Genomic DNA, 85,087 nt, shown 5'->3' with positions numbered 1-85,087 from the left:
AATGTCTTCACGAGAGCGGCACCATCGGGAGGAATAATCCCGACGTGCCCAGCGTCCTCGCTGTGTTTTTCTTCAAAGGAACCTCGCCCCAGACCGATGCGGCCCGGAGACGGGGTATCAACATATCTGGCGTTGACTTTTGGCACGCTGTTGAGTTCTCAAGGAACGGAAGCTTCCTTCGAGACCGTTTCACCGGCCCCTCCGGGCTTTCCCTTCGTTGTCTCCAACCTTACCAGATCCGTTTCGCGTTTCCGCTCTTCGTTTCCGGCCCCCTGTTGGAGCGGGGTTTTTGTTTCACGCCTTCCGGCGTGTCCACTACTTTAGCGGATTCCCCCCGCGACTCATAATCGAGTCATTCGGACCGAATTTCGGCATGCCGAAATCGACCCCGTGGGGAAGTCGTGCGGTAGTGGTTTGCCGCCGGGCGGCGTGAGTGGCTGCTGTTGGAAGGTCGCCCGTCCGAGGCAGCTAGAGAACACTACACCACGCCCACGCGTGCTTCAAACCTGTGGCCCGCAACTCGTTCGAGCGCTACCGTCGAGGCATGACCACGCATGCGCGCACGGACATGTGGTGGGCCGCCTGAGGCGGCCGACCAGTCAGCGCATGCACCCAACGGCCGCCGCTCCGGCGGCCGTCTGCGTTTCTCCTGCGGTCCGCCGAGCCGGACGGGCATCGAGCAGGAGGAGACAGAGATGACGCGGGTCTTCAGCGGGATCAAGCCGACCGGGCATCTGACGCTGGGCAACTACCTGGGGGCGGTGCGCCAGTGGGCCGCGGTGGACCAGCACCGGGCCGAGTCCCTTTTCTGCGTGGTGGATCTGCACGCGCTGACGGTGGACCACGATCCCGCCCGGGTGCGCCGGCTCAGCCGGCAGGCCGCGACCCTGCTGCTGGCCGCGGGGCTGGACCCCGCGGTGTGCACCCTGTTCGTCCAGAGCCATGTGGACGAACACACCCGGCTCGCCTACCTGCTGGAGTGCACCGCCACGGACGGGGAGATGCGGCGGATGATCCAGTACAAGGAGAAGGCCGCCCAGGAGCAGCGCCGGGGCGGCAGCGTGCGGCTGTCGCTGCTGACCTATCCGGTGCTGATGGCGGCGGACATCCTGGCGTACCGGGCGGACGAGGTGCCGGTCGGTGACGACCAGGCCCAGCACGTCGAGCTGACGCGGGATCTGGCGGAGCGCTTCAACCAGCGGTACGGGCCGGTGTTCACGGTGCCCCGCGCGGTGCTGCCGGCGGTGGCCGCCCGGGTGATGAATCTGCAGGACCCGGCCTCGAAAATGGGGAAGTCCGACGACTCCGGTCCCGGGATCGTCTATCTGCTGGACGAGCCGGAGACGGTCCGCAAGAAGGTGATGCGGGCGGTGACCGACAGCGGGCAGGACGTGGCCTACGACCCCGAGGAGCGGCCGGGCGTGGCGAACCTGCTGGAGATCCTGTCGGCGTGTTCGGGGCGGACGCCGCAGGAGCTCGCCGCGGACTACGACTCGTACGGGGCGTTGAAGAAGGACACGGCGGAGGCGGTGGTCGAGGAGCTGCGGCCGCTGCGGGAGCGCCATGCCGACCTGGCGGCCGATCCGGGGTACGTGGACGGGGTGCTCCGTACGGGGGCCGAGCGCGCGCGGGCCCTGGCGCGGCCGACGGTGGACGCGGCCTACCGGGCGATCGGGCTGCTGCCTCCCGCGTGAGGAACGGCCGGGCCCGCCGCTCCCGGGTTCCGGGGGCGGCGGGGCCGCCGGGCGTCAGCCGTTGCCGGAGGCGAGCTCGCGGCTGCGGTCGCGGGCGGCTTCGAGCGCGGCGATCAGGGCGTGCCGCACGCCGTGCTTCTCCAGCTCGCGGATGGCGTTGATGGTGGTGCCGGCCGGGGAGGTGACGGCCTCGCGCAGCTTGACCGGGTGCTCGCCGCTGTCGCGGAGCATGACGGCGGCGCCGATGGCGGACTGCACGATGAGGTCGTGGGCCTGGGCGCGGGGGAGGCCGAGGAGGATGCCGGCGTCGGTCATGGCCTCGACCAGGAAGTAGAAGTACGCGGGGCCGGAGCCGGACAGCGCGGTCGCGGCGTCCTGCTGGTACTCGGGGATGCGCAGGGTCTTGCCGACCGGCTGGAAGATCTCCTCGGTGCGGACGAGGTGCTGCTCGCCCGCGTGGCTGCCCGCGGAGATGACCGACATGCCCTCGTCCACGAGCACGGGGGTGTTGGGCATGACGCGGACGACCGCGGTGCCGGCGGCGAGGCGTTCCTCGAAGAAGGAGGTCGGCACGCCGGCCGCGGCGCTGATGACGAGGCGGTCGGCGGCGAGGTGCGGGGCCAGCTCGTCCAGGAGGGCGGACATGTCCTGCGGCTTGACGGCGAGGATGAGGGTGTCCGCGGTCTTGGCGGCCTCGTCGTTGGAGACGGCCTCGACGCCGTAGCGGGCGCGCAGTTCCTCGGCGCGGGCCGGACGGCGGGCGGTGACCAGGAGGTTTTCCGGCTTCCATCCGGCGCGGAGCATCCCGGAGAGCAGGGCCTCGCCGATCTTCCCGGTGCCGAGCACGGCGACTTTCTGGGTCATGGGCCCATCTTCGCACCGGGGACGGCGGCCGCGGGGTCGCTGTCCACGGTGCGGTCGGACGGGTCGGGCGCTGGGGTGGGCCGCCCGGGTGCGTCAGGCGGTGCGGCGGCGCAGGGTGGCGGCGCCCAGTGCCAGGGCGACGGCGGCGCTGCCCGCGACGACGGCGAGGTCGCGGACGAAGTCGCCGGTGATGTCGGTGTGGGTGAGCACCTGCTGCATGCCGTCGACGGCGTACGACATGGGCAGCACATTGGAGACGGCCTCCAGCACGGGCTGCATCTGGCCGCGCGGCATGAGCAGTCCGCACAGCAGGAGCTGCGGCAGCAGGACCGCGGGCATGAACTGGACGGCCTGGAACTCGCTGGCGGCGAAGGCGCTGACGAAGAGGCCGAGTGCGGTGCCGAGGCAGGCGTCGGCGAGGGCGACCACCAGGAGCAGCCAGGCGGACCCGGTGACGTCCAGGCCGAGGGTGAGGACGGCGAGGCCGGTGGCCAGCCCCGCCTGGACGACGGCGATGGCGCCGAAGGCGAGCGCGTACCCCGCGAGCAGGTCGCCCTTGCCGAGCGGCATGGACAGGAGGCGTTCCAGCGTGCCGGAGGTGCGCTCGCGGAGGGTGGCGATGGACGTGACCAGGAACATCGTGATGAGCGGGAAGATGCCGAGCAGCGAGGCCCCGACGGTGTCGAAGGTGCGGGGGCCGGCGTCGTAGACCCAGGACAGCAGCGTCAGCAGCACGCAGGGCACGACGACCATGAGGGCGATGGTGCGCGGGTCGTGGCGCAGCTGGAGCAGGACGCGGCGGGCGGTGGCGAGGGTGCGGTGCGTGCTCATCGGACGGCCTCCTCGGCCTCGTTCGGGGTCGCGGGGTGCGGGGCCGTGCGGCCGGAGGCCTCGTCGACGAGGCGGAGGAAGGCCTCCTCGACGGTGGCGGCGCCGGTGCGGGAGCGCAGTGCGTCGGGGCTGCCCTGGGCGAGGATGCGGCCCTCGCGCATGAGCAGCAGGCGGTGGCAGCGCTCGGCCTCGTCCATGACGTGGCTGGAGACGACGAGGGTGGCGCCGCGTTCGGCGGCGAGGCGGTGGAAGAGCTCCCACAGGTCGCGGCGGAGGACGGGGTCCAGGCCGACGGTGGGCTCGTCCAGGACGAGGAGTTCGGGCGAGCCGAGCAGGGCGACGGCCAGGGAGACCCGGTTGAGCTGTCCTCCGGAGAGGTTGCCCGCCAGGGCGCCCGCGTGCGAGGTGAGGTCGACGTCGGCGATGGCCCGGTCGACGTGGTCGCGGGCGTCGCCGCCGAGGACGGAGGCGAAGTAGTTCAGATTCTGACGGATCGTCAGGTCGAGGTAGACGGACGGCGCCTGGGTCACGTAGCCGATCCTGGGGCGCAGTTCGCGGTGGCCGACGGGCCGGCCGAGCACGTCGAGGGTGCCGGTGACGCGGGCCTGGGTGCCGACGACGGCGCGCATGAGGGTCGACTTGCCGCAGCCGCTGGGGCCCAGCAGTCCGGTGATCTCCCCGCGGGGGACGGTGAAGTCCAGGCCGTCCAGGACGGTGCGGCCGCCGCGCAGGACGGTCAGGCTGGCGGCATGGACGGCGGGACCCTGGGCCGCTGCCACGGGGCCCTCGGATTTATTCATCATGCGGTGAATACTGCTCCCGCGGTGACCGCCCGTCAAGACGGGGCAAGTACATCCATTCGAGTGACGGATCATTTACGCTGCGTTAACCTCAAGAGCTTGCAAAATAGAGGGGCCGACCGGGCAGAATGGAGACCGCGACACCTCGGAACGGGGGCAACTGTGCGCTGTGGCAAGGGAGTTGGACGCGTCGTCGCCGCCGGCGTCGGCATACTGCTCTCCCTGTTCCTGGCTCTCGGCAGCACCGCCGCGGAGCCCGCACCCACGGCGCTCCGCGAGGCGGGAGCGAGGACCGCGTACACGCAGTCCGAGCAACGCCACTGCCTGAGTCACCGCCAGGAGGGCAACGGCGCGGGCCTGGTGGTGCCCGGGGCGCTCGGCGTCCCGTCACCGGCCCCGCGCACCGGCTCCCCGGCCGAGGACCCGGTCGTGAACGCGGGCGGACACCGGCCCGCCACCGTCACGGCACCGCGCACGGCGCGCCAGGCCGTCCCGCTCACCAGATCAGGCGAACTACCGGTCGCCCTGGGGGTGTTCCGCTGCTGACGGACGGCGTCCCGACGCCGCCCGTCGCCCTCTGACGTCGTCCCCGCCGGCCATCGCCGGCTGCGGCGACGTCGAACCGACCGCTGCCCCGCGCCGCGGTCCGGGCACCGCCGCGGGCACCCGACCCCCCACACAGCTCGACCACGCACGCCCCGTCCGCTTCCAGGACGGGGCGCAATGGAGGCCACCCGAAAATGAAGACCTTCATCCACCCTGCCCACGACGCCCCACGGGCACGACCCCTGACCGGCGCCGGCCGCGATCTCGGCACCGGCACCCTCCCCCCACCCCGGATCGCCCACCACCCGTCCGCCGACACCGCCCCTGCCCGGTGAACCGCCTGATCCGGCGCGTTCCCGCCCGGCCCACGACCCTCCGTGCCGACCTCACGTCCTCGCTCGTCGTCTTCCTCGTCGCCCTGCCCCTGTGCGTGGGAGTCGCCGTGGCCTCCGGGGTCCCGGCCGAACTCGGCCTCGTCACCGGCATCGTGGGCGGACTGTTCACCGGGCTGCTGCCGGGCAGCAGCCTCCAGGTGTCCGGCCCGGCGGCCGGGCTCACCGTGCTGGTCTTCGAGGCCGTGCGGGAGTTCGGACTGCCGGCGCTCGGAGTGCTCGTGCTCGTCGCGGGCCTGCTGCAGATGCTCATGGGCATACTCCGGCTCGGCCGCTGGTTCCGGGCGATCTCGGTCGCCGTCGTGCAGGGCATGCTCGCCGGGATCGGCCTGGTGCTGATCGCCGGGCAGGTGTACGCGCTCGCGGACGTCAAGGCGCCCGCCTCCGGCCCGGCCAAGCTCGCCGGGATCACCGGGCTCGCCCGCGACGTGGCCGGCTCCGGCACGGCGCTCACCGCCCTCCTCCTGGGGGCCGGCACGATCGCCGTCCTGGTGCTGTGGCCCCGGATCCCGCGCGCCGCGCGCGTGCTGCCGGGGCCGCTGGCCGCGGTCGCGCTGGCCACCGCGGCGGCGGTGCTGCTGGGGCTGCCCGTCGCCCGCGTCGAGGTACGGGGGCTGCTCGACTCCGTCCAGCCCCCGGGCGCCGGGCAGTTCGCCCAGCTGGCGAACCTGTCCATGATCGGCACCGTGCTGGCGTTCGCGTTGATCGCCTCCGCCGAGAGCCTGTTCAGCGCCGCGGCGGTGGACCGGCTCCACGACGGGCCGCGCACCGACTACGACAAGGAACTGATCGCACAGGGCGCGGGCAACGCGCTCTGCGGGGCGCTCGGGGCCCTGCCGATGACCGCCGTGATCGTGCGCAGCGCCGCCAACGTCCAGGCGGGCGCCCGCACCAAGGCGTCCCGCGTGCTGCACGGGGTGTGGCTGCTGCTGTTCGCCGCGCTGCTGCCGGCCGCGCTCGGGGTGATCCCGGTCGCGGCCCTCGCGGGTGTGCTGGTGCACGCGGGCTGCAAGCTCGTCCCGTTCCGCGCGCTGGTGCCGCTGTGGCGCGAGCACCGGGGCGAGGCGGTCGTCCTGGTGATCACGGCGGTCGCGATCGTCGCCACCAACATGTTCGAGGGCGTCCTGATCGGGCTGCTGACGGCCGTGGTCAAGGCGGCGTGGGAGACCTCCCACACCCACGTCGAGATCGACGACCGCGGCGGCGGCCCGATCGTCGTACGGGTCCTGGGCAACGCCACCTTCCTGCGACTGCCCCGGCTGCTCGACCAGTTGGAGGCGCTGCCGCGCAACCGGGCCATGGAACTCGACCTGCGGCGGCTGCGCCACCTCGACCACGCCTGCGGCATGGCGCTCGCCGGATGGGCCGAGCGGCACAACGAGGCGGGGGTGACGCCGGTGCGGGTGCAGCGGGCAGCGGCGTGAGCACCTGAGACACCCCGCACTCCTGCCCCGGGCGGCGATCCCGGCCCGGGGCGGGACCCGTGCGGGACCGTGCGGGAACGGTGTCAGGGCCGGGGCCGGGAGCGTCCCGGCCCTGACACCGGGTTCCGGGCCGTCTCAGGGACATCCCCTATGGCTTCCGGCGCGGCCCCGGGCGACCGTGGCGGTATGAGCCGTTCCACCGATCCCTCCCGTCCGCCGCGGGACGTGACCCGCGGCGAGAAGCGCCAGCTGGCGCTGGCCTCGGCCACCCTCGGCCCCTGGCGGCCCGCCGCCGCGGTCGGGGCCATCGGCGGCGGGGTCTCCCTGACCCTGTCCGTCATCGACGGCCACTTCGGACTGCGCGTCATCGCCGCGGCCTGCTCCGTCGCGCTGATGCTCTTCTTCCTCGTCGGCGGCGCCGGCGCGGTGACGGGGCGCGGCCCCCGGTCCGACCACCGCATCCGCCGCTGGGCGGCCGAACACCCGTGGCGCGTCGCACTGGTACCGGGCGGCATGCTGCTCGTCACCGACCTCGTGATGCGCCAGATCCTCACCTCCGAGGGCTTCTTCGGCAGCCTCTGGGACGGTCTGTGGCGCGGGGCCCTGGTCGCGGGCGTCGTCGGCGTCGTCGGAGCGGTGGCGGCCTCCCGCAGGGCCCGCTAGTCCGACTGGTCCGTCGGGTCCTTCACGGCGACGGTCAGCGCGACCCGGTACGGCTCGACGACCAGGCCGTCGGGGAACAGCGCCAGCAGCTCGCGCCGCTCCTCCTCCAGGATCCGGGCGGCGGCGTCCGGGCCGATCACGGCGAAGTAGGACCGGCTGCCCAGCATCGCCAGATGCGTGTCCACCGGGACCGTACGGGTCCAGCGCAGCGACCGGGAGCGCGGGTTCAGGCCGAGACCGGGACCGAGCGAGCGCAGGACGCTCTCGGCGTCCCCCGACAGGCCGTACTCGTGGTGACCGGGCACACGGGCGGCCAGCCGGGCCTCCTGCCCGACGATCCACGGCACATCGGTGTCCGGCAGGTTCCACCACAGCGCGAACGCGCCGCCCGGGCGCAGCACCCGCGCCGCCTCCGGCGCGGAGCGCGCCGGGTCCGTCCAGTGCCAGGCCTGCGCGTACGTCACGAAGTCAGCGACGCCCGCGGCGAACGGCAGCGCGTTCCCGTCCCCGCGCACGAGCGGCACCCCCGGCTGCCCCGCCCGCAGCTGCGCCGCCATCCCCGTACCGGGCTCCACCGCCGTCACGTGCGCCCCGCGCGCCCGCAGCAGCGCGGTCGCTATGCCCGTCCCCGCCCCGACGTCCAGCACGGCCGCGCCCGCGAGGTGGCGGCCCGCCAGCTCCTCGACGGCGTCGAACATCTCACCGGGGTACCCGGGACGCGCGGCGGCGTACTGCGCGGCGACGGCGTTGAACGACTGGGCGTACCGGCGGCGGTGTGTCGGCTGTGAGGTCATGCCGGTTGTCTTCCCCGCGGTGCGGTCCCCCGACCCCTGGGGCGGGGGACCGCACCGGTGCCCCCGCGGCCCGCCGTCAGCAGTGCGACGTCACGTAGCCGTCGCTGCCGGTGTGCACATACGTATCGGAGACGTAGTCGTCGGGGCCGATCCGGTCCCAGATGTTGCTCGTGCCGTAGTAGCCGCTCACCGTCGAACCCGGTGTCTGGCAGAAGATGGGCACTTTGGCGTCGGTGGGCAGTGTCCTCACGATCTGGTAGCTGGTGCCCGGACCGTTGCGGACATTGAGCCGCGCGCCCGGCGCGACGTCGTAGTAGACGAGATTGGCGGCCGCCGATGCCTCGGCCGCGCCGCCCAGTACCAGAAACACCGCCCCGGCCATGCCGGCCGCACCGGCGGCCAGCACCTTGCGCCGTCTGCTGCGCGTACGTAACACGTGGTCCCCTGTCCGTGGATGTGGACGCCGGCGTCAGCCGCAGCGTCCCGCGATGTAACCGTCGCTGCCGGTGTGCACGTACGCGTCCGACACGTACTGCCCCGGGGCGATCCGGTCCCAGATGTTGCTCGTGCCGTAGTAGCCGTTGACCGTCGTACCGGGCGCCTGGCAGATGACGGGCACCTTCACGTCGTACGGAAGGACCTTGACGATCTGGAAGCTGGTCCCGGGGCCCGACCGGACGTTCAGGCGGCAGCCCGGGGCGACGGAGTAGTACACGGTGTCCGCGGCGGCACTGGCCGCCTTCGCCTCCACCAACGGTTCAGCGGGCGCGTCAAGACTGTTCTCGGCCATGGTCTCCCCCGTGAAGATTCACGCTCTGTCAAGTGCAGGCTAGCAATCCGGGCCTTCGCCGTAAGGACGATCGGTTAGGCTCCCTGGGTTGCGGCCACGGACGAAAACTCGGGGGTGGGTCATGCCGCCGTCGGGCAGACCCGGCACCGGACCGGAAGCGGAACGTCCGGAATACGCCGGGCAGTACCGCCTGGAGAGCCGGCTCGGCGCCGGTGGCATGGGTGTGGTGCACCTGTCGCGCTCCACCTCCGGCATGCGTCTGGCCGTCAAGGTCGTGCACGAGGAACTGGCGGCGGACCCCGAGTTCAGGGCGCGCTTCCGCCAGGAGGTCGGCGCCGCCCGCCGGGTGAGCGGGGCCTTCACGGCGCCCGTCGTGGACGCGGACCCCGACGCCGAGCGGCCCTGGATGGCGACGCTCTACATCCCCGGGCCCACGCTCGCCCAGTTCGTGAAGAGGAACGGTTCGGTGGCCCCGGCGCAGGTGCGGTACCTGATGGCCGGCCTTGCCGAGGCGTTGCGAGACATTCACCGGGTCGACGTCGTGCACCGGGACCTGAAGCCGAGCAACGTCCTGCTGGCCGCCGACGGTCCGAAAGTGATCGACTTCGGCATCTCCCGTCCGTCCGACAGCGACCTGCGCACGGAGACCGGCAAGCTCATCGGCACGCCGCCCTTCATGGCGCCCGAGCAGTTCCGGAACCCCCGGTCGGTCGGGCCGGCCGCCGATGTCTTCGCCATGGCGAGCGTCCTCGTCCACGCCGCGACCGGGCGGAGCCCGTTCACCTCGGACAGCCCGTACATCGTGGCGTACCAAGTGGTGCACGAAGAGCCGGAGCTGGAAGGCATACCCACCGACCTCCGGCCGCTCATCGAGCGCTGCCTCGCCAAGGACCCGGACGACCGCCCCACCCCTGACGTCATCATGGCCGAGTTGCAGGCGGTCTCGGCCTCCTACGACACCCAGACCTTCAGCGCCTTCGACCTTGGGGACTTCACCGGCGAAGAGCTGACCCCGCAACTGCGGAAGCGATCGGGTTCCGCCAGGCCCGCCGCGGCACCCGCGGCAGCGTCCGCCCCGAACAGCGCGCGTCCCGCCCGCCGGTCCGGGAAACGGCTCACCGTCGCCGCGGCAGTGGCACTGGCCGTCCTGGGATCCGCCACGGCGCTCGCAGTCCAACACCTGGCCGACGGCCCGGATGCCGCGAACGAACAACCCGCCGCGCAGCAAGGCAGCCCGTCCGCCCCGGCCTTCACCCCTTGGCAGAGCACCCTGCCCGCGAAGGGGGACCATGCCGGCCCGGCCGCCTGTGTGCACGAGGGCGAAGCCGTCTTCTGCACGCGGCCGGGGGTCGCCGCCGCGCGGCTCGACGCGAACAGCGGACGGGTGCAGTGGTCGGTTCCCAGCCCCGACACAGGCGATCTCGCCGACCCGCAACCGCCGGTCCTCGCGGGTGGCGTGCTGCGCGTCGTCACTCATGACGAGCGGCAACTGACCGGCCTGGACCCCACGACGGGCAAGCTCCTGTGGAAGGTGGACATCTCCGCGTACCAGGGGGCCTACTACAGCGTGGGCAACACCGTGCTGCTGCTCAAGGCGGGCGGCGATCTCACCGCCGTCGACGGCGTGACGGGCCGCGAGCGCTGGCACAGCACACTGCCCGGCGAGTCCCAGCCCGTGTTCGCCGCCCTCAGCAGCTCCAGTACCGCCTACGCCGTGGACGTCTCGGGCGACGGCAGGCACACGCGGGTGAGCGCGCTGAATCTGGCCGACGGGAAGGTCCGCGACCAGCAACGGTTCGACGGAGCCCTGATGCCTGTGGGCCTGTCCGGCAGCGCCCTCTTCCTGACCTCCACGGACGAAATGTCCCGCGTCGACGCGGTCGTGCGCGTGAACACCGGCGACTGGTCGGCGGAACGCACCCCCCTGCCTCTCCCCATGCCCGGCGTACAGGCTGCTGTCAGCGGCACGCGGATCTACCTGCTCGAATTCGGCGGCGCCCTGGTGGCCCTCGACACAAGCCGAGGGAACGGCGACGCACAACTGTGGCGCGTGGAGACCGCGGTGACCGAGTCCTCGCAGCCCGTCGTCGCGAACGGCCGCCTGTACATCGCCACCGCCGACGGCCGTTTGCTGGCAATGGACGCGCAGCGGGGCGGCTTCCTCGGTCAGACCAGCCCGCGCCCCGCGAAGGACAGCAGCCTCGTCTCCGGCGCGCCCCCCGCCCCCGTCGTCGCCGACGGCAAGGTGTTCGCGACCGCGCCCGACGGCACCGTGTTCGCGGTGGACGCGAAGGATCCCTCCCGCTGGTGAGAGCGGAAGGGATCCCGGACCCGGACGGGGTGTCGCGCGCCGGCGGTCAGCCGTCGAGCTTGGACACGTCGCGGACGGCGCCCCTGTCGGCGCTGGTGGCCATCGCCGCGTACGCCTTCAGCGCCAGGGAGACTTTGCGCTCGCGTGCCTTGGGGGCGTAGACGCCGCCGAGGGCGGCACGGCGAGCGGCCAGGTCCTCGTCCGTGACGAGGAGTTCGATGGTGCGGCCGGGGATGTCGATCCGGATGCGGTCGCCGTCCTCGACGAGGGCGATCGTGCCGCCGGAGGCCGCCTCGGGGGAGGCGTGGCCGATCGAGAGCCCCGAAGTGCCGCCGGAGAAGCGGCCGTCGGTGATCAGGGCGCAGCTCTTGCCGAGGCCGCGGCCCTTGAGGAAGGACGTGGGGTAGAGCATCTCCTGCATGCCGGGGCCGCCCTTGGGGCCCTCGTAGCGGATGACGACGACGTCGCCCTCCGTGATCTCCTTGCGGAGGATCTTGTCGACGGCCTCCTCCTGGGACTCGCAGACCACGGCCGGTCCCTCGAAGGTCCAGATGGACTCGTCGACGCCGGCGGTCTTCACGACGCAGCCGTCCTCGGCGAGGTTGCCGTGCAGCACGGCGAGGCCGCCGTCCTTGGAGTAGGCGTGCTCGGCGGAGCGGATGCAGCCCTCGGCGGCGTCGGTGTCCAGGGCCTCCCAGCGCTCGGACTGGGAGAACGCCTCGGCGGAGCGGACGCAGCCGGGGGCGGCGTGCCAGAGTTCCTCGGCCTCGGCGGAGGGGGAGCCGCCGCGGACGTCCCAGGTCTTGAGCCAGTCGGCCAGCGACGGGGAGTGGACGGCGTGCACGTCCTCGTTGAGCAGGCCGGCGCGGTGGAGTTCGCCCAGCAGGGCGGGGATGCCGCCGGCGCGGTGCACGTCCTCCATGTAGTACGTGCGGCTCTTCGCGACGTTGGGGGCGACCTTGGCCAGGCACGGCACGCGCCGGGAGACGGCGTCGATGTCGGTCAGGCCGAAGGGGACGCCCGCCTCCTGGGCGGCGGCGAGCAGGTGGAGGATCGTGTTGGTGGAGCCGCCCATGGCGATGTCGAGGGCCATGGCGTTCTCGAAGGCCTTGAAGGTGGCGATCGAGCGCGGCAGCACGGACTCGTCGTCCTGCTCGTAGTAGCGCCGGGTGATGTCGACGACCGTGCGGCCGGCGTCCTCGTACAGCGCCTTGCGGGCGGTGTGGGTGGCCAGGACCGAGCCGTTGCCGGGCAGGGACAGGCCGATCGCCTCGGTGAGGCAGTTCATCGAGTTGGCGGTGAACATGCCGGAACACGAGCCGCAGGTGGGGCAGGCGTTCTCCTCGATGCGGAGGATGTCCTCGTCGGAGATCTTGTCGTTGACGGCGTCGGCGATCGCGTCGATGAGGTCGAGGGTGCGCACGGTGCCGTCGACGAGGGTCGCGCGGCCGGCCTCCATGGGGCCACCGGAGACGAAGACGGTGGGGATGTTGAGGCGCAGGGCGGCCATCAGCATGCCCGGAGTGATCTTGTCGCAGTTGGAGATGCAGATCAGCGCGTCGGCGCAGTGCGCCTCGACCATGTACTCGACGGAGTCGGCGATCAGGTCGCGTGAGGGCAGCGAGTAGAGCATGCCGCCGTGGCCCATGGCGATGCCGTCGTCGACGGCGATGGTGTTGAACTCGCGCGGCACGGCGCCCGCGGCCTTGATCGCCTCGCTCACGATGCGGCCGACCGGCTGCAGGTGCGTGTGCCCGGGCACGAACTCCGTGAAGCTGTTGGCCACGGCGATGATCGGCTTGCCGATGTCCTCGCTCGCTACGCCCGAGGCCCGCATGAGGGCGCGCGCGCCCGCCATGTTGCGGCCGTGGGTGACTGTGCGGGACCTCAGCTCGGGCACGGGGACCACTCCCTACGTTTCCATCCTGGAGTTTTCGAGGTTACGCCCCGGGCCGCCGTGAACGACGGTGTGTCCGTATTGCGGACGTGTCGTCCAGGGACTGGAAGGGCGGTGCCGCTCCCGCTCCGGCGGTTCAGCCCGTGACGGCAGCGCCGGGGTCGGGGTCCGCCAGGTAGCGCTGGAGCGTCGGCGCGACGAGGCGGACGACCTCCTCGATGTCCGCGGACGCCAGCGGCTCGATGCGCACCACGTAGCGCATCATCGCGATGCCGACCATCTGCGAGGCGGCGAGTTCGGCCCGCAGCCGCGGGTCGGGGACCTTCAGCTCCGCCGCCACGCGCTCCAGCATCCGCCGCAGCACGATGCCGCGCAGCACGCTCGCCGCCGTCTCGTTGGAGACCGCCGAGCGCATCACGGCGAGCATGGGGGCGCGGGTGACCGGGTTCTCCCAGATGCTCACGAAGAAGCGGGCCAGCCGCTCGCCCACGCCGTCGGGGCCGGCCGCCAGCACGTCGGGCACGCCGAACGCCGGCTCGAAGGTCATCTCGATCGAGGCGGCGAAGACCTGCTCCTTGGCCCCGAAGTAGTGGTGCACCAGGGCGGCGTCGACGCCTGCCGACCGGGCGATCGAACGGATCGAGGTCTTGTCGTAGCCCCGCGCGGAGAACTCCTCGCGCGCCGCCGCCAGGATGCGGTCCCGCGTCTCGGGCGTGCCCGACCGGGCTCCCGCGGGACGGCCGCGGCCGCGCCGGCCGGTGCCGGCCGCGCTCTCCGCGTCCTGCGGCGCCTCGGGGTCGTGCGGGGGCTCCTGCGGCATCAGCCCACCTGCGCCGCGGCGGCCAGGTGCAGCCGGGTGAAGGCCAGCGCCTCGGCGAGGTCGGCCTCGCGTTCGGCGGCGGACATCGCGCGCCGGGTGTTCACCTCGATCACCACGTGCCCGTCGAAGCCGCCGGTCGCGAGCCGTTCCAGCAGTGCGGCGCACGGCTGCGTGCCGCGCCCGGGCACCAGGTGCTCGTCCTTGCCGGAGCCGCTGCCGTCGGCGAGGTGGACATGCCCGAGCCGGTCACCCATACGCCCCAGCATCTCCATGGTCTCGGTGCGGGCCGTGGCCGTGTGCGACAGGTCGATGGTGAAGTGCCGGTAGTCCTCGCCGGTGGGGTCCCAGTCGGGGGCGTACGCGAGCATCTCCCGGTCGCGGTAGCGCCACGGGTACATGTTCTCCACCGCGAACCGCACGTCCGTCTCGCCGGCCATCCGCCAGATGCCGGAGACGAAGTCCCGGGCGTACGCGCGCTGCCAGCGGAACGGCGGGTGGACGACGACCGTCGACGCGCCCAGCTTCTCCGCGGCCGCGCGGGCCCGCTGGAGCTTCACCCACGGGTCGGTCGACCAGACGCGCTGCGTGATCAGCAGGCAGGGCGCGTGCACGGCGAGCACCGGGATGCCGTGGTAGTCCGACAGCCGGCGCAGCGCCTCGACGTCCTGGCTGACCGGGTCGGTCCACACCATGACCTCGACACCGTCGTACCCGAGCCGGGCCGCGATCTCGAAGGCCGTCGCCGTCGACTCGGGGTACACGGACGCCGTGGACAGCGCGACCTTCGCATCGGGTACGCGCACGGTGTGTTCGTTCGGGTCCACAGGGTCAGGGGCTGCCACGGGGAACAGCGTACGGCGGCCGGTCCGCCGAACGGCACATCGCACCGGGCCGACGTGACGCGATCGACACGGCGCGGGACGCCGGTTCCGCACGAGTCCGCGGCGGGCCGCCGGAGCGTCAGACCCGTTCGCTGACCATCAGGTCCAGCCGCCGCAGGATGACGCCCTCGCGCAGCGCCCAGGGGCAGATCTCGAGTTCCGTCACGCCGTACAGGTCCATCGCCGCGTCCGCGACGAGGGCGCCGGCGAGCAACTGCCGGGCGCGGCCCTCCGAGACGCCGGGCAGCTCCTTGCGGGCGCCCTCGGTCATCGCCGCCAGCCGGGGCACCCAGTCGGCGAGCGACTTGCGGGTCAGCGTGCGCTGGATGTACAGCCCCTCGGCGGAACGGGCGGCGCCGGCGATGCGGGCGAGCTGCTTGAAGGTCTTGGAGGTGCCGACGACGTGGTCGGGCGCGCCGACGCGGCTGAACCCGGCGACGGTGCGGGCGATCTCGGCCCGTACGTGCTTGCGCAGCGAGCGGACGTCGTCACCGGCGGGCGGGTCGCCCGGCAGCCATCCGCTGGTGAGCCGCCCCGCGCCGAGCGGCAGGGAGACGGCGGCGACCGGCTCCTCGTCCATGCCGTACGCGACCTCCAGGGACCCGCCGCCGATGTCGAGCATCAGCAGCCGTCCCGCGGACCAGCCGAACCAGCGGCGGGCGGCCAGGAAGGTGAGCCGCGCCTCGTCCTCGCCGGAGAGCACGGTGAGATCGACACCGGTCTGCTCGGCCACCCGGGCCAGTACCTCGTCGCCGTTGGCCGCCTCGCGGACCGCGGACGTCGCGAACGGCAGGACCTCCTCGACGCCTTTGTCCTCGGCCACCATCAGCGCGTCGGCGACCTGCGAGACCAGCCGCCGCACGCCGTCCTCGCGAATGGCGCCCCGCTCGTCCAGCAGCTCCGCCAGCCGCAGCTCCGCCTTGTGCGAGTAGGCGGGCAGCGGACGCGCGCCAGGGTGCGCGTCCATGACCAGCAGGTGGACGGTATTGGAACCCACGTCGAGGACACCGAGTCTCATGCCCGGAAACCTACTGCTCCGGGTAGTTTCCCGGGACATGCGGGGTGCGCGCTGCCGCGCGGGTGACCACTGAAGATGCTCCACATGCTTACCCTGACATCGTGGCGAAGGCGAAAAAGGCGACGAAGCGGCAGGAACACCCGGTGACCGAGGACGAAGTCGGCCTCGATTTCCCGCGCGCATGGGTGGAGTTCCCCGATCCGGCCGACGACGAACAGATCTTCCGCTGCGACCTGACCTGGCTCACCTCGCGCTGGAACTGCATCTTCGGAAGCGGCTGCGAGGGCATCCAGGCGGGCCGGGCGAGTGACGGATGCTGCACCCTGGGCGCGCACTTCTCGGACGACGACGACGAGAAGCGGGTGGCCGGGCACGTGGACCGGCTCACCCCGGAGCTGTGGCAGTTCCACGACGTCGCGGCGCAGGAGGGCGCGAAGGGCGGCTGGGCCGAGGTCAACGAGGACGGCGACCGGCAGACCCGGCGCCACAAGGGCGCGTGCGTCTTCCTCAACCGCCCCGGCTTCGCGGCCGGCGCGGGCTGCGCGCTGCACCTGCTGGCGCTCCGGGAGGGCCGCGAGCCGCTGGAGACCAAGCCGGACGTCTGCTGGCAGCTGCCGATCCGCCGGACGTACGACTGGATCGACCGGCCGGACGACACGCGCGTGCTGCAGATCTCCATCGGCGAGTACGACCGGCGCGGCTGGGGCCCGGGCGGCCACGATCTGCACTGGTGGTGCACCGGCGCACGCTCGGCGCACGGCGCCGGCGACCCGGTCTACGTCTCGTACCGCGCGGAACTGACCGAACTCATGGGCGCGCGGGGCTACGCGGCGCTCGTCGAGCTCTGCGAGCAGCGCCTCGCCTCGCTCCTGCCGATGGCACCGCACCCGGCCGACCCGGCCCCGCTGCGGGACCGGAGCCAGGCGCGGGCGCAGGAGGCGCAGGAGGCGCAGGGCTAGGCCCATGTCGTCGACCGGGCTCCCCCGCTACCGCTGGGGGAGCCCGCGGCCTGTTTCGAAAGTCCCTCCCCCGGCCTTCGGCCTGGGGGAGTTGTCGAACGTCCGGGTAGCCCGACCACGCCGACCACGGGACGACTCTCCGCGCCGTGCGATGCACCGCACCCGGGGGTACCCCCAGCGGTAGCCGGGGGAGCTACTTTCGAAACGGGCCCCTAGGACGACGGGGATCCGGACGGCTCGCTGCTGGGCGAGCCGGACGGTGAGGGATCCGGCGTCGGCGACGTGGACGGCGGGGGCGAGGGGTCGGGGGAGGACGGCGGCTGCGACGGGGTCCCCGTCCCGTTGATGGTGACGACGCCGCCCGAGGGGTCGAAGACGATCCGCGCCGTCCACGCCCCCGCCGGCTCCCGGTCGCGGTCCACCGACACCGTGATCGTCGTGGTGTCCCCCGGCCGCAGCATGCCGTGGCGCCGGCTGAGCCGCAGCCAGGGCGCCGACCGCGCGGCAGACCAGCGCACCGCCCGGTCGCCCTCCGCCTTCAGCGTGATGACGGTCACGTCGCCCTCACTGCGGGCGGCGATGACGAGCCGCCCCTGACGGTGGCCGGGGCGGCCGCCGTGGCCGCCGCCCGGGTCGCCGCCCTTGCTGGGGGAGCTCGACGGCGATGCCGAATCGTCCCTGCCGGCGGGCGGCGCGGCCACGCCGTCCTCCGCCGCGGGGGCGGCCGAGGCGACCGACACCGACAGCCGTCCGTGGCCGCCGCGCTGGGAGCGCCCGCGCTCGGCGCTGCCCGCCACACCGGCCTTCTCGTACGGGAAGCCGTCCGGCCCCTCGCCCTCGGCGGCGGTGAAGGAACCTTCCCCCTTCTGCCCCGGGGCCAGCGGCGCCCCGTGGTACGCCGCCCACAGCGCCAGCACCGGCGCCGCCACCACGGCCGCCACCACCGTTGAGGTCACCGCGCGGTGCCGCATCCGGGCGCGGCGCGCGGTGCGTTCCTTCAGGTCCATGGGGAAGCCGTGCCGGTCGAAGCGCGGAGTGCCCTGGCGCGTGCGCCCGATGCCGCCGCGCATGGCGTGCAGCAGGGCGGCGTACGCGGCCGAGCGCGGTGCCTCGACGGTCGCCAGCACGGCGGTCGCGGCGGTCGTGGCCAGGCCCGGCCACGGGCCGGCGGCGACCGCGCGCTCCGCGGTGAGCCGGCAGTGCGAGCAGACGTCCACGTGGTGGACGAGCTCGCGGCGCAGGGCCGTGCCGAGCAGCACCCGGGCGTCCCCGGCGAGCCGGGCGACCGCGGGGCAGTTGCCCAGTTCGACGACGGCCAGGGCGGCCCGGGTCCGCTCCACCTCGCAGGCGGCCTGCGCCAGCAGCGCCCTGGTGGCGTCCGGCTCCAGGCCGACGACCAGCGCGACCTCGTGGGGGGCCAGCTGGTGGCGGACCGCCAGCTCCAGCACCTCGCGCTGCTCCGGCGTCGTGCCGGCCGCCTCGGGCCAGGCCAGTGCGGACAGCTCGCCGCGGCGCCGGGCGGCCACCTCCGCGGAGGCCTTCACCGACACCGGGCGGCCGTCCGCCAGCGTGCGCAGGCAGGCCCAGCGGGCCAGCGCGTACAGCCAGGGGCGGAGCAACTCGGGGTCGCGCAGCCGGGCGCGCTGCCGCTCGGCGACCGCCAGGACGTCGCCGAGGGCCACGGCCGCGGCGTCGTGCTCGCACAGCACCGACAGGCAGTAGGTGAACAGCCCGTCCAGGTACGGCTCGTAGTGGGCGGGCGGCTGCGAGGGCAGCGTGCCGTGCGGCCGCCGCCGTCCCGCCGCCGGGCCGGCCCCGCCGCCCGCCGCGGCGCGGCCGCGCTGGACCGGCGCGCGGTGTCGGCGGTGCGCGCCGGTTGTCTGCGAGGGTGTCTCAGGCCTGCTGCTCATCACTCCGTGACGGTAGGCCCACGATCCGTACACCCTCAGGCGTCACGGCGGGCTTTAACCCAATTGGGTGGTGATCCCCCCCGAAAGAGCACACCCCGATCACCCCCGGGGGCGACCTCTCGTCCGTGTGCGCGAGCGCTTTCGGGCGGTGCCGGGGCCGCCGGACGCGCGGTCGGGGCGGTCGGGGCGGTCGGGGGCCATCGGCACCGCCGGCTCTGTCAGTGGCAACCGGTACCGTGCACCGCATGGCTGCACGGACTCGCCCCGCCTCGAAGGACCGACCGTCCTACCGCTGCACGGAATGCGGCTGGACCACCGTCAAGTGGCTCGGCCGCTGCGGCGAGTGCCAGGCGTGGGGCACGATCGAGGAGTACGGCGGCGCCTCGCCGGTACGCACCACCGCGGCGGGCCGCGTCACGACGCCGGCGAAGCCGATCGCGCAGGTGGACGGCCGCCAGGCGACCGCGCGCGGCACGGGTGTGCCGGAACTGGACCGGGTGCTCGGCGGCGGGCTGGTCCCCGGCGCGGTGGTGCTGCTCGCGGGCGAGCCGGGCGTCGGCAAGTCGACACTGCTGCTGGACGTCGCCGCGAAGGCGGCCGGGCCCCAGGCGCGCACGCTCTACGTGACCGGTGAGGAGTCCGCGTCGCAGGTGCGGCTGCGGGCCGACCGCATCGGCGCCCTGTCCGACCACCTCTACCTCGCCGCCGAGACCGACCTCTCGGCGGTGCTGGGGCACCTGGACGACGTCAAGCCCTCGCTGCTCGTCCTGGACTCGGTGCAGACCGTCGCCTCACCCGAGATCGACGGCGCGCCCGGCGGCATGGCCCAGGTCCGCGAGGTCGCCGGCGCGCTGATCCGGGCCTCGAAGGAACGCGGCATGTCGACGCTGCTCGTCGGCCATGTCACCAAGGACGGCGCGATCGCCGGGCCCCGCCTGCTGGAGCACCTGGTGGACGTGGTGCTGTCCTTCGAGGGCGACCGGCACGCCCGCCTGCGGCTGATCCGCGGCATCAAGAACCGCTACGGTGCCACCGACGAGGTCGGCTGCTTCGAACTGCACGACGAGGGCATCACCGGCCTGGCCGATCCCTCGGGCCTGTTCCTGACCCGGCGCGACGAGCCGGTGCCCGGCACTTGCCTGACGGTGACGCTGGAGGGCAAGCGCCCGCTGGTCGCCGAGGTGCAGGCGCTGACCGTGGACACCCAGATCCCCTCGCCGCGCCGTACGACCTCCGGCCTGGAGAACTCGCGCGTGTCGATGATGCTGGCGGTGCTGGAGCAGCGCGGCCGCATCCGGTCGATCGGCAAGCAGGACATCTACACCGCCACCGTCGGCGGGGTGAAGCTCGGCGAGCCCGCCGCGGACCTCGCCGTGGCCCTGGCGCTGGCGAGCGCCGCGATCGACACCCCGCTGCCGAAGAACCTGGTCGCCGTGGGCGAGGTGGGCCTCGCGGGCGAGGTCAGACGGGTCACCGGCGTGCAGCGGCGGCTCGCCGAGGCGGCCCGGCTGGGCTTCACCCACGCCCTCGTTCCGCCGGACCCGGGCAAAATCCCGGCGGGGATGAAGGTGACGGAAGTGACGGACATAGGGGACGCCCTGCGCGTCCTGCCCAAGAGGGCCCCCCGTCCGTGAGCCTTCCGACGGTAAACTTTGCCCTGGTCTCGCCCATCCGGGCATCCGTACGACCGGAGGAGAGCAGTGGCAGCCAATGACCGGGCGGCAGCTCCCGGGAAAGCCTGGGGTCGCGAGGGCTCCGGTACTGACAGCCTGATGCGCGCCTCCCTGAGCGCCGTGGCTCCCGGCACCAGCCTGCGCGACGGCCTGGAACGGGTCCTGCGCGGCAACACCGGCGGCCTGATCGTCCTGGGCATGGACAAGCTCACCGAGTCGCTGTGCACCGGCGGTTTCGTCCTGGACGTCGAGTTCTCCGCGACGCGTCTGCGCGAGCTGTGCAAGCTCGACGGCGCCCTGATCCTCGACAAGGACATCACCAAGATCGTGCGGGCCGGCGTCCAGCTCGTCCCGGACGCCGCGATCCCCACCGAGGAGACCGGCACCCGCCACCGCACCGCGCAGCGGGTCTCCATCCAGACCGGCTTCCCGGTCGTCTCCGTCAGCCAGTCGATGCGCCTGATCGCGCTGTACGTCGACGGTCAGCGCCGCGTCCTGGAGGACTCCGCGGCGATCCTCTCGCGCGCCAACCAGGCGCTGGCCACCCTGGAGCGCTACAAGCTGCGGCTGGACGAGGTCGCGGGCACGCTGTCCGCCCTGGAGATCGAGGACCTGGTCACGGTCCGCGACGTCACCGCGGTCGCGCAGCGCCTGGAGATGGTGCGCCGGATCGCCACCGAGATCGCGGAGTACGTGGTCGAGCTGGGCACCGACGGCCGGCTGCTCTCGCTCCAGCTGGACGAGCTGATCGCGGGCGTCGAGCCCGAGCGGGAGCTCGTCGTGCGCGACTACGTGCCCGAGCCGACCGCCAAGCGCAGCCGCACGGTCACCGAGGCCCTCTCCGAGCTGGACTCGCTTCCCCAGGGCGAACTGCTCGAACTGCCCACCGTGGCCCGGGCGCTGGGCTACGCCGGCTCTCCCGAGGCGCTGGACTCCGCCGTCTCGCCGCGCGGCTACCGGCTGCTGGCCAAGGTGCCCCGGCTGCCGAACACGATCGTGGAACGCCTGGTGGAGCACTTCGGCGGGCTGCAGAAGCTGCTCGCGGCCAGCGTGGACGATCTGCAGACCGTCGACGGCGTCGGCGAGGCCCGCGCCCGTTCGGTCCGCGAGGGCCTGTCGCGCCTGGCGGAGTCCTCGATCCTGGAGCGCTACGTCTGAGTCCGGCGACCGGGCCGGCGCCCGCCGCCCGGGGTGTCCCGGGGCGCCGCGCCGGCCTGGTGTCCGTACCGGTCAGGCGTCCTTGAGGACGAAGGACGTCTGCTTGGCCTGGAAGCCGGGCAGCTTCGCCTCGACCAGGTAGGTGCCCAGCGGTGCGGTCCTGACCTTGGGGGTCGCGCACTGCGGCGAGCTGGTCGTCCGGTCCCAGCGCAGCTCGTAGGTGGTCGAGCTGTGCGCCGGCACCTGCAGCAGGTAGCCGGATCGGTTCCGCGGGCAGTCGTCGCTGGCCCAGCGGTGGTTGTCGTCCGTGTCGGAGACGGTGAAGACGGCGGCGGCCGGCCCGAAGTCCAGCTTGCAGCTGACGTCGGAGGAGTTGGTGGCGGTCAGCACGAACGTGGGCTTCTCGCCCGGCTCGTAGGAGTTGCGCGCGCTGCGCAGGCCGAGCGTGACGGACGAGGCGGCGCAGTTCGGCAGGCTGGAGCCGGCGGGCAGCTGCACGCCGCCGCCGCTGCCGCTGCCGCCGCTGCCGGAGACCCCGCCGGAGGAGGGGTCCGTGCCGCCGGCGGCCGAACCGCCGTCGGCGCCGGAGCCGCCGGCGGCGTCGCCACTGGTGTCGCCGGTGTCGCCGCCGGACGAACTGCCGTCCGTGGCACCGGAGTCACCGGCGCCGTCGCTGGAACCGCCGCCCGAGGAGGAGCCGCCGATCGAGCCGCCGGGGCGGGAGCTGTTGAGCGGCCCGCTGGCGGAAGGACCGGGCGTGATGGACGGCACGGGGGTGTGTCCGCCGGGACCGCCCGCCCTGCTTCCGCCGCCTCCGTCACGGAAGTTGACGGCCCACACCACCAACGCGGTGATCACCAGGAGGAGGAGCGCCACAACCGCCCGTCGTCGCCAGTAGATGGACGACGGGAGAGGTCCCACGGGATTGCGCACAGAGCCCACGCGCAAACCTTATGCGCTTTCCCTTGAATCGGACCAAGGCACGCGCGGCACGCAGGCAACTTGTGTGATTGATCAGCAGATCTCCCCTGCCTGCCGGGCGGGTTCCGGGGCCGTAGGATCGATGACGCTATGAGCGAGCACCGTGATCTCCACTCCCCCGTGATCGACTGGTTCGACGAGAACGCCCGGGACCTGCCGTGGCGCCGCCCCGAGGCAGGCGCCTGGGGCGTCATGGTGAGCGAGTTCATGCTGCAGCAGACACCGGTGGCGCGGGTGCTGCCGGTGTACGAGCAGTGGCTGGAGCGCTGGCCGGACCCGGCCGCGCTCGCCGCCGAACCCTCCGGCGAGGCGGTCCGTGCCTGGGGCCGGCTGGGCTATCCGCGCCGGGCGCTGCGGCTGCATGCCGCCGCCACCGCGATCGCCCACCTCCACGACGGCGAAGTTCCCACCGACCACGGCGAGTTGCTGGCCCTCCCGGGCATCGGCGAGTACACGGCCGCAGCCGTCGCCTCGTTCGCGTACGGGCAGCGGCACGCGGTGCTGGACACCAATGTGCGGCGGGTGTTCGCGCGCGCGGTGACCGGCGTGGAGTACCCGCCGAACGCCACGACCGCCGCCGAGCGCAAGGTCGCTCAGCGCCTGCTGCCCGCCGACGAGGCCACCGCCGCCCGCTGGGCCGCCGCCACGATGGAGCTGGGCGCGCTCGTCTGCACCGCGCGCGGCCCGGAGTGCGTGCGCTGCCCGATCGCCGCGCAGTGCGCCTGGCGGCTGGCCGGGTCCCCGGCGCACGAGGGCCCGCCGCGCCGCGGCCAGACGTACGCGGGAACCGACCGCCAGGTGCGCGGCAAGCTGCTGGCGGTGCTGCGCGACGCGACCGCCCCGGTGCCGCAGGCGGCCCTGGACGCGGTCTGGCACGAGCCGGTGCAGCGCGCCAGGGCCCTGGACGGGCTGGTCGCCGACGGCCTGGTGGAGCCCCTGGCGGGCGGGGTGTACCGGCTGCCGGGCTGAGCAGGCGCCCCCGTGCCCGCCCCGGGGCGGAAAACCCGCCCGTTACACAACCGATGGGTTCCTGTGCGGCCGCTGTGCGGCTGCGGTGGCGAAAGCCGTACATGCCCTCCGTAGCGTCGGCCGCGTCGTGATGGAACGCGCGGAGCGGAGGAACGCCATGGGGGCGAACGCCGAGGGGCCGGCCCAGGTGATGGACTTCGAGGAGTACGTACGGAGCCGTCAGGACGCCCTGCTGCGCAGCGCCCGCCGCCTCGTCCCCGACCCGATCGAGGCGCAGGACCTCGTCCAGACCGCGCTCGCCCGCACCTACCCGCGGTGGGACGACATCGCCGACAAGAACCTCGCCGACGCCTACATGCGCCGGGTGATGATCAACACCCGTACCGAGTGGTGGCGGGCCCGGCGCCTGGAGGAGGTGCCGACCCCCGAGCTGCCCGAGAGCGCCGTCGACGACGGCGCCGAGCAGCGCGCGGACCGCGCCATGCTGCTGGAGGCGCTGCAGCACCTGGCGCCCAAGCAGCGCCAGGTGGTGCTGCTGCGCCACTACCGGCAGCTGAGCACGGAGGAGACCGCTCACGTTCTGGGCATGTCGGTGGGTACCGTGAAAAGCACACTGCACCGGGCGCTGGCGCGACTGCGCGCCGACCTCGAACGGCAGAGCAATGGGTACGGAAGGTCCGAAGGGCCCGGAGTCGTCAGGACGGAGGGTGTGTGCGCCGCAGCATAGTCCCGGTCGGCGCCGCCGTCGCCGCGGTCGCGGTGTGCGGGTCGGCGCTGGTCGCGGTGACCGGCTGCCGTGACGCCGGCGGGGTCCGCGAGGAGGGCACGGCACTCTCCTCGGCGCTCCCGGAGCCGGGCCCACTGTCCACCGGCGGCACACCGGTCGCGCCGGCGCGCCGGTCCTCCGACGGCGTCTCCCCGGGCCCTGCGCGCACGCCCCTCGCGAACGCGGTGCGCCTGGTGCAGTCCGACCCCAAGGTCGCCGAGGACATCCGGGCCCGGCTGGTGGCGTGCGTGGCCGCCTCCTCGGTCCCCGGCTCGACCCCGCTCCCCGCCACCCGCGACGGCGCCGCCGCCGGCAGCGCGCCCGCGGTGACGCCCTCCCCGGGTCCCGAGTCGCTGTACCCCGTCGACGACCGCTACGGCGACCTGACGGGCAGGGGCGCGGCCGATCTCGTCGTCACGGTCTCGACGTGCGGCGACGGGGTGGGCATCGGCGCGTACGTCTACCGCCGCGAGCACGGCCGGTACGTCAACGTCTTCGCCGACGAGCAGCCCCCCGTCTACGCCGAGATCAGCGACGGCGCCCTCAAGGTCACCCACCAGGTCTACGAACCGCAGGACGCGGTGTCGAACCCCTCCGGCGAGGACATCACCACCTACCGGTGGAACGGGAGGCGCTTCGACGAGACCTCCTTCAGCCACCGCGACTACGACAGCGGCACCGAGGACACCTCCCATGGCTGACACGCACGTCCTGTTCGTCGAGGACGACGACGTCATCCGCGAGGCCACGACCCTGGCACTGGAGCGCGACGGCTTCGAGGTCACCGCGGTGCCCGACGGGCTGTCCGGGCTGGACGCGTTCCGTGCCCGCCGGCCCGACCTGGCCCTGCTGGACGTGATGGTGCCGGGGCTGGACGGGGTGAGCCTGTGCCGGCGCATCCGGGACGAGTCCACCGTGCCGGTGATCATGCTGTTGGCGCGGGCCGACGCGATCGACGTGGTGCTCGGCCTGGAGGCGGGCGCGGACGACTACGTGACCAAGCCCTTCGACGGGGCCGTGCTCACCGCCCGGATGCGGGCCGTGCTGCGCCGCTTCCGGCTGGCCGCGGCCGGCGACGAGCCGGCCGGGACCGGGGTGCTGGCCTTCGGCGACCTGGAGGTGGACCCGGAGGGCATGGAGGTGCGGCGCGGCGGCGAGCGGCTGGCGCTGACCCCGACGGAGATGCGGCTGCTGCTGGAGTTCTCGGCGGCGCCCGGCACGGTGCTGTCCCGGGACAGGCTGCTGGAGCGGGTCTGGGACTACGCGTGGGGCGGCGACACGCGCGTGGTGGACGTCCATGTGCAGCGGCTGCGGGCCAAGGTCGGCCAGGACCGGATCGAGACCGTGCGCGGCTTCGGCTACAAGCTGCGGGGCTGAGCCCGGTGACCGCACGCCGGGCCGGCAGGCTCCGCCCGCTGCCGAAGATCGGTCTGCGCTGGAAGGTGTGCGCGGCGATCGCGGTGGTCTCCGCCCTGATCGCGCTCGTCCTGAGCCTGGTGGTGCACAACGCGGCCCGCGCCAGCATGATCGACAATTCCCGCGACGTGCAGAACGAGCGGGTGCAGTTCGCGCAGCGGATCTACGACTCCACGGGCCGGCTCACCATCGACGCCCAGCTGAACGACCCGGCGCTGCCCGCCCCGCTGACCCGGCTGGCGCGCGAGGGCAAGCGGGCCACCTTTGTCGCCGACACCGGCGGGGCGCCGGTGGTGTGGGCGGAGACCCCGCTCGCGGACGGCAAGATCCTGTCGCTGAAGACCACCTTCACCGACCGCTTCTCGGTCCTGGAGGATCTGGACCAGGCGCTGGTCATCGGCTCCACCGCGGTCGTCGTCGGCGGCACCGCGCTGGGTGTCCTCATCGGCGGCCAGCTCTCCCGCCGGCTGCGGAAGGCCGCCGTGGCGGCCGGCCGGGTGGCCGACGGGGAGACCCGGGTCCGGGTGCGGGAGGCCATCGGCGGCCGGGTCCGCGACGAGACGGACGAACTCGCCCGCGCGGTGGACGCCATGGCGGACGCCCTGGCCGGACGTCTGGAGGCCGAGCGCCGGGTCACCGCCGACATCGCCCACGAACTGCGCACCCCCGTGACAGGTCTGGTCACCGCCGCCGAGCTGCTGCCCCCGGGCCGCCCCGCGGAACTGGTCCGGGACCGGGCGCAGGCGCTGCGCACCCTCGTCGAGGACGTCCTGGAGGTCGCCCGGCTCGACGGCGCCGCCGAGCAGGCCGATCTCCAGGACGTCGCCCTCGGTGATTTCGTGCGCCGCCGGGTCGCCGCCGTCGCCCCCTCGGCCACCGTGGACGTGCGCGACGACGCGGTCGTGCGCACCGATCCCCGGCGCCTGGAGCGTGTGTTGGCCAACCTGCTCGGCAACGCCGTACGGCACGGCCGGCCGCCCGTCGAGGTCACCGTGGACGGCCCCTACCTGGAGGTCCGCGACCACGGCCCGGGCTTCCCCGAGGACCTGCTCCGCGACGGCCCCAGCCGCTTCCGCACCGGCAGCAGCGACCGCGGCGGCGGCCACGGCCTCGGTCTGACGATCGCCGCCGGGCAGACCCGCGTCCTCGGCGCCCGCCTCACCTTCCGCAACGCCCTGGGCGGCGGCGCCGTCGCCCGGCTGCTGCTCCCCCGGGACTAGGCCGCGGCCGTGCTCAGCCCTCGATCCGCTCCTGCGTGCCCTCGCCCCACTCCTTGCTGAGGTCCAGCCCGTCGCGCCGCTGGGTGAGGCTGAACCAGTTGCCGGAGTCGTCGCGCATGATCGCCTCCGTGCCGTAGGGGCGCTCCTGGGGTTCCTGGAGGAAGGTGACGCCCTTGCCCTTGAGGTCGCGGTAGGTGGCGTGGATGTCGTCGGTACGGAGCACGCCCGCGCCGAGGACGCCCTTGGCCACCAGCGAGCTGAGCTGCTCGGCGGACTCGGGGTCGAGCGCGGGCGGGCCGGGCACCATGAGGGTGATCTCGACGTCGGGCTGCTCCTTGGGGCCCACGGTCAGCCAGCGCATCGCCCCCATGGTCATGTCCGTGCGCACCTCGAAGCCGAGCTTGTCGCAGTAGAACTCCTTGGCGCGCTCCTGGTCCTGCACCCAGACGGTGACGATGGAAATACCGGTGATCCCAGTGGTCATGACCTGCTCCTGAGGGGGTCGCGTGCTTGCCCCTCCACGCTAGGCGGGGGCCGCCTCACGGCGCTTCTCCGGAATTGCGGAATCCGCCGGCCCAGAACAGCGCGTAGCACCCGGGTATCAGGGCCGCGCCGCGGCCGAGGTGCCGGCGGCGGTACTCGGTCGGGGTGAGCCCGGTCTGCTGCTTGAAGCGGCTGGAGAAGGTGCCGAGGCCGGAGAAGCCCACGAGCGTGCAGATCTCGGTGACGGCCAGGTCCGCCGTGCGCAGCATCTCCTGCGCGCGCTCGATGCGGCGCCGGCTCAGGTACTGCCCGGGGGTCTCCCCGTACACCGCTTTGAAGGAGCGCACGAAGTGGTAGCGGGAGTAACCGGCGTGCGCGGCCACCGCGTCCAGGTCCAGCGGCTGGGCCCAGTCGCGGTCCATCGCGTCCTTGGCCAGCCGCAGCTGCCGCAGGAGCCGGAGGTTCACCGCCATACGACGATGCTCGCACGGGGGTCGGACACGACCCCCGTGCGAGCACGGGTCACTGCGGGTGCCGGGCGAAGCGGCGGGCGGGGGCGGGGCTCAGAAGGCCTCGACCGCCGCCATGACCTCCTGCTCGCCGTCCTTGTCCTCGGGGGCCTTCGCGGCCGGGCCGCCGCGCAGCGGGATCTCCTTGACGAAGAACGCGAGGACGAAGCCGACGACGCTGAGCGCCGCGCCCCACAGGAAGACGGAGTGGGTGCCGCTCGCGACCGCGTGGAGGTACGCGTCCCGTACCGCCTCGGGCAGCTTGGCCAGGCTCTTCGGGTCCATCTGGCCGGACCCGCCGCCGACCGCCGCCCCGGCGTTGCCCAACCGGGCGGTCATGCTGTCCTGCAGCTTGTCCACGAAGATCGAGCCGAAGAGCGCGACACCGAAGGAACCGCCGATGGTGCGGAACAGGGTGGAGGACGAGGAGCCGACGCCGATGTCCTTCATCTCGACGCTGTTCTGCGCGATCAGCATGGTGATCTGCATGAGGAAGCCCATGCCGGCGCCGAGCACGGCCATCCACACACCGGAGACGAAGCGGGAGGTGCCGGTGTCCATGGTCGACAGGAGCAGGAGCCCGGCGGTGATCAGGGCGCCGCCGATGATCGGGAAGATCTTGTACTTGCCGGTCTGCGTGGTGACCCGGCCCGCGATGAGCGAGACCACCATCATCGACAGCAGCATCGGCAGGAGCAGCAGGCCGGAGTTGGTCGCCGAGGCGCCCTGGACGGTCTGCTGGTACAGCGGCAGGAAGGTGAGCGCGCCGAACATCACGAAGCCGACCAGGAAGCCGATCACCGAGATCAGCGAGAAGTTGCGGCTGTGGAAGATGTGCAGCGGCATCACGGGCTCCGCCGCGCGGGTCTCGGCGAACAGGAAGGCGGCGAGCGCGACCACGCCGAGCGCGAGCAGTCCGAAGATCTGGACGGACGCCCAGGGGTACTCCTTGCCGCCCCAGGTGGTCAGCAGGACCAGCGAGGTGATGCTGATGGTGAGCAGGATCGCGCCGAGGTAGTCGATCCGGGCCTGGACCCGCTTCTTCGGCAGGTGCAGCACCGCGGAGATCACGAAGAGCGCGACCACACCGAGCGGCAGGTTGATGTAGAAGCTCCAGCGCCAGCCCCAGTTGTCGGTGATGCTGCCGCCGACCAGCGGGCCGCCGATCATGGCGACCGCCATGACGCCGGCCATCATGCCCTGGTACTTGCCGCGCTCGCGGGGCGGGATCAAGTCACCGATGATCGCCATGACGCCGACGATCAGGCCGCCGGCGCCCAGGCCCTGGATGGCGCGGAAGGCGATCAGCTGGCCCATGTCCTGCGCCATGCCGGAGAGCGCCGAGCCGATCAGGAAGAGCACGATCGACGCCATGAAGATGCCCTTGCGGCCGTACATGTCGCCGAGCTTGCCCCAGATGGGCGTCGACGCGGCCGTCGCGAGGGTGTAAGCGGTGACCACCCACGACAGGTGCTCCAGGCCGCCCAGTTCGCCGACGATGGTGGGCATCGCCGTGCCGACGATCATGTTGTCGAGCATCGCGAGCAGCATCGCGATCATCAGCCCGAACAACACCACGCGCACACTGCGCTGCGGTGCCTCGGCGGTGTCCGCCATTACAAGCTCCCCTACTTGTCACGCATTTGCCGTGAGTTGCTTACCTGCCGCCCGGCTAGTTGCCCCGGGCATCCTGAATGTAAGCCGCTTACTAGCCGGGCGTCAAGTAAGTTAAAGTTCGCCCATGGCCACGCCGCACACGCGCAGAGGTGATACGCGCCGTCGCATCCAGGACGTCGCGCTCGAGCTGTTCGCCCAGCAGGGGTACGAGAAGACGTCGCTGCGCGAGATCGCCGAGCACCTCGACGTCACCAAGGCGGCGCTGTACTACCACTTCAAGACCAAGGAAGACATCCTCATCAGCATCGTGGAGGACCTGACCTCCCCGGTCGACGAGCTGATCGAGTGGGCGGCCGGACAGCCCCGCACCCTGGAGACCAAGCAGGAGGTGCTGCGGCGCTACAGCGAGGCGCTGTGGGTCTCGGGGCCGCTCTTCCGCTTCATCCAGGAGAACCAGGCCACGGTCCGCGACCTCAGCATCGGCGAGGCCTTCAAGTCCAAGCTGTTCGCCGTGCACGCGCTGCTGCGCGACCCCGAGGCGCCGCTGACCGACCAGGTGCGCTCGATCACCGCCGTCTTCGCCATGCACGCGGGCATGTTCACGATGCAGAACATCGAGGGCGACCCCGAGGAGAAGCGCGCAGCCGTCCTCGAGGTCGCCCAGGGGCTCATCGCCGAGACCTACCGGGGTGACCGGGGGCAGGGCGGAGCGGGTGAAGCGGGTGATCCGGAAGAGGGATCACCGGAGGGTCAGACCGAGACGCCCTCGGCCCGCAGGAACGGCAGCGGGCTCACCGACGAGCCGTAGTACGGGGTCGTACGGATCTCGAAGTGCAGGTGCGGGCCGGTGCTGTTGCCGGTGTTGCCGGACAGGGCGATCTGCTCGCCGGTGTTCACATGCTCGCCGACGCGCACCTGGATCTTCGACAGGTGGCCGTACTGCGAGTACGTGTTGTCGGCGTGGCGGATGACGATGTTGTTGCCGTAGGCGCCGCCCCAGCCCGCCGTCACGACGGTGCCGCTGTGCACGGCGTGGACGTCGGTGCCGATGGCGACCGCGAAGTCCTGGCCGGAGTGCTTGTGCGCCCAGTGGGCGCCGTCCTTCATGTAGCCGGCCGAGAGCTGGTAGTGCTTGACCGGGGTCATCCAGGCGGCGGAGAGCGTGTGCTCCTGGTGCGCGGCGTGCTGCACGGTGCGCTGGTGTTCGGCCTTGTTCGCCGCGGCGGCGCGCTGCTGGCCGTCGGCCTGGGCGCGGGTGGCCTCCGCCAGCTTGCCGGCCGCACCCGTCCCCAGCAGCCCCGCGTCCTGGGTCCCGGCTGCCATGGCCGTGCCCGCTGCGCCGAGCGCCAGCGACGCCACGACGCCGGCGGTCACGACGGCGCCGCGGCCGCGGATGACGGAGTTGGAGAAGTTGGGCTTGAGCATGCAATTACCTCGCGGAAATAGCCGGAAAAGTCCTCGCGGTTGTCGGCCGCGAGTCACAGGTAACCCGGTATTCCTGGCGGGGACAAACCCCCGCATGCACTATTCCGCATAGTAGGCAATTCCCCGGATGCGGCGCGGACCCCTGTCCCACCGGGCCGTACTCCTCTAATGACCTTCGTACGTGTCCCAGGTCACGTGGGTCAGGTCACCGCCCGCGGGACCAAAGGAAATGGCCCCCGAGGGACGAAAGACCGCCCCTGGGGACCAAAGTCCTGTGGCCCGCGCCACGCATCGGGAAAAGCCGTCACAGCCTTTCTTCGGCGGAATTCAGCCCGGCAAGGACCACGGCCGTGCGGCCGTCCGCGACCGACCGGAAGCGCGACGGGACCACCGTGGCGTCCAGGGACCAGCGCTGCGCGGAGCGGCTGTCGCGCGGCGCGAGGACGACCCCGGCCCCCTGTTCCGCACCGTCCGGCGCGACGGCCAGCTGCTGGTTCCAGCGCGGTACGAGGTCGCCGGTGAGCGTCAGGTCGTAGCGCACGTCCTCTGCACCGGTGACGAACGAGGCGGTGCACAGCCCCAGTTCGAGCGCCGCGCCCCGATGCGAGTTGAGGCAGTACGAGGGCTCGGCGACGCTGCGCAGCAGCCCGTCCCGCTCGTACGTCCAGAACTGGGTGGCCCCGGAGCCGCACACCGCGGTGCGCGCCGTCGTGCCCAGGGCCGTGCCGCGCCCGGTCAGGTCGACACACAGGTCGCTGCCCTGGTTGCGCAGCCGCCCGCGCAGGCCCCCGCCCGGTACCGGGTCGGCGGTGACGGTGCCGGAGCCGGGCGCCCTGGCGGGCGCCGAGGGCGAGGCGGGGGCGGAGAGGGACGCGGAGGCGGGGAAGGACGCGCCCGGGAAGACGCCTGCCGAGGCCCGGTCGTCGGTGCCGCCGTCCGAGAGGAGCCCGGAGAGACCGGCGACGGCCGACACGAGCAGGACGGCGCCGCCGACCCCCAGCGCCGTCGCCCCGGCCGCTCCCGGCCGCCGGCGCAGCAGCCCGCCGGCCTTCCGGCGCCGGCCGCCGTGCCGGGGCCCCGAGGGGCCGCCCGCGGCGGCCGCGGCATCGTTGTCACGCGCCGCACGGCGCGCGGGGCGGGAGTCGAGATAGGTCCGTGCCTCCCAGACCAGCACCGCCTCGGCGATCAGCGTGCCCAAGCGGTCGCCGGAGTGGTCGAGTTGCTCGGCGGCGTAGCGGCAGTGGTCGCACTTGGCGATGTGGCGCTGCAGATCGGGCACGAGCCCGGCGCCGCCCCGGTGGACGGAGATGTCGAGCAGCCGGCTGAACTGCAGGCAGCTCTCGTACGGGGCCAGGTCGCGGTGGGCCTGGACACAGGCCTCGCGGAAGCGGGTGCGCGCGAGCTCCAGCTGCCCGGCGGCCTTCTCCTGGCCGACGCCGAGCAGGGCGGCCGGCACGGCGACGGTCTCCGCGTCGACCTCGACGTGCCAGAGCAGGCAGCGGGCCGGTTCGGGGAGGCGCTGGAACGCCCGGTGGACCAGCCGGCGGTTGTCCGGGACGGCCAGCCGCGGATCGGTCTGGTCGCCGCGCAGCCGCAGCCCGCGGTGGAGCGAGGCGCGCCGGCGGTCGGTGGCCCATTCCTCCGCGATGCGGTGGACGGTGACCAGGAGCTCCGGGCGCCAGGCGGCCGACGGCCCGGTCAGCCGCAGCGTGTCGACGAAGACCCGGGTGAAGGCCGCCGAGGCGAGGATGCCCGCCGTGTGCCCGGAGACGGCGCACAACTCCGCGTACTCGAAGACCGGCCGCCAATGGCGGGCCAGCAACTCCTCGAAGGGCTGGTGGACGGCTGGTTTTCCCGAGAAGTTTCTGAGCTCCACCGACAGGGCCTCGTCCGGAACGTCGAACAAATGGCCGGGGTGCGGGGAATTCGAGGAGAACGAATCCTTCAACGAGCGTTTCCTTCCGCGTTCGCCGCACCGGGAAAAGTACGAACCATTCCACCGGCGGGCACGCAGCTACGTGGGGGGACGCGGGGCCGGGGCACCGGGAGGTGTGCTCTCTCCCTTCGCCTGGATCAGCTCATCGGGAATGCCTGCGGGAATGACGGCGCGACACCGGCCCACGGAGAAGGAAGACAGAAGGATTCCCGCGCGCGAGCAGGGCTCACCTTTCCATAAATCAGACGAGCACAACAAGGGTGGGTTCATCGGGAACACAAATGAGCAGGCCCCGCCCGTACTTGTGTACGGACGGGGCCGGCCCCGGTGTTCTACGGCGCGCTTACGCGTCCTTGCTCAGGTTCGGGCCCGAGCCGCCACTGCCGGCCGCCTCGACCGGCGGGGCGTCGGCGACGGCCACCTTCTCCTCACCGCGGAAGGTGAACTTGATGTTCTCGCCCTCGCCCTCGGTGCCCACGACCACGATGTGACCGGTGCGCAGCTCACCGAAGAGGATCTTCTCGGAGAGCACGTCCTCGATCTCGCGCTGGATCGTCCGGCGCAGCGGACGGGCACCCAGCACGGGGTCGTAGCCGCGCTTGGCGAGCAGGGACTTGGCCTCGGGGCTGAGCTCGATGCCCATGTCCTTGTCCCTGAGGCGCTCGTCCACCCGGGCGATCATGAGGTCGACGATCTGGATGATGTCTTCCTCGCTGAGCTGGTGGAAGACCACGATGTCGTCGACACGGTTCAGGAACTCGGGGCGGAAGTGCTGCTTGAGCTCCTCGCCGACCTTGGCCTTCATCCGCTCGTACCCGGTCTTGACGTCACCCGCGGCCGCGAAGCCGAGGTTGAAGCCCTTGGAGATGTCCCGGGTGCCGAGGTTGGTGGTCATGATGATGACCGTGTTCTTGAAGTCCACGACCCGGCCCTGGGAGTCGGTCAGCCGACCGTCCTCCAGGATCTGCAGCAGGCTGTTGAAGATGTCCGGGTGGGCCTTCTCGACCTCGTCGAAGAGGACGACGGAGAACGGCTTGCGGCGCACCTTCTCGGTGAGCTGGCCGCCCTCCTCGTAGCCGACGTATCCGGGCGGGGAGCCGAACAGCCGCGAGACGGTGTGCTTCTCGCTGAACTCGGACATGTCGAGCTGGATCAGCGCGTCCTCGTCGCCGAAGAGGAACTCGGCGAGCGTCTTGGAGAGCTCGGTCTTACCGACACCGGACGGGCCGGCGAAGATGAACGAGCCACCGGGGCGCTTGGGGTCCTTCAGACCGGCCCGCGTGCGGCGGATCGCCTGCGAGAGGGCCTTGATCGCGTCCTTCTGGCCGATGACGCGCTTGTGCAGCTCGTCCTCCATGCGCAGCAGACGCGAGGACTCCTCCTCGGTGAGCTTGAAGACCGGGATGCCCGTGGCCGTGGCCAGGACCTCGGCGATCAGCTCCTCGTCGACCTCGGCGACGACGTCCATGTCGCCGGCCTTCCACTCCTTCTCGCGCTTGGTCTTGCCGGCAAGGAGCTGCTTCTCCTTGTCGCGCAGCGAGGCCGCCTTCTCGAAGTCCTGCGAGTCGATCGCGGACTCCTTCTCCCGGCGCACGTCGGCGATCTTCTCGTCGAACTCGCGCAGGTCCGGCGGAGCGGTCATCCGGCGGATGCGCATCCGGGAACCGGCCTCGTCGATCAGGTCGATCGCCTTGTCCGGCAGGAAGCGGTCCGAGATGTAGCGGTCGGCGAGGGTCGCCGCGGCCACCAGGGCGGCGTCCGTGATGGACACGCGGTGGTGGGCCTCGTAGCGGTCCCGCAGGCCCTTGAGGATCTCGATGGTGTGCGGCAGCGACGGCTCCGCGACCTGGATGGGCTGGAAGCGGCGCTCCAGGGCCGCGTCCTTCTCCAGGTGCTTGCGGTACTCGTCGAGCGTGGTCGCGCCGATGGTCTGCAGCTCACCGCGGGCGAGCATCGGCTTGAGGATCGAGGCGGCGTCGATCGCGCCCTCGGCGGCACCCGCACCCACCAGGGTGTGGAGCTCGTCGATGAACAGGATGATGTCGCCGCGGGTCCGGATCTCCTTGAGCACCTTCTTCAGGCGCTCCTCGAAGTCACCGCGGTAGCGGGAGCCGGCGACCAGGGCGCCGAGGTCCAGCGTGTAGAGCTGCTTGTCCTTCAGCGTCTCGGGGACCTCGCCCTTGACGATGGCCTGGGCCAGGCCCTCGACGACGGCGGTCTTGCCGACGCCGGGCTCGCCGATGAGGACGGGGTTGTTCTTGGTGCGGCGCGACAGCACCTGCATCACGCGCTCGATCTCCTTCTCGCGCCCGATCACCGGGTCGAGCTTGGTCTCACGAGCGGCCTGGGTGAGGTTGCGGCCGAACTGGTCCAGGACGAGCGAGGTCGAGGGGGTGCCCTCGGCGGGGCCGCCGGCGGTGGCGGCCTCCTTGCCCTGGTAGCCGGAGAGCAGCTGGATGACCTGCTGCCGCACCCGGTTCAGATCGGCGCCCAGCTTCACGAGGACCTGGGCGGCGACGCCCTCGCCCTCGCGGATCAGGCCGAGCAGGATGTGCTCGGTGCCGATGTAGTTGTGGCCGAGCTGGAGGGCCTCACGGAGCGACAGCTCCAGGACCTTCTTGGCCCGGGGGGTGAAGGGGATGTGACCGGACGGGGCCTGCTGGCCCTGACCGATGATCTCCTCGACCTGCTGGCGGACCGCCTCGAGCGAAATCCCGAGGCTCTCCAGGGCCTTAGCGGCGACACCCTCACCCTCGTGGATAAGGCCCAGGAGGATGTGCTCGGTGCCGATGTAGTTGTGGTTGAGCATCCGGGCTTCTTCCTGAGCCAGGACGACAACCCGCCGCGCGCGGTCGGTGAACCTCTCGAACATCGTTAATCGCTCCTCAGAGCGGTCGGGCAGTTAGGGGCGTGTCCCCTCCCTGTCCTTCCGCATGCTAGTCCCGCACAGCGGGGCAGCTCACTTCAACCGTCGACACCTCGCGAGGTCGTTTACCCCCCGCGCCGTCGACAACAGCCACAACTTGATGGTGCGAGACGATGTTCCCGCAGGCCAGGCGGATAGCCCTTTGTCCAGTACGCCGAGGGCGAACGCCCCGCCTGTCCGACACGACCGTCGTCCCTTCCCACTAGGTATTTTCTTACCCGCTCCCACCGACAGTCCATGCGAGGAGCGCGCCCGCTGTCTGCTACAGGCGAACAGGCTTGCGTCCCGGGAATTCACGGACAGTGACGGATACCGGCACCCGGGTACTCCTGGTGACGGCCCTCGTAACCGTGGCCGGGTCCGCGGCGTTGCGCACGTCATGCGGGGCATGCAGGGCCTACGAGGCACGGACACGGCGGACACGCCGGGCACCACGGGCATGGACGCCCTCGACGTGCCCGCGGCCGCCGGCTACGAGGTGCTGGACCGCTTCCCGGCCCCGCGGACCGGGCCCGTGGCCCTGGCGGGGCCGCGCATGCGGTTCTGCGTGGCCGCGGGCGGCGCCGCGGAAATCCCCGGGCTGCTGGACTGGCTGGAGTGGACCGGCGTCCCGCTGGACCTGGTGCCGCTCCAGGGATACGACGCGCCCGCGCGGCCAGGAGCGGCCGCCGCCCCGCGGAACGACGGCGCGCCCGTGTGGCTGCGTCCGCCCACCAGGGGCGGGCACAGCCACACGGGCGCGCCGCACTTGCCCGCCATGACGGTCGCGGGCTGCCCGGCCGACGGGGGACCCGTCGGCCTGGTGGCCCTGGTGTCCGCGCTGGCGAACGCCTGCCACCGGGTCCGGCTGCGCACCGGCCGGACCGGTCAGCCGTGCTCCTTCTCGTACGCCTCGCGGATCTGCGCCGGGACGCGGCCGCGGTCGTTGACCTCGTAGCCCGCCTCCTTGGCCCAGGCGCGGATCTTCGCGGTGTCCTGGCTCGCCGAGCCGCCGCGGGAGGCGGCCTTCACGGTGCGGCCGCGGCCCGCACGGCCACCGGTGCGCCGGCCGCCGTCCACGTAGGGGCCCAGCAGGCCGCGGAGCTTGTCGGCGTTGTCGGTGGTGAGGTCGATCTCGTAAGTCACTCCATCGAGTGCGAACGTCACGGTCTCATCCGCCTCGCCGCCGTCGAGGTCGTCAACAAGAAGGACCTGAACCTTCTGTGCCACCGGCTTCCCTTTCATCGAATACGGATAACCGGTAAAAGCAAACCGCCTTTTCCCGGAAAACTCAAACCCCTTGCCCGAACTGCTCCGGCCCATCACCCCGCACACGGTCTTCCGCCGGGGAACGTATCGGACATACTGTTGTCCCGGAGGCAGCCGCGGAGCGGCGTCAGAGATGCAACAGCATCCGGCTGTTGCCCAAGGTGTTCGGTTTCACTCGTTCGAGGTCGAGGAACTCGGCCACACCCTCGTCCTTTGACCGCAGCAGCTCCCCGAAGACATCGCCGTCGACCGGCGTCTCACCGATCTGCACGAAGCCGTGCTTCACGAAGAAGTCCACTTCGAAGGTGAGGCAGAAAATTCGCCGCACTCCCAGCCAACGCGCGGTCTGCAGCAGCTTCTCCAGTACGAGATGCCCGATGCCGTTGCCGTGGTGGACCGGGTCGACCGCCAGAGTGCGCACCTCGGCGAGGTCCTCCCACATGACGTGGAGCGCCCCGCAGGCCACGACCTCGGCGTCCTGGTCGCGTTCGGCGACCCAGAACTCCTGGATGTCCTCGTAAAGCGTGACGGTCGGCTTGTCCAGCAGGATGCGCTCCCGGACATAGGCGTCGAGCAGTCGCCGGACGGCCGGCACATCACCCGTGCGCGCCCGGCGGATGGTGACGTCATTTGAAGCGACGGGCATGTGCGGACGCTATCGTCCGCCCGATCCCGGTGTCCCGCCGGGGTCGGCGTGTTCTGCGGGTTGAGCGGGTTGAGCCGGTTCAGCGGATTGGACGACGCGCATTGCGTCGCGGAGCGCTTCTCGCTGTTCCGCCGACATCATCCCGAAGAAGGCGACAAGGGCGGCCGCCGGGTTGTCACTCGCGGCCCACGCCTCGTGCATCAGCGCGGCGGAGTAAGCGGCACGCGTGGAAACCGCCTCATAGCGATAGGCGCGCCCTTCGGCTTCCCGGCGCAGCCATCCCTTCTGATGGAGGTTGTCCATTACGGTCATGACCGTGGTGTACGCGATGGAGCGTTCCCGACGCAGATCTTCGAGCACTTCGCGTACCGTCACCGGGCGGTTCCAGCGCCACACCCGTGTCATGACGGCGTCTTCGAGGTCTCCCAGAGGACGGGGCACACCCGAATACTAGTGGCAATCGGGCGGAATGCCCCGGAACGCCGGAGAACCCCGGGGATCAGACCCGGGGTTCGGCGCCGCCCGGCCGGGGGGCCGGAGCGGCGGCAGCGGTGGCGTTGACGGAGAGCGCGGCGTCCACCACCGCGTCCTCCTTGGCCTTGTTGGCCCCGCCCTGGCTCTTGATCAGCGTCCTGATGAGGAAGGTGAACGCGATGGCCATCACGGCGGGGGGCACGAGCGCGGAGACGTAGTCCATGCGACCAGAGTAGCCACGCCCCCGCGCGGCCCCGGCGCCCGGTATGCCCGGGCGGCCCGGTCGGCCCCGAGGAACCGGGTCAGCCCGTGGCGAGCTGTTCCGGCGGCCGGGGCGGGGTGCGCCGGCGCGGCGGGAAGATCTCCGCCGGGGTGGGCACCTTGCGCTTGGGCTCGTCGTGCTCGGGGCCGCCGGGATCGGCCGGCGGCGTTCTCGGGTCCGGCCGCGGCGCCGGCTTCGGTTCCCGGCCCCCGCCGCGTTCCGCGGGGTCGTCGGCGGCGGTCCGGCCGCCGGGCAGGGCACGCAGCCTGGTGCGCCCGGGGCGCGCCGTGACGGGCGGCGCGGCGGGCGCCGGGATGCGGGCCGCGAGCCGGGCGCGGACATCCAGCTCCGCGAGGTGCTCGCAGCGGCGCAGTACGCCGTACCGGCGGTGCGTCTCGGCCGCGGAGGACGGATGGGTGCGCAGCATGCGCAGCGCCGTGAGGTCGTCCGGCACGGGGACGTAGCCCGTGTCGAGCGCACCGGTCAGCCGCTCGAGGTAGCCGGCCGCGCTGCCGGGCAGCGCCGCCCGGTAGCGGGCGAGCTCCGCGAGCAGGAAGGTGCGCAGCCGCCCGGCCTCCCGGGCCGCCTCGTCCACGTCCTCGACAAGACGCAGATAGTCCCGCACATCGTCGGGCGTGGGGGTCGTGGTGCTGGACTGGAGGGCCGCTGAGAGGGCGCGCCGGAGCACGCGCAGTTCATCCGCGCTGAACGCCATTCCGCCTCGGGACCCGTGTGGCGTGGGCATGCACTGACTTTACGTACTAAGCGGACAAAATACGCGTAACCAGATATGCCCGGGCGTGCCGTGCCGACGGCCCGCCGGCCGCCCGTCAGGGCGCCTGGACGTTGCGCTCGTAGACCAGGCGGAGCCCGATGAGCGTCAGCCACGGCTCGTGGACGTCGATGGCCGCCGACTCGCCCAGCACCAGGGGCGCCAGGCCGCCGGTGGCGATGACGGTGACGTCGTCCGGGTCGTCCGCCAGCTCCCGTGCCATCCGCTCGGTCACGCCGTCCACCTGGCCCGCGAAGCCGTACAGGATGCCGGACTGCATCGCCTCGATGGTGTTCTTGCCGATGACGCTGCGCGGCCGGGTCAGCTCGACCTTGCGCAGCTGCGCGCCCCGCGCCCCGAGCGCGTCCACCGAGATCTCGATGCCGGGGGCGATGGCACCGCCCGCGTACTCGCCGCGCGCGGTGACCGCGTCGAACGTGGTGGCCGTGCCGAAGTCCACGACGATGCACGGGCCGCCGTACAGGTGCACGGCGGCCAGCGAGTTGATGATCCGGTCGGAGCCGACCTCCTTCGGGTTGTCGGCGAGCACCGGGACCCCGGTCTTCACCCCGGGCTCCACGAGGACCGCGGGGACGTCCCCGTAGTAGCGGCGGGTCACCTCGCGCAGCTCGTGCAGCACGGAGGGCACCGTCGAGCAGATCGCGATGCCGTGGATGCCGTCGCCGAGCTCCTCGCCGAGCAGCGGGTGCATGCCCATCAGGCCCTGCATCAGGACCGCCAGCTCGTCCGCCGTGCGGCGCGGGTCGGTGGAGACCCGCCAGTGCTCGACGATGTCGTCCCCGTCGAACAGGCCCAGCACGGTGTGGGTGTTGCCGACGTCGATGGTGAGAAGCATCAGTCCCACTCCGGCCCTTCGCCCTCGGCGCGCAGGTCGAGGCCGATGTCGAGGATCGGCGAGGAGTGGGTCAGGGCGCCCACCGCCAGGTAGTCCACGCCGGTCTCGGCGTAGGCCCGGGCGGTCTCCAGGGTGATCCGGCCCGAGGACTCCAGCGCGGCGCGGCCGGCGACCAGCGCGACGGCCTCCTCGGTCTCGGCGGGGGTGAAGTTGTCCAGCAGGATCAGGTCCGCGCCCGCCTCCAGGACCTCGCGGACCTGGTGCAGGGTGTCGGCCTCGACCTCGATGGCCAGGTCCGGGAACGCGTCCCGCACGGCCTCGAAGGCGGCCGCGACGCCGCCCGCGGCGACCACGTGGTTGTCCTTGACCAGGGCCGCGTCCGACAGCGACATGCGGTGGTTGACGCCGCCGCCGCAGCGCACCGCGTACTTCTCCAGCGCGCGCAGGCCCGGGGTGGTCTTGCGGGTGTCGCGCACCCGGGCGTTCGTGCCCTCCAGCAGGTCCGCCCAGCGGCGGGTCGTGGTGGCGATGCCCGACAGCCGGCACAGCAGGTTGAGCGCGCTGCGCTCCGCGGTCAGCAGGTCCCTCGTCCGGCTGCGGACGGAGAGCAGCACCTCGCCGGCCTCGACCCGGTCGCCGTCCTCGACGTGCCGTTCCACCTCGAACTCGTCGTCGCACACCACGGACAGGATCGCCTCGGCGACCCGCAGCCCGGCCACCACGCCCGCCTCACGGGCGGTGAAGTCGCCGGTGGCGAAGGCGTCCTCGGGGATCGTGGCGACGGTGGTGACGTCCACCCCGCCGTCCAGGTCCTCCTCGATCGCCATGTGCGCGATGTCCTCGACCAGCACCGGGTCCAGGCCGGACTCCGCCAGCAGCTGGGCCAGGCCCGGGTCGAGGCCGCACTCGTGGGGGTCGTACCCGTGCTCGTCGCCGGCGCCGCAGCCGCAGCCGTCACCGCAGCCACCGCCCCCGCCGCCGCTCGGGCCGCCGATCTGCAGGAGGGGTTGCTCGGGCGTGCTCATCGCTGCTGCTCCGTTCCAGGGCGGGTCGGGTGGGCTCCCCCGGGCCGGGGGCCGGGGGCGAAGTCCGCTGTGTCGGTGGTGCGGATGGTGAGAGTAGCGGGTGTGGCGGGCACCGCCCCGCCCGGCCGGAGGCCGCGGGGGGCGGGCGGGTCGAGGGTGGCGACGATGTGCCGCCGCCAGGCGGCGTCGTCCCGCTCCGGCCGGTCCTCGCGCCAGTGGCAGCCGCGGGTCTCCTCACGGCGCCGGGCGGCCTCCACGAGCACCCGGGAGACCAGGCAGAGGTTGGACGCCTCCCAGGTCTCCACGCAGGGCTCCGCGGTCTTGCCGTCGCGCTCCAGCAGCTCGGCGGCGTCGGCGTACATCCGGTGCAGGGCCCCCGCCGCCTCCTCCAGGCTGGCCGCGCTGCGCAGCACGCCGGCGCCGCGCGTCATGATCCGCTGGATCGCGTACCGCGCCTCGGAGGGCAGCAGCGGGAAGCGGCTGGGGGCCGGGATCACCGGGGCGCCGGGGTCCGCGGGGTGGGCGGCGATGTCGGCGGCGATCCGCTCGGCGAAGACCAGCCCTTCGAGGAGGGAGTTGGACGCCAGCCGGTTGGCGCCGTGCACACCGGTGCAGGCGACCTCGCCGCAGGCGTACAGGCCCGGCACGGTCGTCCGGCCGTGCAGGTCGGTGCGGACGCCGCCGGAGGCGTAGTGCGCGGCCGGGGCGACCGGGATCGGCTCGGTCACCGGGTCGATGCCGTGGGCGCGGCAGGCGGCCAGGATCGTGGGAAAGCGCTTGGTCCACATCTCGGCCCCGAAATGGCGGCCGTCCAGGAACATGTGGTCGGCGCCGGTCTCCTGCATCCTGCGCGTGATGCCCTTGGCGACGATGTCCCGCGGGGCCAGCTCGGCCAGCTCGTGCTGCCCCAGCATGAAGCGCACGCCGTCGGCGTCCACGAGGTGGGCGCCCTCGCCGCGCACCGCCTCGGAGACCAGCGGCTGCTGGCCCTCCGCGTCGCGGCCGAGGAAGAGCACCGTCGGATGGAACTGGACGAACTCCAGGTCCGACACCTCCGCCCCGGCGCGCAGCGCCAGCGCCACGCCGTCACCGGTCGACACCGCGGGATTGGTCGTCGCGGAGAACACCTGGCCCATGCCGCCGGTGGCCAGCACCACGGCCCGGGCCCGGACCGAGCCGACCCCGTCGCGCTGCCCCGCGCCCATGACGTGCAGGCTCACGCCCGCGGTGTTGCCGTCGGCATCGGTGAGCAGATCCAGGACCAGGGCGTTCTCGATGAACTCGATCCTGGCTTCGCGTACGGCCTCGATCAGGGCCCGCGAGATCTCCGCGCCCGTCGCGTCGCCGCCCGCGTGCGCGATGCGGCGGCGGTGGTGGCCGCCCTCGCGGGTCAGCAGGACCTCGCCGGTGGTCTCGCTGGTGTCGAAGTGCGCGCCCGTCGCCATCAGCCGGCGCACCGCGTCGGGGCCCTCGGTGACCAGGACGCGGACCGCCTCCTCGTCGCACAACCCGGCGCCCGCCACCAGCGTGTCGTCCAGGTGCTGCGCCGGGGTGTCGCCCTCGCCGAGGGCCGCGGCGATGCCGCCCTGGGCCCAGCGGGTGGAGCCGTCGTCCAGGTGGGCCTTGGTCACGACGGTGACCCTGGCCCCCTGCGCGGCGCAGCGCAGCGCGACCGTCAGCCCGGCGACGCCGGAGCCGACCACCACCACGTCGGCCTCGTGCGCCCAGCCGGGCGCGGGGGCGAGCAGCCGTATGCCGGTGGTGCTCACAGGGCGCCTCCGAAGTCGAGTGGCAGGTTGTCGATCAGGCGCGTCGCGCCGACCCGGGCGGCGACGGCGAGCACCGCCGGTCCGGTGTGGTCCCCGGCCGCCTCGGAGAAGTCGCGGGGGTCGGCGAGGGCCAGGTAGTCCACGCTCAAGCCCTGTTCGCCGTCCAGGACCGCCCGGGCGGCGGCCCGTACGGCCTCCGGCCCCCGCCCGGCCGCGTCACGGCCGGCGAACAGGGCCCGGGACAGCACCAGGGCGGTGCGGCGCTCCCCTTCCGAGAGGTAGCGGTTGCGGCTGGACAGGGCCAGGCCGTCAGGCTCGCGCACGGTGGGGGCGCCGGCGATCTCGACGGGGAAGTTCAGGTCGGTGGCCATGCGCCGGATCAGGGCGAGCTGCTGGGCGTCCTTCTGACCGTAGAACGCGATGTCGGGCCGGGTCAGATGGAGCAGCTTGGCGACGACGGTGAGCATCCCGTCGAAGTGGCCGGGACGGGAGGCGCCCTCGTAGCGCTCGCCCATCGGCCCGGCGCTGATCCGCACCTGGGGCTGCCCGCCGGGGTACACCTCGTCCGCCGAGGGGGCGAACACCACGTCCGCGCCCGCCTGTTCGGCGACCTTCAGGTCGGCGTCGAGGGTGCGCGGGTAGCGGTCGAAGTCCTCGTTCGGGCCGAACTGGAGCGGGTTGACGAAGACGGTGACGACCACGGTGCCGTCGCCGACCCGTTCGCGGGCGGTGCGGACCAGGGTCGCGTGGCCCTCGTGCAGGGCGCCCATCGTCATCACCACGCCCGTGGCGCCGGACCGGCCTTCGACGGCCGCCCTCAGCTCGTGCGCGGTGTGGACCAGTTCCGTCATCGCTCTCCCCGATCCCCGCCGCCGGCCGCACCGGGCCCGCCGGTTCCGTCCGTTCCGCCGGTGCCGCCGGTTCCGTCGGCGAGGACGCCGAGCAGCGCCTCCGCGAACTCCGCCTTCAGCAGGCCGCCGGCCAGCGCCCGGTCCGCGGTGGCGCGGGCCATCGCGAGGTAGGACGCCGCCATCTCCGGCGCGTGGGCGCGCAGTTCGGCCAGATGGGCGGCGACCGTACCGGCGTCGCCGCGGGCCACGGGACCGGTCAGCGCGGCGTCGCCGGAGCGCAGGGCGTTGTCGAGGGCGGCGCCGAGCAGCGGGCCGAGCATCCGGCCGGGCTCGGCGACGCCGGAGGCGCGCAGCAGTTCCATGGACTGCGCGACCAGGGTGACCAGGTGGTTGGCGCCGATGGCCAGGCCCGCGTGGTAGAGCGGCCGGGCCGACTCCTCGATCCACTCGGGCTCGCCGCCCATCTCGATGACCAGTGCCTCGGCGGCCATCCGCAGCTCCTGCGGGGCCGTGACGCCGAAGGAGCACCCCGCCAGCCGCTGCACGTCGACGGAGGTGCCGGTGAACGTCATCGCCGGGTGCAGCGCGAGCGGCAGCGCGCCCGCGCGCAGGGCGGGGGCCAGGACGCCCGTGCCGTACCGGCCGGAGGTGTGCACCAGCAGCTGGCCCGGCCGGACCGCCCCGGTCCCGGCGAGCCCCGTCACCAGGTCCGGCAGCGCGTCGTCGGGCACGGTCAGCAGCACCAGGTCGGCACGGGCCAGCACCTCGGCGGGCTCCACCAGCGGCACGTCGGGCAGCAGGGCGGCGGCCCGGCGGCGCGAGGCGTCGGAGACACCGGACGCGGCGACGGGGCGGTGCCCCGCCATCCGCAGCGCGGCCGCGAGCGCGGGACCGACCCGTCCCGCGCCGACGACGCCGACCGTGAGCCGCGCGGGGCGGGCCTCCACGTCGGGGGGCAGGGGCCCCGGGGAGTGCGATGCGTTCACGCTGGCTTGCCTTCCGTTCCAGTCCTCGCGGGGGTACCGGACGTTCTCGTCAATGCTACGCGAATGTTCCCCGGCTCCCTCCGGCACGGCAGGATCGGGGCATGACCTCTGTGGACGACGAGAAGGCGCGGCGGATCGCCGCCGTCAACGCCAGCGACCGGGTGCTGTCGCACGGCAAGTACCCCACGATGCGGGAGCGGCTGACCCGGCTGGCGGCCCGGGACGGGCTGGACGCACCCACCGACATGTACGGCGACGGTGTCGTGGCCGAGGTGGAGCAGCGGGTGGCCCGGCTGCTCGGCACCGAGGAGGCGGTCTGGTTCCCGACCGGCACCATGGCCCAGCAGGTCGCGCTGCGCTGCTGGGCGGGCCGCACCGGCAACCCCGCCGTCGCTCTGCACCCGCTCGCCCACCCCGAACGGCACGAACGCGGGGCGCTGTCGGCGCTCAGCGGACTGCGGACCGTGCACCCGACCACCGCGCGGCGGCTGCCGGACGCCCAGGAGATACGCGAGCTGGACGAACCCTTCGGCACGCTCATGCTGGAACTGCCGCTGCGCGACGCCGGTTTCGTCCTGCCCTCCTGGGAGGACCTGACGGCGGTCGTGGAGGCCGCGCGCGAGCGCGACGCGGTCGTCCACTTCGACGGGGCCCGGCTGTGGGAGTGCCCGCCGCACTTCGGGAAGCCGCTGGAGGAGATCGCGGGCCTGGCCGACAGCGTCTACGTCTCGTTCTACAAGTCGCTCGGCGGTGTCGCGGGCGCCGCCCTGGCCGCCCCGTCCGACCTGGCCGCCGAGTTCCGCGCCTGGCGCCACCGCTACGGCGGCCTGCTCTTCCAGCAGTGGCCCACCGTCCTGGCCGCGCTGGACGGCCTGGACCGCGAACTGCCCCGGCTGCCGGAGTACGTGGCCCATGCCAAGACCGTCGCGGCGGCCCTGCGGCGGAGCCTGGCGCAGGCCGGCTGGTCGCAGGTGCACCCGGACGTGCCGCACACCCACCAGTTCCAGGTCTGGCTCGCGGAGGCGCCCGAGGTGCTCAACGAGGCGGGCGTGCGGCAGGCGGAGCAGACCCGCACCGCGCTCTTCGGCCGCTGGTCGGCCGGCGAGGCGCCGGGGACGGCCATGACCGAGGTGACGGTCGCCGCCTCCGCCCTGGAGTGGGACGCGGAGGACGTCGCCGGGGCCGTGGACGACTTCCTCGGCTTCGTGCGCGAGGTCCGCAAGGACTCCTAGGGGCCTGTTTCGACCCGGAGGGCAGATCCCGCGGCTCCCCCAGGTGCGGTGTGCCGCAAGGCGCCGCTGCTCGGACGATGCGGCAGCTCCCCCGGCGGAAGGCCGGGGAGTGCCCGCCTGGGGGCGCCTCCCAACGGTCGTCGGCGCGGCCGGACCGCTCGGACGATGCGGGCGACTCCCCCGCGCCGAAGGCGGGCTCGGCGCCGCCGAGCAGCAGGTACAGGACGGCCATCCGGATGCTGACGCCGTTCCTGACCTGCTCGACGGCGTGCTCCGGCAGGGCGGCCGTCCGGAGGCCGTAGCGGCCGTAGCGGCGCGCGTACTCGCGCCCGGTCGGGAAGAAGGCGGCGTTCATGCGCTCGCGCTGGACGCGCGGCATCATGACGTCGGTCTTGGAGAGCACCGCGTCCAGGTCGTACGAGACCTCGCAGGGCCAGTTCTCGACGCCGATCGGCAGCAGCGTGGGCGGCGCCACCAGGGTGACCCTGGAGCGCGCCAGGCGGCCTAGCGGGCCGCCGCCGCGGCGACCCGCTCCACAACGGGCCGCCAGTGGTCGAGGCCCGGCGCCCGCAGGCCGACGATCTTGCCGGCGTCGTCGGCGCGGCGCAGGGCGACCGCCGCCTCGAAGTCGGGGGCGGCCTCGAAGGCGGCGGCCTCCCCCGGCGTCATCGGGCCGCCTTGGCAGCCCAGGGTGCGGGCGCTCTCCGGGGAGAGGGCGAGGGTGGTGTCGGTGGCCGCCAGGTAGCGCTTGGCCGGGATGTGGAGGGCGACCAGGCGGGCCACCCGCTCGCCGAGGAGGCCGGCGACGGCCGCGGCGGCGTGCTCGCCGTGGCCGGCCTCGTCCCCGGGGTACAGGTAGTGCCCGATGTCGTGGACGAGCCCGGCGACCTGGAGTTCCTCGTCGCCGGGGTGCCGCTCGGCGAGGACGGCGGCGACCTGGAGGCCGTGGTCGAGGATGTCCACCGGGTCGCCGGAGCGGTCCGGGGTGTCCCAGGCGTCCTCGCAGTCGGCCAGCAGTGCCATGAGCCCGTCCACGGAGGACGGCGTGTGATCCCGGTTCATGGCGCTCACGCTGCCCCAGCCGTCCGTCCGGCGGGTGTACGCGGGACGTCCGCCCGGTATCGCCCGATCCGCCGCAAGCCGGTCGGCCGGGCGGCTACCCGGCGCCGCCGCCGGCCTTGACGAGGCCGGTCTCGTAGGCGAGGACGACGGCCTGTACGCGGTCGCGCAGGCCGAGTTTGGTGAGGATGCGGCCGACGTGGGTCTTGACGGTCGCCTCGCTCAGCACCAGTTTCGCGGCGATCTCCCCGTTGGACAGGCCCTGGGCGACCAGCAGCAGCACCTCGCGCTCGCGGTCGGTCAGCCGGTCCAGCTCCTTGTGGGTCGGCTGCGACACGCTCGGCAGCAGGGGCGTGAAGCGGTCCAGCAGGCGGCGGGTGGTGCTGGGCGCGACGACCGCGTCACCGCTGTGGACCGCGCGGATGGCGGCCAGCAGTTCGTCCGGCGGGACGTCCTTGAGCATGAAGCCGCTGGCGCCCGCCTTGAGCGCGGAGAAGGCGTACTCGTCGAGGTCGAAGGTGGTCAGGATCAGCACACGGGGCCCGTCGCCGGGCTCCCGGCCGCGGGTCGCGGTGCCGTCGGCGCCGCCGCAGATCAGCCGGGTCGCCTCCACCCCGTCGAGCTTGGGCATGCGGACGTCCATCAGCACGACGTCCACCGCGGTGGAGCGCAGCGTCTCCACCGCCTCCGCGCCGTCGCCCGCCTCGGCGACGACCTCCATGTCGGGCTGGGCCTGCAGCACCATGCGGAAGCCGGTGCGCAGCAGCACCTGGTCGTCGACGAGCATCACGCGGATCGCCATGGGTAGCGCTGCCTCTTTCCCTGGGTCGGGTTGTCTCGGGTTGTCGGGTCCTGCTGTCCTGTGCCGGCCGATCCGGCGCGCCGCCGCTACCGCGCGGCCTTCACGGGCAGCACCGCGCTGATCCGGAAGCCGCCGCCTGGCCGCGGGCCGGCGTCGAGGGTGCCGGCGACCATGCCGACCCGTTCGCGCATGCCGATCAGGCCCTGGCCCTGCCCGTCCTCGCCGCCCGACTCGTACAGCTCCTGCTGCGCGCCGCGCCCGTCGTCCTCGATCAGCAGGGCCAGTTCGCTGTCGCGGAAGGTGAGCCGCACATTGGCCCGGACGTCCGGGCCGCCGTGCTTGCGGGTGTTGGTCAGGGCCTCCTGGACGATCCGGTACGCGGTCAGCTCCACGCCGCTGGCCAGCGGGCGCGAGTCGCCCTCGACCTCGAAGACCACGGGCAGTCCGGCGCCGCGCACCTGCTCCACGAGGTCGCCGAGCTGGTCGACCCCGGGCTGCGGGACGTACTCGCCGCCGGCGGCGTCCCCGGTGCGCAGCAGGCCCAGCAGCCGGCGCATCTCGGTGAGCGCCTGGCGGCCGGTGCTGGAGATGGTCTCCAGTGCCTGCTTGGCCTGCTCGGGCGAGGCGTCCAGCACATAGGCCGCGCCGTCGGCCTGGACCACCATGACCGACACATTGTGCGCGACGACGTCGTGCAGCTCTCGGGCGATGCGGGCGCGTTCGGCCGCGACCGCGGCCTTCGACTGGGCCTCGCGTTCGCGCTGGAGGCGGGCGGCCCGCTCCTCCAGCTCCGCGTAGTAGGCGCGCCGGGTGCGCAGGCTGTCGCCGATGACCCAGGCCAGCGCGAAGGGGATGGCCACGAAGACCGCCCCGACGACCTGCGCCCAGCCGCTCTGGCGGTCGTCGGGCCAGCGCACCGACGCGATGGGCGAGGCCAGGAGGCCGCCGATCAGTGCCAGCCGGGACGCCCAGAGCGCGCTGTTGGCGGCGACGGTGTAGATGATCACGAGCATGGCGAAGTCGCCCGGGTTCACCCGGACATCGGCCACCAGTTGCGCGACGCCGACCACGATCGTCAGCAGCAGCATCCGCTCCGGCGCCCGGCGGCGCAGGGCGACCACCAGGGACAGCGCCAGCGACAGCGGGATGGCCGCGGCCCGCGTGTCCGGTTCGAGGTCCCCCGCCGCCATCCACAGGCTCGACAACCCGAGCAGGGCGACGGCCCAGAAGGTGTCGACCCATGTCGGGTGCCGGCGGAGGAAGTCGTAGAGACGCTGCACGTAACCCAGCGTAGGCACGCCGCACGTGTGCGGGAGTCAACCGGCAGAGCGATCCCGGGTACTCCGCAGGTTGGACGTGGGGCCGTCGCGGAGGAGGAATCGGGCGCGGGGTGCGGGACCGGTCAGCCGGCGCGGCGGTGGCTGCGCGTGCCGTTGCGGGACCGCTTCTCGATGTACATGCGCTGGTCGGCGGAGTGCAGCACCTCGTCGGCGGTCATCCCGCAGCCCGCCCAGCCGATGCCGAAGCTCGCCCCGACCCGGACCGCGCGGCCCTCGAAGCGGATCGGGGGGATGATCGCGTTCCGCAGCCGCACGGCGAGGTCCTCGGCGTCCTCGCGGCCCAGGCCGTCGGCGAGGACGACGAACTCGTCGCCGCCGAGCCTGGCAACGGTGTCACCGTCGCGCACGGCGCTGGTGAGCCGGCGGGCGACCTCGATGAGGACGGCGTCGCCGGTGTGGTGGCCGAAGCGGTCGTTGATCGACTTGAAGCCGTCGAGGTCGCAGAAGAGCACCGCGAGGCCCTTGCCGCCCTCGGGGTCGTCGGCGGGCGGGACCGTGTGCGTGTGGTGGTCGTAGCCGGCCAGCGGGGGCACGCCGCCCTCGATCGGGTCGAAGCCGTAGCTGTACGCGAACTCGTCGCCCGCGTCCGCGGCGGTGTGGCCGTCGGCGTCCGGGGCCTGCGGCCGGGAGCAGATCCTGCCGGACAGCCGGGCGCGCAGTTCGGCGCTGTTGGGCAGTCCGGTGAGCGAGTCGTGGCTGGCGCGGTGGGCGAGGGCCAGTTCGCGGCCCTTGCGCTCCTCGATGTCCTCGACGTGGGTGAGCAGGAAGCGGGGGCCGTCGGCGGTGTCGGCGACGACGGAGTTGCGCAGGCTCACCCACAGGTAGGAGCCGTCGCGGCGCTGCAGCCGCAGTTCGGCGCGGCCGCCCTCGGCGCTGGTGCGCAGCAGGACGCCGACGTCCTCGGGGTGGACGAGGTCGGCGAAGGAGTGGCGGCGCAGTACGGCCGCGGGGCGGCCGAGCAGCCGGCACAGCGCGTCGTTGGTCCGCACGAGCTTGCCGTGCTGGTCCCCGCCCATCTCGGCGACGGCCATGCCGCTGGGGGCGTACTCGAAGGCCTGCCGGAAGCTCTCCTCGCTGGCGCGCAGGGCCTGCTGCTCGCGCTCCAGGCGGACCAGCGCGCGTTGCATATTTGCACGTAGACGCGCGTTGCTGATGGCGATGGCGGCCTGGAAGGCGTACATCTGCAGCGCCTCGCGGCCCCAGGGGCCGGGGCGGCGGCCGCCCACCGGGCGGTCCACGGAGATCACGCCGATCAGTTCGCCGGCCCCGGAGGGATTGGCGTACATCGGGGCGAGCAGCCGGTCCTCGGGGTGCCACTCGTCGGGGAAGCGGGGCAGCGGTCCGTCGCCGGGCCAGCTGGGGACGTCGTCGCCGTCCAGCACCCAGCCCTCGTGGTGGGGTATGAAGCGCAGCGCGCCCCAGTGCTCGCCCATGCCCAGCCGGCGCTCCCACGAGGCGCGCGAGCCCACGCGTCCGGCCATCAGGGCCTCGGCGGCGGCGCTCCCGGCGACGGCGGCGACGACCAGGTCGCTGTCCGGGCGGACCAGGTTGACCACGGCCAGCTCGAAGCCCAGCCCCTTGACCACGCCGTCGGCGACGGCCTGCAGGGTGTCGGCGAGACTGCGCCCGGTGTTGAGGTCCGCCACCACCTGGTGCACCTGGCGCAGGGTCGCGAGGCGGACATACGGCTCCGACTCGGTGTCCATGCGCTCTCCCGGGCCCTCGACGACAACTCCTGAGACTGCTTGTGGTCCGTTGTGGTCCGATTCCCACCGCAACTGAATCACAGCGAGCACCACGACCGGTACACAGGGTCAACAATTCATGTCACCTGTGACTCAAGTCACAGATGATTGTCGTGTTCCGATCACGCAGCGTAGAGCTCGCCGGGGGGCGCCTCACCCATTGAACACAAGCGGCCAGGTGAGCGGGGGTCGGACGGCGGAATCGCGGTCCGGGGGGAGGTCCTAGGACCAGGCTCGATCCCAAGTCCGATGCGGGTGCGGCGTTGCTACGGCTAGCGTCGTGGCGTGCCACAGTCAATCACCTCCCCGCCCGTGATCCCGCATCCTGGGACCGTGCCCGACGGTTCCGAGCCAGCGCCCCAGGCCGTGGACGGCGAAGCCTTCCGCGCCGCCATGAGCCGACTCGCCGCGGGTGTCGTCCTCGTGACCGCGCACGACCCCGAGGACGGCCCGAACGGCGAGGACGTCGGCATGACCGCGACCGCCTTCGTCTCGGTCTCCCTGGACCCGCCGATGGTGCTGGTGAGCCTGCGCGAGGACTCCCGGATGGACGACGTGCTGGAGCGCTGTCCGCGCTGGGCCGTCTCCGTGCTCAGCGAGAGCCAGCGGCACATCGCCGGGCGCTTCGCGATGCGCGGCCGCATCAGCGACCGCCTGCTCTTCGAGGACGTGGCCTACTACCGCGGCGAGGCCTCGGGCGCGCCCGTCCTCGGCGGGGCCCTGGCGGTCGTGGAGTGCGAGACCGACCAGCGCGTGACGGCCGGCGACCACACCCTGGTCATCGGGCGGGTGCTGACCGCCCGCACGCCCAGCGCGGACGGCGCTCCGCTGGTGTACTTCCGCGGCCGCTACCGGCACCTGAGCTGAGCCGGGCGCCCGCCCGGCCCCGCGCGGCTCAGCCCCAGCCCCGCGGGTCGCGCCCGCGCTTGGTCTCGCCGCGCTGCTTCTTCTCCCGCAGCCGCCGCTCGTTGATCCCGCGCGGGATCCTCGTCGGCCGGCGCACCTTCGGCGGCGGCGCGGTCGCCTCGGCGAGCAGCGCCGCGAGACGGGTCAGCGCCGTCTCCCGGTTGCGCCACTGCGAGCGGTGCTCCGAGGCCCGTACGACCACGACACCGCCCACCAGGCGGGACGCGAGGCGCTCCAGGGCGCGTTCCTTCCACACCGGGGGCAGGCACTCCGTGGCGGCCAGGTCGAAGCGCAGCTCCACCTGGCTGTCGGAGGTGTTCACATGCTGGCCGCCCGGCCCGGACGACCTGGAGAAACGCCACTGGAGCTCGGCCTCCGGGACGGAGACCGAGCCGCGGACGACGAGCGGCTGCGATCCGGACATGCTCCCCATGATCCCGGCAGGGGGCGCCCTCGTCACAGGGTTTTCGCGCCGTTAAGGAACCGTGCGCGCCCCTGACCGCGTTCACCCCGGTGAAGGTAGCGTCAGCGTCGGCACGTACGACCGACATCACGGAGGGGACTCCCATGGCTGTAAGCCTGTCCAAGGGCGGCAACGTCTCGCTCACCAAGGAAGCTCCGGGCCTGACGGCCGTCACGGTCGGGCTGGGCTGGGACGTCCGCACGACCACCGGCACGGACTTCGACCTCGACGCGAGCGCCATCGCGCTCAACACGGGCGGCAAGGTCTACTCCGAGGCCCACTTCGTCTTCTTCAACAACAAGCAGACCCCCGACCAGTCCATCGTCCACACCGGCGACAACCGCACCGGCGAGGGCGCGGGCGACGACGAGGCGATCAACGTCAACCTGGCGGCACTGCCCGCCGACCTCGACCGCATCGTCTTCCCGGTCTCCATCTACGACGCCGAGACGCGCACCCAGAACTTCGGCCAGGTCCGCAACGCCTACATCCGCATCATCAACCAGGCCGGCGGCGCCGAGATCGCCCGCTACGACCTGAGCGAGGACGCCGCCACCGAGACCGCCATGGTCTTCGGCGAGCTGTACCGCAGCGGCGCCGAGTGGAAGTTCCGCGCCGTGGGCCAGGGCTACGCCTCGGGCCTGGCCGGTATCGCCACCGACTTCGGTGTCTCCCTCTGAACGACCCCGCCGACATCCGGGCGACTGGTGCCCCGCACGCGACCGGCGTGCGGGGCATGCCTTTGCTCGCGCCCCTCGAACCTCTCGCGCCCCGCGTCCCCCTGGGCGGTGCCCTGCTCGGCGAGCTGACGGAGCTGTACGCCTCCAACGCCGCCTTCCACCGCGCGAGCGGCGACTTCCCGGACCCGGACCGCGTCACCCCGGACCAGGTCGCCGCGGCCCTCGACGCCGAACGGGCGCACCCCGCCGCGGAGGTGCTGCTCGCCCGTGACGCGGCCGACGGCGCCCTGGCGGGCCTCGCCGTCACCCTGGCCGAGCACCCGGACCCGCTCGACCCGTACCCGTGGATCGGCCTGTTGATGGTGCACGGCGGCCGGCAGCGGGCGGGCCTGGGCCGGGAGCTCGCCGGACGCGTCGAGGAGCGCCTGCGCGCCGCGGGGCGGGACGGCGTGCGCCTGGCGGTGCTCGACGGCAACCCCGGCGGGCTCGCCTTCTGGACGGCGCTCGGCCACCGGGTCGTGGACCACCGCGAGGACCGCGAGAGGGGCCGCCCCTGCGCCGTCCTGCACAAGGACCTGCCCGCGGGGCCGGCACGTACCATCGGCGGGTGATCGACCTCGGCTACTCGCTCTCCCGCCGCTTCCCCGACCCGCCGCAGACCGACTACCGCACCGCGGACGTGCGGACGCTGCGCCACGACCTGTTCTGCGGGGACGTCTACCTGGCGGACGTCAAGGCCGACCGCGAACTGTCCACAGCCTGGGGATGGGTCCCGGTCCTGGACTTCGCGTGGGCGCTGTGCGACATCGTCGAGCAGCTGGACCGCGACCCGCTCGGCCGCCGCGCGGCCCGCCCCCAGCACGCGGAACTGGACTTCACCGAGTCGACCGACCGGCTGCGCTTCGAGCGCCGCTTCGGCTGGGTGGACGTCGTCGCCGACTGGGCCCCGGACGAGCCGCCGCTCGCCTTCGCGCACGCCGACCTGCGGCGCGAGGCCCGCGACTTCCTGCACGACCTGGTGGCGGACCTCACCGACCTGCACGACGGCCTGGACGCCAACCCCGCGATCTGGGACCTGCAGGCCCGTTTCCCGCGCGTCTGACCCGCCTCCACGCATCGCCCGAACGGCCGTATCCGGAGTGCGGCGCCCGGGGGGCCGCCGTCCACTGGGGGCCATGGACGACTACCCGTTGCTGAACCTGTTCTGGACCATGCTCCTGATCTTCTGCTGGGTGCTGTGGTTCTTCCTGCTCTTCCGGATCATCGGCGACCTGTTCCGCGACCACTCGCTGGGCGGCTGGGCCAAGGCGGGCTGGATCATCGTCCTGATCTTCCTGCCGTTCCTCGGTGTGCTGGTCTACGTGATCGCCCGCGGAAAGAGCATGGCCGAACGCGATCAGAAGCAGGTCAAGGAGGCGGACGCGGCCTTCAAGCAGTACGTCCGCGAGGCCGCCGCGAGCGGCGGTGACGGCAGCTCCACCGGTACGGCCGGCATGGCAGGTGCGCACGCGTCCGCCGGGAGCCCGGTCGACCAGCTCGCCAAGCTCGCCGACCTGAAGAGCAACGGGCACATCACCGAGGACGAGTACCAGAAGGCCAAGGCGCGCATCCTCGCGTGACGCGGTTGACCTCAACCGCGGTTGAGGACGAACAGTGGGCGGTGCGGACCCGGTCCGGCCGCCCGCTCTCATGTCCGCGTTCGTCTCCAGGGGGGGCACTTCGTGCACGCCATCCGTCTCCATGCCTTCGGCCCCGCCGCCAACCTGAGGTACGAGCAGATCGAGGACCCGGAACCCGGCCCGGGGCAGGTGCGGATCGCGGTCGCCGCGGCCGGGGTCCACATGATCGACACCGCGCTGCGCTCCGGCACGTTCGACGGGCCCTATCCGCTGCCCGACCTGCCGACGGTCCCCGGGCGCGAGGTCGCCGGCACCGTCGACGCGGTCGGGGAGGGCGCCGGCCGCGAGTGGCTCGGCCGGCGCGTCACCGCCCACCTGGGCATGGTGCCCGGGGGCTACGCCGAACGCGCCGTGACCTCCGTCGAGCGGCTGCACCTCCTGCCGGACGGGCTGGGCTTCGCCGAGGCCGTCGCCATGGTCGGCACCGGCCGTACGGCCATGGGCATCCTGCGGCAGGCCCCGCTCGGGCCGGAGGACGTGGCCGTCGTGACGGCGGCCGCGGGCGGCATCGGCACCCTGCTCGTCCAGGCCGCCCGGAACGCCGGGGCCACCGTGCTCGGGCTCGCCGGCGGCCCGGCGAAGACCGCGCGGGTCCGGGAGTCCGGCGCCGGCGCGGCCGTCGACTACACGGCGGACGGCTGGACGGACACCGCGCGGGCCGCGCTGGGCGGGCGGGCCGCCACCGTCGTCTTCGACGCGGTCTCCGGGGACCTCGGGCGCGGGGCGGTCGGCCTGCTCGGCCGCGGCGGGCGGCACGTGGTGTACGGGTGGGCCTCCGGCGGGTCCCTGTACCTGCCCGAGGAGGAACGGGCCGCGCGCGGCATCACCTCCGCGGTCGTCCTCGGGCCCGCGATGGCGCGGGCCGGCGGTCCCGGCGGCCTGCGCGCCCTGGAGGAGGAGGCCCTGGCCGAGGCGGCGGCCGGGCGGCTGCGGCCGGCGGTCCACCGCTTCCCGCTCGCGGAGGCGGCGGCCGCCCACACCGCGCTGGAGACCCGGGGCACGACGGGCAAGGTCGTCCTGATCCCCTGACGGGCCGGGGCGCCGCGGTGTGCCGGGCGCGGGTCGCGGGCAGGGAGAAATCGTGACAACTGCCCTGCGCGCCCTGCGCGAGATCCCGCTCGACGGCGGGCCGGTGGAGTTCCGGGGCGCCCTCGACCTGGAGCGCACCGAGGCCGGTCTGCTGCCGCGCCGGCTGCCCGCGTGGACGCGCTCGCAGTACCCGGACGTCTTCATGGACGAGGTCACCGCCCTGCCGTCCGGCGTGCGGCTGGCGTTCCGTACCGCGGCCCGCGCCGTCGAACTGGAGCTGCTGACCTCGGTGTGGCAGCTCGACGGCAGCCCGGAGCCGCTGCCCGCGGGCGCGGTCGACCTGACCGTGGACGGCGTGTACGCGGGGACGCGGCCCGCCCCGCGCGGCCATGTCCTGCACAAGCCGGACCTCTTCGCGCCGCCCGCACGCCGGCAGCGGGGGCGGCCGGGCCGGGTGCGCTTCGCGGGCCTGCCGGAGGGCGAGAAGGACCTCGAACTGTGGCTGCCCCAGCAGACCCGTACGGAAGTGGTCGGGCTCCGGGCGGACGCCGAGGTGCTGCCGCCGCGGCCGACCGGGCGCCCGCGCTGGGTGCACCACGGCAGTTCCATCAGCCACTGCGCCGCCGCCGACTCCCCCACCGCGACCTGGCCCGCGCTGGCCGCGGCCCTCGCCGGGGCCGAGCTGCTGAACCTGGGGCTCGGCGGCAACGCCATGCTCGACCCGTACGTCGCCCGGACGATCCGGGACCTTCCGGCCGATCTGATCAGCCTCAAGCTGGGCATCAACATCGTCAACCAGGCCGCCTTCCGGCTGCGTTCGTTCGGGCCGGCGGTGCACGGCTTCCTGGACACCGTCCGCGAGGGCCACCCGGGCACCCCGCTGCTGGTCGTCTCCCCGATCAGCTGCCCCGCCGTGGAGACCACCCCGGGGCCCACCGCGCCCGACGTCTCCGCCGCCGGGCCGCGCGTCGTCGCCCTCGGCGACCCGTCCGACGTGCCGGGCGGCGCCCTGACGCTGACCGTCATCCGCGCGGAGCTGGCCCGTATCGTCGCGGAACGGGCCGCCGAGGGCGACCGCGACCTCCACTACCTGGACGGCCGCGCGCTGTTCGGCCCGGGCGACGTGGCCGACCTGCCGGACTGCCTGCACCCCAACGCGGCCGGTTACCGCCGGATGGGCCGCCGCTTCGCCGCCCGGGCCTTCGGCCCCGGCGGGCCCTTCTCGGACCGCTGAAGCGCCTCCCCCCACCCGCCCGTGCGATCGCAATGATTCACGTAAGCCGCGCAAGAAACAGACAGAGATCCGCACTTCATCATCAGTGCGCCGAAAACATCGCGCAGGAGCCTTGTGGAGCCGTCCACCGGGTCCTTACTGTCGCCTCACCTCACGACGTCCGCTCCGCCTCGCACGTCCAGGGCGGTCGCGCCTACGAGAGAAACGAGCTGGGGATGGCAGGGAGCAGCAGGAGCAGGAACACCTGGCGAAGAACGGTCGCGGTGGTCGCCGCGGCGGCCGGGATCGGGCTCGGGCTCGGCGGGACCGCGCAGGCGGGCACCGGCGCGGCCAAGGCCGCCGGCCCCGTGGTGACCCGGGCGGCACTGGATCCGGCGCTGGTCGCCGGACGCGGCGCCGACCCGGGGTTCGCGGAGCAGGAGGCGGAGAACGCCGCGACGAACGGCACGGTGATCGGCGGCCGCAGTGCCTACACCCTCCCCGCGGAGGCCTCCGGGCGGAAGGCGGTGACCCTGGAGCGCGGCCAGTACGTGGAGTTCACCCTCCCGAGTGCCGCGAACGCGATCACCGTGCGCTACAGCATCCCGGACGCGCCGGGCGGCGGCGGCATCACCGCGCCGCTCGACGTGACGGCCGGCGGGCAGGGCCGCCGGACGATGACGCTCACCTCGCAGTACGCCTGGCTCTACAACCAGTACCCGTTCTCCAACGACCCGCAGGCCGGGCTGCTCCACGACGACTGGTGGATCACCGAGTGCGGCTGCGTGCCGAACGCCACCACCCCGGCGCCGGTGATCAGCAAGCCGTTCCGGCCGAACCACTTCTACGACGAGCAGCGCCTGCTGCTGGGCCGGACGTACAAGGCCGGCGAGAAGATCCGGCTGACCGTCCCCGCCCGCGCCGGGGCCGTGACGACGACGGTCGACCTGCTGGACTCGCAGTTGGTGGGCGCCCCGCGGATCGCCCTCGTCGCCGCGAACGTGCTCGCCTTCGGCGCCGACCCGACCGGGCGGCGTGACTCGGCGGGCGCCATCGACAAGGCGATCGCCTTCGCGCGGCGCGCGCACCTGAAGGTCTACATCCCGCCGGGCACGTACCAGGTCAATCGCCACATCGTGGTGGACGACGTGACGATCGAGGGCGCCGGCAGCTGGTACACCGTCATCAAGGGCAAGGAGGTCGCCCTCGGCACCCCGGCGCCCGACGGATCGGTGCACACCGGGGTCGGCTTCTACGGCAAGGACGCCTCGGCCGGCGGCAGCCACGACGTCCACCTGTCGGGCTTCGCGATCGAGGGCGACGTCCGCGAGCGCATCGACACCGACCAGGTGAACGGCATCGGCGGCGCGCTCTCCGACTCCACGATCGAGGGCCTGTACATCCACCACACCAAGGTGGGCATGTGGTTCGACGGCCCGATGTCGAACCTGCGGATCACCGGCAACGTCATCACCGACCAGATCGCCGACGGCCTCAACTTCCACACCGGCGTGACCGATTCGGTGGTCCGCGACAACTTCGTCCGCAACTCGGGTGACGACGGGCTGGCCATGTGGTCGGAGAAGACCGCGAACGCCCGCAACACCTTCGACCACAACACGGTGCAGTCCCCCGTGCTCGCCAACGGCATCGCGATCTACGGCGGCACGGACAACACGGTCTCCGGGAACCTGATCGCCGACCCGGTCCGCGAGGGCAGCGCCCTCCAGGTGGGCTCCCGCTTCGGCGCGGAGCCGTTCGCCGGGCAGCTGCGGATCACCGACAACACCACGGTGCGGGCGGGCACCTACGAGCTGAACTGGAACATCGGGCTCGGGGCCATCTGGTTCTACGCGCTGGAGAAGTCCATCGACGCCGACATCCGCGTGACCGGCGACCACTTCCTCGACAACACCTACAACGCGATCATGCTGGTCTCCGACTTCCCGGTGAAGGACGCCTATTCCATCAGCAACGTGCACTTCAAGGACATTCGGGTCGACGGCACCGGCACCTCCGTGGTGAGCGCGCGCGCCGCCGGCTCCGCGTCCTTCGAGAACGTCGACGCCCGCAATGTGGGCGCGGTCGGGGTGAACAACTGCGGATCGTTCAACTTCCCCGCCACCGGCTCGGAGTTCACGCTGAACGACCTCGGCGGCAACGACGGCGGCGGCACGACCGGGCCCTGGCTCGGTTCCTGGGAGCTGCCCAACACCATCACCTGCGACGACCGTCCGCCGGTGGTCGTCCCGCCGGCCCCCTCCGCCTGGTAGCCGCGACCGGGCCGACCCGCTCCACGCCCCCGTACCGCACCGTGTGGTACGGGGGCGCGGACACACACGGATCCGGCCAATATTTGACCGAATCCATAGACATGCCACTCCTGTGGGTCATCTGAAAAACCGCAATCGGCCATCTCTCCTTCGCCCTGTGCGTGTCGTGTGTACGCGAGCCGGTGTTCGACCGGCAGGACACTCATAAGGACACACGCAATGACACTTCGCGGGAAGAGATCCGTGGGAGCCGGCGCACGCCGCACCGCGGTGGTCACCGCGCTGGCGCTGGCTCTGGCCGGTTCGGTCACCGGTGCCGCCACCGCCTCGGGAACCTCCGGGGACGGGGCGGCGCAGGACCGGGCCGCCACGCCGGACTGGCTGCCGCAGACGCCGGAGAACTGGCCGCTCGTGGTGGACTACAGCCGCACCCCGGGCGAGACCGTGACCCAGGGTCTGGAGCACTACAGCGAGACCTACGACACCGTCGGCGGCCGCCAGCAGGTCCAGGTGCTGAGCGCCGACCTGACCGACCCGAACCTGCGGGTCGGCATGGTCGAGGCGGGCGACACCCTCACCAACCCGGCGGACGAGACCGTCTCGTCGATGGCCAACCGCACCCACGCGGTCGCGGGCGTCAACGGCGACTACTTCGAGATCCACGCGAGCGGCCGTCCGCTCGGCGGCGTGGTGACCGACGGCCGCCTGCTGAAGAGCCCCAAGCCGGGCTTCGCCTCGCAGCTGGGCATCCGCCCCGACGGCTCCATGGTGATGGGCCCCGAGACCTTCTCCGGGACCATCACGGACGGCGCCGCGACCCGCGCGCTCACCTCGGTCAACACCGTGGGCGACCTGACGTCCGGGGGCATCACCGAGGTCACCTCCGACCTCGGCGCCGCCACGGGTCTGGCGAACGGCACCCTGGTGCTCGGCCACTCGGCCGACGGCGGCTTCACCGTCGACAGCGTGCAGACCGGCGTGACGTCCCTCCCGCAGCTCGGCAAGGACCAGTTGGGCCTGCTCGGCGGCGGGGCCGGCGGCACCTGGCTGTCGGCGAACCTGCACACCGGCGACACGGTCGGCATCACCACGCGGCTGTCCCCGGACAACGATGTCACGCAGCTGGTCAGCGGCGTCGACACGCTGGTCAAGGACGGCAAGGTCTACAAGGACCCGACCGGCACCCCGCCGGGCGGCGCCAACCCGGAGACCGCCGTCGGCATCACCAAGGACGGCAAGCACGCCATCGTCGTCGCGGTCGACGGCCAGGGCGGCGCCACCCGCGCCTTCGGCGTGACCCGCGACCAGGTCGCGGGCTACATGGTCGCCCACGGCGCCGACACCGCGATGCTCTTCGACGGCGGCGGCTCGACCACGATGGCCGTGCGCGCCCCCGGCGCCACGCGCACCGAGGTCGTCAACACCCCGTCCGACCAGCCCGGCAACACCGAGCGCCCGGTCGCCAACGGCATCTTCTTCTACTCCACGGAGAAGGAGGCCGGCGAGGCCCACAAGGTCGTCGTGAACGGCGGCGACCGCATCACCACCGTCCCCGGCAGCACCATCCCGCTGTCGGTGTACGCCACGGACAAGGTCGCCAACCCGACCACCGGCACCGTGGACGTGCGCGTCGAGCCCGCGTCGCTCGCCTCGTACGAGAACGGCAGGCTCACCGCGCACACCAGCGGTGAGGGCGAGGTCATCGCCACCAGCGACGGCCGCACCACCTCCGAGAAGCTGGAGGTCGCCGCCGAGCTCAAGGACCTGTCCCTGTCGCCCGGCACCGTCGACATGGGCAACGGCGGCACCCAGCAGCTGACCCTGACCGGCACCGTCAAGAGCGGCCGCACCACGGACATCTCCGCCGACGCGGCCGAGTGGACGGTCAGCCCGTCCTCGCTCGGCACCGTCGACGCGCACGGTGTCTTCACCGCGGACGCCAACAACGGCGGCCTCGCCGAGGTGACCGCCAAGGTCGGCGGCCGGACCGCCACCGCCTCGGTCGCGGTCGGCAGCGTCAGCAAGACCATCGACCCGATGAACAGCACGGGCGTGTGGCGCCTCAGCAACAACACCACGGGCAAGCCGGCCACCCTGTCCACCGAGCAAGGCGTCGTCCCGCCGGGCTCCACCGAGTCCGCGTCGCTGCGCCTGGACTACTCGATGCCGGCCGGTTCCGGCGTCAAGCAGCTGGTGCTGTCCCCCAACGTCACCCTGAAGACCGACACCAACGGCGGTCACGTCCCCACCGGCATCGGTGTGTGGATCAAGGGCGACGGCAACGGGATCGAGCTCGCCGAGAAGTACATCAACGTCAACGGCTCGTCGACCACGCTGTACCCGACGTTCGTGACCTGGAACGGCTGGCACCTCGCGGTCGCGCAGCTGCCCGCCGGCATGCAGTTCCCGCTGACGATCAGCTTCATCGACTTCCTGGCGATCAGCCCGAGCACCGCCTACAGCGGCACGCTCAACGTCTCCGGCCTGCAGGCCCTGTACTCGCCGCGACCGGTCACGGTCCCCGACTACAAGGCGATCCCGGACAACCCGTCCTGGCTGAAGTTCGAGGAGAACGCGGACAACTTCGCCAAGAGCGGCAGCACCCTGCTCGCCGGCGACGACGCGCACATGCTCGCGAGCGACCCCGGTTCGGTCAGCAGCAACGTGATGGACTCCATCGCCAAGCGGCTGCCCGCCCTGAGCCCGCAGGCCCACCCGGACGCCGCCCAGTTCCTCGGCGACATGGCCGACGACGGCAAGCTGGCCGACCTGCAGTTCGCGAAGTCCAAGATGGACGCCCTCGGCATCCCCGAGCGCGACATCGTCGGCAACCACGAGATCACGCAGGGCGCCGACTCCGAGAACGGCAACTACAGCGACACCTTCGGTGACACGCACTACGCCTACACCCAGGGCGCCGCGCGACTGATCGTCACCGACAACTCGCACGGCAGCCTGCAGTCCTCGGACCCGTTCCAGGACCCGACCGGCGCCCAGTACCCGTGGCTCGTCCAGCAGTTGACGGACGCCACGGCCAAGGACGTGCTCGTCGTCACCCACATGCCCGCCTACGACCCCCACCCGGCCGCGAACAGCCAGTTCACGGACCGCTGGGAGGCGCGCATGTACATGCGGCTGGTGCAGAAGTTCCAGCAGTCGCACCCGGCCCAGCACGTGATCATGATGTACGGCCACGCGCGCGGCTTCTCCGAGCAGATCCTCGACCCCGAGGGCCACAGCGTCACCGCCGCTCAGGGCGGCATCCCGCAGTTCGCCTTCGCGGACCTCGGCATGCCCGCGTACGCCCCCGCGGACCAGGGCGGCTTCTACCACTTCGGCCTGATCCGCATCGGCACCGACGGCAACCTGCAGTACTCCGTCGAGCCCTCCCTGGCGTCCATCGCCGTCACGGCGCCCACCGCGCCGATGGAGCGCAACGACGAGGTGACCCTGACCGCGACCGGCCTCCAGACCGGCGGCGACAACATCGCCCCGCTCAGCATGCCGATCGCGGACCCGGCGTCCCACGTTTGGTCCTCCAGCAACACCAAGGTCGCCGAGGTGGACCCCACCACCGGCCACCTGCGGGCCCACCGCGCCGGCACGGCCACCATCACGGTGACCAGCGGCGGCGTCACGGGCACGGCTCAGATCACCGTCAAGTGACGTCCTGACCCGACCGCGAGCGGGGTGCCCGGGGATCCCCCCGGGCACCCCGTCGTCGCTTCGGGCGCCACGTGGGCCGCCCAGTCAGCGTCTGGCGAGGACCGGGGTCCAGCTCGGGTTCCCACCGTCGCTCAGTTCGCTGAGACCGCTCAGCGGTACTACCTCGTCCCTTCCCATCGTGACGAGCACGAGCCGGTGCCTGACGCGGACCGGTTCCGTCGAGTCATGTGCGACGTCCCAGGCGATGAGCCGCTTGTCGTCGGCCCAGGCAAGCAACCTGTACCCGCGCACGAAGCGCCCTGTGGTGGGCGGCCTGCCGGTACGTGCGTCGTAGAGCCCGGAGCTGGCGTGCTTGTTGAAGCCGGGGCCCATATACGAGCCCCCGATGAACTTGCCGTCCGGGGACACCCCCGGCTCATCGCGCCACAGCACGTTCGCATCGTTCGCGGGTGGGAAGACCTGCTTGCCCGCGAAGTCGAAGTAATCCCGGTCCAAGTGGAGCAGCTTGCCGTCGGTGCTGAAGGCGAAATACCCGTCGCCGAACGTGCCGACAACGGGGCCCTCGCTCCAGGATTTCTTCCCGGAGGCCACGTTGAGGACGTAGAAACCGGTCCGGCTCGTCGTGACGCTGGTCGGCGGCAACCAGTCCCTGTCGCCGTTACCGTTGATGTCGCGCGTCGCCTTCTCCCGCATCAGGTCGGGGTTCTTGCTGTACGCCGTCGCGACAAGCTTGCTGCCGTCGGGCGAGAACGCGATTTCGGCGACGCCGTGATCGACCGGGATCCAGCGCTCGACCTCGCCGGTGCGCAGGTCGAGCAGGCCGATCCGTCGGGCGGGCAGGCTCCTTTCCAGAACGGCTGCGGTCCGCATGCCGGAGGCGACGGCGACACGGGACCACTGGGGCGCCTTCACGTACGTGCCGGTCTTCTGGTCCAGGAGTCGGTAGGTGCGGACGGCGTATTCACGGCCGTCGGTCTGCTTGGCGGAGTCCCAGGTGTAGTACGCGGCCAGTGCGACGTCCCCCGCCGCGATCAGGTCGCGTGGCGGCGTCTGGTCCGGATGGGCGACGAAGTTCGCAAGACGCACGCCGTGCTTGCCGTTGTCCAGGAGCGGGACCGCCACCGCGACGGCGACCACGGCGGCGGTGGCCGCGGCGACGGAGGCCAGCGTCCGGGTCCGGCGGCGGCGCCGGACCGTCAGCACGCGCTCGGCGAAGCCCGGTCCCAGCGCCGGCTGTTCGGCGGCCTGTTCGCGCAGCGTGTCACGCACCAGTTGATCGACGTTCACGGACGCACCTCCGCGGGCGAGAAGTCACGGGACGGCTGCCGCTCGGCGTCCACGGCGCCGAGCGCGGCCAGTTCGGGGGTCATGCCCCGCAGCCGGGCCAGGGAGCGGTGCGTGGTGGACCGCACCGTGCCGACCGAGCAGTCCAGCAGACGGGCGACCTCGGCCTCGGGAAGGTCCTCGAAATAGCGCAGGACCAGGACGGTCCGCTGACGGGCGGTGAGCCGGGCCAGCGCGGCGCGCATGACGATGCGCAGGTCGGCCGCGCCAGGACCGTCGTCGTCGGCGCCGTGACGCGCGGGTCTGTCCAGCGGCTCGGGGACGCTCAGTTCGCGCCGCGGCCACTTCAGCCGCCAACGGCTCACCTGCTGCCGGTAGAGGATCTGCCGTACGTACGCCTCGGGCTCCTCGATGCGGTGCCATCGTCCCGCGGCCTTGATCAGCGCGTTCTGCAGCAGATCCTCGGCCGCGTGCCGGTCGCCACCGCTGAGCAGGACGGCGGTCCTCAGCAGCGCGGACGACCTGCTTTCCACGAACTGTCTGAAGTTCTCCTGGCCCTCGGCATCCATCGTCACCTTCTCGTGTCGTTCCGGGATCTTCCTCGGCGGGCTTGCTGCCCTTCATGACGTCCGCGCGGCGCCCCCGCTATGTCTGTGTGCACGCAGAAAATTAGGCGGGCTCCCCGCACCGGCCTCCGAACGCCGATGACACATCCGGGGCCCACGCGTCGACGGCTTCCACCCGCCGTCCGCGTCGACAACCCCGCGGACCCGGCCCACCGCCCCGCCGAGGGGCGACCCCGATGGCAGGGCGAAGGTCAGGCCTTCGTGAGAACAAAGAACAGGAAGCACAGGAACTTGCCCGACTGCTTCTCCGCGAAGACTTCCGGGAATCGTTCGCGGGCGCCGGGCGCCGGGGCCGGTTCGCTGATGACGTCGATGCGGAAGCCTGCCGCGGTGAACGCGTCGGTGATCGCGTGCAGGGGCCGGTCCCAGAAGGTCATCAGGTGTCTGGCGCCGCCGAGTTCCCACATCTCGGAGCTGGAGCGGGTCGCGAAGTAGTCGGTTCCGCGCGGTGCCACCATCTGACTGACGAAGGGGTGGTTGACGGACACGATGAGGCGGCCGCCGGGCTTCAGGACGCGCCGAAGTTCGGCGAGGGCCGTCGTCCAGTCCTCCAGGTAGTGCAGAACCAAGGACGCGACGACATCGTCGAATCCGGCGTCGGCGAACGGCAGTGGGCCGCCCAGTTCGGCGCGCTCCAGCACCACGCCGTCGCCGAGCCGCTTCCGGGCCAGCGCCAGCATCCCGGCGCTGGAGTCGAAGCCGGCCACGACCGCGCCCCGCTCGCGCAGGGCCTCGGCCACGGGGCCGGCGCCGCAGCCGGCGTCGAGGATGCGACGGCCCGCCACGTCGCCGGCCAGGTCCACGATCACGGGGCGCGCGTAGTAGGCGTTGATGAGGCTGGTCTCGTTCTCCGCCGCGTACGCCTCGGCGAAGCGGTCATAGTCGTTCGCCTTGTCCCCGGGCCCCGGGGGAGCCTCTACGGGGCTGATCCAGGACACCGACCCGGGCACTGGGGCATCCGCCTGTCCGGCGGGGCTCTCGGGAGTGGCGGGTCCGCCGGTCGTTCCGGGACGGTTCGGCAAGGTTGACCTCGTTCGTTCGGGTCGCATCGGTGGCTCGGCCTCCCCGGACCGTGAAGAGCTCGCGTGAGGCCAGGGCGATCGAAACTACGCGTCAAAGTCGTAGTCGAGGATGTGCGCGGCAGAGTCCAGGGTCATCTCGTTGACGTCGACCGGGCGTCCCTCGTGGGTGAACGCGGTGCTGCAAGATCAGGACGACCGGCGATGGACGCCCGCACGCACGTGACATCGGACACACAACGTGAGGCCATCAGCGACATGGCCCGCTTGCTCCGGCGCCGCCTCAATCGCGAGCAACCGCCCCCGTTGCCGTCACCCGCGAACGCGAAACGCCCCGGACCGATCGTGGTCCGGGGCGTTTGCGCTGCTCAACGACTGGAGCCGCCTGTCGGATTCGAACCGACGACCTTCGCTTTACAAGAATGCGGGTTCAGGTCCGGGGTGCTCCGGCTACTCCGGGAGGCTCCAAAAGCCCCAGGTCGGCGGGTCTCGCCATCCGGGAGACTCCGGTAATTCCGGGTCCCGGCGGGACCTCCGCTCACGCATCGCTCACGCAACCGGGTAGATCCACAGGCGGGCTGACCTGCACTTACATTGTCCCGCATCGGCCCCCCAGTGTCAGCCCCCGGCCCTATCCTGGAGACCCCATCCAACGCTTGGCAGCTCGGGTGCGGACAGCAGAAGGCCGGCGCTTGTGGCGAGCGCCGGCCTTCGCCATGCGGACGGCCAGACCCAGGCGCATCCTGGAAGAGCGACCCCGCCCGCATTGCTCGCGCGGCGGGGGCGCCCGGAGAAGAGGTCCGGCGCGGCCCTGTTTCCTCCACGGAGGGGCCGCGCCAGACGCCCCGCGTCACCCGTTGAGCGCCCTCCGCTCGCGCCTCCCGGGAAGACAGGGCAGGCTCGGGGTGCGAGCACTCTCGCCAGTGGGTCGGCCCTCCGTCGCGGCGAAGCGACGGGGGGCCGCGGTCGTTCCAGCGCGAGCCCACTGGGTGGCGCATCCTGGAGGTGCGGTCCCGCTCCCTTGCGCCAGGAGGCAGTGGGCGGGGCCGCTCACCCCCTTGGCGGCACCCAGGATGCGGGCGTGCCGGGCGGGTGCCAGGGTCGTTCGTGGCAGGCCCTCGCTCCCATCCCCCAGCGGGGCCCTGCCCGTAAGTCGGCCCCCGCCACAATGACGTGGCGGGGGCCAAGCTCGTGCCCGGCCGTAGAGACCGGGGACCCGATGCAGGCCTCTCGGGGCGCGGGGCTACTGTTGGGAATAGAGGGCTCCGCTCGCCCCCCGTTGGGCGGAGCCCTCGCTGCTGGACGGCAGGAGGCCCCCACCGGCTCGACACGGTGGGGGCCGGCCGGCGCCTTTTACGAGGACCCTCGGAAATGGTCCAGCCCCCGAGTGTGTTACGGCTACGCGTTAGCCTTCCTGCGTCGGTAGGCCTTCTGTCGGCAGGCGGGCGAGCAGGTGCGGGAGTCGGCCCGCCCGGTCGTGATCGGCTCGCCGCATCCCTCGCACGGCTGGCCACTCCCCCTGTTCCCGTTACGGATACGGGTAAGGGACACCGAGCAGGCGTCGGAGCATGTGACTCGCTTCAGCAGGGCGTCGGCGTTCCGGATCACCTGCACGCCGCAGTGGACGCAGGGTGCAGGCGGCAGCAGGTCGCCCCGGCCGACGACCCCCCGCCACTGGATCCGCCGGACGTGCCCTTCGGCACCCGGCGTCGGGCCCTCGCGGTAGCAGGAGGGGCAGATGGTGAAGCGGGTCGCGGTCCATCGACGCTGCTTCGGGTACTTGATGCCGCCCGCGACGAAGACGACGACGTCGAGATCTTCTGCGCCGCAGAGGCGGCACCGTCCTTTACGCATAGCCGTAACGGTATCGGGGTGGACGACTTACCTCAACGTCTAGCCGTAACGGGCTGGATGGTCGGACATGACGAAGCCCCCACCGCCAAAGCCCTGCGGTGGGGGCCCGTTGCCGTCCGTCTCCGATCGGCGCCAGAGGCGAACGGCAGTCTCAGGACGCGGCAGCCCGCCGGGCACGAATGCGGGCCAGCAGCGCGGCGCCGGCGCTGTTCCGCTCGACCAGGTGCGCGTGCTCGCGGTGGGCGTAGATGGTGATCCCGGGTCCGGACATGACGCTGGTCTCGTCGACCGGTACGCCGTCGCCCTCGATGAGGCTGTTGCAGACGATGCAGAACCGGATCACCGTTCGCTGTCCCGGGCCTCGGTGAACACGACCCACAGGCCGGTCGCCACGGTGCAGCGGGTCTTGCCGTGGCCGCAGTCGTCGCAGGCCTGCGAGTGCTCAAGGTAGAGGCGGTGGGCGCGCTGTGCGCGGCCCTCAAGAGCGTTGAGTCCGGCGGCTACGCGCGGGCTGTGCTGGGCGGTACCGTGAGCCATGTCGGCCCCCTATCCGGTCGACCGTGCCCCGGGCCGTGACAGCGGCTGCGGGGCTTCCTTCTGCCAGCGTAGGACAGGTCCGATGGGTCCGGTAGGTCCGATGGGGTAGGTAGCCGAGGTCATCTCGCAGACCGGGCACACCTCGCACATCATGATCAGATGGACTGGGAACCAGATATCCCGAGGTGGCGGCAGGTCTACGCGGCCATGGAGCAGCGGATCGCCGAGGGCGTGTACCCGCCCGGCGAGCGCCTGCCCGGTGTCCTGCAGATCGCCGCGGAGTGGGGCATCGGCGAGGTGACTGCCCGCCGGGTCCTGAAGGAGCTGCGCGCATCGGGGCTGGCCCAGATGCAGCCCGGCATCGGGACGTTCGTGACCCAGCTGCCCAAGCCCTGAGAGTGAGCACAAAGGGCTGACAGCCCGGCGCGGCCGGCTCTAACGTTCCGTCATGAAGACCGCGCTCTGGACGCTGCTCGCCTTCGGCTTCGGCCTCCTCACCCTGGCCGGCATCACCGGCATCATCGCTGGCTTCCGCACCGGCCTTGCCGACGTCGCTCTCGCATTCGTCGTCACCATCGGCGCCGGTTCAGCAACGCGTTACGCCTGGCGCAAGGCCCGCAGCTCGCGCCACCTGGAGGCGGCAGGGCTTCCCGAGCGCGACGATCGGCCCTGGCGCCGCTGACCCAGGACGCGCGAAAGCGCCCCCGCCGTCCCGAAGGACAGCGGGGGCGCAGTCAGTGCTGGAGCAGGGAGAAGACGGCCGTAGCCACACCGGCCACACCGGCGAGAGCACCGATCGTTGGCAGCGGCCAGCGCGACGCTTCCAGTCGGCGCAGGCGCGTCTCGTGGTCGCCGACCTGATCGGTGATGGCCTTGTTGTCGTCACGGAACCCGTCGACCTTGATCTCGACTCGGGTCACGGCGTCGTGCAGGGATCTCATCTCCTGGTACATCTGCGCCGAGCTGATGTACACGCCCGGGTCTTGCGGCGTCACGGGGTCAGACCTTGGGGGACAGCGACGCGCTGTTCGGGTCGCCGAAGACCTTCGCCGCCAGGCCCTTCACGAGGGACAGGGCCGCGGCGACGCCGCCCATCGCGGCGGCCTGCCACATGCTCACGTCGAACGGCGTGGTCAGCACCAGGGCGCTGACGAAGGCCTGGAGGAAGGTCGCGACAACGCGCTCCGCCAGGTCGCGGGCATAGGTCGCGGCGGTGCGGCCGAAGCCGTTGAAGCTGGGAATAGACATAGGGGGTTCCGTTTCTGCGAGAAGGGGCCGCGGCGCGCGGCTGCGCGGGGCGGGGCTACTTGGCGAGGCGGTCCGCGAGCTTCTGCGCCAGGCGCTCGGCGATGCCCTCAGCGAGGACCGGGCTCGCGGCGAGAGCGGCGACCTGGGCGTCGGTGAGCGCGACCGGCTGGGTGGCGACCAGTGGCTTCACCTTGGCGGCGATGCGGTCCAGGTCGCTGGTCTCCAGGACACCGCCGCCCGCGATGAGCTTCGTGGCGGTGGCCGCGGCGATCTTGGCGATGTCTTCGGGGGTCACGTCGTCCTCCTGGGGAGTGCCGGAGGCGGCGGCGATGATGGCCGACCGCTGGTTCTTGATGGGGGTGCCGGGGCAGTCGTAGTGGCCGCCCCAGTCGCTGCCGCCCATGCCGTGCCAGCCGATGCCCCGGCCGGTCGGCGAGTCGGCGATCTGCAGCTTCACGCCGTGGGTGGCGTGCATCCACGCGATGATCCGTGCGGTCGCTGCGAGCTGCGGTGCTGTGAGGGCGTCGCCGCCCTGGCCCTCGTGCTCGATCGACAGCCACGTGCGGTTGCCGGACGACTGGGCCCAGGCGCGGTCGGCGGTGTCGACCCACTGGTAGATGCGGCCGTCCTTGCCGACGCCGAAGTGCGCGGAGGCCTCGGACTTGGGGTTGCGGAACCAGGAGTCGGAGCCGTCGAGGGTGCCGGCCATGATGTGCAGGACGGCGCCGTAGACGGCTTCCTGGCCGCCCTTGGTGCAGTTCGGTACGGGCCGCCATGTGGCGCCCGGCATGCGAGCCATGAGCCCTCCCGGGCATAGAAGAACCCCCGAGCCGGCGGCACGGGGGCGGCGGTGGGCGGGATGGCTACAGGTCGATGGGGGTCTCTTCGGCGGTGATGCGGGTGATGGAGACCAGCCGCGCCTGGCCGGCCTCGGCGAGTGCCTCGCCGAACGCCTTCAGCGCCTGGGCGATCCCGGCCGGGTCGATGTACGCAGGAAGGTCGCCGATGGTGACGTCGTAGTTGCTGCCGCCGTCCGCGCCGCGGTCGTTGATGCGGACCCGGTACAGGCCCTGGGTGCCGCCGAAGTTGGTGACGGTCTGCTGGATGGCCACGTTGTCCTCAGTTCGTTTCGTAGGTTCCGTTGATGCGGATCAGGGAGCCGTTGGCCCAGGCGCCGCCGAACATGCCGGAGCTGGTGAGCTGGTTGGTGATCGATGAGGAGGCGCCGGGCGCGAACGGGTTGACGACGCTGTTGCCGCTGGCGATGACGCAGGTGAGGTCGCCGCGGCCGGTGCTGTTCACGGCCTGGCCGGTGGCGATGCGGCCGACGCCCGCGGCCGACGCGAAGGGCAGGCTGAGGGAGTAGGCGCCGGACCCGAACGCCGTGGTCGACCCCATGGAGACTTCGAGGGCGAAGTGGCAGGTGCGGCCGATCAGCATGTACCGGCCGCCGATGGCTCCGTTGCCGATCGTCGGGTTGGTGGTGACGGCGGTCCAGGCCGGGGTGTACGACGTCCAGGCTGCGAGCATGGAGTTGATCTGGTCGCGGATCTCCGCGTTGAGGTAGGCCGCGGTCACGACCTCGCCTACCACCCAGGTGCGGGGTGCGAATGTCACTGCGGCACCTCCGTGTCAGGGGGTCGGTTCCACGGGTTCGGGTCGTCGGGGTTCCACCAGTTCCGCTCGGACGGGATGTCGTTTGCGACGGAGGCCTCGACCGCGTCGACGTCCTCGGGGAAGACGACCTCGATCCAGCCGTAGCCGCACTCCGGGCAGGCGAACCGGCGGTCGGCCGGAGTGACGACCTGCGCGGAGCCGCACGGGCAGTCGCTGACCCAGCGGTTGTGGTCGATGCGCGCCCACTGTCGCTGGCCAATGAGCATGCCCGCGGGCGGCTGCATCCTGCGCTGGACCTTGAGCTCGTACCAGCGCCACACCCGCTCGGCCGGTGGGACCGCGTCCCAGGAATCTGCGCGGCGGCGCGGCGGCGGCAGGTAGTAGGCCTCCGCCCGCACCACGGGGATGTTCACCACGGGGCCCCTCCTCAGTAGGCGAGTCGGGTCGTCGACCCGAGCACGGAGTAGAGCGGGTCGTCGAGGACCCAGACGCTGTCGTTGACCGAGCGGCTGGTGTGGAACTGGATCCGGTGCCGGCGGACGTAGATCGTCTCCGTGTAGCCCTCGATGAACAGCGTCTGTTCGGGCGTGGGCGACTGGGCCGGCAGGTCGGTGACAGTGATGATCCCGGACAGGCCGAGGTCGAGCAGGTCGCGGTACGTCGCGGTGCCCATGGAGTACGCCTCGATCGGCACCTCGCGGATCTCGCCGTGCGGGTTGGCGTACCGGTTGACAAGCCAGTTCGCCGCGTCGAGCACGGCGTTGTCGCTGGTCTTCAGGATGTCGAGCTGCCTCTCGACGGGCCCGTACCGGGCGCGGGACGCCTGGTCGACCACGCGCTGCGTCGCCCCACCCGGGCGGCTGGCCACGACGGTGTTGACCATCTTCTGGTCGTCGAGGCTGCCCTCGATGTCGTCGGTCTCCAGGTCGCCGTAGGACAGTTCCACCTCCGGCGTCGGGTTGTACCGCAGGTCCCGGCTCTGGAAAGTCACGCCGGCCCAGTCGCGGTCGGCGAAGAGCTTCGCGCCCTCGGTGGTCTCGACCTGCTTCATCATCTCCAGCGCGCGGGCGCCGCCCGTGCCCTGGCTGGCGATCGGGTCGAAGGTCTGGCCGAGCGCGGTGGCGGTGCTGAGACCGGTGTAGTAGCCGAGGCGCTCGATACGGAAGTCCGCGGGCTCGCCGGCGTACCCGTCGAACCCGGCGTCATAGTGGTCGGTGAGGTCACCGGCGAACAGGGCCGGCGAGTAGAACGCCAGGTGGGCGATCGTTCCGCTCCACAACTGGGTGCCGTTGTAGCCGCCGACGGACAGGGTCCGCAGGTCGACCAGCGCGCCGACACCGGGCGGGCTGCTGACCGGCACGCCGTCGATCCAGAACGCGGATGCCGCCTGGTCGTACAGCATGTGGTGCAGCTGGCCGTCGGCGAGGTTCGCTGTCGGGATGACGTAGGTGATCGGGGTCGCCCCGAACCCCGGGGTGTTGACCACCTTCAGCTTCCCGGTCCCGGACTCCAGCATCCACTTGCTGATCCACTCGCTGTTCTTGCTGGACAGCGCGAACATGATCCGGTCCGTGGTGCTGGTGGAGAACCAGCACTCCCAGAAGAGGTAGCCGACTTGCCCGGCGTGGACGGACAGGTCGAAGAAGGTGTCGCCGAGATCGCCGCGCAGGTACTTGCCCGCGGTGGCCGAGGCCGGGGTGAACACCGGTGCCTGGTCGCCGGTGGCCGGCGGTCCCGATGCTGAGGCGAATGTGAGCGTGCCGCCGGAACCGGCCTGGATCGTGGCCAGCGGGCCCGCCCCGCCGGCCGCCAGGTCGCCCGCACTGGTCGACTCGGCCGGCTCGTTGAGCGGGTAGTAGGCGAGCGGCCCGTCGCGCAGGATCTCCTCGGCCAGCATGCTGCGGAGCGAGGGCTGCAGGTTGAGCCACTTGAACATGTCCGTCGCCGTGATGGACACCGTGGACTGCAGGCCCTTCCATGCGTTGGGCCATTCGTTGACCATCCCCCAGAACCGCGGGTGGACGACGGCACCGACGAGGTCGAACTCGGCGAAGGTCGTGGCGCCGCCGGTGCGGGTCGCGGCCAGCTGGAGCGTGACCTGGTTCGTGCCGACCCACGACGGGGTGCTGGCGCTGCGCAGGACGAACCAGCCGTAGCCGTCGCCGCTGGCCTCCCAGTAGACGGTGCCCGAGATCTCGCGGATACGCAGGTACTGGAACCCGAGCGGATCCCAGGTGTCCGTCGTTGCGCCGCCGTCGCTGCCGCCGACCTCCGACCGGCACTGCAGCGTGCCGGCCACGGTGTTGACGATGAACCCGATGCGGGTCCCTGCGGTCACCGCGTTGACCATGAACGAGGCGGTGCACGTGCTGGCCCCGGTCGGCGAGGGGGCGGTGGACACCCGCACTGTGGTGAAGGACCCGGTGAGCGTCCACTGCCTGGTCGACGTCAGGCTGGACGTGACGCCCGCGGCGGCCGGGATCCGGATCCGGCCGCCGGTCTCGGTCACGGAACCGGCCACGGTCCACCGGGCGGTGTTGATCCGGTCGTCGTCGAAGTCGTCGCACAGCTTGGACAGCGCCCAGGGCGCCGACCCGGACGGCGCGTCCATGGTGGCGACGCTGACCCTGATCGGCGTGTTCATCACGACGTTCGGGGAGTACGGGCTGGTCGACAGGTCCGCGGTGAACCGGCCGTCCTGGTTGTTCAACGTCATCGAGCACGTGGCCGGCTGGATGTCGGACTGCTCGTCCGACGCCCCGCGCTGGATGCTGACGCCCGTCACCAGGTCCACGTACCTGCTGATGTCGACCCACGGGATGTTGTCGGGGTCGGTGACGGTACCGCCGAACCCGGCGTCGACCAGGACCAGGCTCATGGTCAGCCCTCCCCTCGGCGACGCTGCTGCTTGAGCAGCAGCTTCTCCAGCTCGCGGGCGGCACCGACGGAGTCGATGGGCCCTTGGATGGTGATCTGATAGGTGATCCCGCCGCCTGCACCGCGGCCGCCGGCCGGGGCCAGTTGCGGGACGGGGATCGACGCGGACCCCACTGCGCCCGCCACCTGGGCCATGGCGCCGCGCACGAGCGGCGCCCGGTCCGTGAGGCCGAGCGCCAGGCCCTGCGTGGTGTACCGGCCGAGCTGACGGAAGACCGTCGATGGGCTCTTGATCCCGAGGGCCTTGCGGATGCTCTTCTGCATCCCCGTGGCGATGGAGAGCATGAGCTTCTGGATGTCCTTCTGCTGGGCCGCCAGACCCGCAAGGAACCCCTTGCCCGCGTTCTTCCCGCTGTCGTACAGGATGTCGGCGCCGGTGTTGCCCAGGGACTTCGCCGACCCGTCGATGGAGGCCTGCGCGTTGTTGATGCTCTTCAGCATCGACGCGGATGACCCGACCAGCGTGGACGCGTAGGGCAGGCCGGCCTCCGGCCCCATCTCCAGGATCTGCCGCAGCAGTGTCTTGCTCAGGCCGCGCTTCGCCAGGGTGGAGATGTAGCCCTGGAAACGACGGATGTTCGCCAGCTTCCCGTTGAGGCCGGCCAGGATGCTGCCCCCGCCCGCCTTGAGCGTCTCGGCGTCCATGCCGGACAGGGCCGCGCCGCTCTTCGCGTTCGAGGTGACCCCCGAGGCGAACTCCTTCGCGGCGGCGATCTGCTGTCCGATCTTGTCGCGCTGGGACGCCAGTGCCTTCAGCCGCGTGTTGCCCGTCTTCAGCATGGCCACGAGCCGGTCGTCAATGAACGTCGCGGTGCCCTTGAAGGCCTTCTGGATATCGGTGATCAGCTTGTTCGTCATCGACGTGATGGCCGACGCCGACCCCGTCAGCTTGATCGTGGACGACCCCGCGGTGTCCGCCCGGATCACGCCGGCCTCGCTCTTGGTCAGACCGCGGACCAGGCCGCCCCTGGCGAAGGCGCGGCCGCTGTTGATGGCTTCGATCAACGCCCGGTGCTTGGCGGTCTGCTTGGCGTTGATGACGTACTCGCCGTTGGACAGCATCGCGGGGATGCTGTCCGAGGTGCCGGTGCCCGGGCCGTAGATCGGGCCGCCACCGGCGCGCTTGTACCCGCTGGCCAGCGGGCCGAAGCTGCTGTTCGCTCCGCCGGTCTGGACCCTGCTGTAGTACTCGGTGGTGTAGACCCCGACGACGGCCTTCCGGCCGTCGAGGCTGTTCAGCTGCGCCTTGGCTGCGGCGACCTTGCGCTCCAGGTCGGTGATGTTCGCCTGGAGGGCGGCTCGTTTCCCGGCAGGAACGGTCTTGATCTTGGCCTTGGCCGCCTCGATCTGGGCCTGCCAGTTGTCGATGTTCATCTGCAGCCGGTTCTGCTCCAGCCGCGGGCGCACCGTGGCGGCCCACTGCCTGGTGCCGGCCTCCGCGCTGTCGAGGGTCGCGAGGAATCCGACCTTGAACTCGTCGAACTTGCGGTTCGCGGCCTTGAACTTGTCGCCGATGAAGGGCAGGGAGCCGAACGCCGCGTCGGCTCCGCTGACGATGAGGTCGAACGAATCGAGGACGCCCTCGCTCATGATGCGGAACGCCCCGATGAGCTTGGGCGTGTTGTCGAGCGCCAGGCCGAAGAAGTCGAGCAAAGCGTTCGACACCTGGCGGCTGAATTCGAGGGTCGCCTGCTTGTTGTCCTGCAACCAGGTCGACAGCTTCTGCAGGGGGCCGATCGCATTCTCGGCCTGCCCGAAGCTGGGCCACAGGCTGTTGACGATCACGCCCGCGGTGTCTGCGGCAATCGTGCCCGTGGTCTGCAGGGCGAGGCCGAAGATCCGGACGGCGGCGCCGATCTCCGAGAAGACCGGCTTCAGCTTGGTGATGACCTTGGCCAGGCCGTCGAGCGCGCCGGCGGTGGTGTCGCCGGAGGTCTCGAAGATCTCCCGCAGCGCGGGGCCGACCGCGTTCGCGACCGCGCCCGCGAAGCTGCCGAGCGCGGGCAGGACCCGGTTCAGGGCGTTGAACAGGCCATTGAACATGTCGGCCGAGCCGGAGATGCCGGTCTTCAGCCCCTCGAACAGGCCGGGCAGTCCCTTGCCGAGCAGGCCGGAGATGCCGTTGCCGAACGCGTCGAGGGTCGGCTTGGAGGCGGCGCCGAAGTCCAGCAGGCTGCTGATGAACGGGCGCAGCCCGGACGTCATCTCCTTGACGAACCGGTTGCCGAGGGAGAAGTTCCGGCTCAAGTCCTTCTGGAACTTGTCCGAGCCGAACAGCTTGCCGAAGTCCTTGCCGAGATCGCCGAGGGTGCCGGCCATCTCCTTCACGCCACGGCGGAAGATCTTGATGACGGGGTCGGCCTTCTCGACCGCCTTCGTCCAGCCGGGCAGCATCGCCGACTGGACTTCCTTCTTGATCCCGCCGAACTCCTTCTTCGCCGAGACCAGCGCCTTGGTGAACTCCCGCTGCGCCGGCGACATCTTGTCGAGCGCCTTCTGGTACGCCTTGGCGTCCGTCCCCGCCAGGGCGAGAGCATCGCCGACGCCGGACAGGCCGAGCTTCACGGCGCCGGCCGCCAGGCCGAGGCCGAACAGCATTGGCACCAGGGCGCCCAGCGCCGGCAGCGCGGTGATGGCGGCCGCGATGCCGACGCCCTGCAGCGCCCCGCTCATGGCTCCGGCGGATGGCACCACAGACATCAGCGCGGAGCCGACCGAGGACGCCGCGCCGCCCAGACGGCTGAAGGCGGAGCGGCTACGTCGGCTACTGGAGTCGATGTCGTCGGCCATGGCGTGCGCCCCGCGGCCGACCAGCCGCAGGACCGGAGCGAAGGCGCGCAGGGCCCGGCTGCTGCGCGTGGACGAGCTGTCCACGCTGGCGGCCATGGATTCCGCCGCCGCGGACGCGGACACGAACCGGCCGCGGATGTCGCGGAACCTGCCGTTGGAGTCCTGGTGCAGGCCCTCGATGGCGCGGCTGGACGTCTCGGCCGAGTGGTCGATGCGACGGCTCATGTCCTCGGCGCCGTCACCGATCGAGCGCAGGACCCGGGACAGCCGGTCCCGGCCGATCAGGTCGAACACCATGCGACTCACCGCACACCCCCTACTGCTGGGCCAGGCGCGCGGCCTCGGCTCTGGCTTGTTCGAGATAGGCGATGCCGGACAGGAACTGGTCGACGGTCAGAGCGTCGAAGGCATCGGGAGTCATACCGGGGAATCGGTCGAGGAAGGCCCACAGCCAGGCCTCCCGCTGACGGGTGATGCTCTGCTGGCTCAGCCCGCCTCGTGCTCCGGCGCCAGCTCGGGAAGCGGCTCGGGCTCCGGGGCTTTTGGGGCACTGTCCGCCACGGCCAGGACGCCGGCGTCGGTGATGGAGCGCAGCTCGTCCATCGCCTCGTCGTACTCCTCCTGCGTGTTCCGGCCGCTGGCCAGGTTCTCGTCGGCCTCGGCGAGGAACCGCTCGTAGTCGTCCTGGCCGAGCTTCACGGTGATGTCGTCGATGGCCGGGTCGAACTCGGAGTACCTGAGGTTCGGGGTCTCCCGCTTGAGCAGCACCCAGGCGACGGCACGGCGCGCGACAACGGAGGCGAACACCACCAGTGCCGGGTGGCTGTTGACCCACGCCCAGTCCTTCTCGGTGGCGCGCTCAACGGCCTCGGCCTCCGAGGACAGGAACCGGACCGTGGCCAGGTCCCACACCTTGGGATCCTGACCAGGGGGAGCAAAGCGGAAGATCATGGGGTTTCCTCTCAGCCGCCGAGGCGGCGCTGCACGTCGTCGATGACCCGGGCGACCTCGCGCTCCATGCGGGCCTGGTGCCGGCGGATGGTCGAGTCCCACCACGGGTCGGCGTACTGGTTCACCCAGCGGCGGCGGTTCCCGAAGACGGGGTGGCGGAGCCGCCCTCTGTCGAGCTGTGTGGGGACGTTCCACATGTTCCGCGGGAGCATCGACCGGTCGATCCACACGCGGGCGCCGGCGTCGCCCGTGTTCCGGACGCTGATCTTGATGGTCTGGGCGATGGTCTCCCGCAGCGGGCGGGCGTTGGCGCTGGGGCCGCCGGACACCCGGCGGCCCTGTGAGCGGATGTCCAGGTGCCGCATGGTGCGCTGCAGGTCGTCCCGCAGGGGCTCCGCGGCGCGGCGGATACGGCGCTGCATGGAGCGGCGCAGCGACTCGTCCCCCGCGGCACGGAGCTCACGCTGCAGGCGCAGCAGCTGCCCCGTGCCGGTGATCCGTACATCCCGCATGAGGTCACCTCACAGCGTGACGTCGGTCGACATGTACTCGATCTTCGGGAGGTTCGTGCCGTCGTACAGCGCCGTGAAGCTGTACGTCGGCTTGATCACATCGAAGCCCTCGACGGACGGCGGGGCGTCGTCCACCTTGATCGCGGGCAGGACGATCCGGAACGTCTCGCGGTAGGTGCTCGCGATGATCGGGCCGACGAACTCCCACACCAGGCTGGTCGCCCCGTCGCTGGTGTGCAGGTCGTCCAACGTCGTGTTGACGTAGTCCATCTCAATCGACCCGGTGATCTTCACTTGGTCGTTGGAGATCGGCTCGGCCTTCAGGCCGTTCGCGCCCGCGTAGTACCGGTCGACGGCCATGCCGCGCTCGATCTTCACGCTGACCTTGCGGACGCCGTCCAGCGAGGTCTCCGTGCCGAACGAGCCGGTCTTGAGGCCCATCTGCCCGAAGTGGAACGGCGCCATGTTGGAGTACGACGCCGCGGCCAAGGTCTGCGTCTCGTCGCAGTTCTTCGCGTCGATCTCCAGCGAGGCGGTCAGCATGCCGCTGACCTCGCACGAAAACTCCGCGCTGATGACCTTGCAGCCGACGTAGGTCTTGTCGGTGACCGTCCCCGTGGTCAGCGGGACACCCATCTGCATGGTGAGGGACTTCCCGGCCGTGTCCGCCAGGGTGTGCGTCTGCAGGTAGGCAGCGGTCGCCATCTGCTGAACCGGCGTGACCGAGGTGCCCATCAGGGTCTGGAGCAGGGGCCCCATGCCCTTGTTGACGACCTCCAGGTCGACGGAGCCGCCAGCGTCCTGCGTGGTCGGCACGCGCCGCGAGGACAGCGCCATCAGCCGGTTCGCCGCGATGCCCGCCGACTGGGCGGTCTGCTTCCGCAGAACGATCCCGGACTTGGTGAACTCGGTGAACTTCGTCGGCGCCACGTAGGTGCCGTAGACAGACTCGACTGCAAGGCCGAGCTGCGAGCCGAGACCGGATCCGATCGCCATCAGTCGTCACTCCCCTTCAGGGTCTTGGCCGCGGTCTTCTTCGCGGGCTCAGGCTTGGGCTCCTCGACGGACTCCCAGTTGGCGGGCTGGCAGACGTAGCCCTCGTAGCGGGCGTCGGGTACCTCGACGACCTCGTCAGGCTGAACCACGCGGCCGTAGAGCTCGGGCACCGTCACCGGCTCCGGGCCCACGAAACGAACTCGCGCCATGGGGACCTCCTAGGTCATGGCAAAGGGCCCGCCGGCGGCGGGCTGCAAGGGATGGGGTTGGGCTACAGGCGGGCGCGGCAGGTCACGAAGAACTGCAGGCCCGCGATGGTGCCGGCGTCCTGCCGCTGGGACAGGTCGCCTGCGGTCACGTGCGCCCACTGCACCGTGCCGTTCAGGGTCGGCGCGTCGGGGGCGTCGTTGGTGGCGCGGAGCGCGGTCTCCACCACGGCGACGATGGCGAACACCCGGTCGCGGTGGAGCTTGGCCGCGCCCTTGTCGCCGGAGCGGGACTCGGCGTAGCAGCCGATGACGAAGTCCTCGTCACGGCGGCGGGCGCCCGCGTCCGCGAAGTCCTGGGTGAGGGTGACGGCGCTCTCGCCGTCGGGCTGCCAGCCGACGTACAGCACCTGCCGCTCGGTGAAGTCGATCGAGACCGGGCCGTCGACGACCTTCACGCCGTCCAGCCCGGGCGCGGCGTCCAGGATGGCGAGCAGGGCGTCGATCGCCGCGGGCACGCGGGACGTGGCCATCGCTACGCCACCCCCGGCGGGAGCTTGTACGGCTCCAGAAGCTGCAGCACCCGGTTCGGCACGGCGTAGCCGAAGCCGGGGATCGGCTCGTTGACGCTGAAATCGTCCGCGCTGCCGCCGCCGCGGGCGGCCCCGTACTGCGTGCGCCACAGGTGCTGCAGCAGGATCCGCGCCGCCAGGTTGATCGTGGGCAGGACCTCGCCGCGGCCCACCTGGTAGACGAGCGTCCACAGGCCGCCGGCGAACGAACCGCCGGAGCGGCGGCGGACCAGGCCGCGGGGCAGGTCCACCACCAGGTCGCCGACGTTCAGGGCCTCGCCGCCGGCCAGCAGCGGCGTGGCCGAGGTGAGAGACAGCACCGGGATCGTCGACAGGCACAGGACCGGGCCGCGGCCCTCGACAACCTCGGACACCTCGCGCGCCTCTACGGGGCCGATGTGGCGCTCGATGACCGCGGTCAGTGCCTCGATGTACGCCTCCAGCTCGGTGTCGCTGGCGGTGGTGTCGATGTCGAGCTGGGCCTTCGCCTCGTCGAGGGTCAGCAGCGCCACGGCCCGCCCCCTACTTCGAGCGGGTCGACGGCTTGCGGCCCGTCGGCGTGGACCGCTCCGCCTCCGGGGCGGTGGCCTCCTCGACGACCGGCTCGTCACCGTCGGCGGTCTCGGCCAGGCCAACGCTCACCATGTGCGCGGCCTCCTCGTCGGGCAGGTCTACCAGCTCGCCGCGCGCCGGCCACGGCTGACCGTCCCGCGTGCCGGACAGGGTCGTCTTCATGCGCACCTGCATGGGTGCTCCCTCCTCGGGCAGTTGGACGGCGGGGCGGCCGGTCGCCGCCCCGCCAGGGGGATCAGCTCGCGCCGCCGGCGAACACCTTGATGGCGCCGGTCTGGTCGATGGTCAGACCGTCCGCGCGGATGATCGCCCGGTAGGTGACGAGGTCCGCGTTGAACGCGTAGTCGTCCGACCGCTCGAAGCGGACGCCACCCGCCAGCCGCACGAAGTACTGGGAGAAGTCACCGAAGACGACGGACTTCGCGGACAGCGCCGTGGCGGCCACGTTCGGGTCGGTGTGGACCGGCTTGCCCAGCAGGGTGTCCGGGGCGCCGACCTGGATGGACGGCTGCCACAGGTACTGGCCCTGAAGGTCCTTGAGCTTGCGGGCCGCCCCGAGCGACGCGTCGCGCATCAGCCAGCCGCACGACGTGCTGTTCCGGTACGGCGCGATGACCGAGTAGTACAGGTCGATCAGGTCGTCCGCGGTGAACGCGCCCACGACACCGGTGCCGCCGGTCTTGCCGGTCGACGCCGAGGTGACCACGCCCGTCGGCTGGTTGGTGCCCGTGCCGGTGATGGCGTGGACGCCGAAGGCGTTGCCCAGGGCGCGGCCGGCCTGCATGGACAGGTAGCCCTCCAGGTCGACGCCCGTGTCCGTCAGCAGCTCGCTGGACGCCTGCAGCAGCACGCCGTACTTGTAGGCGGCCAGGGACCGCTTGGCGAACGTCGGGTCGGACTCGGTGATGCCGGTGCCCTCAGCGGTCAGCGCGGCCGAGGAGTGCGCGGTCGTGACCGGCACCTCGATGGTCTCGCCCGACGCGGTGTTCAGGACGGTCGGGCCGGCCATCATCACGCCGGACACCTCGATGAGGTGCGCGATGAGCTGGCCGTAGAACGTGGTGGGGACGGTGTTGCCGCCCGCGGTGGCCGTGCCCTTGACCAGGTCGCGGAAGGCGACGCCCTCGGGCGGGGCAACGCTCATGCCGCGGATCTCACCGCGGGCCCAGCGCCGGAGCTCCGACTCCTCGGCGGGCTTCTGGCGACCCTGCTCCTGCGGCTTGTCCAGCAGGCCCTTGAACGCGGCCTCGGCGTCCTTGGTGCGCTGCTCGGCCTCGGTCAGGTCCTTGACCCGCAGGTCGATCGCGTCGAGGTCGCCGTTGAGCCGCTGGTAGGTCTGCTCCTCCTCGGCGGTCAGGTCGCGCTTCTCGCCCTCCGCCGCGTCGAGGAGGCCCTTGGCCTGCTCCCACACGTTGGCGCGGCGCTCCTGGAGCGCCTTGATGTAAGACTGCACGTCGCCCTCCTGGGCATGACGACGACGCCCTCAGGCCGGTGGCCGGGGCGTCTGGTGGGTGGAGTGTCGAGGTGGGGGTCGCCCTGCCTCAGAAGGTGCGGCGCCGGTTCAGCTCGGCGCGCCGCTGCCGTACCGCGACAACCGGGTGGGGTTCGCCCTGCCCGCTCGCCGGGATGATTGTGGGGGGCGGGGCCCCGAGGAACCGCTTCAGCTCTCCGGCCTCGGCGGCCTGGCGGACCTCAGCGAGGTCGGCGCCGGCCTTCTCCGCGAGGGAGCGCAGGCCGGTGCTGGTGTCGAGGTAGGCCGGGTCGTTGACCGGGGCCACGTCGACCAGCTGCCCGGACAGCAGCGTCCGCACGGGGAAGCCGTCGTCCGTCATCGACCAGTCGTCCTCGAACGTGAAGAACGCGAACGACGACTCGGAGATGTCACCGCGCTGCACCAGCTCGTACACGTCCGCCCGGGCGGCCGGGCAGTCGACCGCGTAGTCCAGGCCGACCCCGTCCGTGACCAGGCGCAGCGTGCCCGCGCGGGTCGTGCCCAGCAGCGCCATGTTGTCGTGGTTGTAGCGGGCCATCGCGCGGGGCCAGCCGTCGCCCTCGGACTTGGCGAAGAACCGGGGGTCGATCCGCTCGACGAACCCGCCCAGGTTCCTGGACAGGGTGTTGAACTTCGCGGCGTACCCGCCGATGGTGCGGCTGTCGCCGGCGGCCCGGACCTCGACGAGGCCCCGGGTGAACCGGCGTTCGGTGTCGTTCACGGGGTCTCCTTGTCGTCGCTGGCCACGCTTCCGAGCGGGGTCCAGTCCTGGCCCTGTCCGTTCGGCAGGGGCGCCTCGTCCTCGCTCGCGCGCAGTTCGTCGATGTTCTTCAGGCCGATCGCTCGGGCGATTCGGTACGTGCGGTACCGCGTCAGGGTGTCGGTGCGCAGCATCGCGTCCGCGTCGAACGCGCACTCCTCGGTGGGCGGGCGCAGCATGGAGAGGGCTTCCTCCAGGCGGGCCAGCCACGGGCGGAGCGTCCATGTCAGCAGGTCGATGCTGTTCTGCTCGACCGTCGTGTACGTCAGCGGGTTGCCCGTCGTACCGCCGACCTTCTCGGCGGGCACGCCGTAGATCGCAGCGATCGTGTTCGCCGTGGCCTTGATGGTCTCCAGGAACTGCGACTCGTTCGCCGGCACGCTGATGGGCTTGTACTTCGTGCCCAGGCCCAGGGCCACGACGTCCCGCCCTGCCGCGGCTTCCTTGAACCGCTGCTTCAGGATGATCGCGTTCTCCCGGGAGACCTCTCCCTCGGCCTCCAGGACCGCGGATGGAGTCGACCCGTTGGCGAACCAGTCGTGCCCGAAGCGTTCTGCCAGCAGCCCGGTGTCCGTGGTCGTCGCGAAGTACGCGATCGGTGACAGCCCGAGGATCTGGCCGGGCAGTGTGTAGGCCGGGATGTGGAAGAGCTGGCCGTCCTCAAGACGGCGGCCCTTGTAGTACCAGACCGGGTAAGCCGCGAGGTTGTCCTGGATGCTGACGTCGTCCGGGTGCAGCCACTCAATCTGCGAGGGCCAGCCGTCCGGACCCCACGCGACCACCAGGCCGTAGGCGTTGCCGCGCAGCGTCAACGACGTCATGCACCGGTGCATCCAGTCGTACCGGGTGCCCACCGCGGCAGGCCGACGGAACAGAGGCGGCGCCATCATGGGCGTTCGCCCGCCCGCGCCAACCTGCTGGTACGACCGCAGGGGCAGCGACGCCACCGAGTCCGCCAGCAGCCGCGTGGCCGCGTAAACCGGCGCCAGGCGCAGCGCCCGCTCCTGCCCGTAGCCGAGCAGAGAGGCGTCGCCGCCAGACCCCCACACGTCCTGGAATGTGATCGCCCGCTGCTGCTGCCTGCGGCGGAAGGGCCACCACCTCATCGCGCCCTCCTCACCACACGTTGTTGACGACGTCGCCGGGCGTTTCCTCGACCTCGGCGGTCAGGCCCCACTTGGCGAGCGTCACGCCCACCAGCGGGCTGATATCCACGGACACGACCCGCCGGGCCCACGCCCACGCGTCACCCAGCGCGCGCTTCTGCGCGCCCGCCAAAGCCACCGCCAGCGGGGCATCGTCCCGGTGGGACAGCGCCTGCTCGGTGACCGCGTCGTAGAACTGGCCGCAGGCCGCCGCGACGTCCCGCCCCTTGGGCTGCACCACCTCGATGCCGAGGCGTTCCTCCAGGGCAGCGATCAACGCGCCCGCCGGGCCCGCAGCGTCGACGACCCAGCACCGCGGCTTCCACTTGGCATGGAGCTCGGCCGCACGATCCAGTAGCCAGCCCGTACCCGGGCGGTGGTCAACCACCTCGACATGCGTGCCGCCCCGCCACTCGCCGGCCACGCAGATGGCCGCGTGCGACCGTTCCGGCGTCATGTCGATCGCGAAGCACACCGGGTCGCTGGGCGTCGACTCAGCAGCCGCCAGAGCCCGCCACGCGTCCTCCCCGATGACCTGCCAGGTATCCGCCGAGTCCGACGGATACTCGCCCACGCCGAGCCGCTCACGCGCATAGCCAGCCGGGCTGAGCGTGGACCTCTCGTTGGCGACCTTCTCCAGCGTCAGCCGGTAGCCGACCGCGGGGTTGGACTTGAGCACCGCCTCGTCCGAAGCCGCGTCGTCGTGCTCGGTGCAGCCGGCCGGGCACTCGTCCCGGTGCAGGTCGGCCGACCACTCGAAGTAGGCAAGGGACGGGTCCGGCGTACCCGACTCGACGGCGGCCAGGGCGCGGCGTCGCAGCCGCCCCAGCTGCACGGACGGCGAGCCGATGCCCGCGGACCCGAGGTACCAGATCTGCGGGTTGTCGACGGCCGCCATGGTGGGCAGCAGGGCGTCCATCGCGTCGTCGCCCAGGATCATGTCCTCGTCGAGGATGTTGCAGTCCCCGGTGAAGCCGCGGCCCGACCCCTTGGAGCGGGCGATGAACCGGAGCACCTGGCCGGAGTGGAGCTCGATGGACTCCTCGCCGACCGTGTACCGGTACGCCTTGACGCGTTTATGCAGGTCAGGGGTCTGGCGGATCAGGCGTTCGATGCGCTTGAACGCGTTCTTGGCGGTCTTGAACTCATGGGCGGAGTGGAGGATCAGCTCCTCGCCGCCGACGAAAAGGCCCCACAACTCTCTGGCCTCGATGATGCCGCCCTTGCCGTTCTGGCGAGGGACGTTGACGCAGCACTCGAACGCCGCCCAGGAACCATCGGCGTCCTCGCCCATGCCCTGCCGGAGCACGTGTTGCTGC

General features: G+C 72.1%; 84 protein-coding genes and 3 pseudogenes (1 of these 87 running past the window's edge). 28 read left to right on the top strand and 59 right to left on the bottom strand.

The window, feature by feature from the left end; all coding sequences use genetic code 11:
* The first annotated feature begins 695 nt into the window (after positions 1-695).
* Complete coding sequence (gene trpS / locus ABZ883_RS26840) at positions 696-1,694, top strand: tryptophan--tRNA ligase (protein ID WP_360910361.1); 999 nt, start codon at positions 696-698, stop codon at positions 1,692-1,694.
* 54 nt (positions 1,695-1,748) lie between these two features.
* On the opposite strand, the gene proC is transcribed toward trpS, so the two are convergent.
* The 3 genes from proC to ABZ883_RS26825 form a co-directional block, all read right to left on the bottom strand.
* Complete coding sequence (gene proC, locus ABZ883_RS26835) at positions 1,749-2,558, bottom strand: pyrroline-5-carboxylate reductase (RefSeq protein ID WP_360910359.1); 810 nt, start codon at positions 2,556-2,558, stop codon at positions 1,749-1,751.
* 93 nt (positions 2,559-2,651) lie between these two features.
* Positions 2,652-3,389 carry an ABC transporter permease gene (locus ABZ883_RS26830; RefSeq protein WP_360910357.1) on the bottom strand — a complete coding sequence of 246 codons (738 nt, stop codon included), beginning with the start codon at positions 3,387-3,389 and terminating at the stop codon, positions 2,652-2,654.
* A complete protein-coding gene (locus tag ABZ883_RS26825; RefSeq protein WP_360910355.1) occupies positions 3,386-4,192 on the bottom strand; it encodes an ABC transporter ATP-binding protein in 807 nt (268 codons plus the stop codon). Before ABZ883_RS26825 ends, ABZ883_RS26830 begins: the two co-directional genes overlap by 4 nt.
* A gap of 159 nt (positions 4,193-4,351) precedes the next feature.
* Between ABZ883_RS26825 and ABZ883_RS26820 the strand changes: the two genes are divergently transcribed.
* The 4 genes from ABZ883_RS26820 to ABZ883_RS26805 all read left to right on the top strand — a co-directional run bounded on the left by ABZ883_RS26820 (position 4,352) and on the right by ABZ883_RS26805 (position 7,214).
* Positions 4,352-4,735: a hypothetical protein gene (locus ABZ883_RS26820; RefSeq protein WP_360910353.1), complete on the top strand. Its 384-nt coding sequence runs from the start codon at positions 4,352-4,354 to the stop codon at positions 4,733-4,735.
* A gap of 194 nt (positions 4,736-4,929) precedes the next feature.
* Entirely contained in the window at positions 4,930-5,070 is a 141-nt protein-coding gene (locus tag ABZ883_RS26815) for a hypothetical protein (protein ID WP_360910351.1), read from the top strand.
* Positions 5,067-6,551 (top strand): SulP family inorganic anion transporter, encoded by a 1,485-nt coding sequence (locus ABZ883_RS26810; protein WP_360910349.1) that lies wholly within the window; start codon positions 5,067-5,069, stop codon positions 6,549-6,551. The genes ABZ883_RS26815 and ABZ883_RS26810 overlap by 4 nt, the downstream gene beginning before the upstream one ends.
* A 186-nt stretch (positions 6,552-6,737) precedes the next feature.
* Positions 6,738-7,214: a hypothetical protein gene (locus ABZ883_RS26805; protein ID WP_360910347.1), complete on the top strand. Its 477-nt coding sequence runs from the start codon at positions 6,738-6,740 to the stop codon at positions 7,212-7,214.
* Here ABZ883_RS26805 and ABZ883_RS26800 read toward each other — a convergent pair.
* From ABZ883_RS26800 to ABZ883_RS26790, 3 genes are all read right to left on the bottom strand, one after another.
* Positions 7,211-8,008: a class I SAM-dependent methyltransferase gene (locus ABZ883_RS26800; protein WP_360910345.1), complete on the bottom strand. Its 798-nt coding sequence runs from the start codon at positions 8,006-8,008 to the stop codon at positions 7,211-7,213. The genes ABZ883_RS26805 and ABZ883_RS26800 overlap by 4 nt on opposite strands.
* 76 nt (positions 8,009-8,084) lie before the next feature.
* Entirely contained in the window at positions 8,085-8,390 is a 306-nt protein-coding gene (locus ABZ883_RS26795; RefSeq protein WP_360910377.1) for an SH3 domain-containing protein, read from the bottom strand.
* An 87-nt stretch (positions 8,391-8,477) separates the two neighbouring features.
* On the bottom strand, positions 8,478-8,798 hold the full coding sequence (locus ABZ883_RS26790; RefSeq protein ID WP_360910343.1) for an SH3 domain-containing protein: 321 nt from the start codon (positions 8,796-8,798) through the stop codon (positions 8,478-8,480).
* A 121-nt stretch (positions 8,799-8,919) separates the two neighbouring features.
* Here ABZ883_RS26790 and ABZ883_RS26785 point away from each other — a divergent pair, with 121 nt between their 5' ends.
* Positions 8,920-11,109 (top strand): serine/threonine-protein kinase, encoded by a 2,190-nt coding sequence (locus tag ABZ883_RS26785; RefSeq protein WP_360910341.1) that lies wholly within the window; start codon positions 8,920-8,922, stop codon positions 11,107-11,109.
* 46 nt (positions 11,110-11,155) lie between these two features.
* Here the strand turns inward: ABZ883_RS26785 and ilvD are convergent, their stop codons facing one another.
* The 4 genes from ilvD to ABZ883_RS26765 all read right to left on the bottom strand — a co-directional run bounded on the left by ilvD (position 11,156) and on the right by ABZ883_RS26765 (position 15,725).
* On the bottom strand, positions 11,156-13,009 hold the full coding sequence (ilvD, locus tag ABZ883_RS26780; RefSeq protein ID WP_360910339.1) for a dihydroxy-acid dehydratase: 1,854 nt from the start codon (positions 13,007-13,009) through the stop codon (positions 11,156-11,158).
* A gap of 133 nt (positions 13,010-13,142) precedes the next feature.
* Positions 13,143-13,826 (bottom strand): TetR family transcriptional regulator, encoded by a 684-nt coding sequence (locus tag ABZ883_RS26775; protein ID WP_360910337.1) that lies wholly within the window; start codon positions 13,824-13,826, stop codon positions 13,143-13,145.
* Positions 13,826-14,629, bottom strand: a complete 804-nt coding sequence (locus tag ABZ883_RS26770) for a sugar phosphate isomerase/epimerase (RefSeq protein WP_360910375.1) — start codon at positions 14,627-14,629, stop codon at positions 13,826-13,828. Before ABZ883_RS26770 ends, ABZ883_RS26775 begins: the two co-directional genes overlap by 1 nt.
* Positions 14,630-14,786: 157 nt before the next feature.
* Positions 14,787-15,725, bottom strand: coding sequence for a Ppx/GppA phosphatase family protein (locus tag ABZ883_RS26765; RefSeq protein WP_360910335.1), 939 nt, complete (start codon positions 15,723-15,725; stop codon positions 14,787-14,789).
* A 101-nt stretch (positions 15,726-15,826) separates the two neighbouring features.
* Here ABZ883_RS26765 and ABZ883_RS26760 point away from each other — a divergent pair, with 101 nt between their 5' ends.
* Positions 15,827-16,684, top strand: coding sequence for a hypothetical protein (locus ABZ883_RS26760; protein ID WP_360910333.1), 858 nt, complete (start codon positions 15,827-15,829; stop codon positions 16,682-16,684).
* Between the two features lie 212 nt (positions 16,685-16,896).
* Here ABZ883_RS26760 and ABZ883_RS26755 read toward each other — a convergent pair whose 3' ends face one another.
* Entirely contained in the window at positions 16,897-18,594 is a 1,698-nt protein-coding gene (locus tag ABZ883_RS26755) for a sigma-70 family RNA polymerase sigma factor (protein WP_360910331.1), read from the bottom strand.
* Between the two features lie 245 nt (positions 18,595-18,839).
* Between ABZ883_RS26755 and radA the strand changes: the two genes are divergently transcribed.
* Together radA and disA are read left to right on the top strand one after the other, a co-directional pair.
* On the top strand, positions 18,840-20,228 hold the full coding sequence (gene radA / locus ABZ883_RS26750; protein WP_360910329.1) for a DNA repair protein RadA: 1,389 nt from the start codon (positions 18,840-18,842) through the stop codon (positions 20,226-20,228).
* Between the two features lie 66 nt (positions 20,229-20,294).
* Complete coding sequence (gene disA / locus ABZ883_RS26745) at positions 20,295-21,425, top strand: DNA integrity scanning diadenylate cyclase DisA (RefSeq protein WP_360910326.1); 1,131 nt, start codon at positions 20,295-20,297, stop codon at positions 21,423-21,425.
* Positions 21,426-21,497: 72 nt separating this feature from the next.
* Here disA and ABZ883_RS26740 read toward each other — a convergent pair whose 3' ends face one another.
* Positions 21,498-22,301 (bottom strand): hypothetical protein, encoded by an 804-nt coding sequence (locus ABZ883_RS26740; protein ID WP_360910324.1) that lies wholly within the window; start codon positions 22,299-22,301, stop codon positions 21,498-21,500.
* A gap of 195 nt (positions 22,302-22,496) precedes the next feature.
* Here ABZ883_RS26740 and ABZ883_RS26735 point away from each other — a divergent pair, with 195 nt between their 5' ends.
* The 5 genes from ABZ883_RS26735 (at position 22,497) to ABZ883_RS26715 (ending at position 26,777) form a co-directional block, all read left to right on the top strand.
* Positions 22,497-23,375, top strand: coding sequence for an A/G-specific adenine glycosylase (locus ABZ883_RS26735; RefSeq protein WP_360910322.1), 879 nt, complete (start codon positions 22,497-22,499; stop codon positions 23,373-23,375).
* 157 nt (positions 23,376-23,532) lie between these two features.
* Positions 23,533-24,102 carry a SigE family RNA polymerase sigma factor gene (locus ABZ883_RS26730; protein WP_360910320.1) on the top strand — a complete coding sequence of 190 codons (570 nt, stop codon included), beginning with the start codon at positions 23,533-23,535 and terminating at the stop codon, positions 24,100-24,102.
* The gene (locus ABZ883_RS26725) at positions 24,087-24,842 is read left to right on the top strand and encodes a hypothetical protein (RefSeq protein ID WP_360910318.1); all 756 of its coding nucleotides are present in this window, start codon (positions 24,087-24,089) and stop codon (positions 24,840-24,842) included. Before ABZ883_RS26730 ends, ABZ883_RS26725 begins: the two co-directional genes overlap by 16 nt.
* Positions 24,835-25,518 (top strand): two-component system response regulator CseB, encoded by a 684-nt coding sequence (gene cseB, locus ABZ883_RS26720; protein ID WP_360910316.1) that lies wholly within the window; start codon positions 24,835-24,837, stop codon positions 25,516-25,518. Before ABZ883_RS26725 ends, cseB begins: the two co-directional genes overlap by 8 nt.
* 5 nt (positions 25,519-25,523) lie before the next feature.
* Positions 25,524-26,777, top strand: coding sequence for a HAMP domain-containing sensor histidine kinase (locus ABZ883_RS26715; protein WP_360910314.1), 1,254 nt, complete (start codon positions 25,524-25,526; stop codon positions 26,775-26,777).
* 13 nt (positions 26,778-26,790) lie between these two features.
* On the opposite strand, the gene ABZ883_RS26710 is transcribed toward ABZ883_RS26715, so the two are convergent.
* From ABZ883_RS26710 to ABZ883_RS26700, 3 genes are all read right to left on the bottom strand, one after another.
* Positions 26,791-27,261, bottom strand: coding sequence for a VOC family protein (locus ABZ883_RS26710; protein WP_360910312.1), 471 nt, complete (start codon positions 27,259-27,261; stop codon positions 26,791-26,793).
* A gap of 55 nt (positions 27,262-27,316) precedes the next feature.
* Positions 27,317-27,733: a helix-turn-helix transcriptional regulator gene (locus ABZ883_RS26705; protein WP_360910310.1), complete on the bottom strand. Its 417-nt coding sequence runs from the start codon at positions 27,731-27,733 to the stop codon at positions 27,317-27,319.
* Positions 27,734-27,823: 90 nt separating this feature from the next.
* The gene (locus tag ABZ883_RS26700) at positions 27,824-29,386 is read right to left on the bottom strand and encodes an MDR family MFS transporter (RefSeq protein ID WP_360910308.1); all 1,563 of its coding nucleotides are present in this window, start codon (positions 29,384-29,386) and stop codon (positions 27,824-27,826) included.
* Between the two features lie 124 nt (positions 29,387-29,510).
* On the opposite strand from ABZ883_RS26700, the pseudogene ABZ883_RS26695 reads away from it, so the two are divergent.
* Positions 29,511-30,077, top strand: a pseudogene (locus tag ABZ883_RS26695) (helix-turn-helix domain-containing protein); the annotation flags it as partial.
* 59 nt (positions 30,078-30,136) lie between these two features.
* Here the strand turns inward: ABZ883_RS26695 and ABZ883_RS26690 are convergent.
* The 3 genes from ABZ883_RS26690 to ABZ883_RS26680 all read right to left on the bottom strand — a co-directional run bounded on the left by ABZ883_RS26690 (position 30,137) and on the right by ABZ883_RS26680 (position 35,619).
* The gene (locus ABZ883_RS26690) at positions 30,137-30,811 is read right to left on the bottom strand and encodes a M23 family metallopeptidase (RefSeq protein ID WP_360910306.1); all 675 of its coding nucleotides are present in this window, start codon (positions 30,809-30,811) and stop codon (positions 30,137-30,139) included.
* A 304-nt stretch (positions 30,812-31,115) separates the two neighbouring features.
* Positions 31,116-32,759: a ricin-type beta-trefoil lectin domain protein gene (locus tag ABZ883_RS26685; protein ID WP_360910304.1), complete on the bottom strand. Its 1,644-nt coding sequence runs from the start codon at positions 32,757-32,759 to the stop codon at positions 31,116-31,118.
* A 331-nt stretch (positions 32,760-33,090) separates the two neighbouring features.
* Positions 33,091-35,619, bottom strand: a complete 2,529-nt coding sequence (locus tag ABZ883_RS26680; RefSeq protein ID WP_360910302.1) for an ATP-dependent Clp protease ATP-binding subunit — start codon at positions 35,617-35,619, stop codon at positions 33,091-33,093.
* 442 nt (positions 35,620-36,061) lie between these two features.
* Between ABZ883_RS26680 and ABZ883_RS26675 the strand changes: the two genes are divergently transcribed.
* Complete coding sequence (locus ABZ883_RS26675) at positions 36,062-36,610, top strand: SCO3374 family protein (RefSeq protein WP_360910300.1); 549 nt, start codon at positions 36,062-36,064, stop codon at positions 36,608-36,610.
* Here ABZ883_RS26675 and ABZ883_RS26670 read toward each other — a convergent pair.
* From ABZ883_RS26670 to ABZ883_RS26625, 10 genes are all read right to left on the bottom strand, one after another.
* Positions 36,541-36,882, bottom strand: a complete 342-nt coding sequence (locus ABZ883_RS26670; RefSeq protein ID WP_360910298.1) for an Lsr2 family protein — start codon at positions 36,880-36,882, stop codon at positions 36,541-36,543. The genes ABZ883_RS26675 and ABZ883_RS26670 overlap by 70 nt on opposite strands.
* A gap of 166 nt (positions 36,883-37,048) precedes the next feature.
* Positions 37,049-37,567, bottom strand: coding sequence for an amino-acid N-acetyltransferase (locus ABZ883_RS26665; RefSeq protein ID WP_360910296.1), 519 nt, complete (start codon positions 37,565-37,567; stop codon positions 37,049-37,051).
* A gap of 9 nt (positions 37,568-37,576) precedes the next feature.
* The gene (locus ABZ883_RS26660) at positions 37,577-38,008 is read right to left on the bottom strand and encodes a BlaI/MecI/CopY family transcriptional regulator (protein ID WP_360910294.1); all 432 of its coding nucleotides are present in this window, start codon (positions 38,006-38,008) and stop codon (positions 37,577-37,579) included.
* A gap of 58 nt (positions 38,009-38,066) precedes the next feature.
* Entirely contained in the window at positions 38,067-38,264 is a 198-nt protein-coding gene (locus ABZ883_RS26655; RefSeq protein WP_360910292.1) for a hypothetical protein, read from the bottom strand.
* A gap of 79 nt (positions 38,265-38,343) precedes the next feature.
* On the bottom strand, positions 38,344-39,048 hold the full coding sequence (locus ABZ883_RS26650; RefSeq protein WP_360910290.1) for a hypothetical protein: 705 nt from the start codon (positions 39,046-39,048) through the stop codon (positions 38,344-38,346).
* A gap of 85 nt (positions 39,049-39,133) precedes the next feature.
* Entirely contained in the window at positions 39,134-39,931 is a 798-nt protein-coding gene (locus ABZ883_RS26645) for a type III pantothenate kinase (protein ID WP_360910288.1), read from the bottom strand.
* Positions 39,931-40,956: a carboxylating nicotinate-nucleotide diphosphorylase gene (gene nadC / locus ABZ883_RS26640; RefSeq protein ID WP_360910286.1), complete on the bottom strand. Its 1,026-nt coding sequence runs from the start codon at positions 40,954-40,956 to the stop codon at positions 39,931-39,933. The genes ABZ883_RS26645 and nadC overlap by 1 nt, the downstream gene beginning before the upstream one ends.
* Positions 40,953-42,725, bottom strand: coding sequence for an L-aspartate oxidase (locus ABZ883_RS26635; protein ID WP_360910284.1), 1,773 nt, complete (start codon positions 42,723-42,725; stop codon positions 40,953-40,955). Before ABZ883_RS26635 ends, nadC begins: the two co-directional genes overlap by 4 nt.
* Positions 42,722-43,576, bottom strand: a complete 855-nt coding sequence (gene panC, locus ABZ883_RS26630; protein WP_360910282.1) for a pantoate--beta-alanine ligase — start codon at positions 43,574-43,576, stop codon at positions 42,722-42,724. Before panC ends, ABZ883_RS26635 begins: the two co-directional genes overlap by 4 nt.
* Positions 43,573-44,562, bottom strand: a complete 990-nt coding sequence (locus tag ABZ883_RS26625) for a DUF2520 domain-containing protein (RefSeq protein WP_360910280.1) — start codon at positions 44,560-44,562, stop codon at positions 43,573-43,575. The genes panC and ABZ883_RS26625 overlap by 4 nt, the downstream gene beginning before the upstream one ends.
* A 101-nt stretch (positions 44,563-44,663) precedes the next feature.
* Between ABZ883_RS26625 and ABZ883_RS26620 the strand changes: the two genes are divergently transcribed.
* Positions 44,664-45,794 carry an aminotransferase class I/II-fold pyridoxal phosphate-dependent enzyme gene (locus ABZ883_RS26620; protein WP_360910278.1) on the top strand — a complete coding sequence of 377 codons (1,131 nt, stop codon included), beginning with the start codon at positions 44,664-44,666 and terminating at the stop codon, positions 45,792-45,794.
* Positions 45,795-45,984: 190 nt separating this feature from the next.
* Here ABZ883_RS26620 and ABZ883_RS26615 read toward each other — a convergent pair.
* The 5 genes and pseudogenes from ABZ883_RS26615 to cdgB all read right to left on the bottom strand — a co-directional run.
* Positions 45,985-46,278, bottom strand: a pseudogene (locus ABZ883_RS26615) (aspartate carbamoyltransferase); the annotation flags it as partial.
* Positions 46,279-46,298: 20 nt separating this feature from the next.
* On the bottom strand, positions 46,299-46,856 hold the full coding sequence (locus tag ABZ883_RS26610) for an HD domain-containing protein (RefSeq protein ID WP_360910276.1): 558 nt from the start codon (positions 46,854-46,856) through the stop codon (positions 46,299-46,301).
* Positions 46,857-46,950: 94 nt separating this feature from the next.
* On the bottom strand, positions 46,951-47,655 hold the full coding sequence (locus ABZ883_RS26605) for a response regulator transcription factor (protein WP_360910274.1): 705 nt from the start codon (positions 47,653-47,655) through the stop codon (positions 46,951-46,953).
* 86 nt (positions 47,656-47,741) lie between these two features.
* Positions 47,742-48,935 (bottom strand): sensor histidine kinase, encoded by a 1,194-nt coding sequence (locus tag ABZ883_RS26600; RefSeq protein ID WP_360910272.1) that lies wholly within the window; start codon positions 48,933-48,935, stop codon positions 47,742-47,744.
* A 122-nt stretch (positions 48,936-49,057) separates the two neighbouring features.
* The gene (gene cdgB / locus ABZ883_RS26595; RefSeq protein ID WP_360910270.1) at positions 49,058-50,701 is read right to left on the bottom strand and encodes a diguanylate cyclase CdgB; all 1,644 of its coding nucleotides are present in this window, start codon (positions 50,699-50,701) and stop codon (positions 49,058-49,060) included.
* A gap of 432 nt (positions 50,702-51,133) precedes the next feature.
* On the opposite strand from cdgB, the gene ABZ883_RS26590 reads away from it, so the two are divergent.
* The gene (locus ABZ883_RS26590) at positions 51,134-51,607 is read left to right on the top strand and encodes a flavin reductase family protein (protein WP_360910373.1); all 474 of its coding nucleotides are present in this window, start codon (positions 51,134-51,136) and stop codon (positions 51,605-51,607) included.
* Positions 51,608-51,635: 28 nt separating this feature from the next.
* On the opposite strand, the gene arfB is transcribed toward ABZ883_RS26590, so the two are convergent.
* Positions 51,636-52,079, bottom strand: coding sequence for an alternative ribosome rescue aminoacyl-tRNA hydrolase ArfB (arfB, locus tag ABZ883_RS26585; protein WP_360910268.1), 444 nt, complete (start codon positions 52,077-52,079; stop codon positions 51,636-51,638).
* Between the two features lie 134 nt (positions 52,080-52,213).
* On the opposite strand from arfB, the gene ABZ883_RS26580 reads away from it, so the two are divergent.
* The 8 genes from ABZ883_RS26580 to ABZ883_RS26545 all read left to right on the top strand — a co-directional run bounded on the left by ABZ883_RS26580 (position 52,214) and on the right by ABZ883_RS26545 (position 62,649).
* Positions 52,214-52,789, top strand: a complete 576-nt coding sequence (locus tag ABZ883_RS26580; RefSeq protein ID WP_360910266.1) for a TerD family protein — start codon at positions 52,214-52,216, stop codon at positions 52,787-52,789.
* A 56-nt stretch (positions 52,790-52,845) separates the two neighbouring features.
* Positions 52,846-53,400 carry a GNAT family N-acetyltransferase gene (locus tag ABZ883_RS26575; protein WP_360910264.1) on the top strand — a complete coding sequence of 185 codons (555 nt, stop codon included), beginning with the start codon at positions 52,846-52,848 and terminating at the stop codon, positions 53,398-53,400.
* Positions 53,397-53,891 (top strand): hypothetical protein, encoded by a 495-nt coding sequence (locus ABZ883_RS26570; RefSeq protein ID WP_360910262.1) that lies wholly within the window; start codon positions 53,397-53,399, stop codon positions 53,889-53,891. Before ABZ883_RS26575 ends, ABZ883_RS26570 begins: the two co-directional genes overlap by 4 nt.
* A gap of 73 nt (positions 53,892-53,964) precedes the next feature.
* Positions 53,965-54,408 carry an SHOCT domain-containing protein gene (locus tag ABZ883_RS26565; RefSeq protein ID WP_360910260.1) on the top strand — a complete coding sequence of 148 codons (444 nt, stop codon included), beginning with the start codon at positions 53,965-53,967 and terminating at the stop codon, positions 54,406-54,408.
* 102 nt (positions 54,409-54,510) lie between these two features.
* On the top strand, positions 54,511-55,497 hold the full coding sequence (locus tag ABZ883_RS26560) for a zinc-binding dehydrogenase (protein WP_360910258.1): 987 nt from the start codon (positions 54,511-54,513) through the stop codon (positions 55,495-55,497).
* A 52-nt stretch (positions 55,498-55,549) separates the two neighbouring features.
* Positions 55,550-56,731 (top strand): GDSL-type esterase/lipase family protein, encoded by a 1,182-nt coding sequence (locus ABZ883_RS26555; RefSeq protein WP_360910256.1) that lies wholly within the window; start codon positions 55,550-55,552, stop codon positions 56,729-56,731.
* 215 nt (positions 56,732-56,946) lie between these two features.
* A complete protein-coding gene (locus ABZ883_RS26550; protein ID WP_360910253.1) occupies positions 56,947-58,983 on the top strand; it encodes a glycosyl hydrolase family 28-related protein in 2,037 nt (678 codons plus the stop codon).
* Between the two features lie 243 nt (positions 58,984-59,226).
* Positions 59,227-62,649 carry a phosphodiester glycosidase family protein gene (locus ABZ883_RS26545; RefSeq protein WP_360910251.1) on the top strand — a complete coding sequence of 1,141 codons (3,423 nt, stop codon included), beginning with the start codon at positions 59,227-59,229 and terminating at the stop codon, positions 62,647-62,649.
* An 84-nt stretch (positions 62,650-62,733) separates the two neighbouring features.
* On the opposite strand, the gene ABZ883_RS26540 is transcribed toward ABZ883_RS26545, so the two are convergent.
* The 6 genes and pseudogenes from ABZ883_RS26540 to ABZ883_RS26515 form a co-directional block, all read right to left on the bottom strand.
* Positions 62,734-63,936 carry a WD40 repeat domain-containing protein gene (locus ABZ883_RS26540; RefSeq protein ID WP_360910248.1) on the bottom strand — a complete coding sequence of 401 codons (1,203 nt, stop codon included), beginning with the start codon at positions 63,934-63,936 and terminating at the stop codon, positions 62,734-62,736.
* On the bottom strand, positions 63,933-64,502 hold the full coding sequence (locus ABZ883_RS26535) for a SigE family RNA polymerase sigma factor (protein ID WP_360910246.1): 570 nt from the start codon (positions 64,500-64,502) through the stop codon (positions 63,933-63,935). The genes ABZ883_RS26540 and ABZ883_RS26535 overlap by 4 nt, the downstream gene beginning before the upstream one ends.
* A 248-nt stretch (positions 64,503-64,750) precedes the next feature.
* The gene (locus ABZ883_RS26530) at positions 64,751-65,509 is read right to left on the bottom strand and encodes a class I SAM-dependent methyltransferase (RefSeq protein WP_360910244.1); all 759 of its coding nucleotides are present in this window, start codon (positions 65,507-65,509) and stop codon (positions 64,751-64,753) included.
* Positions 65,510-65,665: 156 nt separating this feature from the next.
* Positions 65,666-65,764 (bottom strand): annotated as a pseudogene (locus tag ABZ883_RS26525) (GntR family transcriptional regulator); the annotation flags it as partial.
* A gap of 1,819 nt (positions 65,765-67,583) precedes the next feature.
* The gene (locus tag ABZ883_RS26520; protein ID WP_360910242.1) at positions 67,584-67,775 is read right to left on the bottom strand and encodes a hypothetical protein; all 192 of its coding nucleotides are present in this window, start codon (positions 67,773-67,775) and stop codon (positions 67,584-67,586) included.
* Complete coding sequence (locus ABZ883_RS26515) at positions 67,772-67,969, bottom strand: hypothetical protein (RefSeq protein WP_360910240.1); 198 nt, start codon at positions 67,967-67,969, stop codon at positions 67,772-67,774. The genes ABZ883_RS26520 and ABZ883_RS26515 overlap by 4 nt, the downstream gene beginning before the upstream one ends.
* A 159-nt stretch (positions 67,970-68,128) precedes the next feature.
* Here ABZ883_RS26515 and ABZ883_RS26510 point away from each other — a divergent pair, with 159 nt between their 5' ends.
* Complete coding sequence (locus tag ABZ883_RS26510; RefSeq protein WP_360910238.1) at positions 68,129-68,365, top strand: winged helix-turn-helix domain-containing protein; 237 nt, start codon at positions 68,129-68,131, stop codon at positions 68,363-68,365.
* 52 nt (positions 68,366-68,417) lie between these two features.
* A complete protein-coding gene (locus tag ABZ883_RS26505) occupies positions 68,418-68,651 on the top strand; it encodes a hypothetical protein (RefSeq protein WP_360910236.1) in 234 nt (77 codons plus the stop codon).
* A gap of 52 nt (positions 68,652-68,703) precedes the next feature.
* Here the strand turns inward: ABZ883_RS26505 and ABZ883_RS26500 are convergent, their stop codons facing one another.
* The 19 genes from ABZ883_RS26500 to ABZ883_RS26410 all read right to left on the bottom strand — a co-directional run.
* The gene (locus tag ABZ883_RS26500; RefSeq protein WP_360910234.1) at positions 68,704-68,964 is read right to left on the bottom strand and encodes a hypothetical protein; all 261 of its coding nucleotides are present in this window, start codon (positions 68,962-68,964) and stop codon (positions 68,704-68,706) included.
* 4 nt (positions 68,965-68,968) lie between these two features.
* Positions 68,969-69,217 (bottom strand): holin, encoded by a 249-nt coding sequence (locus tag ABZ883_RS26495; protein WP_360910232.1) that lies wholly within the window; start codon positions 69,215-69,217, stop codon positions 68,969-68,971.
* Positions 69,218-69,272: 55 nt separating this feature from the next.
* Positions 69,273-70,016, bottom strand: a complete 744-nt coding sequence (locus ABZ883_RS26490) for a peptidoglycan recognition family protein (protein WP_360910230.1) — start codon at positions 70,014-70,016, stop codon at positions 69,273-69,275.
* A gap of 64 nt (positions 70,017-70,080) precedes the next feature.
* Complete coding sequence (locus ABZ883_RS26485) at positions 70,081-70,329, bottom strand: hypothetical protein (RefSeq protein WP_360910228.1); 249 nt, start codon at positions 70,327-70,329, stop codon at positions 70,081-70,083.
* Positions 70,330-70,336: 7 nt separating this feature from the next.
* On the bottom strand, positions 70,337-70,834 hold the full coding sequence (locus ABZ883_RS26480) for a hypothetical protein (RefSeq protein WP_360910226.1): 498 nt from the start codon (positions 70,832-70,834) through the stop codon (positions 70,337-70,339).
* The gene (locus ABZ883_RS26475; RefSeq protein WP_360910224.1) at positions 70,831-71,250 is read right to left on the bottom strand and encodes a hypothetical protein; all 420 of its coding nucleotides are present in this window, start codon (positions 71,248-71,250) and stop codon (positions 70,831-70,833) included. Before ABZ883_RS26475 ends, ABZ883_RS26480 begins: the two co-directional genes overlap by 4 nt.
* An 11-nt stretch (positions 71,251-71,261) precedes the next feature.
* Positions 71,262-73,712: a hypothetical protein gene (locus ABZ883_RS26470; protein ID WP_360910222.1), complete on the bottom strand. Its 2,451-nt coding sequence runs from the start codon at positions 73,710-73,712 to the stop codon at positions 71,262-71,264.
* 2 nt (positions 73,713-73,714) lie between these two features.
* The gene (locus ABZ883_RS26465; protein WP_360910220.1) at positions 73,715-76,867 is read right to left on the bottom strand and encodes a hypothetical protein; all 3,153 of its coding nucleotides are present in this window, start codon (positions 76,865-76,867) and stop codon (positions 73,715-73,717) included.
* 180 nt (positions 76,868-77,047) lie between these two features.
* Positions 77,048-77,512, bottom strand: coding sequence for a hypothetical protein (locus tag ABZ883_RS26460; protein ID WP_360910218.1), 465 nt, complete (start codon positions 77,510-77,512; stop codon positions 77,048-77,050).
* Between the two features lie 11 nt (positions 77,513-77,523).
* Positions 77,524-78,024 carry a hypothetical protein gene (locus tag ABZ883_RS26455; protein WP_360910216.1) on the bottom strand — a complete coding sequence of 167 codons (501 nt, stop codon included), beginning with the start codon at positions 78,022-78,024 and terminating at the stop codon, positions 77,524-77,526.
* A 9-nt stretch (positions 78,025-78,033) separates the two neighbouring features.
* Positions 78,034-79,020 carry a phage tail tube protein gene (locus tag ABZ883_RS26450; protein ID WP_360910214.1) on the bottom strand — a complete coding sequence of 329 codons (987 nt, stop codon included), beginning with the start codon at positions 79,018-79,020 and terminating at the stop codon, positions 78,034-78,036.
* Positions 79,020-79,229 (bottom strand): hypothetical protein, encoded by a 210-nt coding sequence (locus tag ABZ883_RS26445; protein WP_360910212.1) that lies wholly within the window; start codon positions 79,227-79,229, stop codon positions 79,020-79,022. Before ABZ883_RS26445 ends, ABZ883_RS26450 begins: the two co-directional genes overlap by 1 nt.
* A 62-nt stretch (positions 79,230-79,291) precedes the next feature.
* Positions 79,292-79,759, bottom strand: coding sequence for a hypothetical protein (locus ABZ883_RS26440; RefSeq protein ID WP_360910209.1), 468 nt, complete (start codon positions 79,757-79,759; stop codon positions 79,292-79,294).
* Between the two features lie 2 nt (positions 79,760-79,761).
* On the bottom strand, positions 79,762-80,310 hold the full coding sequence (locus tag ABZ883_RS26435; RefSeq protein ID WP_360910207.1) for a head-tail connector protein: 549 nt from the start codon (positions 80,308-80,310) through the stop codon (positions 79,762-79,764).
* A gap of 10 nt (positions 80,311-80,320) precedes the next feature.
* On the bottom strand, positions 80,321-80,545 hold the full coding sequence (locus ABZ883_RS26430) for a hypothetical protein (protein WP_360910205.1): 225 nt from the start codon (positions 80,543-80,545) through the stop codon (positions 80,321-80,323).
* A gap of 61 nt (positions 80,546-80,606) precedes the next feature.
* Positions 80,607-81,824, bottom strand: a complete 1,218-nt coding sequence (locus tag ABZ883_RS26425; protein ID WP_360910203.1) for a phage major capsid protein — start codon at positions 81,822-81,824, stop codon at positions 80,607-80,609.
* 88 nt (positions 81,825-81,912) lie between these two features.
* On the bottom strand, positions 81,913-82,584 hold the full coding sequence (locus ABZ883_RS26420) for an HK97 family phage prohead protease (protein WP_360910201.1): 672 nt from the start codon (positions 82,582-82,584) through the stop codon (positions 81,913-81,915).
* Positions 82,581-83,729, bottom strand: a complete 1,149-nt coding sequence (locus ABZ883_RS26415) for a phage portal protein (RefSeq protein ID WP_360910199.1) — start codon at positions 83,727-83,729, stop codon at positions 82,581-82,583. Before ABZ883_RS26415 ends, ABZ883_RS26420 begins: the two co-directional genes overlap by 4 nt.
* A 10-nt stretch (positions 83,730-83,739) precedes the next feature.
* Positions 83,740-85,087: the 3' portion of a terminase gene (locus ABZ883_RS26410; protein ID WP_360910197.1), read on the bottom strand. 128 nt of this gene lie beyond the right edge of the window; the window shows 1,348 of its 1,476 coding nt (coding positions 129-1,476); its start codon lies off the right edge, out of view; it ends in the stop codon at positions 83,740-83,742.

The sequence above is a fragment of the Streptomyces sp. NPDC046977 genome (assembly GCF_040644455.1).
Classification (GTDB): Bacteria; Actinomycetota; Actinomycetes; order Streptomycetales; family Streptomycetaceae; genus Actinacidiphila.
Note: the sequence above shows the minus strand (reverse complement) of the source record. Positions and strands in the feature narration are given on the sequence as shown.

Coding starts and splice junctions, on each gene's coding strand:
- trpS (WP_360910361.1), top strand. CDS start 696: ATGACGCGGGTCTTCAGCGGGATCAAGCCGACCGGGCATCTGACGCTG.
- proC (WP_360910359.1), bottom strand. CDS start 2,558: ATGACCCAGAAAGTCGCCGTGCTCGGCACCGGGAAGATCGGCGAGGCC.
- ABZ883_RS26830 (WP_360910357.1), bottom strand. CDS start 3,389: ATGAGCACGCACCGCACCCTCGCCACCGCCCGCCGCGTCCTGCTCCAG.
- ABZ883_RS26825 (WP_360910355.1), bottom strand. CDS start 4,192: ATGATGAATAAATCCGAGGGCCCCGTGGCAGCGGCCCAGGGTCCCGCC.
- ABZ883_RS26815 (WP_360910351.1), top strand. CDS start 4,930: ATGAAGACCTTCATCCACCCTGCCCACGACGCCCCACGGGCACGACCC.
- ABZ883_RS26805 (WP_360910347.1), top strand. CDS start 6,738: ATGAGCCGTTCCACCGATCCCTCCCGTCCGCCGCGGGACGTGACCCGC.
- ABZ883_RS26800 (WP_360910345.1), bottom strand. CDS start 8,008: ATGACCTCACAGCCGACACACCGCCGCCGGTACGCCCAGTCGTTCAAC.
- ABZ883_RS26795 (WP_360910377.1), bottom strand. CDS start 8,390: ATGGCCGGGGCGGTGTTTCTGGTACTGGGCGGCGCGGCCGAGGCATCG.
- ABZ883_RS26790 (WP_360910343.1), bottom strand. CDS start 8,798: ATGGCCGAGAACAGTCTTGACGCGCCCGCTGAACCGTTGGTGGAGGCG.
- ABZ883_RS26785 (WP_360910341.1), top strand. CDS start 8,920: ATGCCGCCGTCGGGCAGACCCGGCACCGGACCGGAAGCGGAACGTCCG.
- ABZ883_RS26775 (WP_360910337.1), bottom strand. CDS start 13,826: ATGCCGCAGGAGCCCCCGCACGACCCCGAGGCGCCGCAGGACGCGGAG.
- ABZ883_RS26765 (WP_360910335.1), bottom strand. CDS start 15,725: ATGAGACTCGGTGTCCTCGACGTGGGTTCCAATACCGTCCACCTGCTG.
- ABZ883_RS26755 (WP_360910331.1), bottom strand. CDS start 18,594: ATGAGCAGCAGGCCTGAGACACCCTCGCAGACAACCGGCGCGCACCGC.
- radA (WP_360910329.1), top strand. CDS start 18,840: ATGGCTGCACGGACTCGCCCCGCCTCGAAGGACCGACCGTCCTACCGC.
- ABZ883_RS26735 (WP_360910322.1), top strand. CDS start 22,497: ATGAGCGAGCACCGTGATCTCCACTCCCCCGTGATCGACTGGTTCGAC.
- ABZ883_RS26730 (WP_360910320.1), top strand. CDS start 23,533: ATGGGGGCGAACGCCGAGGGGCCGGCCCAGGTGATGGACTTCGAGGAG.
- cseB (WP_360910316.1), top strand. CDS start 24,835: ATGGCTGACACGCACGTCCTGTTCGTCGAGGACGACGACGTCATCCGC.
- ABZ883_RS26710 (WP_360910312.1), bottom strand. CDS start 27,261: ATGACCACTGGGATCACCGGTATTTCCATCGTCACCGTCTGGGTGCAG.
- ABZ883_RS26705 (WP_360910310.1), bottom strand. CDS start 27,733: ATGGCGGTGAACCTCCGGCTCCTGCGGCAGCTGCGGCTGGCCAAGGAC.
- ABZ883_RS26700 (WP_360910308.1), bottom strand. CDS start 29,386: ATGGCGGACACCGCCGAGGCACCGCAGCGCAGTGTGCGCGTGGTGTTG.
- ABZ883_RS26690 (WP_360910306.1), bottom strand. CDS start 30,811: ATGCTCAAGCCCAACTTCTCCAACTCCGTCATCCGCGGCCGCGGCGCC.
- ABZ883_RS26680 (WP_360910302.1), bottom strand. CDS start 35,619: ATGTTCGAGAGGTTCACCGACCGCGCGCGGCGGGTTGTCGTCCTGGCT.
- ABZ883_RS26675 (WP_360910300.1), top strand. CDS start 36,062: ATGCAGGGCCTACGAGGCACGGACACGGCGGACACGCCGGGCACCACG.
- ABZ883_RS26665 (WP_360910296.1), bottom strand. CDS start 37,567: ATGCCCGTCGCTTCAAATGACGTCACCATCCGCCGGGCGCGCACGGGT.
- ABZ883_RS26655 (WP_360910292.1), bottom strand. CDS start 38,264: ATGGACTACGTCTCCGCGCTCGTGCCCCCCGCCGTGATGGCCATCGCG.
- ABZ883_RS26650 (WP_360910290.1), bottom strand. CDS start 39,048: ATGCCCACGCCACACGGGTCCCGAGGCGGAATGGCGTTCAGCGCGGAT.
- ABZ883_RS26645 (WP_360910288.1), bottom strand. CDS start 39,931: ATGCTTCTCACCATCGACGTCGGCAACACCCACACCGTGCTGGGCCTG.
- nadC (WP_360910286.1), bottom strand. CDS start 40,956: ATGAGCACGCCCGAGCAACCCCTCCTGCAGATCGGCGGCCCGAGCGGC.
- panC (WP_360910282.1), bottom strand. CDS start 43,576: ATGACGGAACTGGTCCACACCGCGCACGAGCTGAGGGCGGCCGTCGAA.
- ABZ883_RS26620 (WP_360910278.1), top strand. CDS start 44,664: ATGACCTCTGTGGACGACGAGAAGGCGCGGCGGATCGCCGCCGTCAAC.
- ABZ883_RS26610 (WP_360910276.1), bottom strand. CDS start 46,856: ATGAACCGGGATCACACGCCGTCCTCCGTGGACGGGCTCATGGCACTG.
- ABZ883_RS26605 (WP_360910274.1), bottom strand. CDS start 47,655: ATGGCGATCCGCGTGATGCTCGTCGACGACCAGGTGCTGCTGCGCACC.
- cdgB (WP_360910270.1), bottom strand. CDS start 50,701: ATGGACACCGAGTCGGAGCCGTATGTCCGCCTCGCGACCCTGCGCCAG.
- ABZ883_RS26590 (WP_360910373.1), top strand. CDS start 51,134: ATGAGCCGACTCGCCGCGGGTGTCGTCCTCGTGACCGCGCACGACCCC.
- arfB (WP_360910268.1), bottom strand. CDS start 52,079: ATGGGGAGCATGTCCGGATCGCAGCCGCTCGTCGTCCGCGGCTCGGTC.
- ABZ883_RS26580 (WP_360910266.1), top strand. CDS start 52,214: ATGGCTGTAAGCCTGTCCAAGGGCGGCAACGTCTCGCTCACCAAGGAA.
- ABZ883_RS26575 (WP_360910264.1), top strand. CDS start 52,846: ATGCCTTTGCTCGCGCCCCTCGAACCTCTCGCGCCCCGCGTCCCCCTG.
- ABZ883_RS26565 (WP_360910260.1), top strand. CDS start 53,965: ATGGACGACTACCCGTTGCTGAACCTGTTCTGGACCATGCTCCTGATC.
- ABZ883_RS26550 (WP_360910253.1), top strand. CDS start 56,947: ATGGCAGGGAGCAGCAGGAGCAGGAACACCTGGCGAAGAACGGTCGCG.
- ABZ883_RS26535 (WP_360910246.1), bottom strand. CDS start 64,502: ATGGATGCCGAGGGCCAGGAGAACTTCAGACAGTTCGTGGAAAGCAGG.
- ABZ883_RS26515 (WP_360910240.1), bottom strand. CDS start 67,969: ATGGCTCACGGTACCGCCCAGCACAGCCCGCGCGTAGCCGCCGGACTC.
- ABZ883_RS26510 (WP_360910238.1), top strand. CDS start 68,129: ATGGACTGGGAACCAGATATCCCGAGGTGGCGGCAGGTCTACGCGGCC.
- ABZ883_RS26505 (WP_360910236.1), top strand. CDS start 68,418: ATGAAGACCGCGCTCTGGACGCTGCTCGCCTTCGGCTTCGGCCTCCTC.
- ABZ883_RS26495 (WP_360910232.1), bottom strand. CDS start 69,217: ATGTCTATTCCCAGCTTCAACGGCTTCGGCCGCACCGCCGCGACCTAT.
- ABZ883_RS26490 (WP_360910230.1), bottom strand. CDS start 70,016: ATGGCTCGCATGCCGGGCGCCACATGGCGGCCCGTACCGAACTGCACC.
- ABZ883_RS26470 (WP_360910222.1), bottom strand. CDS start 73,712: ATGAGCCTGGTCCTGGTCGACGCCGGGTTCGGCGGTACCGTCACCGAC.
- ABZ883_RS26460 (WP_360910218.1), bottom strand. CDS start 77,512: ATGATCTTCCGCTTTGCTCCCCCTGGTCAGGATCCCAAGGTGTGGGAC.
- ABZ883_RS26455 (WP_360910216.1), bottom strand. CDS start 78,024: ATGCGGGATGTACGGATCACCGGCACGGGGCAGCTGCTGCGCCTGCAG.
- ABZ883_RS26450 (WP_360910214.1), bottom strand. CDS start 79,020: ATGGCGATCGGATCCGGTCTCGGCTCGCAGCTCGGCCTTGCAGTCGAG.
- ABZ883_RS26445 (WP_360910212.1), bottom strand. CDS start 79,229: ATGGCGCGAGTTCGTTTCGTGGGCCCGGAGCCGGTGACGGTGCCCGAG.
- ABZ883_RS26440 (WP_360910209.1), bottom strand. CDS start 79,759: ATGGCCACGTCCCGCGTGCCCGCGGCGATCGACGCCCTGCTCGCCATC.
- ABZ883_RS26430 (WP_360910205.1), bottom strand. CDS start 80,545: ATGCAGGTGCGCATGAAGACGACCCTGTCCGGCACGCGGGACGGTCAG.
- ABZ883_RS26415 (WP_360910199.1), bottom strand. CDS start 83,729: ATGAGGTGGTGGCCCTTCCGCCGCAGGCAGCAGCAGCGGGCGATCACA.